This window comes from Clostridium sp. AM54-37XD (genome assembly GCF_003478225.1).
GTDB lineage: Bacteria > Bacillota > Clostridia > Lachnospirales > Lachnospiraceae > Coprococcus > Coprococcus ammoniilyticus.
This window is the reverse complement of record NZ_QUEV01000011.1, coordinates 1-92,575: the sequence shown is the minus strand read 5'-3', so window position 1 is coordinate 92,575 and position 92,575 is coordinate 1. Positions and strand designations below refer to the sequence as shown.

74 protein-coding genes, 3 pseudogenes, 1 riboswitch and 1 other annotated feature are annotated in these 92,575 nt (G+C 41.8%); of the genes and pseudogenes, 65 read left to right on the top strand and 12 right to left on the bottom strand.

The features are described 5' to 3' along the window. Positions 1-189: 189 nt before the first annotated feature. From DXA07_RS10900 to DXA07_RS10765, 28 genes are all read left to right on the top strand, one after another. Positions 190-1,656 (top strand): DNA methyltransferase, encoded by a 1,467-nt coding sequence (locus tag DXA07_RS10900; RefSeq protein ID WP_118484615.1) that lies wholly within the window; start codon positions 190-192, stop codon positions 1,654-1,656. Further along, positions 1,635-2,900 carry a DNA methyltransferase gene (locus DXA07_RS10895; RefSeq protein WP_118484614.1) on the top strand — a complete coding sequence of 422 codons (1,266 nt, stop codon included), beginning with the start codon at positions 1,635-1,637 and terminating at the stop codon, positions 2,898-2,900. Before DXA07_RS10900 ends, DXA07_RS10895 begins: the two co-directional genes overlap by 22 nt. A gap of 2 nt (positions 2,901-2,902) precedes the next feature. Further along, entirely contained in the window at positions 2,903-4,642 is a 1,740-nt protein-coding gene (locus DXA07_RS10890; protein ID WP_118484612.1) for an AlwI family type II restriction endonuclease, read from the top strand. Positions 4,643-4,928: 286 nt separating this feature from the next. Then, entirely contained in the window at positions 4,929-8,219 is a 3,291-nt protein-coding gene (locus DXA07_RS10885; RefSeq protein WP_118484610.1) for an ATP-dependent RecD-like DNA helicase, read from the top strand. 374 nt (positions 8,220-8,593) lie between these two features. Next, positions 8,594-9,844 (top strand): phosphoribosylformylglycinamidine cyclo-ligase, encoded by a 1,251-nt coding sequence (gene purM, locus DXA07_RS10880; protein ID WP_118484608.1) that lies wholly within the window; start codon positions 8,594-8,596, stop codon positions 9,842-9,844. Between the two features lie 136 nt (positions 9,845-9,980). Next, the gene (locus DXA07_RS10875; RefSeq protein ID WP_021944958.1) at positions 9,981-10,772 is read left to right on the top strand and encodes a transporter substrate-binding domain-containing protein; all 792 of its coding nucleotides are present in this window, start codon (positions 9,981-9,983) and stop codon (positions 10,770-10,772) included. Positions 10,773-10,824: 52 nt separating this feature from the next. Beyond that, positions 10,825-11,511, top strand: a complete 687-nt coding sequence (locus DXA07_RS10870) for an amino acid ABC transporter permease (RefSeq protein WP_008402705.1) — start codon at positions 10,825-10,827, stop codon at positions 11,509-11,511. Positions 11,512-11,523: 12 nt separating this feature from the next. Next, positions 11,524-12,303 (top strand): amino acid ABC transporter ATP-binding protein, encoded by a 780-nt coding sequence (locus DXA07_RS10865; protein ID WP_021944957.1) that lies wholly within the window; start codon positions 11,524-11,526, stop codon positions 12,301-12,303. Positions 12,304-12,614: 311 nt separating this feature from the next. After that, positions 12,615-13,292, top strand: coding sequence for a metallophosphoesterase (locus tag DXA07_RS10860; RefSeq protein WP_348980823.1), 678 nt, complete (start codon positions 12,615-12,617; stop codon positions 13,290-13,292). A 220-nt stretch (positions 13,293-13,512) separates the two neighbouring features. After that, positions 13,513-14,415: a HAMP domain-containing sensor histidine kinase gene (locus DXA07_RS10855; protein WP_008402701.1), complete on the top strand. Its 903-nt coding sequence runs from the start codon at positions 13,513-13,515 to the stop codon at positions 14,413-14,415. A 257-nt stretch (positions 14,416-14,672) separates the two neighbouring features. Continuing rightward, a complete protein-coding gene (locus DXA07_RS10850) occupies positions 14,673-15,761 on the top strand; it encodes an MFS transporter (protein WP_008402700.1) in 1,089 nt (362 codons plus the stop codon). Positions 15,762-15,954: 193 nt separating this feature from the next. Beyond that, on the top strand, positions 15,955-17,661 hold the full coding sequence (locus DXA07_RS10845) for a bifunctional diguanylate cyclase/phosphodiesterase (protein ID WP_118484606.1): 1,707 nt from the start codon (positions 15,955-15,957) through the stop codon (positions 17,659-17,661). A gap of 107 nt (positions 17,662-17,768) precedes the next feature. Then, positions 17,769-18,569 carry an SDR family NAD(P)-dependent oxidoreductase gene (locus tag DXA07_RS10840; RefSeq protein ID WP_008402696.1) on the top strand — a complete coding sequence of 267 codons (801 nt, stop codon included), beginning with the start codon at positions 17,769-17,771 and terminating at the stop codon, positions 18,567-18,569. A gap of 104 nt (positions 18,570-18,673) precedes the next feature. Next, positions 18,674-18,880, top strand: a binding site (T-box leader). A 137-nt stretch (positions 18,881-19,017) separates the two neighbouring features. Beyond that, the gene (thrS, locus tag DXA07_RS10835; RefSeq protein WP_021944954.1) at positions 19,018-20,793 is read left to right on the top strand and encodes a threonine--tRNA ligase; all 1,776 of its coding nucleotides are present in this window, start codon (positions 19,018-19,020) and stop codon (positions 20,791-20,793) included. A 138-nt stretch (positions 20,794-20,931) separates the two neighbouring features. Then, positions 20,932-21,026, top strand: a riboswitch (NiCo riboswitch). A gap of 128 nt (positions 21,027-21,154) precedes the next feature. Continuing rightward, positions 21,155-22,294, top strand: a complete 1,140-nt coding sequence (locus tag DXA07_RS10830) for a cation diffusion facilitator family transporter (RefSeq protein ID WP_118484604.1) — start codon at positions 21,155-21,157, stop codon at positions 22,292-22,294. Positions 22,295-22,537: 243 nt separating this feature from the next. Continuing rightward, a complete protein-coding gene (locus tag DXA07_RS10825; RefSeq protein WP_021944952.1) occupies positions 22,538-23,008 on the top strand; it encodes a MarR family winged helix-turn-helix transcriptional regulator in 471 nt (156 codons plus the stop codon). Then, on the top strand, positions 22,992-24,323 hold the full coding sequence (locus tag DXA07_RS10820) for an MATE family efflux transporter (protein ID WP_021944951.1): 1,332 nt from the start codon (positions 22,992-22,994) through the stop codon (positions 24,321-24,323). Before DXA07_RS10825 ends, DXA07_RS10820 begins: the two co-directional genes overlap by 17 nt. Before the next feature lie 132 nt (positions 24,324-24,455). Further along, positions 24,456-24,779 (top strand): DUF6110 family protein, encoded by a 324-nt coding sequence (locus DXA07_RS10815; RefSeq protein WP_021944950.1) that lies wholly within the window; start codon positions 24,456-24,458, stop codon positions 24,777-24,779. Between the two features lie 29 nt (positions 24,780-24,808). Further along, a complete protein-coding gene (locus DXA07_RS10810; RefSeq protein WP_117807183.1) occupies positions 24,809-26,890 on the top strand; it encodes a heavy metal translocating P-type ATPase in 2,082 nt (693 codons plus the stop codon). A 97-nt stretch (positions 26,891-26,987) separates the two neighbouring features. Further along, entirely contained in the window at positions 26,988-27,551 is a 564-nt protein-coding gene (locus tag DXA07_RS10805; protein ID WP_021944948.1) for a TetR/AcrR family transcriptional regulator C-terminal domain-containing protein, read from the top strand. Between the two features lie 238 nt (positions 27,552-27,789). Next, complete coding sequence (locus DXA07_RS10800; RefSeq protein ID WP_021944947.1) at positions 27,790-30,072, top strand: efflux RND transporter permease subunit; 2,283 nt, start codon at positions 27,790-27,792, stop codon at positions 30,070-30,072. A 20-nt stretch (positions 30,073-30,092) separates the two neighbouring features. Further along, positions 30,093-32,036 (top strand): hypothetical protein, encoded by a 1,944-nt coding sequence (locus DXA07_RS10795; protein ID WP_118484602.1) that lies wholly within the window; start codon positions 30,093-30,095, stop codon positions 32,034-32,036. After that, entirely contained in the window at positions 31,970-32,407 is a 438-nt protein-coding gene (locus DXA07_RS10790) for a hypothetical protein (protein ID WP_348980822.1), read from the top strand. The genes DXA07_RS10795 and DXA07_RS10790 overlap by 67 nt, the downstream gene beginning before the upstream one ends. Before the next feature lie 619 nt (positions 32,408-33,026). Further along, positions 33,027-33,650: a TetR/AcrR family transcriptional regulator gene (locus DXA07_RS10785; RefSeq protein ID WP_021944945.1), complete on the top strand. Its 624-nt coding sequence runs from the start codon at positions 33,027-33,029 to the stop codon at positions 33,648-33,650. A 99-nt stretch (positions 33,651-33,749) separates the two neighbouring features. Continuing rightward, positions 33,750-34,451: an ABC transporter ATP-binding protein gene (locus tag DXA07_RS10780; RefSeq protein ID WP_021944944.1), complete on the top strand. Its 702-nt coding sequence runs from the start codon at positions 33,750-33,752 to the stop codon at positions 34,449-34,451. Position 34,452: 1 nt separating this feature from the next. Next, a complete protein-coding gene (locus DXA07_RS10775; protein WP_021944943.1) occupies positions 34,453-36,963 on the top strand; it encodes an ABC transporter permease in 2,511 nt (836 codons plus the stop codon). Positions 36,964-37,492: 529 nt separating this feature from the next. Then, on the top strand, positions 37,493-38,782 hold the full coding sequence (locus DXA07_RS10770) for a dihydroorotase (RefSeq protein WP_118484598.1): 1,290 nt from the start codon (positions 37,493-37,495) through the stop codon (positions 38,780-38,782). 79 nt (positions 38,783-38,861) lie between these two features. Continuing rightward, on the top strand, positions 38,862-39,419 hold the full coding sequence (locus tag DXA07_RS10765; RefSeq protein ID WP_182427529.1) for a hypothetical protein: 558 nt from the start codon (positions 38,862-38,864) through the stop codon (positions 39,417-39,419). Here DXA07_RS10765 and DXA07_RS10760 read toward each other — a convergent pair. Then, the gene (locus DXA07_RS10760; protein ID WP_161117541.1) at positions 39,402-40,154 is read right to left on the bottom strand and encodes a helix-turn-helix transcriptional regulator; all 753 of its coding nucleotides are present in this window, start codon (positions 40,152-40,154) and stop codon (positions 39,402-39,404) included. The genes DXA07_RS10765 and DXA07_RS10760 overlap by 18 nt on opposite strands. Positions 40,155-40,396: 242 nt before the next feature. Between DXA07_RS10760 and DXA07_RS10755 the strand changes: the two genes are divergently transcribed. The 4 genes from DXA07_RS10755 (at position 40,397) to aguB (ending at position 45,226) form a co-directional block, all read left to right on the top strand. Next, positions 40,397-41,014 (top strand): cytidylate kinase-like family protein, encoded by a 618-nt coding sequence (locus tag DXA07_RS10755; RefSeq protein ID WP_021944939.1) that lies wholly within the window; start codon positions 40,397-40,399, stop codon positions 41,012-41,014. 183 nt (positions 41,015-41,197) lie between these two features. Next, entirely contained in the window at positions 41,198-42,553 is a 1,356-nt protein-coding gene (locus DXA07_RS10750; protein ID WP_117785683.1) for a Na+/H+ antiporter NhaC family protein, read from the top strand. Between the two features lie 20 nt (positions 42,554-42,573). Beyond that, the gene (locus DXA07_RS10745) at positions 42,574-44,223 is read left to right on the top strand and encodes an amidohydrolase (protein ID WP_118484596.1); all 1,650 of its coding nucleotides are present in this window, start codon (positions 42,574-42,576) and stop codon (positions 44,221-44,223) included. A gap of 148 nt (positions 44,224-44,371) precedes the next feature. Next, positions 44,372-45,226 (top strand): N-carbamoylputrescine amidase, encoded by an 855-nt coding sequence (aguB, locus tag DXA07_RS10740; RefSeq protein WP_118484594.1) that lies wholly within the window; start codon positions 44,372-44,374, stop codon positions 45,224-45,226. On the opposite strand, the pseudogene DXA07_RS10735 reads toward aguB, so the two are convergent. Further along, positions 45,227-45,510: pseudogene (locus DXA07_RS10735) on the bottom strand (DUF1294 domain-containing protein). Between the two features lie 194 nt (positions 45,511-45,704). Here DXA07_RS10735 and DXA07_RS10730 point away from each other — a divergent pair. From DXA07_RS10730 to pnuC, 6 genes are all read left to right on the top strand, one after another. After that, the gene (locus tag DXA07_RS10730) at positions 45,705-46,211 is read left to right on the top strand and encodes a GNAT family N-acetyltransferase (protein WP_117807193.1); all 507 of its coding nucleotides are present in this window, start codon (positions 45,705-45,707) and stop codon (positions 46,209-46,211) included. A gap of 472 nt (positions 46,212-46,683) precedes the next feature. Next, positions 46,684-47,367 (top strand): hypothetical protein, encoded by a 684-nt coding sequence (locus DXA07_RS10725; RefSeq protein ID WP_021944933.1) that lies wholly within the window; start codon positions 46,684-46,686, stop codon positions 47,365-47,367. Between the two features lie 18 nt (positions 47,368-47,385). Beyond that, complete coding sequence (gene glgB / locus DXA07_RS10720) at positions 47,386-49,857, top strand: 1,4-alpha-glucan branching protein GlgB (RefSeq protein ID WP_118484593.1); 2,472 nt, start codon at positions 47,386-47,388, stop codon at positions 49,855-49,857. Positions 49,858-49,917: 60 nt separating this feature from the next. Beyond that, a complete protein-coding gene (locus DXA07_RS10715; protein WP_021944931.1) occupies positions 49,918-50,466 on the top strand; it encodes a GNAT family N-acetyltransferase in 549 nt (182 codons plus the stop codon). 135 nt (positions 50,467-50,601) lie between these two features. Continuing rightward, complete coding sequence (locus DXA07_RS10710; protein WP_008402657.1) at positions 50,602-50,802, top strand: cold-shock protein; 201 nt, start codon at positions 50,602-50,604, stop codon at positions 50,800-50,802. A 143-nt stretch (positions 50,803-50,945) separates the two neighbouring features. Next, a complete protein-coding gene (gene pnuC, locus DXA07_RS10705) occupies positions 50,946-51,626 on the top strand; it encodes a nicotinamide riboside transporter PnuC (RefSeq protein WP_021944930.1) in 681 nt (226 codons plus the stop codon). 271 nt (positions 51,627-51,897) lie between these two features. On the opposite strand, the gene DXA07_RS10700 is transcribed toward pnuC, so the two are convergent. From DXA07_RS10700 to DXA07_RS10685, 4 genes are read right to left on the bottom strand one after another with little or no spacing between them, the layout of a single operon-like run. After that, complete coding sequence (locus tag DXA07_RS10700) at positions 51,898-52,833, bottom strand: thiamine pyrophosphate-dependent enzyme (protein ID WP_008402654.1); 936 nt, start codon at positions 52,831-52,833, stop codon at positions 51,898-51,900. 14 nt (positions 52,834-52,847) lie between these two features. After that, the gene (gene porA, locus DXA07_RS10695; RefSeq protein WP_118484591.1) at positions 52,848-54,029 is read right to left on the bottom strand and encodes a pyruvate ferredoxin oxidoreductase; all 1,182 of its coding nucleotides are present in this window, start codon (positions 54,027-54,029) and stop codon (positions 52,848-52,850) included. Further along, positions 54,030-54,332, bottom strand: a complete 303-nt coding sequence (locus DXA07_RS10690) for a 4Fe-4S binding protein (RefSeq protein WP_008402652.1) — start codon at positions 54,330-54,332, stop codon at positions 54,030-54,032. After that, entirely contained in the window at positions 54,332-54,907 is a 576-nt protein-coding gene (locus DXA07_RS10685) for a 2-oxoacid:acceptor oxidoreductase family protein (protein ID WP_021944928.1), read from the bottom strand. Before DXA07_RS10685 ends, DXA07_RS10690 begins: the two co-directional genes overlap by 1 nt. Before the next feature lie 292 nt (positions 54,908-55,199). Between DXA07_RS10685 and DXA07_RS10680 the strand changes: the two genes are divergently transcribed. The 3 genes and pseudogenes from DXA07_RS10680 (at position 55,200) to DXA07_RS10670 (ending at position 59,794) form a co-directional block, all read left to right on the top strand. Continuing rightward, the gene (locus DXA07_RS10680; protein WP_021944927.1) at positions 55,200-56,393 is read left to right on the top strand and encodes a transglutaminase domain-containing protein; all 1,194 of its coding nucleotides are present in this window, start codon (positions 55,200-55,202) and stop codon (positions 56,391-56,393) included. Between the two features lie 119 nt (positions 56,394-56,512). After that, positions 56,513-58,802 (top strand): annotated as a pseudogene (locus DXA07_RS10675) (hydratase). A gap of 149 nt (positions 58,803-58,951) precedes the next feature. Then, the gene (locus DXA07_RS10670) at positions 58,952-59,794 is read left to right on the top strand and encodes a deoxyribonuclease IV (protein ID WP_118484587.1); all 843 of its coding nucleotides are present in this window, start codon (positions 58,952-58,954) and stop codon (positions 59,792-59,794) included. Between the two features lie 110 nt (positions 59,795-59,904). Here DXA07_RS10670 and DXA07_RS10665 read toward each other — a convergent pair whose 3' ends face one another. Both DXA07_RS10665 and DXA07_RS10660 read right to left on the bottom strand, forming a co-directional pair. After that, the gene (locus DXA07_RS10665; RefSeq protein WP_008402646.1) at positions 59,905-60,840 is read right to left on the bottom strand and encodes a stomatin-like protein; all 936 of its coding nucleotides are present in this window, start codon (positions 60,838-60,840) and stop codon (positions 59,905-59,907) included. 54 nt (positions 60,841-60,894) lie between these two features. Continuing rightward, the gene (locus DXA07_RS10660; RefSeq protein ID WP_008402645.1) at positions 60,895-61,344 is read right to left on the bottom strand and encodes an NfeD family protein; all 450 of its coding nucleotides are present in this window, start codon (positions 61,342-61,344) and stop codon (positions 60,895-60,897) included. 342 nt (positions 61,345-61,686) lie between these two features. Here DXA07_RS10660 and DXA07_RS10655 point away from each other — a divergent pair, with 342 nt between their 5' ends. Next, positions 61,687-63,174, top strand: coding sequence for an AI-2E family transporter (locus tag DXA07_RS10655; protein WP_021944923.1), 1,488 nt, complete (start codon positions 61,687-61,689; stop codon positions 63,172-63,174). A gap of 162 nt (positions 63,175-63,336) precedes the next feature. On the opposite strand, the gene DXA07_RS10650 is transcribed toward DXA07_RS10655, so the two are convergent. Next, positions 63,337-63,522 carry a DUF4250 domain-containing protein gene (locus DXA07_RS10650; protein WP_021944922.1) on the bottom strand — a complete coding sequence of 62 codons (186 nt, stop codon included), beginning with the start codon at positions 63,520-63,522 and terminating at the stop codon, positions 63,337-63,339. Positions 63,523-63,720: 198 nt separating this feature from the next. Between DXA07_RS10650 and DXA07_RS10645 the strand changes: the two genes are divergently transcribed. Beyond that, positions 63,721-65,337, top strand: coding sequence for a polysaccharide biosynthesis protein (locus DXA07_RS10645; RefSeq protein ID WP_243015443.1), 1,617 nt, complete (start codon positions 63,721-63,723; stop codon positions 65,335-65,337). 92 nt (positions 65,338-65,429) lie between these two features. Next, on the top strand, positions 65,430-67,538 hold the full coding sequence (locus DXA07_RS10640) for an EAL domain-containing protein (protein WP_133302387.1): 2,109 nt from the start codon (positions 65,430-65,432) through the stop codon (positions 67,536-67,538). 199 nt (positions 67,539-67,737) lie between these two features. Here the strand turns inward: DXA07_RS10640 and DXA07_RS10635 are convergent, their stop codons facing one another. Continuing rightward, complete coding sequence (locus DXA07_RS10635) at positions 67,738-68,184, bottom strand: GatB/YqeY domain-containing protein (RefSeq protein WP_021944919.1); 447 nt, start codon at positions 68,182-68,184, stop codon at positions 67,738-67,740. Between the two features lie 250 nt (positions 68,185-68,434). Between DXA07_RS10635 and DXA07_RS10630 the strand changes: the two genes are divergently transcribed. Continuing rightward, positions 68,435-68,896, top strand: a complete 462-nt coding sequence (locus DXA07_RS10630) for an 8-oxo-dGTP diphosphatase (RefSeq protein ID WP_117785708.1) — start codon at positions 68,435-68,437, stop codon at positions 68,894-68,896. A gap of 87 nt (positions 68,897-68,983) precedes the next feature. Here DXA07_RS10630 and DXA07_RS10625 read toward each other — a convergent pair whose 3' ends face one another. Next, positions 68,984-71,599 carry a cation-translocating P-type ATPase gene (locus DXA07_RS10625; RefSeq protein WP_118484583.1) on the bottom strand — a complete coding sequence of 872 codons (2,616 nt, stop codon included), beginning with the start codon at positions 71,597-71,599 and terminating at the stop codon, positions 68,984-68,986. Positions 71,600-72,119: 520 nt separating this feature from the next. On the opposite strand from DXA07_RS10625, the gene DXA07_RS10615 reads away from it, so the two are divergent. The 20 genes from DXA07_RS10615 to DXA07_RS10525 all read left to right on the top strand — a co-directional run bounded on the left by DXA07_RS10615 (position 72,120) and on the right by DXA07_RS10525 (position 92,124). After that, positions 72,120-73,046, top strand: a complete 927-nt coding sequence (locus tag DXA07_RS10615; RefSeq protein WP_118484579.1) for a LysR family transcriptional regulator — start codon at positions 72,120-72,122, stop codon at positions 73,044-73,046. Between the two features lie 372 nt (positions 73,047-73,418). Then, the gene (locus DXA07_RS10610; protein WP_118484617.1) at positions 73,419-74,573 is read left to right on the top strand and encodes a PLP-dependent aspartate aminotransferase family protein; all 1,155 of its coding nucleotides are present in this window, start codon (positions 73,419-73,421) and stop codon (positions 74,571-74,573) included. A 107-nt stretch (positions 74,574-74,680) separates the two neighbouring features. Further along, positions 74,681-75,721 carry a PatB family C-S lyase gene (locus DXA07_RS10605; protein WP_348980820.1) on the top strand — a complete coding sequence of 347 codons (1,041 nt, stop codon included), beginning with the start codon at positions 74,681-74,683 and terminating at the stop codon, positions 75,719-75,721. Beyond that, complete coding sequence (locus DXA07_RS14150; protein ID WP_348980824.1) at positions 75,670-75,861, top strand: hypothetical protein; 192 nt, start codon at positions 75,670-75,672, stop codon at positions 75,859-75,861. Before DXA07_RS10605 ends, DXA07_RS14150 begins: the two co-directional genes overlap by 52 nt. Positions 75,862-75,999: 138 nt before the next feature. Next, positions 76,000-76,215 carry a hypothetical protein gene (locus DXA07_RS13570; RefSeq protein WP_243015442.1) on the top strand — a complete coding sequence of 72 codons (216 nt, stop codon included), beginning with the start codon at positions 76,000-76,002 and terminating at the stop codon, positions 76,213-76,215. After that, positions 76,212-77,117, top strand: coding sequence for a cysteine synthase family protein (locus DXA07_RS10600; RefSeq protein WP_348980821.1), 906 nt, complete (start codon positions 76,212-76,214; stop codon positions 77,115-77,117). The genes DXA07_RS13570 and DXA07_RS10600 overlap by 4 nt, the downstream gene beginning before the upstream one ends. Positions 77,118-77,163: 46 nt before the next feature. Further along, positions 77,164-78,492: a lanthionine synthetase LanC family protein gene (locus DXA07_RS10595; RefSeq protein WP_118484577.1), complete on the top strand. Its 1,329-nt coding sequence runs from the start codon at positions 77,164-77,166 to the stop codon at positions 78,490-78,492. A 111-nt stretch (positions 78,493-78,603) separates the two neighbouring features. Further along, entirely contained in the window at positions 78,604-78,948 is a 345-nt protein-coding gene (locus DXA07_RS10590) for a YhdT family protein (RefSeq protein ID WP_118484575.1), read from the top strand. Between the two features lie 2 nt (positions 78,949-78,950). Beyond that, positions 78,951-80,453, top strand: a complete 1,503-nt coding sequence (locus DXA07_RS10585; protein ID WP_118484573.1) for a hypothetical protein — start codon at positions 78,951-78,953, stop codon at positions 80,451-80,453. A 491-nt stretch (positions 80,454-80,944) separates the two neighbouring features. Next, positions 80,945-81,988 (top strand): L-threonylcarbamoyladenylate synthase, encoded by a 1,044-nt coding sequence (locus DXA07_RS10575; RefSeq protein ID WP_173788488.1) that lies wholly within the window; start codon positions 80,945-80,947, stop codon positions 81,986-81,988. A gap of 239 nt (positions 81,989-82,227) precedes the next feature. Further along, the gene (gene rpiB / locus DXA07_RS10570) at positions 82,228-82,656 is read left to right on the top strand and encodes a ribose 5-phosphate isomerase B (RefSeq protein WP_021944910.1); all 429 of its coding nucleotides are present in this window, start codon (positions 82,228-82,230) and stop codon (positions 82,654-82,656) included. Positions 82,657-83,249: 593 nt separating this feature from the next. Next, a complete protein-coding gene (locus DXA07_RS10565) occupies positions 83,250-83,591 on the top strand; it encodes a hypothetical protein (RefSeq protein WP_147352433.1) in 342 nt (113 codons plus the stop codon). A 38-nt stretch (positions 83,592-83,629) separates the two neighbouring features. Then, complete coding sequence (locus tag DXA07_RS10560) at positions 83,630-85,678, top strand: V-type ATP synthase subunit I (RefSeq protein WP_118484569.1); 2,049 nt, start codon at positions 83,630-83,632, stop codon at positions 85,676-85,678. A gap of 5 nt (positions 85,679-85,683) precedes the next feature. Continuing rightward, positions 85,684-86,157, top strand: coding sequence for a V-type ATP synthase subunit K (locus tag DXA07_RS10555; RefSeq protein WP_008402619.1), 474 nt, complete (start codon positions 85,684-85,686; stop codon positions 86,155-86,157). 51 nt (positions 86,158-86,208) lie between these two features. After that, entirely contained in the window at positions 86,209-86,802 is a 594-nt protein-coding gene (locus DXA07_RS10550) for a V-type ATP synthase subunit E family protein (protein ID WP_021944907.1), read from the top strand. Positions 86,803-86,815: 13 nt separating this feature from the next. Next, on the top strand, positions 86,816-87,787 hold the full coding sequence (locus DXA07_RS10545) for a V-type ATPase subunit (RefSeq protein ID WP_118484567.1): 972 nt from the start codon (positions 86,816-86,818) through the stop codon (positions 87,785-87,787). Beyond that, a complete protein-coding gene (locus DXA07_RS10540) occupies positions 87,780-88,100 on the top strand; it encodes a V-type ATP synthase subunit F (protein ID WP_021944905.1) in 321 nt (106 codons plus the stop codon). The genes DXA07_RS10545 and DXA07_RS10540 overlap by 8 nt, the downstream gene beginning before the upstream one ends. A gap of 21 nt (positions 88,101-88,121) precedes the next feature. Next, complete coding sequence (locus DXA07_RS10535; RefSeq protein ID WP_117807211.1) at positions 88,122-89,885, top strand: V-type ATP synthase subunit A; 1,764 nt, start codon at positions 88,122-88,124, stop codon at positions 89,883-89,885. A 4-nt stretch (positions 89,886-89,889) separates the two neighbouring features. Next, positions 89,890-91,260 carry a V-type ATP synthase subunit B gene (locus DXA07_RS10530; RefSeq protein ID WP_117822067.1) on the top strand — a complete coding sequence of 457 codons (1,371 nt, stop codon included), beginning with the start codon at positions 89,890-89,892 and terminating at the stop codon, positions 91,258-91,260. A 198-nt stretch (positions 91,261-91,458) separates the two neighbouring features. After that, positions 91,459-92,124 (top strand): V-type ATP synthase subunit D, encoded by a 666-nt coding sequence (locus DXA07_RS10525; RefSeq protein ID WP_021944903.1) that lies wholly within the window; start codon positions 91,459-91,461, stop codon positions 92,122-92,124. Between the two features lie 188 nt (positions 92,125-92,312). Here DXA07_RS10525 and DXA07_RS10520 read toward each other — a convergent pair. Beyond that, positions 92,313-92,575 (bottom strand): annotated as a pseudogene (locus DXA07_RS10520) (hypothetical protein); the annotation flags it as partial.

Sequence of the window (92,575 nt, the reverse complement as noted above, 5' to 3'; positions counted from 1 at the left end):
CAGAGAACTCCTTTTTTGTTTTTTTGTTGTGGTGACTAAAATATAACACAAAAGAAGCATCTCTGCTTTTTTTATATTCAGTTGTAACACATGTATTGTAATCCTACAAGAACACATGTTTATGAAAACTTCTTGATATTATTCAGATAACAGAATATAATATAAAATGGATTTAATGGAGGAAGAATAATGGAATTTTTAACAACGAAGGAAATATCACAGAGATGGAATATTAGTGCAAGACGAGTAGCAATTCTATGTGAGGATGGTAGACTCACCGGGGCTATTAAAAAAGGAAAAACATGGCTAATACCATCTAACACAAGAAAACCAAATGATGGAAGATATAAGAGAATGAAAGCATACTATGAAAAATTTATAAATCTTGAGAATAAATATAGAGTTATATATCCAGAAAGTGTTAATGCGACATATACAAGTTTGTTGAATTACTCAGATGATTTGAATAAACCATTTCAAAGATGGTATAGGTATAAGGAAGGGTTTTCTGTCGAATTAGTAGAACAGTTGATAAGAGAGTATTCAAAACATAAAGAGGGAATCATACTTGATCCATTTTCGGGAAGTGGAAGTACATTATTGGCCGCGAATGATATGGGATATTCAGGAGTGGGGTTTGAGGTTAATCCCTTTTCTTTCTTTTTATCAAAGTGTAAATTAGAGAAATATACAAAAGAAATCATAGAACAATTTAAGAAAGAATATGAGAAAATACTTCATAATGCTGAGGAGGCAGATGAAGCATATGTATTACCAAAGCTATCTATTAGTGAAAAAGTTTTTGCTGATGAAATTGAAAAGTATTATATGAATATTGGTATGCTTATTGAGAAGTGCAAAGCAGATGAAAAAATTATTAATTTATTGAAATTAGGTTGGTTGGCATGTTTAGAACCTTTATGCAATTATAGAAAGGCAGGAAATGGATTAAAAATTAAAAAATATGTTAAGCCTAGAGTGATTACAGTAGATGACGCAAGAGTAATGTTTTTAGAAGAATATCAAAATGTGTATATTGATTTGCTTAAAAGTAAAAGTATTGGAGATGCAACCATATATAACGAGACTTGCCTACATATGGCAAAGCAAATAAAGCCGGAAAGCGTTGAAGGTATAATTTTTTCGCCTCCTTATGCAAATTGTTTTGACTATACAGAGATTTATAAGTTGGAATTATGGTTTGGTAAGTTTGTGTCAGAATACGCTGATTTAAAGAAATTGAGAAATGCGTCTTTGCATTCTCATCTGAATGGTGATTTAAATATCGAAGTGAAAGCAAAAAGTGAAACATTGACAAAGTTATTGATAGAATTGCAAGAAAAAGAGTTATGGGATAAAAAGATACCAAAAATGTTGCAATTATATTATGATGATATGTTTAAAGTACTAGATGAAAGTTATGCGTCATTAGTAGACCAGGGGTTTTGTTGTATAGTTGTTGGCAATTCGGCATATGGAGGAATTGTATTTCCAGCTGATTTAATATTGGCTGAGTATGCCGAAAAGATAGGTTTTAAGGTTGATAAAATAGAAGTGGATAGATATATTATTACAAGCTCTCAGCAATATGAGATGACAAAAGAAACTGGAAAATATTTAAGGGAGAGTGTTGTATGCCTAGTAAAGAACAAATAATAGAGGTTGAGTCATTGCCTGTGAATATTCAAACTGGAGCAACTTATACAATAAAGCAGGCAAATCCGAATTCCTATACACATGGAATGTTTAAATATCCATGTAAATTTATACCGGAAATTCCAAGATGGGGAATAAAAACGTACCTTTCTGAAAAGAGAGGGGTTATTTTTGATCCGTTTTCAGGAAGTGGAACAACTTTATTGGAAGCTAATGTAAATGGACTTGATGCATATGGGACAGAAATTGACGATATTGCAAAACTGATAATAAAGGTAAAGACAACTGTTTTAGGTTCAGCACAAATGAAATTACTAGATCAATGCTATTCGGGAATCATAAATACAATTGAGCAAGATGATGTTGAATTGTTTATACCTGCGATTGCTAATTTAGAACATTGGTTTTCTGAAAATACAATAAATGAACTCGGCAGAATGAAAGCATATATTGATAATATTGAGGATAAGGATGTACGAGATTTCTTTAAACTGTGTATGGCTTCAATTATAAAGAGAGTATCTAATGCAGATGATACGTCACCGAAACCATATGTGTCGAATAAAATAATTAAAATTCCTCCGACTGTTGAAAAAGAATTTACATCAGTTTTCCGAAGATATAGGCAAATGATGCAAGAATTAACACATGTCAAAAAAATGGGAAATGCAGTGATTATACAGGGGGATGCATTAGAATTTTCAGTGCCATTAGGAATTGATTTGGCAATTACATCACCGCCATACATTAATGCATTTGATTATGGCAGGACTATGCGACTTGAAAATTTATGGTTGGATACTTTGACTGAGGAAATGTTGAGGAAAAAAAAGAGTCAGTATGTGGGAACCGAAAAAATAAATATGAAGAAAGAAAAAAGTGAGCTTGGTATTTTGGAAAAAAGTGACTTACTAAAAGCATATTATAATCAGATTGTTGAGCAAGATGAGAAAAGGGCGTTAATTGTAAAGAAGTTTTTTGAAGATATGGAAGATAATTTACGCTGTGTTTATAGTCAGATGAATATATGTGGTAAGTATGTAATTGTTATTGGAAATAGTACAATTAGAAAAGTAAATGTTGAAAGCTGGAGGGTAATAGAAGAAATCGCAAATAAAATAGGTTTTAAAACAGTGCAGTATTTTAACTATGTAATACAAAACCCTTATATAAGAATACCTAGAAAAGGTATGGGAGGAAAGATTAATAAGGATTATGTATTAGTATTGGAGAAAGGAGCTTAGCTATGGCACAAAAAAATAGGACGAAAGAAATATGGTTAATACCTAAGAGAGTAAATTTGCATCAAACAATTTGCTTAATTGACGGAATAATCGAAAGAAAATATGATGGCACGAGTTGGAATCCACAGAAACAGAATAATCTAGGAGTAAATCTTAAAAAGTGGGGAGCAACTAAGGATGGAAAAAACATATCGCCACAAGCAATTCGAACGTTAGTGGCATCAATTCCACAATATTTAGGTTTCCTATATGTTAATACTGATAGTACGCCAAATACAATTTGTCTTACAGAGGCGGGCATGGCCCTGTGGCATAGGCATAAGGATGAGTTAGTGAAAGTCCCGAATCTTGTTGAGGGAAAGGATTTGTTAATAACAGAATCGGAAGTAGTTTTGAAGCAGATGGAAAAACTGCAGATTACAAACCCTGTAATAAATAAAGATTGTGAAAATATATATGTATTTCCGTTTAGATTTATGTTGAGAGTATTGTTGAAGGTTGGGTATTTGGATCAGGAAGAGATTGCATATTTTCTGTTTAAAGTTAGAAATGAAGATGAAGTTGATGTGATAGTTCAAGAGATTGAGAATTTTCGCAAATTGCCTATGGAAAATAGAGAAGCTCTTATTAATGCATTTAAGAGTACACACATTGGAAACATTACATTAGTTAAGGCTTCTTCGGCCGGTTACTTTATTTCGCTTTGCCAAATAACTGGTATTATGGATAAATTGAAAGTGGTTCCTAATAACAGGAATGGAGCAATTGCAGCCCTAAAAATTAATGATACATATATGGAATATGTTGTAGAAATGTTGAATTCAAAATATCAAAATACAGAAATATACGATTTTGAAGATAATTTGCAGTTGTGGATAGATTATATTGGTGATCCTAGCAGAGATTATCCGCCAATAGATATTTCGGTTATAAATAAAGTTAATAGTAGTTTTTTAGTACAGGTATTTAAGGATGGAATATGCAAGTATGATGACTTAATCGATGAAAATGGTGTTTTGCAGTTCCCTATGTTTGTAAATGAGCAATATGATATAAAAATTATAGATATTTCAACTGGAGAAGAGTTGGAAGTGCTTAATATATGCCCTACATTTGAGCAAAGAAAATATGAAATTGAAGGTAAATTAAGTAATCTAGAAGCAGCAAGTGAAACATTAGAGGAAGTAGCAAAGGAAATTAAAGAACATTGTGAAGCAACTAATTTTGCAGGAAAGACATTAAACTATTTAAATACTTTGTCAAAAGTCACAGGTATAGATAAAACTAGTGATAAATCATTAAGGGGAGCTTACTTTGAATATTATGTTTATAAAATGCTGAGTATTCTCAAAGATGATAAAGTTGTTGATGAAGTCATATGGAATGGTAAGATTGGTAAATATGGATTGCCTACTCAAGCACCAGGAGGAAAGACCGGTACACCAGATATTGTATTTACAGTTGATGATTTACATATTGTCATTGAATTGACGACAATAAAGGCGAAGTCATTACAATTTAGTGCAGAAGGTTCATCAGTTCCTGATCATATAAGGTTGTATCAGCAAGAGACAGGGAAAGATGTTGTTGGTGTATTTTGCGCACCTACAATACACGAAAGAAATACAGCAGCGATGAAGTCTACTATTGCTCCATATGGGATTGAACTACATTGCATTACGGATAAAGAGTTGGTTGAGTTATTGTTAACAAAAGATAGAGAAAAGATAAAGAAAATGTAAACACAACTATATTGGATGCATTAATATCAAGACAAAATATATTATCTACTACTGATAGTAGTGGCACTACACGAGAAAAAGTGGATTTTTTGTGTTGCTTATGGATTTTCTGAATGGCATATTGGTTGAAGAACAAAAGGTAAAGAAATTGACAAAATTATTTCAGAAAATGAAAATAGACGGACTTGTTGATGACAGGAAAATTATAGTTAATTCAGAAAAGAATCTCTTGATTAAAAACTAAATATTTTGCAATTTAGTCAAAGATATACAAGGAGAGATAAATATGAATTCCCAATATATTGAAACATTAAAACGACATATTTCAACACACACGGTACGTTCTGCAGAAGACCGCTCTGCAGTAAGCTATTTAGAAAGTGTTTTGAATCCCGAAGGAAGGATTAATACTTCTTTTGCAAGTGATGATAAGTGGCCTAATCATGATGGGGTGTTTGAATATGTTTCAAATCCGGACAAATCTAGACGTCCAGAACAAAATTTTGTTGTACAAATCAAGGGGACACATGATTATACTGAAAGTGATGGAGTTATTTCATACAGTTTAAAGAGTTTAGCCTTTCCAGCATATATAGCATATGAGGTTACTGCTGACCCAGGGATTTTATTTATTGTTCTTAATCCTGACGTAAGAGGAGAAAAACGTATATTCTGGAAGTATATGTCACCTTCATTTATAAAGAATATTAATTTTGAGCAATCAAGTGTAACAATCAAGTTATATAAAGAAGATGAAATCAAAGATACAGATGAAAGTATTGATTTGTTTTGTGACAAATTGGACCAAGTTGTAGATACTCATTTATTTTTAAAGAAGTTAGATAATGATTGTCTGAAAATAGAAGACGCATTGAAAATTGTTCAGTATAGATGCGAAGAGATATCTATGGAAATTGAAAATGTTAGCAAATATCCTAATTTGCGTGATACTATATCAAGAAAGATTGTTAGAGCATTATATGATTTATGTTATTCAGTATTAGTTTTAAATGCCGTGAAGCTTGGATATACGGATATAAATCAGAAATTAGCATGGGAGGTTTCTCAGTTTAAATCCGAAACTAAGTATTTATACAACTTCTTGAGAGGATTAAAGTATATTGGTCTCCGAATACCCGAAGAAGGTCAATCAGAAAGATTGATGCTTAAATATTATAATTATTTATGGGAAATAAGAAGTTTTTTGAAAAAAGATTTTGAAATTGAAGTATTGAATAATTTGTCAAAGTTTCCATTGGATATGGATACATTAGACGAAGAATATTATGAATTAGTTGCAGCTAATATCGCAAGTGCTGATTTGATTCCAAAAAATGTAAGAGTTTCAAGATATTATATTCAAAAAACAGTTCCATTTTTTGTTAATGGAGAAAGATATTTTGAGATTACACTTCAACTTGCAGGATTATATGCAACAAAATACAATAGGATAACCGTTTACAGTAAACAGTATATTTCAACAAGGTATTCAATCCAAATTGCTTATACGGAGGCGGAATTGGAGCTTTGGGAAATAAAAAATAAAATAAAGATATTAAATAATTGGAAAGTTGCAATTGATCCTGTCTGCTTAAATAAGTTGGCTAAAATGTTAATGCTACATACGAAGATTAATCGTAATTATGGAGAATATGTTGAATTGATGAAATTTTTGACTGATACAGAGATGGATTTATTGCAAATTGTCAATTTAAGCGACGAAAGATTCAAACAGGTTTATGATCATATATATGGTTCAACGAAGACACATGATTTTGGAGAGGTTATTTTAAAGATACGAAATAATTATGCAAAGCCTTCAAACAAAGTGGGTAGGTATACTATTAGATATGTGCTGCTGAATCTGAGAGAAGAAATATTGGAGGCTCTATTGCCAAATCAATATAATAGCAGATCTTTGGATGAGCTTTATATTACAAGCAAATGTTATCCATTTGAGCAAAAGCCGTTTATATCAAATTTAGCAGGGAAAAGAACAAGCAAAGGTGATATAAAAGATATTATCGAAATTGTGGATGACAGACGTAAAGTTGAAAGAGTACTACCATATTTAAAAATTGAGAAGTTGATTAGTGAAACAGGTGAATTATTTTTTGATAAAAAAATAATTGCAAGCGACGAAGCAATAAAGAAATATAATAGTGGATTAGATTTGTGGGAACGAAACAATGGATTTATGATAAACGAAAAGGAAGGTGTAGTATCCATTGAATCCTATGAAAGTACAACGTTTTTTATACTGAAAAGGTTATTGGATTTATCACATATTCCTAATAGAAAGCAGCAAAAGAGTAATGAGAAATATCTTAGGGAGTGCGGGATAGAGTTTGAAGATGAATTAAAAAGGATTGCAATGAAATATCTTTTTGTATCGTCTCAAGTAATGTTGATATATGGCGCTGCCGGCACAGGTAAGACAACACTAATAAAATATATTTCTCAAATGATGAATCAATCAAAAAAACTGTTTTTGGCAAAAACACACACTGCATTGCAAAATCTACAGAGGAGAGTGTGTGATGCGGGAGATAATGTACAGTTTTCCAGCATAGACAGTGTGATCAAAAGTAATGAGTCTGTGGATTTTGATATTGTATTTGTTGACGAATGTAGTACAATTGACAATCGAACAATGAAAGCACTTCTTGAAAAAATAAGTGAAGGTACTAAACTTGTTTTATCTGGAGATATATATCAGATTGAGTCAATTGATTTTGGAAATTGGTTTTATTATGCAAAGGATATTATTAGTACAAAGGGATCTAATATTGAACTTTTACATACTTGGAGAACAGATAAGGAAGAATTAAATAGTTTATGGGACGAGGTTCGTGAAAAAAGACCTATTATTACTGAGAAATTGTCAATGGATGGACCATTTTCTGAAGATTTGGGCAAGGGTATATTTGATTTAGAAGACGATGAGATTGTATTGTGCTTGAATTATGATGGAAAGTTTGGCTTAAATAATATGAATCAATACTTCCAAAATGCAAATACAAAAAGTGAAGAATTTTCATGGGCTGAATGGATTTTTAAAATCGGAGATAGAATTATTTTCCTAGATACTAGACGTTCATCATTGTTATATAATAATTTAAAAGGAACAATAGTGAATATAGTAAAAACTGTCTCATCAATTGTATTTACAATAGATATCAAAACCTATTTGACTGAAGAACAATGTAAGTATGAATCTTTTGAGTATGTTGAAAATACTGATGATGGAACAAGGATAAAGTTAGAGGTCATTGCTTGGGATGATGAATTATCAGAGGAAGATAGAATAAAAACGGTGATACCATTTCAGATTGCTTATGCAATTTCAATTCATAAGGCACAGGGGTTGGAATATAAGTCAGTTAAGGTTGTAATTCCATCAAGTAATGCGGAAAGAATTACACATTCTATATTTTACACAGCCATAACACGTGCAAAAGAAAAACTAAAGATTTTTTGGAGTGCTGAAACCATGAATGCTATTGTGAAGAGTTTTACGGAGCAAGAGGTAGAACACAGAACTTTTCAGTTGATTAAGGACAGAATGAATCGTTAGGACGAATGATATATGCGAATATTTAAATGTTGGTAAAATGTTATATGTTTAGTATTGAATAAACTTTGTTGGTAGTTATGGATAGTCTTACAGTGTTCTGAATAATACACCCACAAGTAACACTTTATTCAAGTACCACAGCATTTAAGCCACTTCTGGTTCCGTATACAACCTTCAAAGAGATAATTCAAAACACGATTTTGTCCCATGGATATTGGAAAAATCCAGTATCTATGGGATTTTTTATTCCTTAGATCTATAAAATTGTAAGCATTTTCAACGCATGGTTGAATCCCTGCATGAAACTCACTTTTGCGGTTATTGTTTTGTGTTTGCAAAGTAAACTATTATAAAATAAAAACGGAGGTATTTATATGCTTGACAGTATTAAAGTTGGAAATTTTATAATGGGAAAACGAAAGAGTCTTGGTATGACGCAACAGCAGTTGGCGGATAAGCTAAAGGTTTCTTTTCAGGCAATTTCAAAATGGGAAAATGGAACAACTTATCCCAATATTGAGATATTAAGAGATTTGGCAATTGTGTTGGATGTGTCTGTTGATGAAATCCTGGCAGGGAGTGAAAGAGATGCAGAAGGGTTATCTTACAGTAAGGCGGGAATTGATATAACCTATACTGATACCATTAAAAGAGAGATGGCAAAACATTTGGATACAAAGGATGACCGTGTTTTAAATGGTCTGGGACCATTTGCTTCTTTATATGATATAAAATTTCAGGAGATTGAAAATCCGGTTCTGGTATTAAAATCTGAAGAACCCGGATCAAAACAAAAACTCGCGATAGAGTATGGATATTCAGAATCTATTTGCCATGATATGGTCAATCATTTAGTAAATGATATTGTGGTTATGGGTGCAAAACCGTTGGCAGTACTTGACACGATTGTTTGTGGAAATGCGGAAGCGGATACAATAAAGACATTGGTTAAGGGTGTTTCAGATGCATGTAAAGAAAATGAATGTTCTCTGGTAGGTGGGGAAACTTCTATTCAGCCATTGGTTGTTGACCCGGGCGTATATGTACTTACTTCAAGTATTGCTGGAATTGTTGAACGATCAAAGGTAATCGATGGTTCCCAGATCAAAGAGGGTGATGCAGTTCTGGCAATTGCATCAAATGGCTTACATACAAATGGATATTCGTTAGTACGGTTATTGATGGACAAAATGCCGCAGATAAAACTGGATAAGATAGATGGTTTAACCTTTATAGAGCAGATTATGAAACCACATACACCTTACTACAGATCAATCAAAGATTTATTTGATAAAGGTGTTATACATGGCATGGCGCATATCACTGGCGGTGGTATAGAAGGAAATCTGTGCAGGATAATTCCGGAGGGACTGAGTGCAAAGATCGATCTGTCGAAAATAAAGATATTAGACATATTTAAGTATATCAGAAATAATGGGAATATCAGTGACGCAGAAATGCTGCGGACGTTTAATTGTGGTGTAGGCTTTAATATTGTGACGAATCAAAAAGATAAGGCAGCAGTAATGCATCATGTCAGTCGGTTTTATGATTGCTATGAGATAGGAGTTATAGAATCAGGAGACCGCAAAGTAAAATTTGAAAACAGGCTTAACTGGCTGTAGTTCTTGGAAAATACAAATTCATAAAAACCATAAGATTACGTTTGACTTTATTATGATAAACTGTTACTATGTTATCGTGTTGCGCCCGGAAGGGGCAGGCATATATCTTTTTAATTATATTCAGGAGGAAATAATCATGAAAAAGTTAGTAGCACTGGTTTTAGTAGCAGTAATGGGACTTTCTATGGTTGGCTGTGGAAAGAAAGATTCATCAAATGACTCAAAGAGTGATCTGGAATATGTAAAGGAAAAGGGAACTCTTGTTGTTGGTGTTACAGATTTCGCACCAATGGATTACAAAGACGACTCAGGTAACTGGATTGGATTTGATGCAGACATGGCATCCGCATTTGCTGAGAGCATCGGCGTGAAAGCAGAATTCGTAGAGATAGACTGGGACAACAAGATCATGGAGCTTGATGGTAAGACAATCGACTGTGTATGGAACGGTATGACACTTACAGACGAGGTTACAAGCTCAATGGCATGTTCTGATGCATACTGCAACAATGCACAGGTAGTGATCGTGCCACAGGACAAGGCAGATCAGTACCAGACAGTAGACAGCATTAAGGAACTTACATTTGCTGTAGAAGCAGGAAGTGCCGGAGAAGATCAGGCAAAGGAACTTGGACTTAATTATACAGCAGTTAAGGCACAGTCAGATGCACTTATGGAAGTTGCAGCAGGAACATCTGATGCAGCTATTATCGATTCCCTTATGGCAGCAGCTATGGTAGGAGAAGGCACAGGCTATGCAAATCTTACATATACAGTAGGCCTTAACAGTGAGGAATATGGTGTAGGTTTCAGAAAAGATTCTGATCTTGCAGCAGAGCTTAACAAGTTTTTCAAAGACAGCAAGGCTGATGGATCTATGGAGAAATGTGCAGAGAAGTACAAGGTACAGGCAGCACTTACAGAGTAATTAACAGACTATAAGACGGTTATTTTGATTATTACTTAGAGAGAAAATTATTATGGATTTGTTTTTTGAACAGCTCCCAATTGTACTTGGGGCGCTTAATACAGGATTTATTCAAACTTTAAAATTGTTTTTTGTGACCTTGCTTGGTGCATTTCCACTGGGACTTTTAATAGCATTTGGCTCTATGTCAAAGTTTAAGCCACTCAGCTATCTTATGAAATTTATCGTGTGGATCGTTCGAGGCACACCTCTGATGATCCAGATGCTTATCATCTATTATTTCCCGGGACTTGTATTCCATAACCCGATCTGGGGTGGTGGCGAAGGCGGAAGATTTGTGGCAGCATCGGTATCGTTTATCGTGAATTATGCCTGCTATTTTTCAGAGATATATCGTGGAGGAATTCAGGGAATTCCTGTTGGACAGGAGGAAGCAGGTCTGGTGCTTGGTATGACTCCAAGACAGATATTCTTTAAGGTCAAGCTTCTTCAGATGATAAAGAAGATCGTACCTGCAATGTCCAACGAGATTATTACGCTGGTTAAGGATACATCACTTGCACGTATCATTGCGTTGCAGGAGATTATCTGGGCAGGACAGGCGTTCATGAAAGGTTCACAGGGAATCTCAGGTGCGATATGGCCATTGTTCTTCTGCGCATTCTATTATCTGATCTGGAATGGTGTACTTACTGTTTTACTTGGAAAATTAGAGAAGAAACTGGATTTCTTCAGATAGAGGAGGAGCTGTATGGCGATATTAGAGGTTGAACATATAAAAAAGAAGTTTGGTAAGACCGATGTACTTAAGGATATCAGCTTCTCATTAGAGCAGGGAGAGGTTCTGTCGATCATAGGATCATCAGGAAGTGGTAAGACTACATTGCTTCGCTGCCTGAATTTCCTTGAAATGCCGGATAACGGAATTATCCGTGTAAATAATGAGATCCTTCTCGATACGGATAAGCCGGAGACACTTAAGGAGTCGGAGGTTCGGAAGAAACGGTTGCACTTTGGACTGGTATTTCAGTCATTTAATCTGTTCCCGCAGTACACAGCACTTCAGAATGTTATGCTGGCAAGGGAGCTTCTGGCAAAGGAAAGACCGGACTATAAGGCAAATAAAAAGAACATACTGGATGAGATAAGAGTACAGGGCGAAGATCTTCTGCGTCAGATGGGACTAGGAGACCGGATGAACAATTATCCACATCAGTTATCAGGCGGGCAGTGTCAGCGAGTTGCGATCGCAAGAGCACTTGCTATGCAGCCGGATATCCTGTGTTTTGATGAACCGACATCAGCTCTTGATCCGGAGCTTACCGGCGAAGTGCTGAAGGTTCTCAGAAATCTTGCAGATAAAAAGACAACGATGATAATTGTCACTCATGAGATGGCATTTGCAAGAGACGTAGCCAGTCAGGTTATATTCATGGATGATGGATATATACTTGAGCAGGGCAGACCGGAAGAGGTATTTGACAATCCGGAGCAGGAACGTACAAAGCAGTTTTTATCATCATATTCATAATTATTTATTTGACGCACGACAAATGATTTTATATCCTATAAGAGGAATAAAATTTGCCGTGCGTTATTTTTTGTATCAAAATATTATAGGCAGGAAGTATCGCAGGGTAAAGACGATAGATAAAAGATGGGAGCGGTTATTTGTGACCGTGAATAGATGAAGATGAAAAAAATACCACACAAAAAGATCCTAATTCTGATGCTTATAATCATTATTTTGATTCCGTTTTGCCTGTTTCAGAATAAGCATCTGGTAATTACCACATATACATATGAATCTGAGAGCTTGGCGCAGATCTCGATGGATACCGGATCGTACAGATATCGGATCTGCACAACGCTGAATTTGGAAAAGAGAATAAGAAGCTGTTAGAAACCATACGAAGCTGTTCACCGGATATCATCGTTATTACCGGGGATCTGGTGGATTCTAATCATACAAATGTGGAACGTGCGGTAGCATTTGTGAAAGAAGCAGTGAAGATTGCACCGGTATATTATGTGACCGGCAACCATGAATATTGGCTTGATCCATCGGAAAATGAACAGATGATGCAGGGGATCCTTGCTGCCGGAGCATATGATCTGGATGATGAAGCCGTCTGCATTGAGAAAGGGGATTCCTCTTTCATGTTGATCGGGTTAGATGATCAGCATTTGAGTGATGAGACATTAAAGAATCTGCTTCAGGAGCAGAAAAATGAATTATCCATCGTACTTGCGCATGAGCCACAGTACCTTCAGAACTATGCAAATGCCGGAGCTGATCTTGTCTTGACCGGACATGCACATGGAGGACAGATCAGACTTCCATTTGTCGGGGGGATCGTTGCACCCGATCAGGGATTTTTACCGGAATACACATCAGGAAAATATAACCGCGCAGATACAGAAATGATAGTCAGCAGGGGACTTGGCAACAGCATAATTCCGGTTCGCCTGTTCAATTATCCGGAGGTTGTGTGCGTAGAGCTTAGATGTAAAAACTAACGATTTATGGAGAAACAATATGCCAAAGCTACTTGCGATTGAAGATGACAGAGAGATCAATCATCTCATCTGTGAATATATGGCGGAAACCGGACAAAGATAAAGAAATATGACGACCGGGAATACATAGAAATCATATGTGTTATCATATAATAGCTATAAGAAAAGATGGTTCAATTAGGGTGTTGGATCTTTGATAGCCTGAGGAGAATTTGTATACATGGATAAATGGTATATCATAATTTCAGGACTGTTGCTTTTACTGGCAGCAGTCCTTTTTATACGTTTGATACAATATAAAAGACAGATGCGGATATTTGCAGCCAAGCTTCAGAAACGCTTGCATGGAGGAGTGGATCAGGAGATCCATGTGGAATATTTTGATCGTGACATCGTAGCTCTTGCAAAAGCGTTAAATGATTATTCGGATCAGATCAAGGAGAGAAACCGTGCGCTGGAGCAGGACAGAACCAGACTGAAAAATGTGATCGCAGGCATTTCTCATGATTTCAGAACACCCCTTACAGCAGTAAAAGGATATCTGCAGTTGATGAAAAAAGGTGGACGCATAGACGACCGGGATATGGAATATCTGGATATCGCGATCGCAAAGACAGAGTATCTCCGTGTGTTGTCGGATGCATTTTTTGAGGTATCTTATGCAGAGGCAAAGGATGAAGCCATTGACATCAGGAATATAGATGTGGCAAGAACTTTGACAGCACTTGTGCTGGAGCAGTATGAATGGATTCAGGAGTCCGGGATTCAGGCAGCATTTGACATACCGGAAAGTGTAGTCTGGGTTCAGAGCAACGAGAAAGTGCTGAACCGGATATTTACAAATTTCTTTTCTAATGCCAGAAAATATGCGGATACCAGAATCAGCGTCTGCTTACAACAGGATGCGGACGGAGTATCCATTACATTCACGAATGACATAGAGGCTGACAATGAGATCGATATCGACCATGTATTTGACGCCTTCTACCGTGGCAATTCCCGCCGGGAGGAAGGCGCAGGACTTGGTTTATATGTTGTAAAATGCCTGGCCGATAAGCTGGGGCATGTGGTTTCAGCAGAGGTAAAAGATAAGCAGTTTTCGGTAATGCTGCGAATAAAGTGAGTTTTTATACCCTTGCAAATGAAGGCAGGATATGCTATCCTAACCGTACAATTCTATGAGTTGATATTGAAAGGATTAAGATTATGTTCTGGAAAATGACAAATCTACAACTGAAAAAAGGTTATACATGTGTTCCTTACGGGGATAGTGCGCCTTTTTTTAGAACAAGTCATATATCAGAACAATGATATAAAACGTAATAAAAAAGTACACTATCTCCTTATCCATTTAAGAAAAATAGATAAGGAGATTTTTTTATGAACACAATTAGAAAACAAATAGGATATTTATACACATCATCCGTCCTTGGAAATTTATCTTTAACAGGGGCTTGGGTGGCAATATTGGCTGCCAGAGGATATAGTTTGGTCGAAATAGGTTTTGTGGAAACGGTCTTTCATGTAACCAGCATTATTTTTGAGATACCGTCAGGAATATTTGCGGATGTATTTGGAAGAAAAAATATGTTGATTGTGAGCAGTATTTTACGAATGATTGCAAATGTTGTTATGATCGCATCAGGGAATTTGTTTACGATATGTCTGTCTATTGCACTTCATGCGATGAGTTACAATTTTTCATCAGGATCGGGAGATGCTTTAGCATATGATTCTTTAAAAATCTATGGAGAAGAATCCTATTATGCAAAATATGAATCAGATCAGTTGAGTATATACCGTTTGTGTAATGGAATATCAACTTTGTGTGCAGGATTTGCGTTATACATTGGTTATAGAGCCGCATATGGAACGGATATTTTAATGTGTCTGGTTCAGATATTTGTTTTAAATAGAATATGGGAACATAGAGAACACAGGGATCATAAGGCAAATACAATTGTCCGTGCATTGGTTGACTGCTGGTGGGAAAGTATTCAGTTTCTAAAGGATGCAAGGAGAGCAATAGTTTTGATGTTGGTAAATTCGCTGGTAGGAGCAGGGGATATTTTACTGTTATTTTTCTTACAGGCTAAGCTGCCGGAGAGTGGAATCCCAAATGCCTTGCTTGGAATGGCACTCTTTATTATGGAACTTGGAGGAATCCTTGGAGCAAGGGTGATTCTGTTGTGTGATCGTTTACGGTACAGAACAGTATTTGTATTAACCGGATTCCTTGTTCTTCTTGGTATAGCAGTGGAACATTCTGGTAATTATGTGATTATGACATTAGGTGGATTTATTGCGGCATTTAGTGATGATGCATTACAGGTAAGAACAAATACGATACTTCAGAATATGTTCCCTTCGGAACAGAGGGCAACATTGATCTCTATGGAATCTTTTACATTTTCCATGATCATGATCGTGTTGTCACCGCTTACAGGTATTCTATTTTCATGGTGGTAATTGTAACACCTGTATATTTGTCATATAAGAAATAACGCCTGTCATGTGATTTCCAACCTGTTCAAAATCTATCAAAAAACTATCTTTTTTCCCATAAAAGAGAAAAGCATGTTATAATAAACACATGATTGTTTGTATGTAAAATAATAATTTTCGGAGTATAGAGTAGTAAAGATGAGAGGGAGGATCACCCGTGACAGTGGATGATATCAGAGAGAGAATTAAGAAAAAAGATATAGAACTGTATGTACAGGAATTATTACAGTTTGAGAATTCATTTGATGGATTCAAAAAGGCGATCGAACCTCTGGCTGAGCGGCTTAAGATCGGCAGGGTAGCGGGACATTTGCACATTGAGGCAAATATCAAATCTGTACAGGCTGAAGATCGTCATGATGTATTCTATGCCGGGGATGGTTTGTATTCCGAGAAAGGCAAATATCAGAAGACATTTCAAGCGGTAGAAAACGGATATTGTGAGCTTACGGCATTCCCATATGAAAATGTAGAATGGAGCGAGGAAGAAAAAGAAGATATAGCTCTTCTCCTTGAGGTTTTATATCTTCATGTGACGAGATCCAGACTGATCCGTAAGACAAGAGAATATTCGTATTGTAATCTGATCACGATGCTCCCTAACAGTGCAGGCTTTGTCAGGATCATACAGCAGCATTTGCAGGATCAGACGATCTGTCAGTACAACGGCTTTTATTTTAACCTGAAAAGCTTTGGACTGCTCAGCTATAAGTATGGTGGTGCAGAAGGTGATCTGATGATCAAGCGTTATGCAGTCGCTGTCAGAAAATGGCTGGCAGAGGACGAGACACTGGCGCATCTGGGCGGAGATAATTTCATGGCGCTGGTCAAGAAAAGCAGAACGGCAGAGTTCCTTCATCTTCTGGAAAAGGTTGAGGTAACAGCAAAGTATATGGGACGGGTCGTTCCGGTATATATAGCGGCAGCGGCAGGTGCCTATGAGATAACGGCAAAGGACAGAGATCCCGGAAATATTATGAATGGTTTGTCGATTGCCGTCAGTTATGCCAGACAGCACAAGCTCCCGTATGCGTTTTTAACGGACAAGATGCTGGAAGAAACAGTAGATGTTCAGCGGATGGAACAGATGCTTCCTGAGGCGTTGGAGAAACGGGAATTTCAGGTGTATTATCAGCCGAAGGTTGATATCCGGACAGGTCAGATCGTAGGTACAGAGGCACTTGCAAGATGGATTCGTAACGGAGAAGTGATACAACCATTTCGGTTTATTCCGACCATGGAGAGGAATGGATTTATCATTCATCTGGATCTGTATATCCTGAAGCGGGTATGTGAGGCTATAAATGAATGGATTGAGAAAGGGTATAAGCTTGTTCCGATATCTGTGAATATATCGAGAAATGATATTTCCGGGGTTGGGCATGATCCACGGATGTTGGCGGAACGAATTATAAGGATCATAAAAGAGTATGATATTGATCCAAAGTATATCATCATAGAAGTAACAGAGACGACAGAAGCGAGTGAACAGAAGGATCTGTATGACTTTATCAGAAATATGTCAGAAGCAGGCATTGCGACATCGATTGACGACTTTGGTACAGGCTGTTCGACCTTGAGTGTTCTTCGGGATTTCCCGGTAAACGAGATTAAGATTGATCGGTCATTTATCAATCATGAGGCATTTTCAACACAGGATCAGATCATTATTAAGAGTATCATTCAGATGGCAAGACAGTTGAATCTGAATGTCATAACCGAGGGAGTTGAGACGGAGGAGCAGGCAAGATTTCTTCTGGAACTTGGCTGTAACCATGCGCAGGGCTATCTGTATGATAAACCATTAGAACAGAGTGCATTTGAAAGCAGACTGTCAGTAGGCGGATATGACCGAAAGATATAGAAGATAACGAGCATTATATATGATACAAACGGACTGGGACATTTGTATAAGACCGGAAAGCAGTCTGAAGGTATCGGATTTCAAATAATATAAGGAGAAAACAGAAAATGGGATTTTTAACAGGTAAAACAGTTATTGTCACAGGTGGAGGACGTGCCGTATTAAGTGATGGCAGATGTGGTTCGATCGGTTACGGTATCGCTACAGCATATGCAAAAGAAGGCGCAAATGTCGTGATCACAGGACGAAATGTGAAGAAGTTGGAAGATGCAAAGGAAGAACTGGAACGCTTATATGGTATAAAGGTTCTGGCTGTTGCAGCAGATGTATCTGCCGGTGCGGATAATGAGGCAGTCGTTGCAAATGTTGTAAAGCAGACGATCGATACATTTGGCAGTATCGATGTATTGGTTAATAATGCACAGGCATCGGCATCCGGTGTTCCGCTTGCTGACCATACAACAGATCAGTTTAATCTGGCATTATATTCCGGACTGTATGCAACCTTTTATTATATGAAAGCGTGCTATCCATATCTGAAAGAGAGCAAGGGATCCGTTATCAACTTCGCATCCGGCGCAGGTCTGTTCGGTAACTTTGGACAGTGTGCGTATGCAGCAGCAAAAGAAGGAATTCGTGGACTTACAAGAGTTGCAGCAACAGAATGGGCAAAGGATGGCGTAAATGTAAATATCATCTGCCCGCTTGCATGGACAGCACAGTTAGAGCAGTTCAAGAATGCATATCCGGATGCATTTGATAAGAATGTTCATACACCTCCGATGGGTCATTTCGGTGATTCAGAGCTTGAGATCGGACGTGTATGTGTACAGCTTGCATCTCCTGATTTCAAATATATGACAGGAGAGACGATCACTCTGGAAGGCGGACTTGGACAGAGACCATAGTCTTAGGTATTAACGGAAAATCCTTAGATCATTCAATAAGAAAAAAATGGTAATAAAACCGGAAAAAGCTACTTGACAGTGCGGAGCAGTTGAAATATACTTTGAATAACGTGTTGATGAGAACAGTACTGAATGAAGAATCTACAGAGAGAGATACATTTGGTGGAAGTATCTTAGAGGAGTCATTCAGGAAGACCAGCTCTGAGCGGCCCTAATCCGGTCCGGTGATTCCGTTATCGTCATGAATGAGATATTTCCACAGGAAATAAAAAGGGTGGAACCGCGATATAAGAATTATAATCGCCCCTTGTATAGATGAAAAAACGTCTGTACAGGGGCGTTTTTTGTGCAATAGACAAAGAAACAGAATGATTCCTGTACAAATAATTATCGGACATTGTACCATCGGGTGGGATGTCACTTCAGGTAAAAGAAAGGAAATAAGAAAATGGTAGATTTTAAAGCAGACGAGAGATTAAATACTCTCAATCATTCCTGCGCCCATGTTATGGCACAGGCCGTAAAGCATTTGTATCCACATGCAAAGTTCTGGGTTGGACCGGTTGTAAAAGAAGGTTTCTATTATGATATCGACCTTGGCGATGATGTTGTAAACGATGATGTGATCGCAGCTATTGAAAAAGAAATGAAGAAGATCTGTAAAGAGGGCAAGAAGATTTACAGACGTGAAGTTACAAAGGCAGAAGCACTTGAAATGTTCAAGGATGATTTCTACAAGCTGGATCTGATCGAAGGCTTAGAGGATGGAAATATTACAGTTTACGATCAGGGAGATTTCACAGATCTCTGTCGCGGACCACACGTTGATAACACAAAATTATGTAAGAACTTCAAGTTAGTAAAATATTCCGGTGTATACTGGAAGGGTGATGCCAAGAACCATGTAATGCAGAGAATCTATGGTGTATGCTTCCCTACAGCAGAAGAACTGGAAGAACATCTGAAGTTATTAGAGGAAGCAAAAGACCGTGACCACAGAAAGATCGGTAAAGAGATGAATCTGTTCATGTCAGATGATCTGGTTGGACGTGGACTTCCTATGTTCCTTCCAAAGGGTTATATCGTATGGCAGGAGCTTGAAAATTATATCAAGAACAAGGAAAGAAAGCTTGGCTACCGTCATGTTATGACTCCTTGTGTTGGTACGGTAAATCTTTATAAGACATCCGGTCACTGGGATCATTACAAAGACAATATGTTCCCTGCAATGGAAGTTGAGGGTGAGTCTTTCGTGCTTCGTCCAATGAACTGCCCGCATCATATGATGATCTATGCAAACAAAATGCATTCCTATAAAGATCTTCCGATTCGTATCGGCGAGATCGCACATGATTTCCGTTTCGAAGCCAGTGGTACTTTAAAAGGAATCGAGAGAGGCAGGCATTTCTGTCAGAACGATGCCCATCTGTTTGTAACACCGGAGCAGATTGAATCTGAATTCAAGCAGGTTGTTGACTTGATCTTCGACACCTATAAGGATTTCAATATCACAGATTATCGTTGTGTTCTGTCCTTAAGAGATCCTGAGGATAAGGTGAAATATCATGATGACGATGAGATGTGGAATACAGCGGAGGACGCACTCCGTAAAGTGTTGGATGATATCGGTATCGAATACACAGAAGAGATCGGTGAAGCAGCATTCTATGGTCCAAAGCTTGATGTAAATGTTAAGCCGGCGATCGGAAATGAATATACATTATCTACATGCCAGCTTGACTTCTGTCTTCCTGCAAAATTCAACCTGACATATATTGATAAGGATGGTACAAAGAAGACTCCTGTCGTTCTTCACAGAGCAATCCTTGGTTCCTTAGATCGTTTCATGGCATACATTCTGGAGGAGACAAAGGGAAATCTGCCACTTTGGTTAGCACCGGTACAGGCCAGAATCCTTCCTGTAAAGAATGAAGATGAGGAATTAAATGCATATGCACATGAGTTGTATGATTTCTTAGATGATAACAACATCCGTGTTGAGATTGATGAACGTGCAGAGAAGCTTGGCTATCGTGTAAGAGCTGCTCAGGTTGAGAAGGTTCCGTATCTGATCATCCTTGGTAAGAATGAGGTAAATGATAAGACTGTCAGCTACAGACTTCATGGTGAGCAGAAGACAACAACTGTTCCTATGGATGAGTTCCTTGCAATGCTTCAGGATGAGATCAAGACCAAGAAGTTGAATCCTGCCGCATCCAAGTAATACAGAGTACAAATAAGGATAAGCCGCCGGAAGCAGATTTCCGGTGGCAGATCCTTCAAAATATCAGAAACCGGCACTTGATGTATGGATAACCGCATGCTATAATGTATCAATACTTTTTGCACTGCATATCAATCTACAGTACAAACTGAGCAGGCGGTGGGATGACCACAGGGCCGGGCCACACAGGGTGGCAGCAGATAAAGAATGAATTTATGATCTGCGGGACAGTAGTTACTATTTGTTCCGCAGGTTTTTTATTATTCCGGCTACAGCCGGTCAGAGATAATTCTATTAATCTGATGGAAAGATTATTAATTGCGTTGCATAAAGTTATCTTATATATGCGGAGGTAACTATTATGGCACAAGAAAATCAGGATTCTAAGAAAAGGGCAGCGGTCGGTAAGATGACCGGTTTCATAGGGGTATTGTGTAACCTGCTGTTGGCAGGCAGCAAGCTTGTGATCGGAAAGTTGGCCGCATCTACATCAATTACTGCAGATGGATTGAACAATCTGTCAGATGCAGCAAGTTCCATCGTAACATTACTCGGATTTAAGCTGGCAGAGAAGCCGGCAGACAAAGAACATCCATACGGACATGCGAGATTTGAATATCTGGCAAGTCTGGTTGTGGCTGCTATGATCCTTGTGATCGGATTTGAATTGGCAAAGACATCGGTACTCAAGCTGATCCATCCGGCATCAATCGAATTTTCCATGCTGATGATCATTGTGCTGATCGGTTCGATCCTGGTAAAACTCTGGATGATGTTCTTTTATCGTAAGATGGGAGATAAGATTCAGTCAAATACCTTATTTGCTGCAGCCGCAGACAGCAGAAATGATGTGCTGACAACAGCTGCGGTTCTTGCCGCAACAGTTGTAGAACATATCAGCGGATGGAAAATAGATGGTCTTATGGGTGGGCTGGTATCTGTTTTTATCATTGTAAGCGGAATTTCGCTTGCAAAGGATACAATCTCTCCGCTTCTTGGAGAAGGTGCAAATACCGGTTTGCGGGAACAGCTTATTGGATATATAAGCAGCTGTCCGTTGGTACTTGGCTGCCATGACCTGTTGGTACATGATTATGGACCGGGCAGACAGTATGCAAGTATTCATGTAGAGATCGATAAGAAGATCGATCCAATGGTGTGTCATGATGAGATTGACCGCATCGAACGGGAATGCCTGAACCGATTTGGTGTGCATATGGTCATTCATTATGATCCGGTTATTACGGACGATGCAGAGCTCGATCAGATGCATCATCAGGTACTTACTATCCTGCAGCAAATAGATGCAGAAATAACAATCCATGATTTCCGCGTACACACTCATGAGGGAAAGAAAGAACTTGTTTTTGATATGGTTGTTCCATCGGAATGGCAGGGGCAGGAAAAGAATATCGTGCGGGAACTGACGGAACGGTTGCAAAAAGAAAACAAAGAGACATATTTGATAAAAATTACGTTTGACCTTGAGGACAGGGCGTAGTACATTAACAGAATAGTTTACACTGGGGGAATATTGGAAGACAGGGAACAAGAGGTATTAAGAGAACTTCTGAAATAGACGGCTGCCGGCAGATAAAAATCTGCCGGCAGTTTTGGTATGCCATAATCTGATTTTAAATAAAGGTACAGAATTATTGTACGCGATTCAGAAAATATGGATTGACAGTGCTTTTATTTCTGTTATAATCCCATTTGGGATTATGAAAGAGAGGAAGATAATAATATGGATCGAAAGACTTTGCAGATTATAAATGCATCCAATCACAGTATCATAAAGCTGCGTGGAGTGTATGCAGACTGGTCTCGCAGACACAACATTAATTATAATGAGATGCTGGTACTTTATACGATACGCGAGAACGGATACTGCACTCAAAAACAGGTATGTGACAATTATCTGCTTCCGCGTCAGACGATACATAATGTAATTTCAAGGATGCGTGAACAGGGCTATCTGATTCTGGAACCGGAAAAAGGAGAAGGACGGGAAAAAGCATTTGTATTGACAGAGAAGGGCAGGAAATATGCAGAGATATTTTTCTGTTCGCTAGCTTCTATAGAAGAAGCATCTGTAAAACGATTTGGCTATGAGAAGATGCAGATGCTGACAGAGCTTATGAAGGAATACCAGGAAATATTGGCTTCTTGTGTAGAGCAGGAGGCAGGAGGCAGCAGAGATGGAAACAAACAGTAGTTTTTACGGCACAGAAAAGATCAATAAGATCTTTTTTAAAATCGCACCGCCTGTCATGCTGGCACAGTTGATACAGGCTCTTTATAATATAGTAGACAGTTTATTTGTCGGGAAATACTCAGAGAGCGGTCTGACGGCGTTATCGATCATTTATCCTGTTCAGCTTCTGATGATCGCACTGGCAGTTGGAACCGGTGTTGGAATCAATACAAATATTGCACATTTTCTGGGAATAAAGAGGTATAAGAAGGCGGATGAGGTAGCAGGCATCGGCTTTAGTCTGGCGATCATTATGTGGATCTTATTTGCAGTAAGCTGTTATCTGTTGATGCCTGCATATGCACGGTTGCAGACAAATTCGGATACAGTAATTGCTGATGTAATTACCTACGGAAGGATTGTGTGCGTGGGCAGCATTGGATTGTTTACAGAGAGCATATGGACAAAGGTACTTCAGGCAAACGGAGATATGAAGACACCGATGATCGCACAGATCACAGGAGCTATCACGAATATTGTGTTAGATCCGATTTTGATCTTTGGGCTTTTTGGTATACCAAAGCTTGGAATAGCAGGAGCTGCATTTGCAACGATCACAGGACAGGTTGTAGCGGCACTTCTTGTTATGAAGAAGGGATTTCATCGTTCGCCGTCTCTTTGCAAATATCCAGAGGATATCCGCAGGATCTATGCGCTTGGAATTCCGAATATCATCATGCAGGCAACGTATACATTTTACATATTTGGATTAAATATGATCCTTGCAGGATTTTCCGATGAGGCAGTGACAGCACTTGGATTGTATTACAAATGGCAGACATTTTTCTTTATACCACTGGGTGCTCTTCAGACCTGCATTGTACCCATCATTAGCTATAACTATGCGGCAAAGAGTATTGATCGTTGTAAACATACGATGACGGTTGCCTTTATATGGGGAATTGCATTGATGTTCATCGGAACGTTATGCTTTGAATTTATTCCGGAACCTATGCTTTCTGTGTTTACGAAGGACAGCGAAGTTATCCGTATCGGAGTGCAGGGATTCCGATTTATTGGGATCAGCTTTATACCGATGGTAGGTGCGCAGATTTATCCGGTCTTTTTGCAGGCAACCGGCGAAGCCTTTAAGAGTTCATTTCTAACCATTATGAGAACGGTGTTCTTATTTGTACCGCTTGGATATCTGTTTTCCAGATTCGGATTTGTGTATTTCTGGCTGACTTTCCCGATTACAGAGGTAATCACTACTATAGTAGGATTTATGTTTTATCGAAGGTTTTACAGACAACATAAGATGATAGTTCACGAGTAGAACAAGTGTACATGTTTGCGAATGATCAGATGTAAAAAATATGTGAATAAAATGATAATATACATGCAAAAAAAAGAAATGATGCTATAATGTGCTTCAAAATATATTAATACAATCAGGAGGTAAATTATCATGGATATTAAGAAAGTTGGAATATTTGCAGCAGGTTTATTGTTTGGTACGGCAGGTATCAAGGTATTATCAAGCAAGGATGCAAAGAAGGTTTACACAAACTGTACAGCAGCGGCTCTTCGTGCAAAGAAGTGTGTTATGAACACAGCTACAACCATTCAGGAAAATGTAGATGACATTTACCAGGGCGCTAAGCAGATCAATGCAGATCGTGAAGCAGAAGAAGATGTCGTTGTAGAAGATATTCCTGCAGAGACAGCAGAAGAAACTGCTGAGTGCGCATGTGAAGCTGCAGCAGAAAATACAGAAGCAGTAGAGGCATAAGAAAAATTTAGATAAGAGGATGAGCTGAATTGAAATTCATAATAAAAGATAAGATGAAGGGCAGACTGCGTGTACATATGTGTCAGAATCATATGTCATATGAAGAAGCTGATATTCTTTTATATTATCTGGAGTCTTTTGAACCGGTCAGCTCGGCAAAGGTGTATGACCGGACGGCGGATGCAGTGATCTGTTATACGGGAAATCCGGATATCATTATCGACAGACTTCGCAGATTTCATTATGAAGATGTAAAAGTCCCAAATGGTTATCTGGAACGAAGCGGCAGAGAGACGAATGCGATGTATCAGGAGAAGCTGGTCGATAAGATTATCTTCCATTATGCAAGAAAGTGGCTTCTGCCATATCCGATATCAGCAGCTTATGCAGGTCTGATGTCTGTTAAGTATATCTGGAAAGGCGTTAAGACTCTGACAAAGGGCAAGATCGAAGTTCCGGTGCTGGATGCAACATCCATTGGAGTATCTGTTTTACGAGGGGATATGAAGACTGCAGGTTCGATCATGTTCCTGCTCGGAATCGGTGAACTGCTTGAGGAGTGGACACATAAGAAGTCGGTCGATGACCTGGCACGTACGATGTCATTAAATGTCGGAAAAGTGTGGTTAAAGACAGAGAATAACGAGATATTGGTTGATTCTGATACGATTGCAAAAGGAGATCATGTCGTTGTCAATGTCGGAACGATCATTCCGTTTGACGGAACTGTCTGTGATGGTGAAGCAATGGTGAATCAGGCATCACTTACCGGAGAATCCGTATCCGTCAGACGTACGGCAGGAAATGTCGTATATGCCGGAACAGTGGTAGAAGAAGGCTCGCTCATAATAGAAGTAAAAGAGGTATCCGGTTCCAGCCGATATGAGAAGATTGCGCAGATGATCGATGAGTCTGAGAAACTGAAATCCAATCTGGAGGGCAAGGCGGAGCATCTGGCAGACCGTTTGGTGCCGTACAGCTTAGGCGGTACGATACTTACCTATCTGCTTACAAGAAATGTAACAAAAGCCCTTGCGATCCTGATGGTTGATTATTCCTGTGCATTGAAGCTTGCTATGCCTGTATCGGTATTATCGGCGATCCGTGAGGCAGGAAACCGTAAGATTACAGTCAAAGGCGGAAAGTATCTGGAAGCGGTAGCAGAAGCGGATACGATCGTATTTGATAAGACCGGAACACTGACAAAGGCACAGCCTACAGTTGCGGGAGTCGTTTCCTTTAACGGAACAAATGAAAACGAATTGCTTCGTATCGCTGCCTGTCTGGAAGAGCATTTTCCACATTCAATCGCAAAAGCCGTAGTGGATGCGGCAAAACGAAAAAATCTGGATCATGAAGAGATGCATTCAGAAGTAAAATATATCGTAGCGCATGGAATCTCGACAACAATTGGGGATTCCAAGGCGATCATCGGCAGTTATCATTTTGTATTTGAGGACGAAAAATGTACGATACCGGATGGGATGGAAGAAGTATTTGAGAATCTTCCGGCGGAATATTCCCACCTCTATCTGGCGATCGATAACGAGCTTGCGGCAGCAATCCTGATTGAGGATCCGTTAAGGGAAGAATCTGCAGATATTGTAGAACGGTTAAAGTCGGTTGGAATCTCCAAGGTCGTTATGATGACCGGTGACTGTGAACGGACTGCAAAGGCGATCGCAGAGCATGTCGGTGTCGATGAATATTATTCAGAGGTACTGCCGGAGGATAAGGCTGCATTTGTAGATCGAGAGAAGGCAGCAGGCAGAAAGGTTATCATGATCGGTGATGGTATCAATGATTCGCCGGCACTTTCAGCAGCAGATGCAGGCATCGCGATCAGTGATGGTGCGGAGATTGCCAGAGAGGTTGCAGATATTACGATCGATGCGGACAGTCTGGATGAGATCGTGACATTGAAGATACTTGCAAATCTTCTTATGAAACGGATTCACAGAAATTATCGTTTTATCGTAGGGTTTAATACCGGGCTGATCGTGCTTGGAGTTGCGGGTGTGATCGCACCGACAACATCTGCACTTCTGCATAATACATCAACCTTGATGATCGGATTAAACAGCATGAAAGACATGTTGCCCGAGTTATAATAGATGTGCTATACTATCTCCATGTGTTTCAGGTGCGGAAGAAAATCTGCATTTTAGACATATGGGGATATTATTATATAGAAAGAGTTATACGAATATGCCGGAATCAAATCTTACAAAGAAAGCGATTGCATTAAGTGCAAAAGAACTGACCAAAGAGAAACCATATGACAAAATATCGATCAGTGATATTGCAGACCGATGCGGAATCAAGAGACAGACATTTTACTATCATTTTCAAGATAAATACGAACTGTTGGTCTGGATCTATTTTAATGAATTATTTGCTCCTAATATGGAGGACATATCCTTAGAGAACTGGGATGAGAAATTAGGCGCGATCCTCACACAGATGCAGGAGGAGAAAAAGTTCTATATTAACACGATCAAACATGCAGAGGATTATATTATCCAGTATATGCTTGAGGTTGCAGAACAGACCTTTGAAGAGGCAATTGATAAGTTAGACGAGAAATCTCATCTGAAAAACGAGGAACGTGGTATATTTGCCCGGTTCTTCGCATATGGGATCTGTGGGATTATCGTTGAATGGGCAAAGGGTGGCATGAAGATGGCACCGGAGAAGCTGGCTGATTATATGAGGGAGATGCTTGAGAAGTGTAAGCAGGCAGTCTATATATCCGATCATGACAGACAGTAGCAGAAGCCGGGCAGACCTTGGTGTACAGACAGTACAGAAAATGATAGAATTTATCAGGTATTCAGGCTTTTTTTATACTTATTTTAGAATTCGTTTTGACATTTCCGGATAAATGTCAAAAAAATTGTCAACCCTAAAATCTTGTATAATTACAAACAAACAAAATAATCATATTCTATGAACGGAAACAAGAAAAAGGTTTCCGTTCATTTTTTGTATTAACGAAAGGATTGATTCTATGAACAAATTTGGAAAGGCGATTGTAAAGCTTCGTGTACCGATCTTAATTATCAGTATCCTGCTTTTGATCCCGGCAGCGATTGGTTTCTTGAAAACCAGAGTAAACTATGATGTACTTTCATATTTACCAAAGGATATCGAAACCATGAAAGGTCAGGACATTCTGGCGGATGATTTCGGAACGGGTGCTTTCTCCCTGTGCCTGGTAGAAGGGATGGACGATAAAGATGTCGTCAAATTAAAAAAACAAATGGAACAGGTAGACAATGTTGATTCTGTAATCTGGTATGACTCGATTATGGATATTTCTATTCCGGATGAGATTTTACCGAAAGATATCAGAGAGGCATATCGTAATGATGATTGTACGATGATGGCAATTATCTTTAAAACAACAATGTCTTCCGATGAGACAATGGAAGCGATCACTCAGATCAGAAAGCTTGCAAGTAAGCAGTGTTTCATCAGCGGAATGTCAGCCGTTGTTACGGATACCAAGGATCTGTGTGATAAAGAGGTTCCAATCTATGTAACCATAGCAGTTATCTTATCGCTGATCGTATTATCACTGACTATGGATTCCTTCCTCGTACCGATCTTTTTCTTATTAAGTATCGGTATGGCGATTGTATATAACTTGGGAACAAATGTATTTAAAGGAGAGATCTCTTACATAACACAGGCACTTACCGCAGTCCTGCAGTTGGGTGTAACGATGGACTACTCGATCTTCCTGTGGCACAGTTATCAGGAAGAGAAAAAAGTAAATGGCAAAGAGAATAAAGAAGCTATGGCAGATGCGATCGCTTCCACCTTCTCATCTGTTATCGGTAGTTCGATCACAACAGTAGCAGGTTTCGTTGCACTGTGCTTCATGACCTTTACCTTAGGCCTTGACCTTGGTATCGTTATGGCAAAGGGTGTCGTTATCGGTGTTATCTGTTGTGTAACCGTACTCCCATCCATGATCCTGATCTTTGATAAGCCGATTGAAAAGACCTGTCACAGATCTTTACTTCCTAAGTTTGATAAGCTTAGCAAATTTATCGTGAATAAGTACTGGATCTTCCATATCTTATTCCTGATCCTTCTGGTTCCTGCGTTATATGGTTATACACATACAGATGTTTACTATAACCTCGACAGCTCATTACCGGAGGATCTTCCAAGTATTCAGGCAAACCAGAAGCTGGAAGAAGAATTCAATATGAACTCTACACATATGATCCTGCTTGACAGCAATCTGGATGAAAAGAGTATTAATAAAGTTATTTCAGAAATTAAGACTGTCAAGGGTGTTAAGACTGTACTTGGTCTGGAATCTGTAGTTGGTCCTATGATTCCACAGAGTATGATTCCACAGGATTTGAAATCCAAGCTTGACAATGGCGAATGGAAGCTGATGTTAGTCATGTCAGAATACAAAGTAGCAAGTGATGAAGTAAATACACAGTGTGATGAGATCAATACGATTCTTCACAAATATGACAGTAAGGGTATGCTGATCGGTGAAGCTCCTTGTACAAAGGATCTGATCGAGATCACAGATAAGGATTTTAACACAGTAAGTACCGTATCCATCGGTGTTATCCTGCTGATCATATTATTCGTCTTCAAATCCGTATCACTTCCGATCATTCTGGTATGTGTAATCGAATTTGCAATCTTTATCAATATGGGTATTCCTGCATTTACAAATACAACATTACCATTCATCGCATCCATCGTTATCGGTACGATCCAGCTTGGTTCTACCGTTGACTATGCGATCCTGATGACAACAAGATATAAGAGAGAGAGAAGTAATGGCCTTGCTAAGAAAGAAGCAGTTACAGTTGCACTTCAGACATCTATGATTTCCATTATCGTAAGCGCATTAAGCTTCTTTGCCGCAACCTTCGGTGTTGGCTGTTACTCAGAGATCGATATGATCAGTTCTTTATGTACGTTGATGGCAAGAGGAGCTATCATCAGTATGTTTGTCGTCATCTTCCTGCTTCCTGCAGCGTTGATGTTATTCGATAAGCTGATCATCCATACAACAATCGGATTCAAGGGTATTACCGGCAAACAGAAAGTAGCTTATGCCGGAGCGGGAAATGTTGATCCGGCTTCGGAACAGAAAACGGCAGATGATGATGATTTCCTGAATGAAGACAGACCATTTGCAAAGAAGAAATCCGGAAACTTTGATAACTATGATTTTGATGACAGTTACAGTGACGATGATAAATATATAGATGTAAATAATGATTCCAATGGTCCTGCTGACCGGCAGTAGTAAATTAGGAGGTAATTAGTATGAGTTATAAAAATATGAAAGCAAGAAAAAGATTTATGGCGATCGCTCTGAGTGGTGCAATGATGTTATCCGTTACAGGCTGTGGCAGTACAGCAACAGGAGATGTACAGACATTAGAGAACCCGGAGATCATGAGTAAGAGCGATGAAGAATTGTCAGATGTACTTGAGAATTCTGTCGGACTTTCCGAGAATACAGACAGTGATAAAGATGAAACCGTTTACGTTATTGCTGATGCAGCAGGTAATAAGCAGGACGTTATCGTCAGTGAGTGGTTAAAGAACACAGATGGTGAGGCAACCATTAAGGATAGCAGTAACCTGACTGATATCGAGAATGTAAAAGGCGACGAGACATTTACAGAGAATAATGGAGAACTTGTATGGAAGGCAGATGGCAATTCCATTTATTATCAGGGCAAGTCAGAGGAGCAGGTTCCTGTAGAAGTTAAAGTTACTTATTATCTGGATGATCAGGAGATCACACCGGATCAGCTGGCAGGCAAGAGCGGCAAGGTAAAGATGAGATTTGAATATGTCAATAATTCAAAGAGTGGAGATGTATATACTCCTTTCCTGATGGCGACCGGTATGATCTTATCAAATGACAAATTCTCAGATATCAAGGTTGAGAATGGTCAGGTTGTAAATGATGGAAACAACAGTATCGTTGTTGGTATGGGTATGCCCGGCCTTCAGGACAGCCTGGATCTGCAGAAGTTAGATGTTGAGATTCCGGATTACTTTGAGGTTACAGCAGACTGTACAGATTTCTCTCTGGACATGACAATGACAGTTGCTTCTACCGGATTCTTATCCAAGGACAGCGATAACAAGGATCTGAAGGATGCTGAATCTGATATCAACGAACTGATCGACACATATAGCGATGGTATGAATTCCCTCGTTGAAGGAATTACAGAATATACAGATGGTGTATCTTCCGTATCCGATGGTATTGGTCAGGTAAAAGATGGCGCGGACAGCTTATATCAGGGTTCCTTAACTCTGGCACAGGGTGTTGATTCTGCAACAACAGGTGCCGGCACATTAAAAGCAGCATTCGAAGGTGAAAATGGTATCTTATCCGGTTCCAAGCAGATCAGCGACGGGCTTGCAACATTAAACAAAGCCGTAAAGGGAATCGAACTTCCAACCAAGACAGAATTAAGTGATAAAGAAAAGAAAGCAATCAAGAGCACGATCACAGAGAATATTACAAATAACCTGACAGCAAACAAGGATAAGATTGCAGATGGTGTTGATAAGGATGCTGTAACAGCAGAGGCACAGAAGAATGGTAAAGCAGCAGCACCTTCTAAGGAATCCGTTGTAAAAGAGGCACAGGCAGCAGCACCTTCCGCTGATACAGTTGCAGCAGAAGCACAGGCAGCAGCACCTTCCGCTTCTACGGTAGCAGCAGAGGCACAGGCAGCAGCACCTTCATCATCAACAGTAGCATCGGAAGCATCCGGTCAGTTTGCAACTTATTTCCAGGAATTTGTATCTGCTTATACACAGATGACAGGTTCCCAGCCAGATGATGCAACAATGCAGGCATTACAGGGAGCGTTTGCAACTGCATATGGTGATGTATATGGAGCAGCTTATAAGTCAGGATATGGTACAGCTTATGGTTCCGGTTACAAATCCGGTTACGGTACAGCTTATGGCACAGCTTATACATCCGGCTACAGCACAGCATACGGTACAGCATATACCAATGCTTTCACAGCAGGTTATGGCAGTGCGTATGGTACAGCTTATCAGTCTGCATATGGTACAGCTTATGTAGAAGGTTATAAGTCGGGATATGCAACAGCATATCAGGATGGTCTTTCCTATGGTGCGAATCTGGTACTTGGCAAGCTGAGTTCATTCTCCGGACAGATCACAACTCTGAAGAAGAGTGTAGACGCCTGGCAACTGGTGCATCAGCACTGAACACAGGCCTTGGCAAGGTATATACAGGCACTTCTGATCTGTATAATGGTATGGTTAAGTTGAATGGTGGTGCAGGCAGCCTTACAAAGGGTGCAAATACTCTGAAAGAAGGAGCAGGCACATTAAAGGATGGCGCATCAAAGCTGACAGATGCAAGTGGTGACTTAAAGGATGGCAGCAAGCAATTATCAGATGGTACAGATAAGGTCGTTGATGCAGTAAATGATGCAGAAAAGGATCTGGATTCTCTGTCAGAAAAGTGCGATAAGGTCATCAAGGCCGGTGAAGCTTATGAATCCTTCGGTGGAATCTCAGATGATATGAAAGGTAGCGTTAAGTTCATCATCAAGACAGATTCGATCAGCAAGTAATTAATAAATGAAAATCGTTTGCCCTATAAAAAGCATTGGTTGGATTTTGTTCACGATTTAAGACAAAAGGATACCTTGTTAGGACATCCGAAGTAGGAAAAAAGAATATAGTTTGACATAGGGGCTCCGGTTTCGCATGTTTTTCAATGAATCAATCCTTGAATATATGCCGGAGCCCTTTTAATGTGTACTAAGTGCATTTCCGGTTTTATATTCTGAATATGCCGATTACTTCCTCTTGATAAAATCTCTACATGAGACGCACTTGTTTTTCTATTTGAAACACATGCCTGATTCACACCTGCTCCGTGCTAACTCGCTCTTCGAGCTCAAACAAGCACCCGCAGGTGTTGGCAATGTGTTTCGCATAACGAAAAACTGCGTGAATGTCGTCATGTAGAGGTTTTATTATACGGAAGCAACGGCAATTATGTTATATGAACCGGAAATGCCTGTTGCAGCATGGAAAGGCGTCAGGCAGATTTAATGTTTAGCCGGAAATACAGAGGCTATTATATAAAAAAGGGGTTGACATATATACAGTTTAGATGTAACATAACGATGTTATGTGAATGACTGTTCATATGTTGAAATGGAATAAAACTGGTGGTGAGATGAGATGAAGGACGATCGGGAGACAAAAGAAAAGCTGCTTGCAAGTGCAGAGCATGAATTTATGGAGAAGGGCTATCAGGGTGCATCCCTCCGTAATATCTGTAAGAATGCAGGTGTGACGACCGGTGCATTATATTTCTTCTTTAAAGATAAAGATGATATATTTGCTTCACTGGTGGCACCGGTGCTTGGAAGTATCCGTACGATGATGGAAGCACATATGCAGCAGGAGTTGCAGGAGGTAAAAGGCGAGCTTCAGGAGGGGAAGGATGATTTCAGCGATGACATCTATGCATCCCGGCGGATCATTCATGAACTGTATCAGAATTATGACCGGGTACAGCTTCTGCTGACAAAGAGTCAGGGATCAAGTCTTGCAGGATGTATTGATGAATTTGTGGCATTTACAGAGAAGAATTACCGGATGCTGGCAGACGCACAGGCAAAGGTGTGTGGAGTTGCTGCACCGGATGATTATACGATACACTGGATGGCACATATGCAGATCGATGCATTTGTCCATCTGCTGACACATGAATCCGATGAAGAAAAAGCAGTTGCCCATCTGGGAGACATATTGAAATATCTGCTTGCCGGATGGTATGCACTGTTTCAGAGAGATGAATAGATAACAAAAAGCTATGTGAAATTTTATTTTGCATAGCTAAAAAAATGATAACAACATAACGGTGTTATGTAAGCGAAAAAATAACAGGAGGAAGCGAGTATGTATTTAGAGGTATCAGATGTAAAAAAAAGTTATGGAGAAGGTGGAAGCTACATACAGGTTTTAAAGGGAGTATCCCTTCAGGTAAAGCAGGGCGATATGTGTGTCATTCAGGGAACCAGTGGTTCCGGTAAGTCTACGTTATTGAACTGTATCGGTGGACTGGATACGATCGAATCCGGTTCGATCAAGGTAGACGGAACCGAGATCGCAGGCATGAAAGCAGATGAATTATCTGACTACCGAAGAGATTATCTGGGATTTATCTTCCAGTTCTATAATCTGGTACCGAACCTTACCGTGCGGGAGAATATACAGATCTGTGAATATCTGACAGATCAGCCGCTTAATATGGATGAGCTGCTTGAGATACTGGGACTGACAGAGCATCAGAATAAGTTTCCGGCACAGTTGTCAGGTGGTCAGCAGCAGAGATGTGCGATCGCAAGAGCACTGATCAAAAATCCGAAGCTGCTCTTATGTGATGAACCGACTGGAGCACTCGATTCCAAGACATCAAGGGATATCCTGATCCTTCTGGAGAAGATCAATGCGACCTATGGAACGACAATGCTGATCGTAACGCATAATAATTCCATTAAGAATATGGTCGATCAGGTCGTGATCGTAAAGGATGGTCAGATCAGGAAAGATTATTACAATGAGACAAAGGTACCGGCAGCAGAATTGGAGGATTTATAAGATGCAGAAAGTATTGAGAAAAAGGATTTGGAGAGATTTCAAAAGCAACCTTCCAAGATATCTGGCATTGTCCCTTCTGATCATACTTGCCATGTATCTGGTAGTCAGTCTGGTCGGTGCGGCAGAAACGATCATTCGCGGAAGTGAGAATGCTGACAGCAGACAGTGTGTTGAGGATGGAGATTTTTCACTGTTTGTACCGATGAAGGATGAAGAAATGGAAGATTTGGAGGCGGATGGAGTGACGATCGAGCCACAGTTCTATATGGACTATGAGATTGACGAAGATCACACGATCCGTATCTTTGCAAACAGGGATGAGGTCAACAGGATCGATCTGGTAAAGGGCACACTTGCAGAAAAGGGAAATGAGCTGGTGGTAGAACGCCAGTTTGCAGAGAAGAATGATATATCAGCAGGTGATGTGATTACATTTGGCGGACGGGAATTTACCGTTACCGGAATCGGTACAACACCGGATTATGATAACGTATTAAAATCTCTGGGAGATACCGGATGCGACTGCCTGCATTTTGGTACGGGATTTGTTGCAGCTGATGTATACGATACACTTCGTGCGGAAGAAAAAAGTATAAAGTCAGAGGAATATTATTATGCATACCGGTTAAATGGTGCTATGACGGATGATGAATTAAAAGACCGCTTGGAGGAGCTGGAATTTACATCCGGAGATGTAGAAGATCCATTTTTTCAGGAATACTGGGATCGTACGATGGGAAAGAAGGACGATCTGACAGATGGTATTCAGGAGCTGTTAGATGGAGCAAAAGAGTTAAAGGAGCTTAAGGCATTTGAAGATGGAATTATAGAATATACAGACGGAACAAAAGAAGCTGAAGATGGTTCCAATGAACTGCTGGATGGTATTCAGGAGTTAAAGGATGAGACAGATGATATGATCGATGACATCTTCTCAGAGGATGCACAGAACCTTATGACTTTTGTAAAGGCAGGGGATAATGCGAGAATTCAGGCGGCTTCCGGTGATCAGGAATTATACCGGAGCGTTGGTACGATCGCAGGTGCGATCCTGTTGATCCTGATCTCTTATGTATTATCAGTGTTCGTTGTACATTCGATCGATCAGGAAAGTGCCGTTATTGGTGCGTTATATGCACTTGGGGTAAAGAGAAAGAATCTGATGGCACATTATGTAACACTCCCGACTGTGATCACATTTGTTTCAGGTCTGATCGGAACACTGCTTGGATATTCAAGCCTTGGTGTGCCGATCCAGATGCAGGACTGCTACAACTATTATTCCCTTCCGGATCTGGATGTTATCTATATGCCATATCTGTTCATTTATGGAATCGTGGTTCCACCGGTTATTTCTATAATCGTTAATTCACTGGTTATCCGAAAGAGGCTGTCGAAGCCGGTTCTTACAATGATCAGGAATGAGCAGAAGGTTGGTAATGGTAAGGATATAAAGCTTGGAAATATGAGCTTCATGAATCTGTTCAAGATCCGCCAGATGCTTCGTGAGAGCCGTACCGGATTTACGGTAGTATTTGGAATGTTTGTAAGTCTTCTGCTGGCGATGATGTCACTGGAGATATATACTTACTGTGCGAATGTAAATCGTGATTATGTAAATGATACAAAGTATGAGTATATGTATACCTACAAATATCCGACAGAGGAAGTTCCGGAAGGTGGATATGAGGCATATGCAAAGACACTGAAAAAGAAAATTTACGGTTACAACTTTGACATAACAGTTATGGGACTGACAGAGAATAATCCGTTCTTTGATGTGGATCTGTCAGATTCATCCAGTAAGGTTGCGATCAGTTCTTCGATCGCTTACAAATACGGTCTGGATGTTGGTGATACTCTGACACTAAAGGATGATGAAGCAGATAAGATCTATGCATTTGAGATCGCATCTGTTGCGCAGTATGCTCCATCCTTTATGGTATTTATGCCATATGACAAGGCGCTTGAGTTATTCGACGAACCGGAGGATTATTTCAATGTTGTATTTTCCGACCATGCACTCGATGTCGAGACCGGAAGATTATATGCAACAACGACAAAGACCGATGTGAAGAAGGCTGCCGGTATCTTCTCGGATATAATGCAGGGAATGATCCTTACAATTGGAGGAGTATCTGTTCTGATCTTCATTGTTGTTATGTATCTGATGATGAAGGTTATGATAGATCGGTCTTCTTTCAACATTGCGTTGATTAAGATCTTCGGATACCGGAATAAGGAAGTGAAGAAGATGTATCTGGATGGTAATTTCTATATCATAACGATAGGAGCATTGATTTCGATTCCACTGACCAAATGGATCATGGATGTGGCTTATGAGCCTGCCTTTGTTCCGAATATTGCCTGCGGTATCGACAAGTCCTTCCCATTCTGGATGTACCTTGCCATCTTCGCAGGTATCCTGATCCTGTACTTCATCATCAACCATCTGCTGATCCGCAGAATCCGCAAGATGGTGCCTGCTGAAGTGCTGAAGAACAGAGAGTAGTAATTGCGAACATATAAGTTTTAATGTGAATGAGCTCGCTTGATATTACCAAGCAGGGGACGCTTTCGCTCGTTTCGGTCTGCAGCGGTACTAAGATGCCGCATATGCGCCATCTAAGGACCGGCGACCTCAAATGCCCCTGTCTCGGTAATTCAACGAACTCATTCATAATTTAAGCTGAGAAGTTCGCAATTATTCTTTTTCGCCCAGTATTATAGCTCAAACAAGCACCCGCAGACGATGGCAATGTGTTTCGCATAACGAAAAACTTCGTGAGTGTCTCATGAAGGGGGATTATGTGGAAGCAATGCCGGTTACGGGGTAAGAACCGGAAATGCTTGTTGCGTTCATATAATTGAGATGTTACAGCAGATATAAGATAAGAGCAAAAAGGCGGTTGTGTTGAAAAGACAGGTTGTGGTAAACTGGCATTGCAGGCAGGTGGACCAGGTATAGCATAAAGAGAGTCTCAGGATGGAAGTGAGATATGGCACATGCCTGCGGATAGTATATATCAGGAGGATATTGCATGTTATTAATAAAGAACGGCAGGGTCGTTGATCCTGTGACAAATACAGATCGGAAGCTGGATGTGCTGGTTGATGGTGCGGTGATCACAGAAGTGGAACAGCAGATAGATCCGGAAGCATGCAGGGAAAAGTATGGTACAGATGATGTTTGCGTGATCGATGCGGAAGGTCTGGTGGTTGCACCGGGGCTGGTCGATACACATGTACATTTCAGAGATCCGGGCTTTACTTATAAAGAGGACATCGAGACCGGAGCAGAGGCTGCCGCTTATGGCGGATTTACGACGGTTATCTGTATGGCAAATACGAAGCCGGCAGTTGATAATGTAGAGACACTTGAGTATATTCAGAGAAAAGGGGAAACGACCGGGATCCATGTGATCCAGACGGCGACCGTTACAAAGGATCTGAAGGGAAAAGAACTTGTAGATATGGAACTGCTGGCAGAACATGGTGCTGCCGGATTTACAGATGATGGTATCCCGATCATGGATGAAGAAGTCTTAACGGAGGCAATGCTTCGTGCGAAAGCGCTTGATCTGCCGATTAGTCTGCATGAAGAAGATCCTGCATTTGTAAAAGGTGCAGGTGTGAATATGGGAGCAGTATCCGGGCAGCTTGGCTATGGTGGGGCTTCCAGAACAGCAGAGGATGTCATGGTCGCAAGAGACTGTATCCTTGCCCTTCATACAGGAGCATCTGTCTGTATTCAGCATATCAGTTCCGGAAATTCCGTTGAGTTAGTAAGGCTGGCAAAGAAGCTTGGTGCGGATGTTCATGCAGAAGCAACACCACATCATTTTACACTGACAGAGGATGCAGTTCTGACCTATGGAACAATGGCAAGAATGAACCCACCGGTCAGAGAAGAAGCGGACCGGTTGAAGATCATTGAAGGTATTCAGGACGGCACGATCGATATGATCGTAACCGATCATGCACCGCACAGTGCAGAAGAAAAGGCACGTCCGATGGCACAGGCACCGAGTGGGATCACAGGCCTTGAGACATCACTGGCACTGGGAATCCGTTCACTGGTACAGCCGGGCTACATCACACTTATGAAGCTTATGGAGCTGATGAGTAAGAACCCGATGGAGTTCTACCGGATGACACCGGGCAGCATCCAGGCGGGAGCGCCGGCTGATATTGTGATATTTGGAGAAAATGAAGAATGGACCGTTGAACATTTCCATTCCAAAGCCTTGAATTCACCGTTTTTTGGTTGGACACTTCCGGGAAAGCTTCATTACACGATCTGCAACGGTAAGATCGTAGCAGAGAACTAGAACACAGGGGATACGGGTACATACAGGGAATCATACATTTTTTTGTACAGGAGAAAGAAGAAATGGCAAAAGAATTAAGATGGGCAAATCCTTATATGCGGTAGGAAGCTATAAAGAATATGATATGAATAATCGTTTCTTTAACATCAATCTTGCCGGTGGTGCATTGCTTGATATCGGAGTATATGCACTCAGTCTGATGCGCAGCTTTATGGCAGAGACACCGGATCAGGTGATGAGTCAGGTGCGGTTCGCGCCGACAGGGACGGATGAGCAGGCAAGCATCATCCTGATGAATAAAGAACAACAGATGGCAGCTATTACGCTGTCCATGCATTCAAAGCAGCCAAAGCGTGCAATGATCAGTTGTGAAAAAGGGTATATCGAGATCATGGAATATCCAAGAGCTGATAAAGCGATTATCGTAGATGCTGCAAGCGGAGCAGTTACACCGGTAGAAGCCGGTGAAACAAAGCGTGCGCTTGAATATGAGATGCGGGATATGGAAGAAGCGGTACAGTCCGGAGATGTAAGCCGGATGCAGATGCCTTTTACCGGAGATGTCATGAACATCATGACAGACCTTCGAAAGAACTGGGGCTTAGTCTATCCGGAAGAATCAAGAAAGACGGAGTAGATCCCATTTTGATGAGGTTCCGGTCTTTCGGAAAATATTCTGTAAGTGCTTCTGGATCGTGTTCTCACTGATCCCGAGAGTGGCTGCAATCTCATCGTTATTTGCAAATGAAAAGATCAGAGACAGGATCTCTGTCTCTCGTGGAGTAAGGTCATAGCCTTTTGCAAGTGCCGGGATACGGTTTGCAAGAGCGGTATGGCCTTTCTCTTTTTCCGGATATAGGATCTGTTCATAGGTTACGTTGATATGCTTGCCAAGAGAACGGAAGAAGAACATATCATCGTCTGTAAAATCCCCATCGATCTTGGTACGAAACAGCGTCAGGATACCGGAGAATTCTCCACTGCAGATCATGCTGTACTGTAAGGAATCGTAGACATGGAATTTCTGATAACAGTGCTGATAGAGAGAAGAGTTCAGACGGACATCATCATTTACCAGATCGCTTTCTCTTACAAGCTGGGATTCCCGTACATTGTTGATCCAGAGCAGATGATCCTCACTCATATGATCGATGTAGAGCAGTTCTGCTTCATAGAAATAATCAGGAAAGCAGACCGGAGTCGGTACGATCTCAGTTCGGTTTTCCGGATTGACGGAGATAATGCTCGCATAAGTAAATGGGATCAGCAGGCGAAGTCTTGGGAGAAATTCATCTCTCAGTGCTTCATAGGATTTACATTGGTACAGCGTATATACGATATCGTTATAGATCAGAAAGTTGTTCTTTTCCATTGTGGGTCTCCTTCGCGTGAAATGATGTTGATTTTCAGGCAGATGCCAAGACTGCTTCATTTGCATAGCAAGCCATCCGGTCGAAAGTTATATAAATACAATTATATATTACAAAATACTTGTTTTCAAGTATATACTACCGAAAATGATTAGCATTTACCTCAAATTAATAATTGAAAAACAGTAGGGAATTGAGATAAGCTATAAAACGAAAAAGAGATCAGAGAAAGGAAGCGTTGCGGATGAAGGATAAAAAATATGTTATAACAATTACGAGACAGTTCGGAAGTCTTGGAAGACCAATCGCAAAACTGATGGCAGAACAACTGGGAATAGAGTATTACGACAGAGATATCGTGGATCAGGCAGCCAAGCAGTTGAAGCTTCCCGCTTCTGTTGTAGACGAAGAAGAAGAAAGCGCAAAGAAGATCTTCAAGAATCCGTTTTCCAGAATGGTACTTCCGCTTGGCGGTGGCACGAACAGTACCCAGGATGATATTTTCGATGCACAGCAGAATATCATACGATTTCTTGCAGAGAAAAGCTCATGCGTGATCGTTGGACGTTGCTCTGACTTTATTTTAAGCGAGATGGACAATGTGATGAATATATTCATCTATGCTCCGTACCCGGATCGTGTTGAGAATTGTGTGAATTCGATGGGACTGGAAATCGATGAAGCCCGTAAGATGATCGTAGCCGTTGATGAGGCGCGTGATTCCTATCACATGAATTATGCCGGATATAAGCCGGGAGACATCAATCATTGTGATATCCTGATCAACAGCAGTCTGCTCGGTGTAGAAAATACTGCAAAGTATCTGGCAGAACTGGTACGTGAGAAGTTTATCAGTGATTAATAAGGATTAGACGTAATTAAAATTAAGTAGAAACTTATCATATATAATAATTGTAAATAAGTAAATGAAATTGTAAACTAAAAGCAGTTGATACGAAGGCGTATCTGCAATGCTATAAGGCATTGCGGATGCGCTTTTTGTTGTTTTATAAGGAAAAATACAAAACGGAAAGGAAGAATGGTTATGACACATGGCTTGGTGGCACTGTTAATAGTGCTGATCGTAATTGTCGGTTCGATACTGACACATCGCTGCGAAGAATTTATGATCGGGGGTTCTCTGGTCGGCGCGGCAGTTTTATTTAAAGGTTCATTTCTGACACAATGGTGTACGATGCTTCAGGAGACGATTTCGGAAAATGTCTGGATCGTTGTAGTATGCGGATTGTTCGGCAGCCTGATCGCCTTACTTCAGACAGCAAAGGGAAATTATGGTTTTTCTAAGCTGGTTTCCAAATTATGTAATTCAGAGCGAAAGACATTACTTACCACATTTATACTTGGTATATTGATCTTTGTAGATGATTATCTGAACGTTTTATCGATCGGTGCCTGTATGAAGGGTGTTTACGATAAACGTAAGATACCGAGAGAGACACTGGCGTTCATGCTGGATTCCACAGGTGCTCCGGTCTGTGTACTTCTTCCGTTTTCAACATGGGCAGTTTTCTATGCAAGTCTGTTCATTGATCAGCCGAGTGTACAGGCATATGGATTCACCTCCGGTATGAAAGCGTACTTAAGTGCCATTCCATTTTGTTTTTATCCAATCATTATATTATTGATCGTATTTTTATTCTGTATGGGAATCATGCCAAAGCTTGGTGGTATGAAGAAAGCATATAAGCGAGTAGAGGAGACCGGCAAGGTCTACAGTGATGCCAGCAGAAAGTACAATCATGAAAACCGTGCAGGTTATGAAGAAGACGGAAATATCTGGGATTTCGTTATTCCGATGGCAGTCCTTGTAGCGATCGCCATTATCACAGGTGATCTTCTTCTGGCAGTTGTTCTTGCGATCGCATGTTGTATGCTGATGTATCTTCCAAGAAAGGTTATAGCTGTAAATGAATTCTTTGGTGTGATCGTAAAGGGATTTGCGGATATGCTTCCAACCCTTACCTTACTGGTACTTGCGTTCTTATTGCAGAAGGTAACAGAACAGCTTAACATGACAGATTATATAATCGATCTTGCACAGCCATTATTAACAGGCTCTCTGTTCCCGATGATCACATTTATCCTTGTTGCGGCGCTTTGTTTTGCAACCGGATCCTTCTGGGGCATGAGTGCAGTCGTTGCACCGATCGTATTCCCGCTTGGCGCAGCAATCTCCGCAAACCCGGTTCTGATCATGGCAGCAATTATCTCCGGTGGTGCATTTGGAAGCCATGCATGCTTCTACTGTGATGCAACGCTTCTGTCATCGAACAGTGCAGGCATTGATAATATGGAACATGCAGTATCCCAGCTCCCATATGTTATGATCGCAGCTATGTTGTCAATCGTTGGCTTCCTGATCTGTGGATTTATAGTTTAGAGTAAAAGGGGGCATGTGATATGGCAGAATATATTATAAAGAGCCGGGCAGTATTTGATGGTCGGGCGGATAGCTGTAAGCCGCTTGCTGTCTGGATCAAAGATGACAGGATAAAGAAGCTCCTGCCATATGATGAGACAAATGCCGTTCCGGCGGATGTTCCGATATACGATATGGGTGACAAGCTTGTCATGCCGTCCTTTATCGATGCACATACCCATATATTTACCGGAGCGGTAGCCGCAAGTGAATATGTATGCAACACGTTGGATGCCTGCCATTCGGAACAGGAATGTGTGGAGCAGATGGCAGCATATGTAAAGGCGCATCCCGGACAGAAGCGAATCCGCGGAACTGGATGGTTTATCGGGAACTGGACGGAGGATTGTATGCCGGACAAACGAAGTCTGGATGCATATTTCCCGGATACTCCGGTATATCTGGAATGTGCGGATGCACACAGCATGTGGCTGAATTCAGCAGCACTTGCTGAAGCCGGGATCAGACCGAATCCCGATTTGGCAAATGGCATGATCGAGACTTACCCGGATGGAGAGCTTACCGGAATGTTGATCGAACCGGAAGCCTATGCGCCCGCCATGGAAAAGTTCATGGATTTTACGGATGAAGAAATGACAGAAATACACAGACATTTCAAACAGGTACTTGCGGAGAACGGAGTTGCAGGCTTAAGTGAGATGTTTGCAGAAGATTATACAGAAGAGACTTATAAGAAATATGAATTGCTGAAAAAGCTGGATGATGAAGAAGGGCTGTATGCAAATGTATATGTCTACACGAAGTTATTTGGCTATACCTCATTTGAAAAGTTCTTTGAGATGAAGGAAAAACTGGATTCCAGACATTTTCAGATCACCGGTTTAAAGGGGTTTATTGATGGGGTGACGGAGACTTATACCGGACTGCTCTTAGAGCCATATACAGACCGCCCGGATACCTGTGGGGAGAAACTTCCGCTCTGGCCGAGAACGAAGATGCAGGAGGAGATCACTGCGGCAAATGAGGCAGGCATACAGGTCAGACTTCATTGTATCGCAGATGGTTCTGTGCGCATGGCGCTTGATATGTACGAGGAAGCGGAAAAAAGAACCGGAAGAAAGGATCTCAGAAATACGATCGAGCATATCGAAAATATTCATCCCGATGATATCAGGAGATTCAAGGAACTGGATGTCGTAGCATCGATGCAGCCATATCATCTGATCCTGTCCAATAATGATAAGATCGTGCGGCTTGGAAAGAAGCGGTGCAGATATGAATGGCCGATGAAAAGTATCACGAATACAGGAGCGGCATTTGCAGTCGGAACGGATTACCCGGTTGTGGGATTAGATCCATTTCAGACAATCTATGCGGCAGTGATCAGAAAGGATGCAGACGGAAGAATATCCGGTCAGAATCCGTGGGAGGCCATTGATATGGCGACAGTCTTAAAAGGATATACCTACGGAGCTGCTTACGTCTATCAGGCAGAAGACCGAACCGGTTCGATCGAAGAAGGCAAATGTGCAAATCTCATCGTGCTGGATCAGAATCTGTTTACGATCGATCCTGAGAAGATACCGGATACCAAAGTGGTATGGAATATATTTGAGGGACAGACGATATATGACAGACTGAACAATCTGGCAGGTGCGAGTGGAATATAAGCCGTTGCAAACAGACAACCGGCGGAAGATAGATTTGGCAGATGTAAGTAGAAGGTAAGCCGGAAATCAATGGCAGAAAATATAGGATAAAGAAATAAGATGTTCTGATAACAGTATATAGATATTTTGATAACAGGAGGATATGAGTATGAGAAAGGTAAAGGTAGCGGCTACCCAGATGAGCTGTAGCTGGAATAGAGAAGAAGTGTTAGACAAGGCAGAGAAGCTGGTTCGAAAGGCAGCAGCAGAAGGTGCAAATATTATCTTGTTACAGGAATTATTTGAAACTCCGTATTTCTGTCAGAAGCAGAAATTTGAATATTTTGATCTGGCAAAGCCACTTTCAGAAAATGCAGCAGTAAAACGATTTACCGAGGTTGCAAAAGAGCTTCAGGTTGTTCTGCCGATCAGTTTTTATGAAAAGGCGGGAAATACAGCATTTAATACAATAGCGATCATTGATGCAGATGGAACGATCCTTGGAACATATCGTAAGACCCATATCCCGGATGGACTTCCATATGCGGAGAAGTTTTATTTTACACCGGGAGATACCGGATTTAAGGTATGGAAGACAAAATATGCAGATATCGGCGTTGGCATCTGCTGGGATCAATGGTTCCCGGAGGCTGCCAGAAGCATGGCACTTCTTGGTGCAGAGCTGTTGTTCTATCCGACTGCGATCGGAAGCGAGCCTACATTAAACATTGATTCGAAACCACACTGGCAGCATGCAATGCAGGGACATGCAGCAGCAAATATCATGCCGGTGATCGCATCGAACCGTATCGGAACCGAGACGGACGATGAATCTTCAATGACATTTTACGGTTCTTCCTTTATCGCAGATCAGACCGGAACAATCGTGGAGGAGGCAGACCGTGAGACAGAATCTGTGCTTGTCCATGAATTTGATCTGGATGCGATCGCACAGATGCGTAGAGAGTGGGGCGTGTTCCGTGACCGCAGACCGGAGATGTACGGAACTTTGATGCACCATTAATTAAAGATATTTCAAGTATAAGATCACACACATAAGTTCAAGAATGAAGATTGCAGGAAGCCCAATGTAGAATTTGGGCTTCCTGATTTTATGTCGGAATAACAGCATACCAAGAATCGCACCAAAGATTCCGAACACTCCGGCGAGGATCAGGTGGCTTCCGGGATGCGCCACTTGTGGTGGATGGCTTTCCATTTGTCGATGCCATACAGGAAAAATACGATCAGATTGATCAGGATATATGTACTTAAGAATAAATGATCTTTTATCAGTTCAAATAACATATGTGGTTGTACTCCTTTCATCCGTACAGACTGCTTTCACAGAGAAGAAGTTCGTTCCTTCGCAGTTTCCAGTCAAGCAGATTTTCATTATATGCATTTTAAGATGATTTTTGTGGATTGTCTATATTTATATTCTTGAAGCCTGTTTGATACGGGCTTATAATGATGCATAAAATAAGAAAGAAGGACGAAAGATGAATATACAGATCAGAGAATATAAAGATTCAGACATACAGGAGATGAACCGCATCTGGAACCGTGTGGTAGATGATGGAGTTGCTTTTCCACAGGAGGATGACCTGACAGAGGAGACAGGCAGGGGATTCTTTGCAGGCCAGACCTATACTGCGGTGGCAGAGGATACAGACACAGGAAAGGTGCTCGGACTTTATATCCTGCATCCAAATAATGTCGGACGCTGCGGTCATATCTGCAATGCCAGCTATGCGGTAGATGCGGATGTAAGAGGACTTCATATCGGAGAGAAGTTGGTGTCTGACTGTCTGGTACAGGCAAAGGCGTATGATTATCTGGTGCTGCAGTTTAATGCGGTGGTGGCTACAAATGTGCATGCAAGACACCTCTATGAGAGGCTTGGATTTACGCAGCTTGGAACGATTCCGGGTGGTTTTCGCATGAAGGATGGACACTATGAGGACATCTGCCCATATTACTTTGACCTGCGTGAACTTGGCAGATGATCGTTGTTAATTGAAAATTGATTTCAGACATGGAATGGCGGTCAGATAATATAATGTAAGACAGTAAAGATTTCTATTCGGTTCGTGCACTGATTTGTCGGCAGTCGCCCAAACTCGTCCGTATGGACTCAAACATGGGCTTGGTGCTGACAGTTAGCACAAACCTCATAACGAAATCTTTTCTATGTCATTGCATTATATTATCTGACCGGCAATTCATTGCCTGAAATCAAATACAGATTAAGATACGATCATCTGCCAAGTCTTTACGGATCAAAGTAATATGAGTTGAATAAAATGTAATTTTAAGAGCGAAGACAGTATGTGGTAGAAATATATAATGAAGAAAGCAGTATGTTTTCTTTACACAAGTCAATTAAAATGGTAAAATAATTAATGTGCGTAATAAGAACGATATAATTTATTTGATGTGTCAAATAAGACTTTAGAATAGAAATCAGGATAGATAATCATGTTTAAATATAGATTTTTTCAGGTGATCCTTGCGATCGCAGTTGTAATGCTGATCGTGTCGTCTGCGGTGTTTATCTCATTCCAGGGAGTGAATATCAGTGAGGCAGAGTACACATCAGAGATGACCGGACGAACATTTGAGACAGATGGAGCAGATGGTTCGGAAACTGCTCTGACGGAGTTCGAGGCGTGGCTGGAGTACAGCATCATTGCGGATGGACTGAAGGAAACCGGAAATAATGTTGATTTTGATAAAGGAAATGTGAAGCTTTGCGACTATAACCTGACGCAGCTTAGACAGTTGAAGAAGGTGAAGGATGAGGCGAAACGAATGATGTTCCTGTCGGTGATCCTGCTTATCATAGGATTTCTGGCAGTAAAGAAAAGACGAATGTATGAGTGTGTCGTATGGGGCGGCGTTGCAGCAAGTGTGATCGGAATAGTATCACTGATCCTGCTCGCGGTATCCGGAAGCGGCATTTTCTATGGCGTTCGTGAGATGGTATTTAAAGGCAGGTATGATGTATTTTTCTCAGGGGATGACAGACTGATCGCGCTGATCCCGGATAATCTGGGACTTCGGATGTTCCTGATCTATACAGGAGTGATACTTGCCGGACTTGTTATTACGATCATAGTACGACTGATAAGCTGGCGAAAGACACAGCCACACAAATTCTAATATATTCAGGAGGGTTATATGAACAAGAGAATCAACGATTGGATCAACTGGGTACTGTATGATGAACTGATCGCAGGTAAACTGAATGCACCAAAGCATCTGCTGGGTATTCATGAATATGGGGAAGGACAGATTATCACAGCCTATCGTCCACATGCGGTGGAAGTGAAGGTTACATCCAGAACAGGTAAAAAAGTTCATACGATGGAGAAGGTAACGGATGAGGGATTTTATGCGATCTTTTTCCCTAAGAAGGAATTTAGCGGAACAAAATACAATCTGGTGACAACTTATGAGGATGGAACGACTGTTACGACAGCAGATCCATATGCATTTGACAGCCAGATTTCAGATTTTGATTCTTATTTATTTGCAGAAGGCAAGCACTACGAGATCTATAATAAATTTGGAGCACATCCGATGACGATCGATGGCGTAAAGGGAACCTATTTTGCAGTATGGGCTCCGGACGCGCGGAGAGTCAGCGTTGTCGGTGATTTCAATATGTGGGATGGTAATTTACATCCGATGCAGCTTCGACCAAACGGTGGAATCTATGAGCTGTTTATTCCAAATGTGCTTTCCGGCGCAGTATATAAATACCAGATTTTGACCCGTTATGATGAGATCTTATATAAGAGTGATCCATACGGAAATCAGGCACAGATGCGTCCGGACAATGGTTCGGTTGTTGCAGATCTGACGACCTACAAGTGGAAGGATACTGCATGGATAAATAAGAGAAAAACCTACAGCAGAACAGATCGCATGAAGATGCCGATGACCATCTATGAGATGCATCTCGGTTCATGGAGAAAGAAAGTTGAAGACGATGACAGCGGCTTCTTCAGTTATAGAGAGTTAGCTCCGATGGTTGCGGATTATGTAAAGGATATGGGCTATACACATGTGGAGATCATGGGTATCGCAGAGTATCCGTTTGATGGTTCCTGGGGCTATCAGGTAACGAATTATTATGCACCGACATCCAGATACGGATTGCCGGAAGATTTCATGTATTTTATCGACTATTTACATAGTAAGGGAATCGGTATCATCTTAGACTGGGTACCTGCACATTTCCCGAAGGATGCACACGGACTTGGCAGATTTGATGGTATGCCGCTCTATGAGCATCCGGATCCAAGAAGGGGCGAGCATCCGGATTGGGGTACTTATATTTTTGATTATGGCAGAGCAGAGGTTGCAAACTTCCTGATCGCAAATGCACTTTTCTGGGTAGAGAAGTTCCATATCGATGCGTTACGGGTAGATGCTGTTGCATCCATGTTATATTTGGACTATGGTAAGCAGGATGGACAGTGGCTTCCAAATGAAAATGGCGGCAATGAGAACCTGGATGCAATTAAGCTGCTGCAGAATATTAATGCAGTTATGGAAGAAAAGAATCCGGGAGCATTCCTGATCGCAGAGGAATCAACTGCATGGGCCGGTGTGACTGCTCCGGCATCCATGAACGGACTTGGCTTCCTGTTCAAATGGAATATGGGATGGATGAATGACTTCCTCGAGTATATGAAGATGGATCCATATTTCAGAAGCTTTAACCATAACAAGCTGACCTTCAGCTTATCCTATACATATGCAGAAAATTATGTTCTTGTCATTTCACATGATGAGGTCGTACATCTGAAATGTTCAATGATCAATAAGATGCCGGGAAGCGAACCTCAGAAATTTGCAAATCTTCGTCTGGCATATGGTTATATGTATGGCCATCCGGGCAAAAAGCTGTTATTCATGGGTCAGGAATTTGCACAGCCGCGCGAGTGGAGCGAGGCAAGAAGTCTTGACTGGTTTGTCCTTGACAATCCGTTGAATCAGGGTGTACAGCGTTGGGTAAAAGCGTTAAATAATCTGTACAATGCGAATGATGCGTTATATGCAAATGACAGCGATGTGATGGGCTTTGAGTGGATCGACTGTGACCATCCGGATAAGGGTGTGGTTTCATTTATCCGTCGAGGTTCTACACCGAGTAAGCAGTTGTTATTTATCTGCAATTTCGTGCCGGTTGAATATGATAATTATGAAGTTGGAGCACCTTGCTTCACAACATATAAAGAAGTCCTGAATTCCGACGACGTACAGTTTGGCGGAGCAGGCAGATTAAACAGTGGTAAGATCAAGGCTATCGATAAGAAGACAGAACGTATGCCTTATTCGATCAGTGTAACAGTACCGCCACTTTCTACTGTTGTTCTGGAATATGATTACACCGATGTAACACCGGAGGATATTCTGAAGAAGAAAGAGATAGAAAAGAAAGCGGCAGCAGCAAAACGCGCAGCTGAGAAGAAAACGGCTGCGAAGAAAACTGCAACGGAAAAGAAGGATGTAGAGACGACGGAAGTTGTAAAAAAGGAGCCGGAGAAGAAGACGGCTGCGACAAAGACAAAAGAAACAGTAAGTAAGACAAAGCCTGCACAGACAAAAGCGGCAGTTTCAAAGAAGACTACTAAGAAATAATAAAAAATGCTGGATCGTACTTGTGCGGTTCAGCATTTTTTGTAGGCATAAGGAGAAGACATGAAGATAGAAAAAGTAAGTACAGCGGATGCGGAGAAGCTTCTCGCAATCTATGCACCCTATGTAGAAGAAACAGCAATATCATTTGAATATGAAGTACCGTCTGTAGATGTATTCAGGAACAGGATCGAGCAGATTTCAGCAAAGTATCCATACATAAAGGCAGTCGTGGATGGGAAGATCGCAGGCTATGCATATGCAGCAGGTTTCAAAGACAGAAAGGCATATGACTGGTCAGTAGAAACAACGATCTATATCCGAAAAGACTGCAGGCAGATGGGACTTGGCAAAGCCCTATATGAGAATCTGGAAAAACTACTGAAGGAAATGGGAATCCTGAACATGAATGCCTGTATCGCAAGTCCGGCAGCAGAGAGCGGACATCTGACGGATGACAGTTACAGATTCCATAAAAAAATGGGCTTTACGCTGGTTGGGCGTTTTCATAACAGCGGCTATAAGTTTGGTGAATGGTACGATATGATCTGGATGGAGAAGATGATCGGCGAGCACGAGAAGGATATGCCGGATGTAAGATTTGGTCAATGAAAAAGAAATTTATAAAAAACACTTGCAAAAAGATAATCCAAGCAATATAATACAGGAGAAGTGCAAAGAGGCACAGAGCGAGAAGCTCTGTGCCTCTTTAGTTTTCCAGGTATTAAGTTTTAGGAGGAAATTCAAATGAAAACAGGTACAGTAAAATGGTTTAATGCAAAAAAGGGATATGGATTTATCAGCGATGAGAATGGTGATGACATTTTTGTACATTTCTCAGCTTTAAATATGTCTGGTTTCAAAGTATTGGAGGAAGGCGACAAAGTTGAGTTCGAAGTAATTGAGGGAGAAAAAGGACCTCAGGCTGCAAATGTAACAAAGCTGTAAGCTGATACATAATGAAGATACCTCATGACAGATCATCGGTACTCAGAATTTTGAGAACCGATGATCGCCATGGGGTATTTTTTTGCGGATTCTTGCGGAAATTATGATTATATATTAGAATAGCGGCACAGGAGAAAGAAAACATGAACAATCCAATAAAAGAATTAACAAAGAAGGAATGGATCATCTGGTTAGGATCTATTTGTATCGTATGCGTATCGAACTTGCTGACAACAGATTTTGATCTGCTGACTCTGGTAGCTGCATTAGTGGGTGTAACTTCGCTGATCTTTGCAGCCAAAGGAAATGTATGGGCACAGATCCTGATGGTGATATTCAGCATCCTTTATGGGATCATTTCCTACCGGTTCCATTACTGGGGCGAGATGATTACATATCTTGGCATGACAATGCCTATGGCGATCTGGTCTACGATCACATGGCTCCAGAATCCTTCCGGCGGAAACGGAAATGTCGTAAAGATCCAGAAGCTGAACCGGAAGCACATCATAGGGCTTATTATATCCGGCGCGATCGTAACGGCAGTATTTTATTATATTTTAGTTGTATTCGATACCCCGAATATTATATTCAGCACCATATCGATCATAACCAGTTTTCTGGCAGCAGCACTTACGATGCTCCGTTCCTCGTATTATGCAGTATGGTATGCGGCAAATGATATCGTGCTGATCATTTTATGGGTGCTGGCATCCATGAAGAATCCTGCCTATATCCCGGTCGTTGTGAATTTCGGTATCTTCTTTATCAATGATATGTATGGCTATATCAGTTGGAAAAGGCGGGAACGGATACAGCTGTAAAATGCAGAAAAAGTGGGTTGTTGGTACTATTACTTTACACAAGAGAGTTTGTAGCTGTGGAGCTGAAGAAGTTATCGACTAATAAAAAACAGAATCCCCGCTATGGTGTGTTTTACTATTTATAAAGCAAGCCTTTGGGAGCGTCGGTTCTTAGTGAGTCGCTATATGCGACGAACTTTTCATAGGTATGGAATAGTGAGACAGGCAGAAAATAAATCAGCCCTTGGGGTATATTATAACCCCAAGGACTGATTTATTTTCGTATGTGTGATTAGTTCTTCGAACAGCGGAACAGCAGATCCTCCCAACGGCGATCCACTTCCTCCTGATACTGAACGAGTAAATGCTCATTTTCAGGCTTGAACAAATGCTTGAAACGACCCTGTGTCCGTAAGAAGTCCTCGATCGGAAGCTTCTTCTTAGGAGAATAGCTTAAGATCCATTTGCCTTCGATGACTTCAAATAAAGGCCAGTAGCAGGTCTCAACCGCCAGCTTACAGATATCCATGATCTGTTCGGTAGGATAACGCCAGCCACGAGGACAAGGAGCCATAACATTTAAGAAAGCAGCACCCGGTGTGTAGATGGCTTTTTCGGATTTCTCATAGATATCACGCATATTACCAAGCAGAGTAGTCTGACCGACATAAGGGATATCATGAGCTGCCATAACCTGTGCCAGATCCTTACGGTTCTGCATCTTACCATTTGACTGGGAACCGACAGGAGTGGTAGTTGTATCTGCATACATCGGAGTAGCAGAAGAACGCTGGATACCGGTATTCATGTAAGCACCGTTATCGTAGCAGACATATACCATGTCATGACCACGCTCCATAGCACCGGATAAAGACTGAAGACCGATATCGTAAGTACCGCCGTCACCGCCAAATGTTATGAATTTATATGTTTCATCTAATTTACCCTTTTTCTTTAATACATGATAAGCAGTTTCTACACCGGAAAGGGTAGCGCCTGCATTTTCAAATGCGTTATGAATGTAACTGTCTTCATAAGCAGTATATGGATACATGAAGGTGGAAACCTCCAGACATCCGGTAGCGTTACCGATAACTGCTTTGTCACCCTCATGAAGGGCACGGAGTACATTACGAACTGCGATCGTACCGCCACAGCCTGCACACATTCTATGACCCGGAGCAAGACGCTCAGGCTTGTTCATTACTTCTTTAAAATTATATGCCATTTTGTCTTACCTCCTTACTTTCTAAGTCCAATATACTGATACTGTGGAATGGTCTTGCCCTGCTCGATCATTTCCTCTAACTGGTTAAATACATCGGTTGCTTCCACTGTTGTATAATCTCTGCCACCAAGACCGTAGATATAGCTGACAGCCTTTGTAGAAGCTCCGATATCATACAGGTGCTCCTTGATCTCAGCGGATAAAGGACCGCCGCCTGCACGGAAGCCTTCGGAACGGTCTAAGATCGCAACTGCTTTTGTATGAGTCAGCGCCTTTGCAATTTCTTCACCGGGGAATGGACGGAAGACACGGAGCTTTAATAAGCCGACCTTCTTGCCCTGTGCGCGCAATGCATCGATTGCTTCTTTTGTCGTTCCTGCTGCGGAACCGATCATAACGATCGCATAATCAGCATCTTCTAATTTATATTCCTCAAAGAAGCCGTACTGTCTGCCGGAGATCTTTGCGAAATCATTCGCAACATCCAGGATCACCTGCTTGGCATTCTTCATAGCTTCGTTCTGATTCATTTTGGATTCCATATAGAATGGAGAAGTTGCATATGGACCGACTGCCATAGGCATCTTTGGATTCAACAGGTACTGTTCCGGATTGTATTCACCGACAAATGCTTTTACCTTGTCATCCTCTAACAGTTCGATATTCTCAACTGCGTGGCTGGTGATGAAACCATCCTGACAGATCATGATCGGAAGACGGACATCCTTGTGTTCTGCGATCCGGTAAGCCTGTACGAAATTATCATAAGCTTCCTGATTATTCTCTGCATAGATCTGGATCCATCCGGTATCTCTTGCACCCATACTGTCTGAGTGGTCGCAGTTGATATTGATCGGGCCGGATAAAGCTCTGTTTACAAGAGCCAGTGCAATCGGCAGACGATTGGAAGCTGCAACATAGAGCTCCTCCCACATCAGCGCCATACCGCAGGAAGAGGTTGCTGTTAAGACACGGCAACCGGCAGCACTTGCACCGATCGCAGCACTCATAGCACTGTGCTCACTCTCGACCGGAATAAACTCTGTATCGATCTCACCGTTTGAAATATATGTAGAAACAAACTGTGGAATCTCTGTAGAAGGGGTGATCGGGAATGCCGGCATGACATCCGGGTTGATCTGCTTGATCGCATAAGACACCGCTTCATTTCCTGATAAACGTTCTCTGATACCCATTTATTTGCCCTCCTTCATCGTAATAGCACCAAACTTACACTGATAAGCACAGATACCGCAGCCCTTGCAGTGGTTCAGATCGAAGTCAAGGCGTTTGCCGCCTACGACCGGGATGCAGCTGTCCGGACAGACCGGTGCACATAACAGACAGTGTACACATTTGCTCTCATCTATGACGGGAGTAGCAGTTCTCCATTCACCTGTGTTAAATGCTTTGGAAGTACCACCGCCGTACACATGGTTACCGGGTGTGATTTCTGTATATTTACTTTTTTCATGTATTCTGCTGATATCTGTTCTCATTACTTGGTTACCTCCTTAAATGCAAGCTCAAGGGCTTTCATATTTCCATCGATAACCTCAGGCTTCTTTGCAAATTTGTGCTGATAGGAAAGTCTCATATCTGCAAGGAAATCATCCTGCTCCATGATACCGCTGACTGCAACGATAGCAGCAAGCATAGGAGAATTCGGGAAGTTCTTGCCGAGTGTCTGCATCGAGATCTCCCGGGCATCTAATGTATAAACTTTTCCTTTGTAGCCATTTAAATGAGGACGAACCTCATCCGGTGTCTTTGGGGTGTTAATGACGATCGCACCATCTTCTTTTAATCCGGCGGTTACATCCACGGATTCCAAGAGGGACTCGTCAACGACAACAACATACTGTGGGGTGTAGATATTGGAATGAACGCGGATCGGATCGCTGCTGATTCTGTTATAAGCAGTGATCGGCGCACCCATTCGCTCCGGACCATATTCCGGAAAACCCTGAACGTATTTTCCTGTTTTAAAAGCTACGTCTGCAAGCAGCAGAGCAGCAGTTTTGGCACCCTGGCCGCCCCGGCCATGCCATCTGATCTCAATCGTATCTTTCACTTTTTAATCTCTCCTTGTGACTATAAACGCATCGATATGTCAGAATGAATATAGAAATGATTTCCCCTATTATTTCAGACAAATAGAAGGTTTATTGAAAAAAATTCTTAATAAAACGTAGACTTTTTTATTATATCATGTATAAATAAGAAGTAAATAAAAATTTTTTTGTAAATAAGAGAAGAAATTTGAACGAATAAAAGACGGAAAAGTGCAGATAACAGAATTTCGTCATAATGAAAAATGAGGTATAATGAATCGCACCAAGAATGTAAAAAAAGAGGAGAGAAAAATGTCAAAGGGGAAAAAAGTAAAGATCGTAATTGAGGGAATCATTCTGTTGTTTATTGTTTACTGTGTCGTTTTAAAGATGCTGCCGGTATCGACAGGAAGACTGTCAACATACGAAGAGATCAATGATGCAGTAGCAACAGCCGCTTCAAGGTATAAGAATACGGTTACGCTAAAGACAACAGGGGAACCGTATATGGATTATCAGTCGGTCCTTGACAAGCTGATGGAAAAGAATATGTATGCAGGTGGAGAATTTTATGCATTTTCTTATGTATATACGCCGGATTCAGGTGGAGAAAAAGTAGCGGTAAGGATCAATCATATGAGCCGGTTAAAAAGCTTTCTTGTATTTATCCGTTCCGGTCAGATTTCGGGGAAGATAAAGGGGCTGTCAGATTACGAGAAAGTGAAAGCGGTACATGATTATATTATCTTACATAATGAATATAACCGCTCATCCGGTGGTGCATGTAATACTCTGTACAGAGGAGATTCGGCATGTAATGGATATGCGCTGGCATTTTATATCATTATGAAAAAGGCCGGAGTCCCGGTTACCTGTGAATACGGTTATGGACTGGAATCCGAGCATCTGTGGAATCGGGTTCAGGTGGATGGACACTGGTATAATATCGATCTGACATGGGATGATCTTGGTGGACAGAATGTCGGATATGATTATTTCCTTAAATCTGATGCGGACTGGCAGGGACATGATCATGGCGGTTCCGATGCAGAAGTTTCTATGGATGTGACAGGAAAGACGGCAGCGGAATATTATAGAATGTTCCCGAATTATAATGCGATTATGATCTGGTCGATCATCGGAGTGATCGCGGCAGGGTTTGCATTATATATCTGGCTGCTTGACCGGAAGATGAAACGGAAGAAGTTAGAGAAAGCCCGTTTGGAAGCGCAGGAGGAAGCGCAGAGAATGGAAGAACTCCATAAGAGAATGCAGGTGGTTACAGGTGCATTTACAGATGAAGCGACCGTTCCGGCGAATGAAAATGCGGTCACGGACTACCAGACAGCACCATATACAACACCATATACAACACAGATGGCAGAGAATGTAGATGAGACTACCATGAATCATGAACAACCTCAGACTGCGGATCTTTCTGAAAGTGCTTCACAGAATAAAAGCAGTGGTGCTCATTCGGGGTTCCGGTTGAAGCAGGATGATTAAAAATATAATAATGAAAACTTTCATCGGCATAGTTGTTCACAACTATGCGATTTGTGTTAAAATAAACAGCGATTGACAAAATGAGAAAAAGAATCACCAACAAATCAGGAGGAAATAGAATGATTAAATTATTTGACAATGGTGCTTATCTTTTAAATGGCACAGAGCTTGTAGAAGACAATGCCGATGCAAATGCGATCCTTACACAGAAGTTAGGTACAGCTCCATCCAAGGAAGAAGCTGCAAAGAATACTATGGCATACGGTATCCTGGAGAAGCACAACACATCTGACAATATGGACAATCTTAAGATTAAATTCGATAAGATGACCTCTCATGATATAACATTTGTAGGTATCATCCAGACAGCAAGAGCTTCAGGACTGAAAGAATTCCCGATTCCTTATGTCCTTACAAACTGTCATAACTCCTTATGTGCAGTTGGTGGTACGATCAATGAGGATGATCACATGTTTGGCCTTTCCTGCGCAAAGAAATTCGGTGGTGTCTATGTTCCGCCTCATCAGGCTGTTATCCATCAGTTCGCAAGAGAAATGCTTGCAGAATGTGGTGCAATGATCCTTGGTTCTGACAGCCATACCCGTTATGGTGCGCTCGGTACAATGGCGATCGGCGAAGGCGGCGGAGAGCTTGCAAAGCAGCTCTTATGCAGAACTTACGATGTAGCTAAGCCCGGTGTAGTAGCAATCTATCTGGACGGAGAAGTTGCAAAGGGAGTAGGTCCTCAGGACGTTGCTCTTGCGATCATCGGTGCAACCTTCCAGTGTGGTTATGTTAAGAATAAGGTAATGGAGTTCGTAGGACCTGGTGTTGATAAATTATCTGCTGATTTCCGTATCGGTATCGATGTAATGACAACCGAGACAACCTGCCTGTCCTCTATCTGGAAGACAGATGAGAAGATCAAGGAGTGGTATGATACACACTATAGACCGGAAGCATACAAGGAAATGAATCCGGGCCCAGTTGCTTACTATGATGGCGTTGTATATGTGGATCTGTCAAAGGTAAAACCAATGATCGCTATGCCATTCCATCCAAGCAATACATATACAATTGAAGAATTAAATGCAAACCTGATGGACATCTTAGACGACTGCGAGAAGCGCGCACTGGTTAGTCTGGACGGTAAGGTTGACTTCACATTAAAGGATAAAGTCCGTGATGGCAAGTTATATGTAGAACAGGGAATCATTGCCGGATGTGCCGGTGGTGGATTCGAGAACATCTGTCAGGCAGCGGATATCATCCGTGGAAGAAGCATCGGTGCAGATGAATTTACATTATCTGTATACCCTGCATCAACTCCTATCTATATGGAGCTTGCAAAGAACGGTGTACTGGCTGACCTGATCGAGACAGGTACGATCGTTAAGACAGCATTCTGCGGTCCTTGCTTTGGTGCCGGAGATACACCTGCAAATAATGCATTATCAATCCGTCATTCAACCAGAAACTTCCCGAACCGTGAAGGTCCAAGATTCAGAATGGTCAGATCTCATCCGTTGCACTTATGGATGCACGATCGATCGCAGCGACAGCAGCTAACAAGGGATACCTTACAGCAGCTACAGATCTGGATGTTGAATACAAGGGACAGAAATATTTCTTCGATAAGAGCATTTATGACAGACGAGTTTACAATGGTGTCGGCAAGGCTGATCCATCTGTTGAGATCAAGTTTGGTCCGAATATCAAAGACTGGCCGGAGATGATCGCACTGACAGATAACCTGTTATTAAAGGTTGCATCTGTTATTAACGATCCTGTAACAACTACAGATGAACTTATTCCATCTGGTGAGACATCTTCCTATCGTTCAAATCCGCTTGGACTTGCTGAGTTCACTTTATCCAGAAAAGATCCTGAATATGTAGGCCGTGCAAAGGCAATTCAGGCAGTTGAGAAGAAGAGAGAAGAACTTGGATGCTTCTGCAAGGCAGATGAATCCATGAAGCCTATGATGAAAGAAATCAAAGCAAAATTTGCAGATCGTGAGATCACAGGTTCCAATACCGGTTACGGCAGTACGATCTTTGCTGTAAAGCCGGGTGACGGCTCTGCCAGAGAGCAGGCTGCTTCCTGCCAGAAGGTACTTGGCGGCTGGGCAAATATTGCTAAGGAATATGCAACAAAGCGTTACAGATCCAACCTGATCAACTGGGGTATGCTTCCATTCATCATGGAGGAAGATTTCGCATTTGATAATGATGATTATGTATTTATTCCGGGTATCCGTGAGGCTGTTCAGAATAAGAATGAGATCATCAAGGCATATGTGGTAAATAAAGACTTCAAGGAATTAGACCTGAAGCTTGGAGCTTGACCGATGATGAGAGACAGATCATCATGGATGGCTGCCTGATCAACTACTATAAGAACAACTAAGGTATTCTAATATAATAATTTCCTTACAAGGTGAGTCCTACCTATAAGTGGAAGTTGTAAAAACGTTGAAACCGCTGCTGGTGGTTTCACAAATATGGCTATGTCTTATGACATAGCCATATTTATATTATAAGAAGGAGAGAAACAACATGATATATATAGGAAATCACCTGTCGTCCTCCAAAGGCTTTGAGGCGATGGGAAAGGCGGCATTAAAACTTGGTGCAAATACATTTGCATTTTTTACAAGAAATCCACGGGGCGGAAAGGCGAAAGAGATCGATCCGGCAGATGCGGAACGGTTACGTTCCCTGATGGAGGAGCATCATTTTGGAAAACTGGTCGCACATGCACCATATACGATGAATGTCTGTGCGGCAAAACCGGATATTCGGGAGTTCTCATGGAATATCTTAAAGGATGATATGGAGCGGATGGAGTATCTTCCGGGAAATTATTATAATTTCCATCCGGGCGCACATGTTGGTCAGGGGGCAGAAGAAGCCATACCGGTAATTGCTGACGCATTAAATCATGCGATCAAACCGACTCAGAGTACAGTTGTATTACTTGAAACAATGGCAGGCAAAGGCTCGGAAGTCGGAAGAAATTTTGAAGAACTGGAACGTATCATAGAGCTGGTTGACTGCAAGGATAAGATCGGGGTATGCTTTGATACCTGTCATACATGGGATGGGGGCTATGATCTTGTGGAAGATCTGGATGGTGTACTTCACACGTTTGCTCAGATCATCGGACTTGACCGCTTAAAGGCTGTTCATCTAAATGACAGCATGAATGTGAGAGATTCACACAAAGACCGACATCAGAAGATCGGAGAGGGTGAGATCGGAGCAGAAGCATTAAAACGGATCGTAACGCATCCATTGCTTGCAGGCAGACCGTTTATCTTAGAAACACCAAATGATGATGCCGGATATGCAAGAGAGATAGCAATGATAAAGAGCTGGGCGGATGAAAGCATGGAGTAATTGTAAGGATAATAGATAAAATAAAAACTGCCACTATCAGAATGGTTACCCAATAACGGTTTCATTCTGACAGTGGCAGTTTTTAATATTACCAATGAATCAGTTCAATCTTATTTCTCTGTTTTTACTAATTCCGATAATGAAGTTGCAAGTCCTGCAACACCCTGAATATCAGATGGAATAATGATCTTGGTTGACTTGCCGTCAGCAGCCTTTGCGAATGCTTCCAGACTCTTGATCGTAAGAACCTGATTAGATGGAGCAGATTCATTTAAGAGACGGATACTGTCTGCATTTGCCTGCTGTACAGCGAGGATAGCCTGTGCCTGACCTTCAGCTTCACGGATCGTTGCTTCCTTCTTAGCTTCTGCGCGAAGAATCTGTGACTGCTTCTCAGCTTCTGCTTCCAGGATAACGGACTGTTTGTTACCTTCTGCAATAAGGATTGCAGATTTCTTTTCACCTTCTGCTTTCAGGATCTGTTCACGTCTTTCACGTTCTGCCTTCATCTGTTTTTCCATGGCATCCTGAATCGCTGCAGGTGGGATAATATTCTTTAGCTCAACACGGTTTACCTTGATGCCCCAAGGATCAGTTGCTTCGTCCAGAGTAGCACGCATCTTTGTGTTGATTGTCTCTCTGGATGTCAGTGTCTGGTCAAGTTCGAGATCACCGATAATGTTACGGAGAGTAGTGGCTGTCAGGTTTTCGATTGCCATGATCGGATTTTCAACACCATAGCAGAAAAGCTTTGGATCTGTGATCTGGAAGAAAACGACAGTATCGATTCTCATTGTAACGTTATCTTTCGTGATAACCGGCTGTGGAGCGAAGTCTACAACCTGTTCCTTTAAGGTAACACGACGTGCGATCTTATCGATAATAGGCATCTTCATATGAAGACCTACGGACCATGTACCGCAGTAGGTTCCCAGACGTTCGATAACGTAAGCATGTGCCTGTGGGACGATCTTGATTGTGCTGCAGATAATAATGATAGCAATGAATACTAAGATAATTACCAGCCATGTGAGTGGTGAATCCATAATAAGTACCTCCTTTAAGTGGCGACAGATATAGTATCTGTCAAATTAAATAAATTATATTCTGCTGACAATAAGTTTTACGCCGGAAACCTCATTGATCGTGACTTCGGTTCCCTGGGGAATAATATCAGTTTCATCAGCAGCACGTGCGGTCCATTCGAGACCATTTACTTTTACCTGCCCGGTAGCCTTTAGATTATCAATGGTTTCAGATACGATCACCTGTTTGCCGACCAGACTTTCAACATTTGTTTTTTCCATATCGGATAATTTGAAATGTTTTAAAGCCACAGGCCTTGTAGTAAACAGAAGAACTAATGAAATAACTGCAAAGATCAATATCTGGATGATCAGTGATGTACCAAAGAATACAGAGATCGCAGATACCAAAGCTCCTCCCGCGAACCAGATGGTTGTAAGTCCGAGAGTAATGATTTCGATAATTATACAGACCATAAAGATAACGGACCAGATAATTAATTGACAGATTAATTCATTTTCCATAAGAACACCTCCTTTATGCCTCCCCGGTCTTAGGCAAAATAAGTTTTGTGGTTTGTTAAGAACCCTTAAACATGTCACTATTTTACTATGTAACCCAGATATCGACAATGCTTTTTTCAAAAATATAGGGTTATTTAAGGTTCATTTTTTGAACGATTTTGGATTTGGTAAAGTCATGGTTAAATCTATTTTAAATCTATTAAAAATAGGAAATGCTATTGCTTGACTTTTTGAAACAGTATATAATTTTTTCAGGTTGTTTATAATTATATGTAAGAATAAATCCATTGATGTGTTGTTACAGGAATGGAATGAAACGACATATCCGATGTTGGGTTTTGAATGCGGAAAGGGAAAGGTTATCAGACAAAATTGGGAAATGAAAAAAAAAGACGGCTGTTTAAGGCGGGAACGATCATATTTCTGGTAATTGCAGCAGCGCTTGTATTTAATAAGATATTGGAGGAGTGGACAGGCTTTCGGAAGGTACTGGATACGATAACCGGGGCGGCAGCACCGATTATAATTGGTTTTGTGATCGCTTTTTTGTTGAATCCGGTGCTTATCTTTTTTGATCGCCTGTGTCATACGATCTTACAGGATCGGGTGATCAAAGACAAGAAAAAACTGTTTCATGTATCAAGAGCCATATCGATCATTATAACGATCATTTTGTTCCTTGGTCTGCTCACGGGTTTGATCTGGATGGTAGTGCCACAGGTCATCGACAGTATCAATCTTCTTATATCCAATATGGATAATTACTATAATAATATCATGAAGGCGATCAATACCATTTATGATAAATTCAAGAACCTTGGCGAATCCGAAGAAATGGTAATGAATGTCGTAAACACTGTATATGACCGCTTACAGAAATGGGTAAATACAGATGTTGTTCCGAATCTGGATAAGATTGTATTGAATATCAGCTCCGGTGTTGTGGGCGGATTGAAGTTCATTTATAATTTCCTGATCGGTATTGTAGCATCTATCTATGTGATGGCGAATAAGGAATATTTGGCTTCCAGAGGCAAGAAAATCGTCTATGCACTGTTTAAACTGAAAAACGCGAATATCATTCTGGATGGACTTGCAAGTGTAAATAAGATATTCAGTCAGTTTATCAATGGTAAGATCGTGGATTCGATCATAATCGGGATTATAACATTTATTTTGACAACGATCGTAGATATGCCATATGCATTGCTGATCAGTGTTATCATTGGTGTGACAAATGTAATTCCGTTTTTTGGTCCGATCATCGGTGCGATCCCATGTGTGTTTATTGTTCTGATCGCAGATCCGATCAAGAGTATCATATTGCTTATCATGATCCTGTGTATTCAGCAGTTTGATGGAAATATTTTAGGACCAAAGATCCTTGGTGATGTAACGGGACTTTCCAGCTTCTGGGTTCTGACCGCGGTTATCGTAGGCGGTGGTATCTTCGGATTCTACGGAATGTTACTGGGTGTTCCGGTATTTGCATGTGTCTACATGTATATCAATAAGACATGTACCGACAAGCTGGAAAAGAAGCATATGGTATCGGTGTCCTCGGAATTTGAGCGGATCAAACGGATCGATGAAGAAACCGGAAAGCCAATCTATCTGACAGAGGAAGAGGAGGATATCCGTTTTCATAAAAAAACTCCGGAGGAAAAAGCAGCCGCAAAGGCAGATCGCGAAGCAAAGAGGCATGCGAAGAAGCTTTATCAGCAGATTGAGAAAGTGATGCATGCAGAGAAAGCTGACGATCAGTTGGCAGCAACGAAGCATGAAGCGGAAAAACAGAGCAGTGATGACGACAAAGATGATCAAATGTAGGAAACGTAGCATATTCAGAAATGACAGGGCACATATAGTGTAGCTTTATGTGATAGAATAAGCCGGCAGATTTCTGTGGGGTAAATACCCGGTTAGAGATTTGCCGGCGTTCCTTTTGCAATAGGATAAAATAGTTATTTTCTTTGAATTAGAAGCATTTTATCAGATAAATCGATTTAATTTTCCATCGTAGTTAAAACCGGCAGATGCCAGTTTTTCGGAAACATCATTTACATTCAGATCCAGATCCGTACATAATTCATCCAGACTCGGATAAAAATCACGAAGCTTCATATTAATAAAGCTGAGGAGCATAACAGGATCTTTTGGAATATTTGGATTAGCCATAGGTGGAAAACCTCCTTTTATGAAAATCTTTTACATATTTTATTTGTAATAAGTATAAAAAACTGGTATATATATAGGGTATTGGAAACGTGTGTCATTTCCGATGTTAGTATAGCAGACGCCGGAAATATGTGCAACCAGATAGAATGGTAGCTGATCGTCTTGTAGTCAGTTACAAAATAATCAGGAGAAACAATCATGCAGAATGATAATGAAAAGAAGAAAATAAAGAAGCCGTCCGGTATAAGAACAAATTTTGCTTTTCAGGCGGCAGTGCTGGCAGGTGCAGGTATATTATCCCGAGTGATCGGTCTCTTATACCGGTCACCGTTATTTCAGATTATCGGAGATGAGGGAAATGGATATTATGGTACAGCGTATGCAATATATTCCATGATATTGATGATCGCTACGTACAGCATTCCAACAGCGGTTTCTAAGATCATTTCAGGGAAACTGGCCCTGGGGGAATACAGAAATGCGAGACGGGTATTTAAATGTGCTTTTATCTATGTAGTATCTGTCGGATTGGTGGCGGCTGTCCTGACATTTGCATTTGCACCGGCTTTGGTGAAGGAACAGCCAAATGCGATTTTAAGCTTACAGATCCTCGCACCGACAATATTTCTGTCGGGCTTTCTTGCTATCTACAGAGGCTATCTTCAGGCATATAAAACGATGATTCCGACCTCCATATCACAGATTATAGAGCAGATTGCAAATGCAGTTGTCAGCGTTCTGGCTGCCTATCTGATGTCCAGACCATTTGCACCGGGAACCTCTGAACATGCAAAATATGGTGCAGCAGGCAGTGCAATGGGAACAGGGGCAGGTGTTCTCTGTGGAATTATTTATATTCTGATCGCATATGCAGGAAGAAGAAAAGAAATCATGGAGACAGTAGAGTCTGATGTTTCGTCGAATATAGAATCATATGGAAAGTTATTCCGGCAGATCGTAATGATCGTAACACCGATCATTATTGCTGCATTTGTGTATAATATTACGACCACCGTAGATATGAAGATTTTCTACAATGTCTTAAACAGTAAAAATGTAGATCGTGTTGAATCTGCAAATTTGTACGGTATTTTTTCCGGTCAGTACATGGTGCTGATCAATCTTCCGGTATCGATCGCATCTGCGGTTGGAACAACCCTGATACCAAATATTTCGGGAGCATTTACCAAGGGGGATAAAGCGGAAACGAATCATGTATACAATCAGTCCATGAGTATCACGATGATGGTGACGATACCATGTGCAGTCGGAATCGGTGTGCTATCAGAACCGATCATCACACTGTTGTTCCGTGGCGCGGATCCGCTGGTATTTAAGGCATTGACTGCCGGCTGCATATCTGTGGTATTTTATTCATTATCAACACTTACAAACAGTATCTTGCAGGGAATCGGAAAGGTTATGGAGCCGGTGAAGAATGCGACACTTGCATTGTTGATCCATTTAGTATTCCTTGCTGCTATTTTGAAATTTACAGATGCGAAGCTGTTCGGTCTGGTAGCGGCTACGATCCTGTATTCATTACTGGCATGTATCTTTAACCATATATCTGTATCCAAATATATGTCTACAAAGCTTGATGTGAAGAAGATCTATCTTGCTCCTGCTGTTGCATCGATATTTATGGGAATCGTTGCATGGGGTAGTTATCAGATCTTCTACCACCTGATCCATATGAATTCAGTCAGTGTTGTTCTGGCAATCCTGCTTGCAGTTATTTTCTATGCAGCAGCTATTCTGGCAGTCGGTGGATATACGAAGGAAGAAATCCTGCTATGCCAAAGGGAACCCTGATCCTGAAGCTTGCAGAAAAACTACATCTGGTGAGAGAGTAGAGAAAGGAACGTGTGATAATTAACTCCCAGATTATTGCACTAAAACAAAAGATGAGCAAATTTAAAAAAATGATCATGCGTATGGCAGACCGGCTTGACAGCAGCTGCGCGCTGGGTGCGATCCGACAGGGTATGATCATGATGATCCCGCTTCTTGTAGTCGGGTACCTGGCGGCGATGTTGATCAATCTACCGATTCCTGCATATCAGACGTTTATAGCGAAATTGTGTGGTGGACATGTACTGGAAATTCTGAATTTCGTATATGCCAGTGTTAATGAGTTCTTTGCTGTTTTTCTGGCAGTAACAACAACGGTCAGTTATGCCATTATGAAACGGAGAAAGCAGGAAATCTATGAAGGTACAGGAAATATTATCATTTTAGTAATTATCACACTGGCTGCTCTGGTAGGGTATTTCGGAATCCAGTACGATGATTTTTCCATTCATTCGTTAAGCAATATGCATGCATTTACGGCACTGTTTGTTGCGCTTATTTCCGGTAAGATCTATTACACAATGAAGAGCAGTCGTTTCTTCAAGGTGAAAAATCAGCGTACGAATACGGACGGTATCTATATTGAAGCAATCGAGGGAATTGCTCCGGCGGTTGTCATTATTGGATTTTTTGCGTTTTTTCGAATTTTGTTACAGGTATTATTTGGAGTAAGCGGTTTTCAGGAATTGGTTGAACGCTTTTTTGATTACCTGTTAAAGCCATTACAGAATGGACTGGGAGCAGGAGTGGTCATTATTTTTCTGACACATGCGTTATGGTTCTTTGGAATTCATGGACACAATATGTTAGACACAGTGATCAAGCAGAATTTTTCTGATATAACAGCCGGAATTTTCAGCAAGACAATGCAGGATGTATTTGTACTTCTGGGAGGAGTGGGAGCCGTTTTGTGTCTGGTGATTGCGATCCTGTTGTTTGCGAAAAAGAAGGGTGTTCGGAATCTTGCATATATGGCAGCACCGAGTTTGGTCTTCAATATCAGTGAAATTGTCTTATTTGGAGTTCCTGTGATTTTGAATCCTATTCTACTGATCCCATTTATGCTTGTACCGATGGTGAATTATCTGGTCACTTATGCGGCAATGTTCTTTGGACTTGTTCCGCATGTGATACGTGAAGTTGATTGGACGACGCCTGTTATTCTGAGTGGGTATCAGGCTACCGGTTCCTGGGCAGGAGCAGTTTTGCAGATCCTGTGTCTGGCAATTGGTGTGTGTATTTATAAACCATTTATTCGTATGTATGAAGAACAGCGGGAACTGCGTCTGAAACGTGATGTCAAAAGACTGGTGGAGGAGATGCAGCGCGAGGAGCAGAACAATTCCATCTCACCATATACAAAGCGTGAAGATGAGATCGGACATATGGCCCGTATCCTGGCAGATGAACTTGTTGAAGCAATCAGACGGAAAGAATTGTTCTTAGTGTATCAGCCACAGGTGAACCGTGATGGCAGGTGCATTGGTGCAGAAGCGTTGATCCGTTGGGAGCATCCGGAATTTGGATTTATCTATCCTCCGTTGATCATACAGCTTGCCAAGGAAAAGAAGGTACTTAGTACGTTAGAGAAATTTATCTTTGATACGGCAGGTGCGGCACTGGCACAGGTAAGGGATATCGTACCGGATGATTTCAAGATGTCGGTCAATCTTACAAATGAATCTCTGGAATGGGATGGCATTGAAGCATGTATCGAAAATGTTGTACAGAAATACCAGTTTCCAAATGTACAGCTCGGACTTGAGATCACGGAGCAGGATGCACTTTCTTCGTCCATTGATATAACGAAAAAGATTGAAGCATTGAAGGCGAAAGGTCACAGATTCCTGATCGATGATTTTGGTATGGGACATACGTCGCTGGTTTATTTGCAGACGAAGTATTTTAACATTGTAAAGCTGGATGGATCTCTGACGAGAGACGTTATTCATAATGAAACGAATCGTGATATCATTGCATCAATCGTCTATCTGGGCAGATCTTTGAAATTCAAGATTATTGCTGAATATGTAGAGAATGAAGCTCAGAGAGATGAACTGAAAAAACTTGGCTGTGATGCATTCCAGGGCTATCTCTACAGCAAGCCGATTAAACTTGATGAACTTATGTCGTGGATCAAAGGGTCAGGACATGAAAGCTGAGATATAAACTAAAAACTCCATGCCGGACGTCTATATATTTTATGAAGCAGACCTGTTCGGAACGTCGGTCTTTAACGAATCACCAGTAGGTGATGAGTTTAGTACCGTTACGTTCGGATCGAACGAAAGTGTTCTGCGGAATAAAGATATATAGACGTCCGGCATGGAGTTTTTTCTGGTATTTTATAGACTGATATGCTTATGCCATCATAGATGTAAGGATCTGGTTGACCAGTTTTCCGTCAGCTTTGCCTTTAACCTTAGGCATCAGCTCTTTCATAATCTTACCCTTGTCTTTGGCTGTTGGAGCATCGATACCAAGACCTGCAAGAACTTCTTTGATCGTAGCAGTGATCTCTGCTTCATCCATCATCTTTGGTGCGAATTCTTCGAATACGGTGATTCTTGCCTTGCATTCATCTATGATATCGGTACGATCAGCAGGTGTTGTATCGATTGTTTCCTTTGCGAGCTTGATTTCTCTTAATACAACTTCGTTTTCTTCTTCCTCTGTCAGATCAGCACGTTTGTCTATAAATTTATTTTTCAGGGCTGTAAGGAGTGCGGATAATGCGTCCTTTCTCTCTTTATCATGTGCCTTCATAGCGGCCATCATTTCGCTTCTGACTTCATCAATTTTACTCATTATATTCATACCTCCGTATAAAGTTATATATAGGTAATTGCAAAACTGTCGATGTTTTGTAATTGCTTCACATATTGTGATCGGACAGGTTTACAACCTGTCGCTCCTTATTATAGCACTGGAAAAGCGATAATTTCAATATGGCAACTGTATTTGAATTATCGGTTGCATTTGTCCGGGGGGAAGGTATAATGAGCGCATATGGGTAAATATGACAAATAACAGGAGATGAAAGACTATGTCACTTACTATGAAAATGACAACATTATGTTATATAGAGAAAGACGGAAAATATCTGATGCTTCATCGTACAAAGAAGGAGAAAGATATTAATAAGAATAAATGGATCGGAGTCGGCGGACATGCGGAAGGAACAGAAGGACCGGAAGACTGCCTGCTTCGGGAAGTAAAAGAAGAAACAGGACTGACACTGACATCTTATCAGTTCCGTGGTCTGATCACATTTATCAGTGATGTCTGTGAGCCGGAGCTGATGTGTCTGTTTACAGCAGATGGCTTTACCGGAAGCTTAACCGCCTGCAATGAAGGAGAACTGAAATGGGTAGATAAAAGCATCGTGCCATCTCTTCCGACCTGGACAGGAGATGCCATATTTTTAAAACTTTTATTAGAAGATGAACAACGTTTCTTCACTCTGCGGCTGGTCTATGAAGGAGATGAGCTGGTGGAACACCGACTGGAGTTTTATTAAAAGAAACCGCCAGCCGGCATTCGACTCTGTATAAGTCATGACTTTTACAGGCACAACACAACCATTTCATAAGTCTTGACGCTGCAGTTATTTACGAACAGCTTCTTTTATTATTCGTGTGATCTGGATAATAAAGGTTGGGATAAATGCAAGCCCTAAAATGCTCAATACATTTTTAACTGTCAGGTCGGCAATCATGAATAAGCCATGCATAAATGGTGCGAGCAGGACAAAGCCAAGCAGCAGGACACCGGCGAAGAAAGCGGCGACACTCCAGAGGTTGGAGCGGATACCGATCTTTATAATAGAGGATTCGCTGCGGCATGTAAATCCGTGGAACAATCTTGCAAGCGTCAGTGTGGCAAATGCCATTGTGCTGGCAGTCAGGGCATTTACGGAATCACCCAGATAAAAGGCGACGGTTGTAACAATACCGATCAGAACACCGTAGCAAATAAGCTGGAGCGAGAAGGATTTATTGAAGATTCCTGCTTTTGGATCTCGCGGTTTGTTACGAAGTAATTTCTTATCGGATGGTTCCATACCGATGGCAAGTGCTGGAAGTGAATCGGTCAGCAGATTGATAAAGAGCAGATGAACCGGCTGGAATGGGGTATCAAGCGCCATGATGGAGCAGTAGAGAACTACCAGAATGGCTGCGAGGTTTCCGGACAAAAGGAACAGGATGGCATTCATGATATTACGGTAAACATTTCTTCCTGTCAGGACAGCTTTTATGATTGTTGCAAAATTATCATCTGCAAGGATCATAGCTGAGGCATCCTTTGATACCTCGGTTCCGGTGATTCCCATAGCGACACCGATATCTGCTTTTTTCAATGCGGGAGCATCGTTTACACCGTCACCGGTCATGGCGACAATGTGACCTTTCTTCTGCCATGCATCAACGATACGGATCTTGTTTTCCGGTGAAACTCTGGCATAGACGGAGATCTTTGGAAGGACATCTGTAAGTTCGTCATCGGTCATACGGTCGACTTCCTGACCGGTTACGGCCATATCACCATCGTGGAAGATACCGATCTGTCTGGCAATAGCGGTTGCCGTTACTTTATGATCTCCGGTTATCATGATCGGTTTGATTCCGGCGGAGATAGCATCCGAAACTGCAGCCATGGATTCTTCTCTTGGCGGATCGATCATGGATACAAGTCCGATAAAAGTATAACCATATTCGGAGGCTGCGGTCAGAACTTCCGAATCGAAACATTCTTTATAGGCAAGTGCCAGAACCCGTAAACCTTGTCTGGAAAATTGCATGTTTTGTTCCAGAATTCTGTCGCGGTCGTTCTCTGTAATCGGACGGATACCATCCTCTGTGATGATTGAATCCATGCGGGTAAGAAGAACATCGACTGCACCTTTTGTCAGAAGTGTAGGTACGCCGTGCAACAGGTATTTGCTGCTCATCAGTTTCCGTTCGGAGTCAAATGGAATCTCTTCCAGACGCGGCATCAGATCACGCAGAACTTCTTCTGTTACACCGACATCAAATAGTTTCGTTTTCCTTGCCATCGTAAGGAGACAGGTTTCAGTCGGATCCCCGATATCCTTGCCATCCCGGATACTGCTGTCGTTGTTTAAGATACAGTTGTACAGAAAATAACGATGTGCCGGAATATGGAGATCCAGTTGGTCGGCATTTAACAGAGTATCACAGGTATAAAGCTGCTGAACTGTCATTTTGTTCTGGGTCAGTGTACCTGTTTTATCCGAACAGATAACAGAGACACAGCCCAGACTTTCGACTGCTTTCAGATCTTTGATGATCGCCTGATCGGCAGCCATCTTTCTGGTACCCATTGCCTGAACGATCGTAACGATCGAACCGAGAGCCTCCGGAATGGCAGCGACAGCAAGGGCAACTGCGAACATCAGAGAATCCAGTATTTTCTCGCCCTGCATCAGGCGGAGACCGAATACGATCAGGCTGATCACCATAATGATCGTTGCCAGTTTTTTACTGAAATTATCAAGACTGATCTGAAGTGGGGTCGCTTTGGATTTTGTATTATTCATAAGGGTGGCTATCTTACCCATTTCTGTATGCATTCCGGTTGCTGTAACGAGAACATTTGCACGACCATAGGTAACAAGACTGCCGGAGAATACCATATTGATGCGGTCACCGAGAGCAACATCCTCGGTGATATCAGAGTCGTCTTTATCCACATTTGTAGACTCTCCGGTCAGAGAACTTTCATTTACCTGTAAAGAGAAATTTTCGATGATACGGCCATCAGCGACGATCATATCACCGGCTTCTAAGAGCAGGATGTCTCCCGGTACGATGTCTTTTGATGCAATCTCCTGTTTGATTCCGTCACGTAATACTTTCGCTTTTGGTGCAGATAATTCTTTTAAGGAATCAAGAGATTTTTCTGCCTTTACATATTGGATCGTACCAAGGATCGCATTCATGATAATAACCGCAAATATAACAATCGTACTTTCGATGTTGCCGGATGCCATAGAGACGATCGCGGCAGCGATCAGGATGATAACGAGCAGATCGGCAAACTGGTGAAAAAAGACAGAAGCAACACTTTGTTTCTTTTGCTCGACCAGAGTATTTTCACCATAGGTTTGAAGTCGCTCTTTAGCATCTGTAGTGGTAAGTCCTTCCGGATTACCGCAGGTTCGGAATAATTCTTCTTTGTTCAGCTGATAGATTTCTTTCATAAGACCATGTCCTTTCTTTTGCTTTTTTTCCTGAGACAGATAATGAACAGTAGTTTTTTAAACATACTGCTTGTATTTCGGAAAAATTCTGATTGGTACATGCTGTTTTTTGTAATTGATAATAAAAAACGAGACTTTTTGTGCACAAAAAATATGCACAAAAAGTCTCGTTTTAACGTATATATCGGTTATCCGATCCCCGGCCTTTTAAGGCGTACTGACGAGAATCGGCACATGCACAGCATGAAACTACTCCCTTTTTGAATGATATATTTTTATCATGTATGAAAAGCTTAGTCAACCGTTTTTAGAAAGTTTTAACCATTTTTTTACCGGAAAATTCGATTTGAAGAACTATGCTTTGACAGAATCTTATAAAAACGATCAGAAAATATCGAAAATAAAAAAGAGGTGTGGTACAATGAGCGTAATTGTTTGGACACAGGTCTTACAGTATATTAAAGCATAAAGTACCTGTATAAAAAGAAAACATATAAGGAAGCAATCGGGAGGCACAGATATGACATTACAACAGCTTGTCTATGCTGTAAAGATAGCAGATACCAAATCCATGAATAAGGCGGCAACAGAATTGTATGTATCCCAGCCGGCACTTTCCAGTACGATACGGGATCTGGAAGAAGAATTGAATATCGAATTATTTATCCGAACCAATCGTGGTATCGTGATCACGGCGGAGGGAGATGAGTTTTTAAGCTATGCAAGACAGATGGTAGAACTGAATCAGATGATCGAAGATCGATACATAAATAACGAAAAGAAAAAGAATAAATTCAGTGTATCCATGCAGCACTATTCATTTGCGGTAGAAGCCTTTATTGAGCTTGCAAAGGAGATCAGGCTGGATGATTTCGAACTGGCTGTGCATGAGACACGGACAAATGAAGTGATCGAGTTTGTAAGAGACTACCGGAGTGAGCTTGGAATCTTATATTTAAATGAGTTCAACCGAAAGGCTTTGCAGAAGATCTTCTCAGAAAATGGACTGGAATTTACGGAATTATTTGACTGTGATGTATTCGTGTATCTGAGCAACGAGCATCCACTGGCAGGAAAAGAGAAGATCGCATTTGAAGAATTAAAAGATTATCCTTGCCTTTCCTTTGAACAGGGCGAACGAAATTCGTTCTATTATGCAGAAGAAGTATTCAGCACTCTGGAATACAAGCAGATCATCAAAGCAGATGACCGTGCAACAATGCTGAATCTGATGGTTGGTATGAACGGATATACCTTGTGCTCCGGTATTATCTGTGAAGAATTAAACGGTAGTGCTTACCGCGCAATTCCGCTTGACACGGAGGAGAAAATGACGATCGGCTATATCAAACGAAAAGGCATGCGGCTGAGTACCCTTGGCAGACGCTATATCGAGATACTGACCCAATACGGAACACAGGAAAATGTAAAGAAGACGGCTGAGTAAATGCTCAGCCGTTTCCTTTGTAGTGGAGTTTGAGCCTGCAAGGAGTGGGGCAAATGACAATTAAGTAACAAGCTGGCTATAAATGATACTTATAACCAGCTCACAGAAATACATACTACCGAAATCTTATTCCTACTGATATACTATGGTATAAATAATGCATGAACTTATGGTTTGTTCTGACAGGCTATTATGACTTGCCAATACAGGGGCATTTGAGACCGCCGGTACTTGATGGTGCGAAAGCAGCATCTTAGTACCGCTGCAGGGCTCAACGAGCGGAAGCGTTCCCTGATTGGTAATGTCAGTAATAGCCTGTCAGAACAAACCATAAGTCAAAAACGCAGGCAGCAGGAAAGGATGACGGTTATTATGGATACAGGAATTGCTACAAAATGTATATATGGAAATCATGAAAAATTTGAAGACGACAGAACGGGAGCGATCAGCTTTCCTATCTATCAGACAGCAACGTATGCACATCCGGCAGTTGGACAGAGTACGGGGTATGATTACAGCAGACTCCAGAATCCAACCAGAGAACAGTTGGAGAAGATCGTTGCATCATTAGAAGGAGGACTGGATGCTCTCGCTTTTTCTTCCGGCATGGCAGCTATTACAACATTGATGGAGATCTTCAAACCGGGCGACCATATCATTTCGGAAGCAGATCTGTATGGCGGAAGTATCCGTTTATTTGATCATATTAATCAGAAAAATGGTATTGAGTTCAGCCGCATCAATTTTGCAGAGGAAGATCCGGAAAACTACATCAAAGAAAATACAAAAGCAATCTATATCGAGACACCGACTAATCCAATGATGAATGTTATTGATATCCGCAAGACGGCGGAACTTGCAAAGAAACATAATCTGCTGCTGATCGTGGATAATACATTTCTGTCACCGTATTTCCAGCGGCCATTTGAACTGGGAGCCGATATCATCCTGCACAGCGGAACAAAGTTCTTAAGCGGACATAACGATACGCTGGCCGGATTCATCGTGGTAAATACACCGGAGCTTTCGGAGAAATTACGATATATTATAAAGACGACAGGTGCGGGACTTGCGCCATTTGACAGCTGGCTGGTGCTTCGTGGCATCAAGACACTGCCAATCCGTATGGAGAAGGCACAGGAAAATGCACAGGCGATCGTGGAATTCCTGTTGCAGGAGAAGAAAGTAAAGAATGTCTATTATCCGGGAATACCGGGAACAAATAATTATGAGGTCTGTAAGAGCCAGGCGAGTGGATTTGGAAGCATGCTGACATTTGAAGTGGAGAGCAAGGCGCTGGCACTCCATATACTGGAATCCCTAAAGCTGATCCCATTTGCAGAAAGTCTCGGCGGCGTAGAGACCTTGATCACATATCCGACGACACAGACTCATGCGGATGTACCGGAGGAAATCCGTATAAAGAACGGTATTACAGACAGTGTTCTGCGTCTGTCGGCAGGAATCGAAGATAAGAAGGATCTGATCGCGGATCTGAAACAGGCAATTGATTCTTTTGGGGAATAAAACAGTGTAATATGCAAATAATGATGAAAAAATAATTTGCCTGAAAAATATTTTGATATGGAAATATATTTACAGCATAGGATCTGAGACATAACGGGAGGATAATTATGGAAGAAAAAAACCTGAATTTTGATGAAGTAATAGATAGAAGAAATACAGACTGTTTGAAATTTGACTTTGCAGAGCGGAGAGGAAAGCCTGCGGATGTACTTCCTCTCTGGGTTGCAGATATGGATTTTAAGACGTCGAGTCTGGTCCTGGATGCGTTGACAGAGCGTGTACAGCATGGAATTTTTGGCTATACGGAGAGCAGAGAGAGTTATTTCGAGGCGGTCAGCAAATGGATGGAAGCTCACCATGACTGGAAGGTGGAACGAAGCTGGCTGACAAAGACACCGGGTGTTGTATTTGCACTGGCGATGGCGGTCAAAGCATATTCCAAGGCAGGGGATGCCGTTCTGATCCAGCAGCCGGTCTATTATCCGTTTTCAGAAGTGATCCGTGACAATAACCGGAAGCTTGTGAGCAATGATCTGGTACTTGGGGATGATGGAAAATATCACATCGATTTTGATGATTTTGAGAAACAGATCGTTGACAATCATGTTGTGCTGTTCCTGTTGTGCAGTCCGCATAATCCGGTCAGTCGTGTATGGACGGCAGAGGAGCTTACGAAGATGGGTGATATCTGTATCAAGCATGGCGTTACGGTTGTAAGTGATGAGATACATGAGGATTTTGTTTTCGGAGACCACCAGCACACGGTATTTGCGACGATCAAGAAAGAATTCGAACAGAACTCCGTTACCTGTACTTCTCCTGCAAAGACCTTCAATCTGGCAGGACTTCAGGTGTCGAATATTTTTATTCCAAATGGAACTCTGCGCGCAGTATTTCGTAAGCAGGTGGATGCGGCGGGCTACAGCCAGTTAAATGCAATGGGACTTACCGCCTGTGAAGCAGCGTATACTCATGGCGAGACATGGTATCAGGCAATGATGAGATATGTAGAGAGTAATATCGCATTTGTGCGTGATTACCTGAAAAAGGAACTTCCACAGATCAAGCTGATCGAGCCGGAAGGAACTTATCTGCTGTGGCTGGATTTCAGGGCACTCGGAATGACAGAGAAGGAACGGGAGAACTGATCGTGAATCAGGCAAAGCTGTGGCTTGACAGCGGTGCGATCTTTGGGCAGGTAGGCGAAGGCTTTGAACGTATCAATGTGGCATGTCCGAGAGCAACGATCAAGGAGGCTCTGGATCGGTTAAAGGCAGTGATCGACTGATCTGGTTATAAGCTGTGGTTATAGCCAGTTAAAATATTTTGACTGGTTGACAAATTATGGAACTGTCACTATAATAGGCGCATAACATATAAAACCTACTTTAATACTATGATAAAGAAACGCTATAAGATGTGCCGGATGAGAAAATCATTTATCCAGAGTTGGATGGTGACTTGCAAACAGACATTTACCCGGAGGTTGATGCTTCCGGGTTTTATAACGGCAATAAAACATACTAACCAGATAGGAAAAGGGAGAAATAGAAAAATGGCAAATATTCATTCATCAATTACAGAACTTGTAGGACATACCCCATTGGTAGAATTCGTAAATTATGAAAAAGAGTTAGGCTGAACGCCCACCTCCTTGGTAAGCTGGAGTATTTCAATCCATCAGGAAGCGTAAAGGACCGTGCAGCTCTTAACATGATCTTAGAGGCAGAGAAATCAGGTAAACTGAAGCCGGGCGGAACGATCCTTGATTTTACAAGTGGAAATACAGGAATTGCAACAGCAGCATTTGCAAATTCCAGAGGGTATAAATATGTAGTAGTCATTCAGCCGGGAGTATCAGTAGAACGTACATTGATCTTAAAGGCATATGGCGTAGAACTGCTTCAGGCAGCCGATGTACCGGGCTTCATGGAGATGCTGCAGAACGGTGGTTTAAGCATGGCAAAGCTTACAGTTATCATGAACAAATATGCAGATGAGCATGGTTACTTCTATATTGATCAAGGAACAAATCCTGATAACCCGGAAGCGCATTACCGTACAACGGGTCCTGAGATCTGGGAGGATACAGACGGAAATGTTGATTATGTGGTAGCACTGGTCGGAACCGGTGGAACACTGGCTGGTCTGTCCAGATATTTCAAAGAGAAAAATCCTGGTATCAAGATCATTGGCGCACAGCCGGCAGTACAGTCCAGAAAGAATGTCAATCATCCGGAAGCAAATACGATCGACGGCGTACTTGCATTTAACGATGTTCCGGCACAGAGTGTTCCGGTATTCTTCAATCCGGAGCAGGTCCCATATGATGAATGTCTGGATATTGTAGCAGAAGATGCATATGAGACAGGAAGAAGACTGGTAAAGAGTGATGGCGTATTCCTCGGACAGTCAGCGGCAGCAGCATTAAAGGCAGCAACAATCATAGCTGAGCGTCCGGAAGCATCAGGAAAGAATATTGCAATCATCATGGCTGACAACGCATTCAAATATCTGTCAACCAAGATGTATGTGGAGGAATAAAGGAATATCGTATGTCATATAAAACATAGAACAGGAAGGAGACAACATGGCAGACTATCTTACATATGCGAAAGAAACCATGAATTTCATAAACAGCCGGAAGAAACAGGGACCGGAAGGAATCTACTGGTCTTTGCAGGATGCGGCAGAAGGAAGATCCATTTATTATGATGAGATCTGTATGTATGCCGGGGCGTCCGGAATCATCGTATTTCTTCTGGGATTATATCAGGCGACGAATGATGTGAGCTATCTGCAGGAGGCAGAAGAAGCAGCCACATATATCCGTTATCGTTTTGATCATGATCGGGATCTGAAAAGAAACTTTTCAAAATACGCATTTTCCAGTGGCTGGAGCGGAGCAGGCTTTGCCATGATACAGCTCTATAAGATAACCGGAAATGAGAAATATAAAACATTTGTGGCAGATATTATTGAGTCTGCAAAGGCAGATGCAAAGCCCGGAAAAAATGGCAGAGGTTATAGCTGGACTTCATTTCCGGGTATCGTAGGAGATGCCGGAACGGTTCTGTTCTTCTTATATGCAGCAAAAACATTTGGCAGAGAGGACTGGACAGCATTTGCTGCAAAAGCAGGAGAGAATTTCCTCGGGCAGCGTCATGATGCTGGAAACGGAACCTGTTGGTATCCGGGTGTAGATCCTGTTTACTTTGGAGCAAAAGAAGATTATATCGATCCGAACTTCCCGATGGGAACCGGAGGAATCGGATTTGTACTGCTGAATCTGTACGAAGCATCCGGTGATCAGAGGTTCTTAGATGCGACAAAGGGAATCGCGGATTTCATGATCGCACAGGCGGTTAAGATGAAGGCAGGAAGCCTGATCCCACATGGTTTGCCGGATCGTAAGGATCTGTTCTATCTTGGCTATTGTCATGGTCCGGCGGGAACAAATCGTTTCTTCTATAAATTATATGAGATGACAGGAGAAGACCGGTATAAGCGGTATATCGATATGCTGACACAGGGTGTAATTGATACAGGCGCACCTGAGGTTCGGACGGAAGGATACTGGAATACTTACAATATCTGCTGCGGAACTGCGGGTCTGTTAAATATGTATCTGGGTCTGTGGGCTGCATTTGGTGATGAGACTTATCTGGAACAGGCAAAGAGGTGCGGTAAGGTCATCACAGACGGAGCAACGATCACAGACGGTACGGAAGGAAGAGAGTGCGCATGGAGATTTGCACTTGACCGTGTCGCACCGGATGTATTAAGTACACCGATCGGTTTATTCGATGGTGCAGCAGGTATCGGAGCTGTATTGCTGCAGCTTGCTTCTGCAGAAAAGGGTCAGTTCCATGCGACAAGAATGCTGGACGATCCATTTCCGGAGAAAAACAAACTATGATAAAACGATTGAAGATTTTATATGCGTAAATAACAGTGATTATTTTACTCGGTGAATGATTTTTTCGTTTCATAATTATTCAAAAACTTACGTTGAGAGGAGACACATAAGATGAGTCAGATAAATAACAACATTGATCCTGACAGCAGGGATTATGATTTGAAATCAATAGAGCCGGATGAGCGTTTCACCCAGACAACAAAGGAATTCTGGATCACGCTTGGAACCTATCTGGTATTTATGGTGCTGATGATCGCCAACCTGTATCTGGTGGGCGGTAAGGATGTATCAAAGTACAAATACATTCTTGGATTTCCACAGTGGATTTTTAATGAGATCATTATTTTGGTCGCAATGGTAGTAGCGGTTATTCTGGTTGTAACATTTGTATATCGTGACATGGATGTTACTCCAAACGGAAAATTAAAAGAAAGAAAACATAAGGAGGGCAAATAGAGATGAACTTATCTACAAATCAGAGAATTATAATCATTACTGTATTTGCCGCATATACGATTTTCCAGTTGGTATACAGTCTTGTTACCAGAAAAGCAATGGCAAATGGAAAAGGTGATTACCTGAGCAAATTCTATACCGGTGGTAGAAGCGGTGGTGTGCTTGTAACTGCCATGATGGTATCTGCCGGTGTTGCCGGTGCCGGAGTATTCATGGGTGTACCGGGTTATACATATACATTTGGTGCGACCTGGATGGTATGCTGTTTCTGGTCCATGTGCACGAACTTCATGGTACTTGGACTGATCGGTAAGCGTGTCGGTATCGTAGCCAGAAGAACGGATTCCAAGACATTTGTTGAACTTCTGATGCACAGATATAACAACAGCAAGATCGTTGGTGCACTCTGCGGACTGGTTATCCTGTTCTTCCTTGGAGCATTTGCCGTATCCACAATTACCGGCGGCGGAAGAATTTTCCAGATCTTAACCGGTCAGGATTATCGTATCGGACTTGCTATTTTCACTGTACTTGTTATCATCGCAGCTATCACAGGTGGTATTAAAGGTATCGCATCTGCGATCGTTTTTCAGGGAATTATCATGACAGTTTCCGTTATTATCTTATTTATTATGGGCATCAACGGAACAGATCTCAGCTATACAGAGACGATCCGGTCATTAGTTAAGAGTAATCCGGACTGGTTCGTACCTGCAAGTGTAAAGACAGTTCTTTCGTTTGCATTCTTATGGGGTATCACAACCTGTACAATGCCTCATGTAACAATGACAACGCTTACTTATAAGGATACACAGACTCTGCATCGTGCGATCAAGGTTGGTGCGGTTGTAGTTGCAATCTGGCTCATTGGCTTAAATGGTCTGTGCTTCACGATCAAATATATGTTCCCGGAAGGAAGCCTTGCAACTCCTGACCTTGGTATTCCGACACTTGCAGTAAGTGTAATGCCCGCATGGGCAGCAGGTCTGGTTCTCGCCGGTGTATGTGGTGCGGTTCAGTCATCTGTTGGTGGAATGATCGTATCTCTTGCAGGAACGATCGTCAGTGATCTGTACAAGAACCTGTTCAATAAAGATGCAAAGCAGGAGACATTAAAGAAGTTAAATGTTATCAGTGTTATCGTTGTTGCACTTGTGGTGTTCTTATTCGCATGTGATCCACCTGAGCTTCTGGCTTCTCTGATCACTTATGCAACCGGTGGTATGACAGTTGCATTCCTTCATACTCTGCTTCTTGGACTTTTCTGGAAGCGTGCAAATGAGTATGGTGCGATCGCAGGTATCATCAGTGGTATTGGCTTATATCTCCTGATCGATATGGGTGTTCTGCCAATCTCACTTGGTTTCAATTCCTGTATCGTTGCCTGTCTGATCTCCACGATCATTATGGTGGTTGTCAGCCTTGCAACACCGAAGTGCCCATACCGCGTGATCGCCACATGGTTTGGCAAGGAGTATCCGGCGGAAGCTTCAGTTGCTGAATAAAGTTAAGATATATATAGCCTGTCTAGTCAACAGCCAGACAGGCTATATTTGCGTTTGTATATGTGAGTTATTGTTTGATGATGCTTGATTTCTGGGTATGGCAGTGGATGAGTAAGTATGATACCCGAGGCGACAGGTTAGATGAGGGTATGGTAGATGATAAGTAGGCGTCGTACCCGAGACGCCTGATCAGATATGGGTATGAGATAGGATATGAGTGCACGATACCCACAAGGACAAGTCTGATGCGGGTATTAGGAAGAATGTTGGGGGAAAATACCCAACGAAGATAAATAAATTTGGTATGAAGACGAAAAAACAGGTGCGATACCCAAGAGTGGCATATAGTAGAGGGTATAAGTGTGAGAATATAGAGATTATATCCATGATTCGGGAAGCTCTTTTTCACAGGTTGACACTGTGAGGGGATAAGGCTAAAATGAGACTGGCAGGCGATGTGCCTGACTATACAGGTAAGGCTGGTAATTAAAATGAAAACCATAGTAGCGAAAGCTGATCTGGAAAACGAAGAATTATTCCGGAAGGCTTCGGATATATTAAAAAGTGGTGGACTGGTTGCATTTCCAACAGAAACCGTATATGGACTAGGTGGAGATGCGTTAAATCCAAAGGCATCCGAAAAAATTTACAGTGCCAAGGGAAGACCATCGGATAATCCGTTGATCGTACATATTGCTGATACGGCAAGTGTATGGGAGTTGGCGGCAGAGGTATCCACACAGGCACAGATGCTGATGGAAGCATTCTGGCCGGGGCCACTGACGATCATTTTCAAAAAGAAAGACATTGTACCGCATGAGACAACCGGCGGTTTGGAAACGGTAGCGATCCGTATGCCATCACATCCGGCAGCTATGAAGCTGATCAAAGATTCAGGCGTGTATATTGCAGCACCGAGTGCAAATCTGTCCGGAAGACCATCACCGACAACAGCAGCACATGTAGAGGAAGATCTGTCCGGCAGGATCGATATGATCTTAGATGGCGGACCGGTTGGAATCGGAATTGAGTCCACGATCGTAGATGTGACAGGCGATCGTCCGACAATTTTACGTCCGGGTTATATCTCAGCGGATATGATCAAGAATATTTTAGGAGATGTCATGATCGATCCGGCATTGGAAAGTGTGGATATGAAAGTCAGACCAAAAGCTCCGGGCATGAAATACACACATTATGCACCGAAGGGAAAACTCACGATCGTAGAGGGTGAGCGGGAAAAGGTTGCCGCAAAGATTGCAGAGCTGGTTGCTTGTAAGCAGGCAGAAGGATATAAGACGGCAGTTCTGTGTGATACAGAAAATACGGATTTATATTCCTGTGAAAATGTTCTTGATGCGGGAAGCAAAAAGAATGAAATTACGGTATCTTCATCCCTGTACCGGCTGCTTCGTTTGTGTGATGATATCGGCGCAGACTATATTTACAGTGAATCCTTCCGGGAAGGTGATATGGGATATGCGATCATGAACCGGCTGATCAAGGCGGCAGGACATAGAATCATATCGGTGTGATGTAATGAGCGCAAAATTATTTGCTCGCAAGGATGCTGATTTTGCGGAATGCATAGAATGTGCGAAGCACATGATATAATGAGCGCAAAATTATTTGCTCGCAGGGATGCTGATTTTGCGGAATGCATTGAGTGAGCTATGCTCACGATATAATGGAAAAAGTTGACAGTGAAGAAAAAACGGGTTGGGTGACAACCACCCGAAAAAATTTTGAAAACAAGAAAGGCAGGACAAAGAATATGATAGCACTTGGATGTGACCATGGTGGATACGGATTAATGCAGGATGTGATCAAGCATCTGGAAGAAAGAGGACTGGAATACAAGAATTACGGATGCTACAGCGAGGAATCCGTTGATTATCCGGTATATGCAAAGAAAGTTGCACACGCAGTAGCAGATGGAGAATGTGAGCGAGGAATCCTGATCTGCGGAACAGGAATCGGAATCTCTATTACAGCAAATAAGGTACCGGGAATCCGTGCAGCACTTTGTGGCGATTGCTTCAGTGCACAGGCGACAAGAGAGCATAACGATGCCAATATCCTTGCAATGGGTGCCCGTGTAACCGGACCGGGACTGGCACTCAAGATCGTTGACACCTTCCTTGACACACCATTCTCAAATGACGAACGTCATATCAGAAGAATCAAGATGATTGAAGAGTAAAGAAAAATACTATAAACTGCATATACCGGCAAATGTGGGTGCTTGTTTGAGCCGACAGGCGAGTTGGCACAGGAATATTTGCGAATAGGGGATATGTAATTTATAGAAGATTATAAGTAGTAAGAAAAACATCATCTATCAGGGTGGGATGTATAGTTATAGTTTTGTAACAGTTTTTTGCATTGGTATTTAATGTATGTAAAATAACAACAACCATATAATAAGACCGCAGTCAGAAGAGATTATCGAGGATTTCGATATGAACTGCATATACCAGCAAATGTGAGTGCTTGTTTGAGCCGACAGGCGAGTTAGCACTGGAACATTTGCGGATAAGGGATATGCTGTTCATAGAAACCGCAGATAGTCTTTGGCTGCGGTCTTATTATATGGCTGTTGTTAATCACAACAAAAATTGTGCAAAATGACGTGAAAAATGGTTAAACTAAATTTGACAGTTTAGAATGTTTGTCAAAAATGACTTAAAAACCGGTAAAATTTCATGACCTTTTGATGAAAAATCTATAAAAGAAGATAAATATTGCTTGAAAAGAGTACACTAACATAATAAAATATTAGCAGAGCGGCATTACATGCCGAGATTAATTATTACGGAGGGAGAAATTATGCTACAGGAAGCCATGAAGACATTAGAAGATGCAGAAGCAAAGGCAGCCGAGATCGTAAAAGAAGCCGGTAAAAAAGCAGAAGCAATTCAGGCGGAAGCAAAGGAAAAGGCAAATGCGATGATCGTAGATGCAAATGCAGGTTCTAAAACAGATCTGGCGGCTATCGCGGTCGACCAGAAGAAACTGGAAACTGATCTTGCAGAAGAAGCTTTGAAAGAAGCATCCGACGAGATTGCTTCCTTAAAAAAACGTGCATCCGAGCGAGAGGGTGAAGCCGTAGAGCTTGTGATCAAGCAGCTATTGTAAATGCTTGAATATCAGGATGCAGAAGGGAGGTAATCATTATGGCGGTATTGGCTATAAAAAAGATTGACATATGCGCCATGAAGAAAGACAGAAAAGCCATATTGGAGAAACTTCAGTCCATGGGAGCTTTGGAGATCCGGGCCGGTGGGGATGAGACGGATGTATTTAAGAAGATCAACACAACCAGTCAGCGTTCCAAATATGAAAAACGTGTCCAGAATACCGACGAAGCTTTAGAGATCCTTGACAGATATGCACCGGAAAAAACATCAATGCTGCAGGCACTTGCAGGCAAAGCTGATGTAGACGATTCTGTATATAAAGAGATTGTTGAGAATCGGCATGATTATAATATGATCGTGCAGAAGATCCGGGAAAAGGATAAGAAGATTGGAAACTGCAAAGCAGAGATTGCCAAATGTCAGCTTGCAATCGATGGACTGAAACCGTGGATCAATATGGATGTTCCGATCAATACGACCGGAACCGAACATACAGATGTGATCATGGGAAGTTTAGGACCCGGTTTTACAGAGAATATGATAGAAGAACTGGTTGCAAAAAGGCAACCGGAGTTATCAGCTCATGAGATCACGGTGATATCTTCTGATAAAGATCAGACATGTATATTTGTGGTATGTTTGAAAACAGAGACGGAAAGACTGGAAGAAGCCTTAAGGGCAGAAGGATTTACCCGGATGTCGTATTTTTCAAAACGGACACCGGAGAATAAGATCAAGAAATACCGACTCACGATAGAGGGGTATGAGGATGAGATCGAGGATCTGAAAAAACAGATTTCCGGATTTGCAGAAAGCAGACAGGCACTTAAGACCTTATCCGATTATTACAAGATCAGAGCTGAGAAATATCAGGTGCTTGGAACTCTGCTTCAGTCGAACAGTACATTTATCATAACCGGTTATGTACTGGAGCGGGATGAAGAAAGGGTAAAAGAAGAACTGAATCAGAATTTTGTGCTGATGGTTGAAACCAGCGAGATACCTGAGGATGAACCGGCACCGGTACGGCTAAGTAATAAGATGCCATTTGCATCGGCAGAAGGAATCCTGGAATCCTATGGACTTCCTGCCAGAGGCGAGATGGATCCGACGACACCGATGAGTTTATTCTATGTATTCTTTTTCGGATTGATGTTATCGGATGCGGCATATGGACTTATTATATTCCTTGCATGTTTCATCCTGCTTCGGAAGTTCCCGAAGATGGGAGATGGCATGAAGAAGTCACTGACATTATTTGAATATTGCGGTATATCGACATTGATATGGGGTATCTTGTTTGGAGGATATTTTGGAGATGTGGTAGCAGTCGTATCACGAACCTTCTTCCATCATGAGATCACGATTGCACCGGTATGGTTTGCACCGCTTGATAACCCGATGAAGATGCTGATCTTCTCCCTGTTATTTGGATTGATCCATCTGTTCGGCGGTCTGGCGTTAAAAGGTTATATGTGTTTAAAGAAGAAAGATTTTGTAGGCTTCTTCTCAGATGTTATATCCTGGTATCTGCTCATCATCGGTCTGGTACTGATGCTGATGCCAACCAGTTTATTTGCATCGATCGCACAGGTAAGCTTCCATTTTTCAGATGGACTTAAGACCTTCAGCTATGTCATTACGATCTTAGGTGCAGCGATCATCGTTGTGATGTCCGGCAGAAGTCATAAGAATCCAGTGCTCCGACTGGCACTTGGTTTGTATGATATTTACAATATCACAGGCTGGCTGTCTGATCTGTTATCTTATTCCAGACTGCTTGCACTGGGACTTGCAACCGGTGTTATCGCACAGGTTATCAATCAGATGGGAAGTATGGTAGGAGATGGAATATTGGGCGCGATCGTATTCATTCTGGTATTCATCATCGGACATACATTTAACCTTGCGATCAATATGTTAGGTGCTTATGTCCATACATGCCGACTTCAGTATGTAGAATTCTTTGGTAAGTTTTATGAGGGTGGCGGAGAAGCGTTCCATCCATTTAAAGAAAATACAAAATATGTAGATATAGGGAATGCAGGCATGAAAACCTGTAAACCGGAAATTAAGGAGGAATAATCAATATGACAATGGGTACAGTTTTAGCTTTAACAGGAGCTGCATTAGCAGTTATTTTGGCAGGTATGGGATCTGCTTACGGTGTAGGTATCGCAGGTCAGGCTGCATCAGGTGTAGTAAGTGAAGATCCAAGCAAATTCGCAAAGGTTCTTATCATCCAGCTTCTTCCCGGTACACAGGGTATCTATGGACTGCTGGTAGGATTCATCGCTTTATCAAAGATCGGTATTTTAAATGGTGCTCCTGCAGAACTTTCAACAGCGACCGGATTACTGATCCTTGCAGCATGTCTTCCAATCGCATTAGTTGGTCTTGTATCCGCTATGCATCAGGGCAAAACCGCTGTATCAGCAGTTGGTATCGTAGCAAAGAAGCCGGATCAGTTCGGTAAAGCAATGCTTTTCCCTGCAATGGTAGAGACATATGCGATCCTTGCTCTGCTCGTATCAATTCTTGCAATTAACGGTGTACCGGTATAAAACAGGCGTTGATTTGAAACATGATTGAACAAGTAGTACAGGAGGATTTGTATGACAGGATTAGAGAAGATCGTTGAACAGATTCTGGAAGAAGCAAACACTCAATCCGATATGATCCTTGAAGATGCACAGAAAAAGGCAGATCAGATTATAGAAGATGCAAAGGTGGAAGCAGATAAGATCAAGGCGGGTTCGGCTGAAAAGGTCAGCCATGTAAAAGCGGACGGAATGGCAAGGGCAAAATCCTCTGCCGACCTGAAGAAACGCCAGACAGTCTTAAAGGCAAAGCAGGAGATCATCAATGAAGTGATAGGTAAAGCCTATAACGGAATGATCGATATGGAAGTTGACAGATATTTTCATATGATGGAGCGTATGATCGGAAATGCAGTACAGCCGAAGAGTGGACAGATCAGCTTCTCAGCCAAAGATATGGAGCGGCTTCCGGCAGGATTTGCAAAACGGGTATCAGAGATAGCAAAAGCACATGGAGGAGATTTGACGCTCGCAGATAAAGCCAGTGATATAGACGGAGGATTTATCCTGATCTATGGCGGTATCGAGGAGAATTGTTCATTAGCTGCCATGTTCCATGCGCAGAAAGAAGAAATGGCAGACAAATTAAATTCCCTGTTATTCACATAAGGGAGGTAGAAAAATGGCAGACAAATATATATATGCTGTTGCCAGGATCCGGGCACTTGAGATGTCCCTGTTTTCACAGGCTGTGATCGAGCAGTTGATTGCCCAGAAAACATATGCGGACTGCCTTCAGTTCTTAGGTGAAAAAGGCTGGGGTGATACAGAAACCGGAGTGCAGGATGCAGAGACCATTTTGAACAGGGAACTGGAAAAAACATGGACACTGGTCAAGGAGATGGTATCCGATCAGACAGTATTTGACGTATTGTTGATCCAGGATAGTTTCCATAATCTGAAGGCAGCGATCAAAACCGTTGTAGACGGAGAAGTTCAGGCAAATATATTTTATGACAATGCATCTGTTTCGGGTGAAGCATTAGTCGAGATCATTAAAGATAAAGATTTCCGGTCATTACCGGAATCTATGCGGGAATGCGCATTAGAGGCATATGAGTGTCTGGTGCATACCGGAGATGGTCAGATGTGTGATGTTATCATTGACCGGGCAGCCATGCGGGCAATGCTTGCGGCAGCGGAGAAGAATGGAGATGCATTATTAAAAGAATATGCAGAGACAGTTGTGGCAGTTGCAAATATCAAGATCGCAGTCCGTTCTGTAAAGACAGAAAAAGGACTGGATTTTATGAGACGTGCGATGGAGGAATGTCAGACGCTCAATGTGGAACGGCTGATGCGGGCAGCACTTTCCGGTATGCCGGATGTGATCAAATATCTGGAAGAAACACCGTATTCCGGTGGAGCTGCGGCATTATCAGACAGTTCATCCGCATTTGAACGCTGGTGCGATAACCGGATCATAGAGGCGATCCGGCCGCAGAAATATAATTCATTTACGATTGGACCACTTGTTGCTTATGTACTTGCAAGGCAGAATGAGATCAAGACAGTCAGGATCATCCTGACCGGAAAGTTAAATCATCTGCCGGATGATGCAATCAGGGAAAGGGTAAGGGAAATGTATGTATAGAATTGCAGTATTAGGTGAATATGACAGCATCTATGGCTTTGCGACTCTGGGACTTGAGACCTTCCCGGTATCCGATGCAGAACAGGGCAGTACACAGCTCAGAAGACTGGCAGAAAGTGGATATGCCGTTATCTATGTAACAGAGAGCATGGCAGAGCAGATCAAGAAAGAGATAGAGAGATATAAGACGCAGATGCTTCCGGCGATCATCCTGATCCCAGGAGTTTCCGGTAATACATCTGCAGGTATAAATGGAGTAAAGAAATCCGTAGAACAGGCAGTCGGTTCGGACATTCTGTTCAGTGGAAACTAGGAAGGAGCGTGACCAGAAAACGTGGCAACAGGTAAGATAAAAAAAGTTGCAGGACCTCTTGTTATCGCAGAGGGAATGCGTGACGCGAATATGTATGACGTTGTCAGAGTAAGTGAGAGCCGACTGATCGGCGAGATCATAGAGATGCATGGAGATCAGGCATCTGTTCAGGTTTACGAAGAGACATCAGGACTTGGACCGGGTGCACCGGTAGAGTCAACCGGAATGCCGCTGTCCGTAGAACTTGGACCCGGACTGATCAGCAGTATCTATGACGGTATCCAGAGACCTCTGGATGATATCATGAAAATCTGTGGAAATAATTTGCAGCGAGGCGTTGAAGTTCCATCATTAAAGAGAGACATCAAATGGCCATTTGTTCCATGCGTTAAGGCAGGGGACAAGGTAGAGACCGGAGATGTGATCGGAACCGTACAGGAGACAGTTGTCGTAACTCAGAAGATCATGGTTCCATATGGTATAGAAGGAACTGTAAAAGAGATCAAGAGCGGAGATTTCACAGTAGAAGAGACTGTATGTGTGATTGAGACAGCAAAGGGTGATAAGGAACTGACACTGATGCAGAAATGGCCGGTTCGTAAGGGCCGTCCTTATGCAGAGAAGATTCCGCCGGTTATGCCGCTTATCACAGGACAGCGAGTTGTCGATGCATTCTTCCCGATCGCAAAGGGTGGTGTAGCAGCAGTTCCCGGACCATTCGGTAGTGGAAAGACTGTTATCCAGCATCAGCTTGCAAAATGGGCAGAAGCCGATATCGTTGTATACATCGGATGTGGTGAACGTGGAAACGAGATGACAGATGTATTAAACGAGTTCCCTGAACTGAAGGATCCGAAGACAGGATACTCCCTGATGGAGAGAACCGTTCTGATCGCAAATACATCGGATATGCCGGTTGCAGCCAGAGAGGCTTCTATTTACACCGGTATTACGATCGCAGAATATTTCCGTGATATGGGATATTCCGTTGCGCTGATGGCTGACTCTACTTCCAGATGGGCAGAAGCACTTCGAGAAATGTCAGGACGTTTACAGGAGATGCCCGGTGAGGAAGGTTATCCTGCATATCTAGGAAGCCGTCTGGCACAGTTCTATGAGCGTGCCGGTATGGTTAAGACACTTGGTTCGGAAGGAAGAACCGGAGCCTTATCCGTAATCGGAGCCGTATCACCTCCCGGTGGTGATATTTCAGAGCCGGTATCGCAGGCAACCCTTCGTATCGTTAAGGTATTCTGGGGACTGGATTCGGCACTGGCTTATAAGAGACATTTCCCGGCGATCAACTGGCTGACCAGTTATTCGCTGTATGTAGATAACATGGGAAAATGGTTTGAGGAAAATGTCAATGAGCACTGGATGGAAGATCGTCAGAAGCTTATGACATTATTACAGGAAGAAGCAGAGCTGGATGAGATCGTTAAGATGGTTGGTATGGATGCCTTATCTGCAGGCGACCGTCTGAAGATGGAAGCCGCCAGATCTATCCGTGAGGACTTCCTGCATCAGAACTCATTCCATGAGATCGACACCTACACACCACTGGATAAGCAGTTCCGCATGATGGAACTTGTGCTGGCATTCTATGAGGAATCATCAGAGGCCTTGAAGAGTGGTGCAACTATAAAGAATATTCTGAATATGGAGGTTCGTGAGAAGATCGGACGTTTCAAATATACACATCCGGAAGATGTGGAAGCAGAATATGACAAGATCATAAAGGCACTTCATCAGGAACTGGAAGCAGCCATAGCAAAGGAGGACTAAGCATATGCCAAAAGAATATAGAACCATACAGGAAGTTGCAGGACCTCTGATGCTGGTACATGGTGTAGAAAATGTTACCTATGATGAACTTGGTGAAATCGAGCTTGCAAGTGGCGAAGTCAGAAGATGCAAGGTTCTTGAGATCAATGGTGAAGATGCACTGGTACAGTTATTTGAGAATTCAACCGGTATCAACCTTTCAAACAGCAAAGTAAGATTCCTTGGACGAAGTATGGAACTTGGCGTATCAGAAGATATGCTTGGTCGTGTATTTGACGGACTGGGAAGACCGATCGATAAAGGACCGGATATCCTTCCGGAGGAGAGAAGAGATATCAACGGTCTGCCAATGAATCCGGCAGCCAGAAATTATCCATCGGAATTTATCCAGACAGGTATCTCTGCTATTGATGGATTAAATACACTGGTAAGAGGACAGAAGCTGCCGATCTTCTCAGCATCGGGACTTCCACATTCGAAGTTAGCAGCCCAGATCGCAAGACAGGCTAAGGTGCGTGGAACAGATGAACCATTCGCCGTAGTATTTGCTGCTATGGGTATCACCTTCGAAGAAGCAAACTTCTTCACGGAGAGCTTCAAGGAGACAGGCGCGATCGACAGAACCGTACTGTTTATCAACCTTGCAAATGACCCTGCGGTTGAGCGTATCGCTACACCTCGTATGGCACTGACCGCTGCGGAATATCTTGCATTTGAAAAGAACATGCACGTACTGGTTATTCTGACGGATATCACAAACTATGCAGATGCATTACGAGAAGTATCCGCAGCCCGAAAAGAGGTTCCGGGTCGTCGTGGATATCCCGGATACATGTATACAGACCTTGCAACATTATATGAAAGAGCAGGAAGACAGCGTGGCAAGAATGGTAGTATCACAATGATCCCGATCCTTACCATGCCAGAGGATGATAAGACACATCCAATCCCTGACTTAACAGGATATATCACAGAGGGACAGATCATCTTAAGTCGTGAGCTTTACAGAAAGGGTGTAACACCACCAATCGATGTACTTCCATCTCTGTCACGTCTGAAGGATAAGGGTACCGGTGAAGGAAAGACAAGAGGAGATCATTCCAGCACTATGAACCAGTTATTTGCTGCATATTCCCGTGGTAAGGATGCAAAGGAGCTTATGACGATCCTTGGTGAATCTGCATTGTCGGATATCGATATTTTATATGCAAAGTTTGCAGAAGCATTTGAAAAGGAATATGTATCTCAGGGGTATGAGACAGACAGAAGTATCGAAGAGACATTAAACATCGGCTGGAAGCTGTTATCGATCCTGCCTCGTGCAGAACTGAAACGTATCGATGACAAGTGGTTAGATCAATACTATGGAAAGTAACGAGAAGCGCGTGAGTAGACTTGCAAATGGGATGCTTGAGCTTGCTTATAGCAGACGATTTGCAAGGATACGAGCATGGTTCGACAGAACCCACCGAGCCGTCAGGCGAGGTGAAGCGCTTCGAGTTAATAAACGGAAGAGCGCTACGAGTCGCCAAGCAAGGCAGGCGCTTCGAGTTGACATTATAAGGAGGCAAAAATGGCAGCTACACAGGTAAATCCTACCAGAATGGAACTGACCCGTTTAAAGAAGAAGCTTGTTACGGCAACCAGAGGCCATAAGCTGTTAAAAGATAAACGAGATGAGCTGATGCGGCAGTTCCTTGATATGGCAAGAGAGAATATGGCACTTCGTGAGAAGGTTGAGGCCGGCATCAAAGCCGCCAATACGAATTTTGTCATAGCAAAAGCCGGCATGTCTGAACAGATCCTTCATACAGCACTGATGGCACCGAAACAGGAAGTCCAGCTTACCTGCAAGGATCGAAATGTTATGAGTGTAGATATTCCGGTATTTGAATATACAACAAAAAGTGCGGATGAGAATGATATCTATTCTTATGGTTTTGCATTTACCTCCGGTGATCTGGATGATGCAGTAAAGTCACTTGCTGACATCCTTCCGGATATGCTGAAACTGGCGGAGATTGAGAAATCCTGTCAGCTTTTGGCATCGGAGATCGAAAAGACCAGACGACGTGTAAATGCACTGGAGCATGTTATCATTCCTGAGACAAAGGAGGGCATCCGATATATCAGTATGAAGCTTGATGAGAATGAGCGAAGCACGCAGGTGCGGCTCATGAAGGTCAAGGATATGATGCTGGAGGAAGCCCATCACTATAAAGAGCATCAATTTGAGTGATGCAGACGAACGAAAACTCCTGATATTATACATTGTTATTACGCAAAACGCTTGCACTCTATCCTCGGTGCAACGGTACGTAAGGTAGCAAGGGACGCTGCCTAAGAACCGGCACTCGGATAGGTTTGCTACATAACAAGTATAATATCAGGAGTTTTCTGCTTGTTGTTATATTAGAAAATAAGATTTTATTTGTTTCGCTCGGCAAGTTGCGCCTTTAATTTTGCAATCTCAGCATTTTTTTCAGATAAGGTAGCATTCATTTCAGATACTGTAGCATCTCTTTCGGCTAGAGCAGTGACTGCTTCGTCCCGTTCTTTTTTCAGTTCATCGATCATGTAGTTGACGGTATTTTCATCCAATTTTCGTAATGCTTCAGAAAACATGGTAACAACCTCCTCCGGGTGATACAGATATTCTGACATATCCATGCAGATGGCTTCCATCCACG

Excerpts from the sequence above, each read along its gene's own strand:
- DXA07_RS10900 (WP_118484615.1), top strand. The coding sequence starts at position 190 with ATGGAATTTTTAACAACGAAGGAAATATCACAGAGATGGAATATTAGT.
- DXA07_RS10895 (WP_118484614.1), top strand. The coding sequence starts at position 1,635 with ATGCCTAGTAAAGAACAAATAATAGAGGTTGAGTCATTGCCTGTGAAT.
- DXA07_RS10890 (WP_118484612.1), top strand. The coding sequence starts at position 2,903 with ATGGCACAAAAAAATAGGACGAAAGAAATATGGTTAATACCTAAGAGA.
- DXA07_RS10885 (WP_118484610.1), top strand. The coding sequence starts at position 4,929 with ATGAATTCCCAATATATTGAAACATTAAAACGACATATTTCAACACAC.
- purM (WP_118484608.1), top strand. The coding sequence starts at position 8,594 with ATGCTTGACAGTATTAAAGTTGGAAATTTTATAATGGGAAAACGAAAG.
- DXA07_RS10875 (WP_021944958.1), top strand. The coding sequence starts at position 9,981 with ATGAAAAAGTTAGTAGCACTGGTTTTAGTAGCAGTAATGGGACTTTCT.
- DXA07_RS10870 (WP_008402705.1), top strand. The coding sequence starts at position 10,825 with ATGGATTTGTTTTTTGAACAGCTCCCAATTGTACTTGGGGCGCTTAAT.
- DXA07_RS10865 (WP_021944957.1), top strand. The coding sequence starts at position 11,524 with ATGGCGATATTAGAGGTTGAACATATAAAAAAGAAGTTTGGTAAGACC.
- DXA07_RS10855 (WP_008402701.1), top strand. The coding sequence starts at position 13,513 with ATGGATAAATGGTATATCATAATTTCAGGACTGTTGCTTTTACTGGCA.
- DXA07_RS10850 (WP_008402700.1), top strand. The coding sequence starts at position 14,673 with ATGAACACAATTAGAAAACAAATAGGATATTTATACACATCATCCGTC.
- DXA07_RS10840 (WP_008402696.1), top strand. The coding sequence starts at position 17,769 with ATGGGATTTTTAACAGGTAAAACAGTTATTGTCACAGGTGGAGGACGT.
- thrS (WP_021944954.1), top strand. The coding sequence starts at position 19,018 with ATGGTAGATTTTAAAGCAGACGAGAGATTAAATACTCTCAATCATTCC.
- DXA07_RS10830 (WP_118484604.1), top strand. The coding sequence starts at position 21,155 with ATGGCACAAGAAAATCAGGATTCTAAGAAAAGGGCAGCGGTCGGTAAG.
- DXA07_RS10825 (WP_021944952.1), top strand. The coding sequence starts at position 22,538 with ATGGATCGAAAGACTTTGCAGATTATAAATGCATCCAATCACAGTATC.
- DXA07_RS10820 (WP_021944951.1), top strand. The coding sequence starts at position 22,992 with ATGGAAACAAACAGTAGTTTTTACGGCACAGAAAAGATCAATAAGATC.
- DXA07_RS10815 (WP_021944950.1), top strand. The coding sequence starts at position 24,456 with ATGGATATTAAGAAAGTTGGAATATTTGCAGCAGGTTTATTGTTTGGT.
- DXA07_RS10805 (WP_021944948.1), top strand. The coding sequence starts at position 26,988 with ATGCCGGAATCAAATCTTACAAAGAAAGCGATTGCATTAAGTGCAAAA.
- DXA07_RS10800 (WP_021944947.1), top strand. The coding sequence starts at position 27,790 with ATGAACAAATTTGGAAAGGCGATTGTAAAGCTTCGTGTACCGATCTTA.
- DXA07_RS10795 (WP_118484602.1), top strand. The coding sequence starts at position 30,093 with ATGAGTTATAAAAATATGAAAGCAAGAAAAAGATTTATGGCGATCGCT.
- DXA07_RS10785 (WP_021944945.1), top strand. The coding sequence starts at position 33,027 with ATGAAGGACGATCGGGAGACAAAAGAAAAGCTGCTTGCAAGTGCAGAG.
- DXA07_RS10780 (WP_021944944.1), top strand. The coding sequence starts at position 33,750 with ATGTATTTAGAGGTATCAGATGTAAAAAAAAGTTATGGAGAAGGTGGA.
- DXA07_RS10775 (WP_021944943.1), top strand. The coding sequence starts at position 34,453 with ATGCAGAAAGTATTGAGAAAAAGGATTTGGAGAGATTTCAAAAGCAAC.
- DXA07_RS10770 (WP_118484598.1), top strand. The coding sequence starts at position 37,493 with ATGTTATTAATAAAGAACGGCAGGGTCGTTGATCCTGTGACAAATACA.
- DXA07_RS10765 (WP_182427529.1), top strand. The coding sequence starts at position 38,862 with ATGGGCAAATCCTTATATGCGGTAGGAAGCTATAAAGAATATGATATG.
- DXA07_RS10760 (WP_161117541.1), bottom strand. The coding sequence starts at position 40,154 with ATGGAAAAGAACAACTTTCTGATCTATAACGATATCGTATATACGCTG.
- DXA07_RS10755 (WP_021944939.1), top strand. The coding sequence starts at position 40,397 with ATGAAGGATAAAAAATATGTTATAACAATTACGAGACAGTTCGGAAGT.
- DXA07_RS10750 (WP_117785683.1), top strand. The coding sequence starts at position 41,198 with ATGACACATGGCTTGGTGGCACTGTTAATAGTGCTGATCGTAATTGTC.
- DXA07_RS10745 (WP_118484596.1), top strand. The coding sequence starts at position 42,574 with ATGGCAGAATATATTATAAAGAGCCGGGCAGTATTTGATGGTCGGGCG.
- aguB (WP_118484594.1), top strand. The coding sequence starts at position 44,372 with ATGAGAAAGGTAAAGGTAGCGGCTACCCAGATGAGCTGTAGCTGGAAT.
- DXA07_RS10730 (WP_117807193.1), top strand. The coding sequence starts at position 45,705 with ATGAATATACAGATCAGAGAATATAAAGATTCAGACATACAGGAGATG.
- DXA07_RS10725 (WP_021944933.1), top strand. The coding sequence starts at position 46,684 with ATGTTTAAATATAGATTTTTTCAGGTGATCCTTGCGATCGCAGTTGTA.
- glgB (WP_118484593.1), top strand. The coding sequence starts at position 47,386 with ATGAACAAGAGAATCAACGATTGGATCAACTGGGTACTGTATGATGAA.
- DXA07_RS10715 (WP_021944931.1), top strand. The coding sequence starts at position 49,918 with ATGAAGATAGAAAAAGTAAGTACAGCGGATGCGGAGAAGCTTCTCGCA.
- DXA07_RS10710 (WP_008402657.1), top strand. The coding sequence starts at position 50,602 with ATGAAAACAGGTACAGTAAAATGGTTTAATGCAAAAAAGGGATATGGA.
- pnuC (WP_021944930.1), top strand. The coding sequence starts at position 50,946 with ATGAACAATCCAATAAAAGAATTAACAAAGAAGGAATGGATCATCTGG.
- DXA07_RS10700 (WP_008402654.1), bottom strand. The coding sequence starts at position 52,833 with ATGGCATATAATTTTAAAGAAGTAATGAACAAGCCTGAGCGTCTTGCT.
- porA (WP_118484591.1), bottom strand. The coding sequence starts at position 54,029 with ATGGGTATCAGAGAACGTTTATCAGGAAATGAAGCGGTGTCTTATGCG.
- DXA07_RS10690 (WP_008402652.1), bottom strand. The coding sequence starts at position 54,332 with ATGAGAACAGATATCAGCAGAATACATGAAAAAAGTAAATATACAGAA.
- DXA07_RS10680 (WP_021944927.1), top strand. The coding sequence starts at position 55,200 with ATGTCAAAGGGGAAAAAAGTAAAGATCGTAATTGAGGGAATCATTCTG.
- DXA07_RS10670 (WP_118484587.1), top strand. The coding sequence starts at position 58,952 with ATGATATATATAGGAAATCACCTGTCGTCCTCCAAAGGCTTTGAGGCG.
- DXA07_RS10665 (WP_008402646.1), bottom strand. The coding sequence starts at position 60,840 with ATGGATTCACCACTCACATGGCTGGTAATTATCTTAGTATTCATTGCT.
- DXA07_RS10660 (WP_008402645.1), bottom strand. The coding sequence starts at position 61,344 with ATGGAAAATGAATTAATCTGTCAATTAATTATCTGGTCCGTTATCTTT.
- DXA07_RS10655 (WP_021944923.1), top strand. The coding sequence starts at position 61,687 with ATGCGGAAAGGGAAAGGTTATCAGACAAAATTGGGAAATGAAAAAAAA.
- DXA07_RS10650 (WP_021944922.1), bottom strand. The coding sequence starts at position 63,522 with ATGGCTAATCCAAATATTCCAAAAGATCCTGTTATGCTCCTCAGCTTT.
- DXA07_RS10645 (WP_243015443.1), top strand. The coding sequence starts at position 63,721 with ATGCAGAATGATAATGAAAAGAAGAAAATAAAGAAGCCGTCCGGTATA.
- DXA07_RS10640 (WP_133302387.1), top strand. The coding sequence starts at position 65,430 with ATGAGCAAATTTAAAAAAATGATCATGCGTATGGCAGACCGGCTTGAC.
- DXA07_RS10635 (WP_021944919.1), bottom strand. The coding sequence starts at position 68,184 with ATGAGTAAAATTGATGAAGTCAGAAGCGAAATGATGGCCGCTATGAAG.
- DXA07_RS10630 (WP_117785708.1), top strand. The coding sequence starts at position 68,435 with ATGAAAATGACAACATTATGTTATATAGAGAAAGACGGAAAATATCTG.
- DXA07_RS10625 (WP_118484583.1), bottom strand. The coding sequence starts at position 71,599 with ATGAAAGAAATCTATCAGCTGAACAAAGAAGAATTATTCCGAACCTGC.
- DXA07_RS10615 (WP_118484579.1), top strand. The coding sequence starts at position 72,120 with ATGACATTACAACAGCTTGTCTATGCTGTAAAGATAGCAGATACCAAA.
- DXA07_RS10610 (WP_118484617.1), top strand. The coding sequence starts at position 73,419 with ATGGATACAGGAATTGCTACAAAATGTATATATGGAAATCATGAAAAA.
- DXA07_RS10605 (WP_348980820.1), top strand. The coding sequence starts at position 74,681 with ATGGAAGAAAAAAACCTGAATTTTGATGAAGTAATAGATAGAAGAAAT.
- DXA07_RS13570 (WP_243015442.1), top strand. The coding sequence starts at position 76,000 with ATGAGAAAATCATTTATCCAGAGTTGGATGGTGACTTGCAAACAGACA.
- DXA07_RS10595 (WP_118484577.1), top strand. The coding sequence starts at position 77,164 with ATGGCAGACTATCTTACATATGCGAAAGAAACCATGAATTTCATAAAC.
- DXA07_RS10590 (WP_118484575.1), top strand. The coding sequence starts at position 78,604 with ATGAGTCAGATAAATAACAACATTGATCCTGACAGCAGGGATTATGAT.
- DXA07_RS10585 (WP_118484573.1), top strand. The coding sequence starts at position 78,951 with ATGAACTTATCTACAAATCAGAGAATTATAATCATTACTGTATTTGCC.
- DXA07_RS10575 (WP_173788488.1), top strand. The coding sequence starts at position 80,945 with ATGAAAACCATAGTAGCGAAAGCTGATCTGGAAAACGAAGAATTATTC.
- rpiB (WP_021944910.1), top strand. The coding sequence starts at position 82,228 with ATGATAGCACTTGGATGTGACCATGGTGGATACGGATTAATGCAGGAT.
- DXA07_RS10565 (WP_147352433.1), top strand. The coding sequence starts at position 83,250 with ATGCCGAGATTAATTATTACGGAGGGAGAAATTATGCTACAGGAAGCC.
- DXA07_RS10560 (WP_118484569.1), top strand. The coding sequence starts at position 83,630 with ATGGCGGTATTGGCTATAAAAAAGATTGACATATGCGCCATGAAGAAA.
- DXA07_RS10555 (WP_008402619.1), top strand. The coding sequence starts at position 85,684 with ATGACAATGGGTACAGTTTTAGCTTTAACAGGAGCTGCATTAGCAGTT.
- DXA07_RS10550 (WP_021944907.1), top strand. The coding sequence starts at position 86,209 with ATGACAGGATTAGAGAAGATCGTTGAACAGATTCTGGAAGAAGCAAAC.
- DXA07_RS10545 (WP_118484567.1), top strand. The coding sequence starts at position 86,816 with ATGGCAGACAAATATATATATGCTGTTGCCAGGATCCGGGCACTTGAG.
- DXA07_RS10540 (WP_021944905.1), top strand. The coding sequence starts at position 87,780 with ATGTATAGAATTGCAGTATTAGGTGAATATGACAGCATCTATGGCTTT.
- DXA07_RS10530 (WP_117822067.1), top strand. The coding sequence starts at position 89,890 with ATGCCAAAAGAATATAGAACCATACAGGAAGTTGCAGGACCTCTGATG.
- DXA07_RS10525 (WP_021944903.1), top strand. The coding sequence starts at position 91,459 with ATGGCAGCTACACAGGTAAATCCTACCAGAATGGAACTGACCCGTTTA.